Genomic DNA, 82,642 nt, shown 5'->3' on the forward strand with positions numbered 1-82,642 from the left:
ACGCGGTACACGGTGAGGTCGAGGTCGCTACCCTCGTCGTCCGACGAGTCGAGATCGAACCGTGAGAGCGTCGTGCCCTCCGGCACATCCACGATCCAGGCCACGTCCTTGTTCGCGTCGCCCGAGTTCTCGTTCCCCGAGTGCCCGTCGACCGGGTTCTCCGGGTCGCTGAGCAGCTGGAACGGGGTGAGGCCCGAGAGGTTGAGCGCCAGGTCACCGTCGAGGCCGGGGATGATGTCGACCGAGGTGCTGCCGTCGGCACCGGTGCCGGTGACCTCCGCCGGAGCATCCGCGGTGACCGGGAACAGCGCGATCGGCGAACGCACCGTGTTCTTCGCGCTCGTCCAGGTCAGCGAACCGGTGGCCCACTGCTCCACCGGCGCGCTGGTGTTGTCGAACGTGACCGTGAAGGTCTTGCTCTGCCCCGGGCGGTCGAACTTCAGCTGCGCGGGGGTGACCTTGACGTCGACACCCGGAACCGAGGCCTTCGCGGTGAACGTCCCCTTCTCCGTCGAGGTGACGGTCCGGGTGACGGTCTGCGCGCTGGCCAGCGAGCCGATCGAGATCGAGGCCTGGTTCAGATCGCTGCCGTCGATGGGGTCGATGCCGGGGAAGTCCGACAGCCCCTTCCCATCGAGGAACGCGGCCCAGTCCTTCACCCCGTTGAGGTAGAGCAGACCCGGGTTCAGATACCGCTTCGCATCGACCTGGCCCGCACCCTGCTCGAACGGGTTGGTGTTCTTCGTACCGTCGGGCAGCACGGTGTCGTAGGCGGTGGTCATCATCGCCGACTTGATCTCGGCCGGTGTCGCCTTCGGGCGCTCGCCGAGGTACAGAGCAGCAAGGCCCGCCACGTGCGGCGACGCCATCGACGTGCCGGAGAGGATGCCGAACGTGGGCTCCTCACCCGGAGCGTTCTCGGTGGCCGCGAGGATCGCGACACCGGGAGCCGCGACATCGGGCTTCATCACATCGCTGCCGTCTGCCAGCATCGGTCCGCGGCTCGAGAAGCCCGCGATCTGCGGCGTCGGAGTGGTCACGCCCGTGGTGTTCTCACCGACGAGGGTGATCGGACGATCGGCTCCGCCCTGCACGTATGCGAGCACGGCTGCGCGGTGCACGGCATTCAGGTGCACGGTCGGCACCGCGTGGAAGTCGTTGTCGAGCGAGTCGGCACCGCCGGGCACGTTCACGAGCACCATGCCCGTGCCACCGGCATCCTTGACGACCTGCGACTTCTCGGCGCGGGCGTTGCCACCGCGGTCGCACACCACGATGTGTCCGGCGACCTCGGCCGGATCGAGGGTGCCGGGCAGGCAGAGCTGCGGATCGACGGCGCCTGGCGCGGCGGCATCCACTGCGGCGATGGACGGGCCGGTGATCGTCTGTCCGAACGGCACGCTCACCGACGCGCCGGCCTGTGCGAACCCGTCGAACTGCACGGTGCCCTCCCACGTGGGGATGGTGGAGGCGGCGACCGTCGTGTACCAGGGCGACGCGTGGTCGGCCGTGACCGGGTCGGGACCGTCGTTGCCCGCGCTGGTCGCGACGAAGACGCCGGCGGCCGCGGCGTTGAAGAACGCGAGGTCCTCCGGTGCCATCACGGTGCTCGCGGCGCCCCCGCCGATGGAGTAGTTGATCACATCGACGCCGTCGGCGACGGCCTGATCGATCGCGGCGATGAGGTCGCTCTGCGCGCAGATGTCGTCCGTGGTGACCGTCGTGTCGGGACCGACGTAGCAGGCCTTGTAGGCCGAGATCTTCGCACCGGGAGCGACCCCCGAGATCGTCCCGAAATCGACGTTCTCGATGCTGGCGTCGACCTTGAAGTTGCCGGCAGCGGTGCTCGCCGTGTGCGAGCCGTGGCCGTCGCCGTCGCGCGGCGAGAGGTAGTCGTACTGGAAGTCGAAGCCGGCGGCCTCGGCCCCGGCGAAGAAGTACTGTCCGCCGATGAGCTTCGAGGAGTAGTCGCTCCTGTCCCAGTCCTGGCCTTCGACCATCGCGGCCTGGAACTGCCCGCCGTCGGACTTGTCGAAGTAGACGTACGTCCCGTCGGTGTAGGGCTGACCACCCTTGCGGCGGTCGTGCTGCTTCTTCTGCTTCTTGATCTTCTTGCCCTCGAAGGAGGGGTGCTCCGGGGCGATGCCGGTGTCGATCACACCCACCACGACGCCCTCGCCGGCCTTCTCGACTCCTCCGGTCTGCTGCCACACGCCTCCGCGGCCCTTGCGGTCGTCGCCGAGTCCGAGGTAATCGGTCGACGTCTGCGCGTCGGGGTGACGGATCTCATCGGGGTAGACACCGAGAACATCCTTCGAGGCACGGAGCGCATCGACCTGCTCACCGCTGAGGTCGGCGCTGAACCCGTTCAGCACGACCTGATAGGTGGTGTCCGGGGTGACGCCGATATCGCTGACGAGGTCGGTCTGCTCGGTCTGGAGGTGCTCCACATAGCGCTGCGAGTCCTGCGACTGCGTCTCGAGCTGGTCGCCTTCGGCGGGCTTCGTGGCCTTCAGCCCCTTGACGTCGCCTTCGTAGGTGGCGAGCGGATCCGACTTCATCACCACGATGTAGTGCCCTGGGGTGCCTGCGACGGGGACGGGGTGCGTCACCTCCTCCGTCGCCGCGTAGCCGGTGGTTGCCGTCGATGCGATGAACAGCGTGGCCAGGGTGGTGGCTGCTGCCATCCGGAGGGGTGTTCGACCCATGTGGTGCTCCCGATGATCACGGTGCAACCTCGTTGCTGCACCGCGGCCAACATAGTCCCGCGCTCGGCGATCGATCCGAGATCTGGCCGATCGGTCAACCCCGCTTCGCCGATCGGCCAGGGTTATCCACGGCCTGCCTCCCGATAGGTCGACAGTAAGCTGGAGAGGTGGCCCGTACCTCCGTCCTCTCGACTCGAGTGCTGCTCGTATGCGCGGCGATCGGAGTCGCTACGGGCATCCTCGCGGGTATCGCCGGGTGGGTGACTCCGGTGCTGCTGGCGAGCCCCCTTCTCTTCCTCTACGGACTGGTTCTCGGCTCGCATGTGCTCCCGGGCATCATCGCGCAGGAGGTGCTGCGCCTACCTCTCGTCGCCTTGATCACGCACGTGTTCGCCGCGCTCATCGCGAGCGCCTTCAACCCGGCCTGGGCGTTGCGCTTCCTCGGCACCGCACTGCTGTTCGGCCTGATCCAGGAGGGCGTCGCGGCACTCACCCGATATCGCGCCTGGGGACCGTGGCGCTTCTTCATCTCGGCGGCGGTGATCGGCGTCTTCGTGGCGGTCGTGGTGTTCTTCGCCGCCCACCTCTCGGTCATGCCGCTGTGGGCGCAGATCCTGTACCTCGCGATCTCGGTGCTCGGACCGATCGCGTGGACCGCTGTCGGCCTCGCCATCGGCTCGGCGCTGCGCACGGCCGGAGTCGCCCGGCGCTGACCCCCGGGCAGGAGCACCGCCCCGCCCACCCTCGCTGTCGTCGCCGCTGCCCACTCGATCTTCGCCCGATGGCGAATCAGGTAAGGCTCAGCTAAGTTAGACGAGTACGATCCGCCGACCCGGGACTCCGCCGTGCGCCCATCCGCGCCCCTGCTCCGCGTGCGTGAGCTCTCCCTCACCCACGCCGATGCGGCGCACCCCTCGCCTCGGGACGTGACGTTCGACATCGACGCCGGCGAGGTGGTGCTGCTGCTCGGCCCCTCCGGTTCGGGCAAGTCGACCCTCACCCTCGCCCTCAACGGGCTGATCCCGCACGCGCTGCCCGCGACCATGACCGGCACGGTCGAAGCCGGTGGCATCGACACCGCGCACGCGCAGACAGCCACACTGAGCACGCAGGTCGCGATGGTGTTCCAGGATCCGGATGCGCAGATCGTCACCGGCACGGTCTACGACGAGGTCGCGTTCGGCCCGGAGAACCTGCTGCTGCCGCTCGCGGTCGTCCGTGCCCGCGTCGAGGAGGCGCTGCGACGCGTCGGTCTCTGGGATCGCAGGGACGAGAACCCGGATCACCTCTCCGGAGGCGGACGGCAGCGGCTCGCGATCGCGTGTGCCCTCGCGATGGGCTCCCCGCTGATCGTGCTGGATGAGCCGACGGCCAACCTCGACCCGCAGGGCATCGACGACGTCTACGCGGCCCTGGCCGATGTCGTCGCCGCCGGCGACCGCGCCATCCTGCTCGTCGAGCACAATCTCGATGCCGCGATGGCCTTCGTCACCCGGACCGTCGTGCTCGATCGCGAAGGTCGGGTCGTGTTCGACGGGCCGGCCGCCGAGGTCATCCGGGAGCATGCCGACGAACTGCTCCGGATGGGCGTGTGGCTTCCCGCGGCGACGTTGGCGGCGCTCCGGCTTCGTGACCGGGGGATCACACTCGACCCGCTGCCGTTATCGCCGCACGAACTCGCCGATGCGCTCGCGGGGGTGGACGTCTCGTCGCGCTCCGCGCGCTCGACGACCGCGGACGGACTCCCCGCGGGATCGACGACCGCGGAGCGGCGCGACGGGGCGGGGCACGATGACACAGTGATCATCCGCGCCCGCGGACTGACCGTGCGTCGGCGTCGCACCGAGATCCTGCACGGCATCGATCTCGAGCTCGACGCAGGAAGCCTCACGGCGATCGTCGGGGCGAACGGCGCGGGGAAGACCACGCTGATCCAGGCGCTGGCCGGCGTCGTCCCCCCGCCCCGAGGCCGGGTCACGGTCGACGGCATCGATCCGGGAACCGCGTCCCCTCGCGACCTCGCCGCGCGCGTCGGGTTCGTGTTCCAGAACCCCGAGCATCAGTTCATCGCTCCCACCGTGTTCGACGAGCTGGCCCACGGGCTACGCCTGCGCCATGTGCCGGATGCCGAGATCTCGACCCGTGTGGACGAGATGCTCCGCCGCTTCGGCCTCGAGCACAAGGCGGAGGTGCATCCGTTCCTGCTGTCGGGCGGAGAGAAGCGACGGCTGTCGGTGGGCACGGCCCTGATCACGCGACCGCGCGTGCTGGCGCTGGATGAGCCCACGTTCGGACAGGATCGCGCGCGGGCGGCCGAGCTCCTCGACCTGCTCCAGGATCTGCGCCAGGAGGGGACGACCATCGTGATCGTCACGCACGACCTCCAGCTCGTGGCCGAGCACACCACCCACGTCGTGGTCCTCGCCGAGGGACGCGTGCGGGCGGTCGGTCGCACCGTCGCCCTGTTCCAGGATGAGCAGCTGTTCGCCGATGCAGGCCTGCGGCTCCCGGCACTGCAGCGGGTGCTGGCCACGGCCGGTCTCGGAGCGACCTCGTGACGGCGACGGTGTTCGACCCGTACGCGCGGATGACGGCGACCTCGCGCCGACAGTTCCTGTACACCCTGAATCCACTGGCGAAGGTCGCCGGCTTCGCGCCGGCGATGATCCTCCTCGTCTTCGTCCGGGATCTGGCCACCCCCGCGGCGTTCCTGGTGTTCGCCTACGCCCTGATCCTGGTCGGTGCACGTCTGACCGGTCGGCTCCTCGCCCTGCTGCTGCTCGGCCTGCCCGCAGGCATGCTGCTGATCGGCATCGGGTTCTCGCTGTGGGTGGATGCCGGACTCGTCGGCGACAGCATGCCGATCCTGCGGATCGGTGAGTGGACGCTCTACAGCGGGGCGCTGCTGATCGGCTTCGCGACGGCGCTGCGGCTCGGTTCGATCGTCGCTCTGGCGCTCGTCGGCGGCCTCACGACCAGCGGCCCCGATCTCGTGCGGGCCGGCGTGCAGCAGCTGCGGGTGCCTTACCGGATCGGCTACACGGCGCTGGCGGCTTTCCGGTTCGTGCCGCGGTTCGGGCATGAGCTCGCGGTCATCCGGGCGGCCCACCGGGTGCGCGGTTACCACGGCGGGCGCGGGCCGTTCGCCCGCATCGCTCGCGGGTGGGGGTACATCGTGCCGCTCCTCGCCGGCGCGATCCGTCACGCCGAGCGTGTGGCGCTCGCGATGGATTCGCGGGCGTTCGGCGCTCATCCGACCCGCACCGAACGGCACCTCGTCCCGTTCCGCACGCGGGACACGGTCTTCACCGTCGCGACCCTGTTGGCCTCCGCTGCCATCTTCGTCGCGTTCTTCCCCTGGCAGCTCCCCTGAAAGGCGCCCGATGGCATTCAGCAAGATGGTCAAGCCCGAGTCGACCGAGCTCATCCACCTGACGGTGCTGCGCACGGAACGGTTGTCGGCGCATTGGATCCGTGTGACGCTCGGCGGCGGTGAGATCGAGAAGTTCCGTCCGATGGGATTCGACCAGTGGTTCCGGCTGTTCCTGCCGATCGGCGGTGACGCAGGTCTCGACCGGGTGCCGGCGAAGGCGAACAAGATGTTCGGGTACCTGAAATTCCTGCGGATCCCCGACGGCGAGCGTCCGGTGATGCGCAACTACAGCGTGCGGGCGTACCGCGCCGCCACGGCCGAGGCCGGCGCCGAGATCGATGTCGACTTCGTGCTGCACGGCTCGGCCGTCGACGGCACCGCCGGGCCCGCCTCACGCTGGGCCGAGACCTGCGAACCCGGCGAGCACGTGCTGATCATCGACGAGGGACTGACGTTCAATCCGCAGCGCGGCACGGATCGTGTGGTGCTGGTCGGCGATGAGACGGCGCTGCCGGCGATCGCCTCGATCTGCGCCTCGCTGCCCGCAGATGCCGTCGGCAGCGCGATCATCGAGGTGCCGAGCGAGGAGGATGCTCTCGAGTTCCCGCATCCGTCCGGCGTCGAGGTCGCGTGGATCGTGCGTCCTCATGACGTCGCTCCCGGCGCGTTCGCGCTGGAGGTGCTGGGGAGCACCACCCTGCCGGATGCCCCGTTCCACGCCTATGCGGCGGGTGAGCAGGCACTCGCCTCGGGCGTCCGCAAGCACCTCGTGGGAGATCGCGGGGTCGACAAGAACGCCGTGAGCTTCTGCGGATACTGGAAGATCGGTGCGGCCGCCCCCGCCTCGAAGGCCGCTCGTGAGGCGGCTGCGGAGCCCCTGGCATGAGCGAGGATGCCGCGGGGGTCGTCGATCCCCGGGATGCCGCGGTGATCGCCCCGGCGAGTTCCGCATCCGCTGCCGGTGGACGGTTCCGATTCCCCACCGCGATCCTGCTGACCTGTGCGGCCCTCGGCGTCGCCGGGGCGGTGCTGCTCGCGCCGATGAACTGGCTCTCGACCCTGCTGACCGGTCCGCTGCCGTTCGTCGGCATGGCCCTCGCCGGACTCTGGCTGCTGCCGGCGGTGATCGCGCTGCGGCTGCTGCGTCGTCCGTTGGTCGGACTGCTCGTCGCCCTGATCTCCGGGCTCGTGCTGGTCCCGTTCACCGGGCTGGGGTTCGGTCCGGTGCTGACCAATCTCTGGTGGGCGGCGTTCACCGAGCTGCCGTTCCTGTTCGTGCTCTGGCGCTACTGGGGCACGTGGATGCACTACCTCGGCGCCGTCGCGGTGGGCATCGTGTACCCGATCTCGGCATGGGCATGGTTCAACCTCGGGTCGATGTCGCTCTTCGCCCAGATCGCGTTCTTCGCCGTGACGATCGCCAGCTGCGTCGGCGGTACGGCCCTCGGCATCCTGATCGCCGATCGCCTTCGGAAAGCGGGTGTGGGCGGCCGCCGCTCGCAACGATTCTGAGCCACATCGCCACGAGGCCAGCGGTGCAACGCGGTCACGAGGCCAGCGGTGCAACGCGGTCACGAGGCCAGCGGTGCAACGCGGTCACGAGGCCAGCGGTGCAACACGGTCACGAGGTCACCGGTGCAACACGGTCACGAGGTCACCGGTGCAACACGGTCACGCGGTGACCGGCGCCACGCGGTCAGGAGGTCACGCGGCGATGTCGAAGCGTGCGCGTCCGCCGAGTCTCGGCGTGCGTGCGGGGTCGACGTAGTCGGGCGGTATGAACCACACCCGCGGCGGCACGCCCCGAACGCTTCCGCTTCCGCTTCCGCTTCCGCTTCCGCTTCCGCGTCCTGCACCGGCGATGTGGATCTCCCACCCGTTGTCGTGGATGCGGTGATGACACGTCTCACACAGCAGCACCCCGTTGGAGAGATCCGTCGGTCCGTGATCGCGTTTCCACCACCGGATGTGGTGCGCCTTCGTCATCTCCGGCGGCAACCCGCACATCGCACACCCACCGTCCCGCTCCACCAACGCCAACCGCTGCGCCTTGGTGAACAACCGCTTCTCCCGCCCCCAATCGAGAATCTCACTCGCACCCCCGAGCACACACGGGATCACTCCCCCGCCTGCGGCCATCCGCCGCGCGGCTCCGACGCTCACCGTCTGCTCGATCCCGTCGATCTCGGATGAACCCGTACCAGCCTCCAGATCCTCGACACGCACCCGGACGACCACCGTCGCCCCCGCCACCGGGACACGCCCCTCGCACCCGAGCACATGCGCGCAGAACACGGCCAGGGCGTCAGCCTGGATCATCGGGACCGTCCGCCGATCCGCATCCGGAGCCTCCGCGTCAGGCGCATCCTTCCGCGCCGCGAACGCCGCCGTCACGAACCCCCGGATCGCCGCCACCACCGGAGCCGCGGTCTCGACATCGAGAACCGCATTCAGGTGCACCATCCCATCCCGCTCGAACAACGACAACGCGCGCTTGCCCCGACGCTCCTCCTCCTTCGGTTCCACACCATCCGGGTCCAGCCACGCTTCCGCGCGCACGACGAGCTTGCGCACGTCATCCAACGCGAGCCCTTGAGCCTTCTCCACCAGCAGACGCTCCGCCTCAGCGACACGCACCGAACCCGCCGCGACCCGACACCTCTCCAGCAACCCGATGATCATCGCCGCCGTCTGCGCGCTCAGCACCCCCGACGCCAGCGCCTCACGGGCCAGCGGGTAGCGAGCGGGAAGCGCTGCTCCGATGAGATCGGTGCGAGGCGCCGTCGCCACACCGACATTCACCAGACGCTGCGCGTCGCCCGTAGAGACTCCGGTCGTCGCGGCGATCAGCTTCGCCGGGGTGCGGAAGCCCTGCTGCTTCGCCAGGCTCTCCGCCCCGAGCTCCGGCCGCGATTCGTGCGAGATACCGGCCGCGACCTCGACGTGCACGGCGTCCAGCCGCCGCTGCAGCAGACCGATCGCGTCGTTGACCGCGATGAGCTGCACGCGGGAGAGGCCGCCGGAATCGTCGGCGTCGGCCCACGCGGCGTCGAGACGGGTCATCGCCTCGTGCAGACCGGTGAGTGTGGACATGCTCTGATTCTATCGTCGGCACATCTGAGTTTCGAACTTTTGTTCGATCCCATTCCGGTCGGACCGAGATACCGCGAACCCTGCAGATCAGGGGGCGGAGCCGAGCGGAGCACGAGTCCACGCCGCCGGCCCTCAGAGCGACAGATGCAGCCGCAGCGCCTCGTCAATCTCGCCCATGAGCTCGGCGGGAACCCAGCCGACCGGACGGACGATGCGAGAAGTAGCGATCGTCCGCACCTGCTCGGCCTGCGCCTTGGAGTCACGCTCCAGCCCGGTGGCGGCAGCCGGGAGCAGAACCTGGAACGGGAGCACTCGCACGATGTTCGACGTCACCGGCACGACGGTGACGGTGGCCCGAGGCCGACGCGCGGCGAGGCCGTTCGAGGTGTTGTTGCTCACGAGCACGGCCGGTCGCGACTTCCGCGTCTCCGATCCGACAGCGGGGTCGAAGGACGCGAGGATGATCTGCCCCCGACGGAGCAGGGAGACGGCGTCATCGCTCACACGGAGGCCAGGCCGTCGTGAGAGGCGGTGTCCCACTCATCGTCGTAGCCCTCTGCGTAGGCTTCGGCGTAGGCATCGGCGAGACGGCTCTCACGAAGCAGCCGCACCGCGTCTTGAACCGCCGCAGAGCGCGACGCGTACCGCCCTTCGAGAGCCTGCGCATCGAGGAATGCCAGGTCGCTCTCGCTGAGACTGAGACTGACTTTCGCCGTGGACATGCGCTGATACTACTCCGGTGGTACCGATATTGCTACCGCAGCGATTCGCTGCGCATCCCCGAACAGCCCCATGATCTCCGGCCCCATCTCGACCTGGCTCAGCACGATCCCGAATGAGCCGTCGGGGTCGATCCAGAAGTCGGTGCCCTGCCCGCCCGACCAGCCGTAGCGTCCGGCGCTCTCCCCGTCGGTCTGCACCGCGACGCCGAAGCCCCACCCCGTGCCGCCCCAGAACCCCGGGAAGAAGCTGTCCTCGGTCTTCGCACTCGCCGGCACCTGATCGGAGCGCATCAGCGCGAGCATCCCGGGGTCGACGACGACCTCACCATCATGCCGCCCACCAGCCGCGAGCATCCCGGCGAACGCGGCATAGTCGGCGGCGGTCGACACGAGCTCCGAGTGGCTGAGATCGAACGGCGCCGGGGCGAGCGAGAACCCGCCGGCAGCCGGCTCGACCTCCACCAGACTCCCGTCCTCACCATGCCGATATGCCGCAGGGAGCCGGTGCGCCTGATCGGCGGGAACCGTGTACCCGGTGTCGACCATGCCGAGCGGCCCGAAGAGGTCGCGTCGCAGGTGCTCCTCCAGCGAGCCGTCGACCACCCGTGAGAGCAGGATTCCGAGGATTCCGAAAGAGTGGTGGTAGCGCCATCCGGTTCCGGGTTCGAACGCGAGCGGCAGCGCGGCGAGCGCGTCCAGCCACTCCTGAGCCCCCATCGCGACCGGCTCCTGTCCCGCGGCCGTCCGGTTCGCGATCATCGCCTCCGCCAGCGGCGACGGGACGACCTGCACGCCGTACCCGGAGGTGTTGGTGAGCAGGTGCCGCAGCGTGATCGGCGTCGTCGCGGTCTCGACGTCGTCGAGCGCGGCATCCGGCGAGCGCAGCACCCGGCGGTCGGCGAGCTCGGGCAGCCACCTCTCCACGGGATCGTCAAGACCGAGGCGGCCGTCCTGCACGAGCCTCAGTGCCGCGACCGCGAGGATCGGCTTGGTCATCGACTGGATGCGCACGATCGCATCGGCCGGCAGGTCGCCGGACGTGACGACCTCGACCCTCCCGCCTGGAGCGCCGCGCACTCCGACGATGCCTGGTGCGGTGCCCCGCGCGACGTGGTCATCCAGGATCTGCGGGAGCGTGGGGGTCATGCCCTCGATTCAACCGGGCGGCCGCCCCGCTGTCCATGCCCGATGGCGATCGGGCAGAGACGAGAGGAGGCCCCGGATATGCATCCGCGGCCTCCTCGAGAGCAGAGCGTCAGCGCTTGCCGACGATCTGACGGCCGACGAGATCGCGCATGATCTCGTTCGTGCCGCCGTAGATGCGGTGCACCCGAGCGTCGGTGAAGGCGCGGGCGATCGGGTACTCCATGATGTAGCCGTAGCCGCCGTGCAGCTGCACGCCGGTGTCGAGCACCTCCCACTCACGCTCGGTCGCCCAGAACTTGACCTTCGCGGCGTCTTCGGCGGTGAGCGTGCTGTTCTTGTAGGCCAGCAGCGCGCGGTCGATGTACGCCCACATCGCATCGGTGGTCGCCGCCATGTCGGCGAGCCGGAAGCGGGTGTTCTGGAAGTCGGCGATGCGCTCGCCGAACGCCTCGCGGTCCTTCGTGTAGGCGACGGTCCAGTCGAGAGCGGCCTGGGCCGCTGCGGCCGCGGCGACGCCGATCGAGAGACGCTCGAGCGGCAGGTTCAGCATCAGCTGGATGAAGCCCTGACCCTCCTTGCCGCTGATGAGGTTCTCGTCGGGGACGAACACGTCGGTGAAGCTGAGCTCAGCGGTGTCCCAGCCGTGGAAGCCCATCTTGCTGAGCTTCTTGCCCTGATCGAAGCCCTCCATGCCCTTCTCGACGAGCAGCAGGCTGAACGCGTCTGGACGGTTGCCCTCACCGGTCTTGACGAAGGTCACGACGACGTCGGCCGTCGTGCCCGAGGAGATGAACGTCTTCGCGCCGTTGAGGATGTAGCCGCCGTCGACCTTCTTGGCGTTCGTCTTGATGCCACGCAGATCCGAACCCGCACCGGGGTCGGTCATGGCGAGCGCGCCGAGCACTTCACCGGTGGCCATACGAGGCAGCCACTTCTCCTTCTGCTCCTGCGTTCCCATGTGCACGAGGTAGGGCACGGCCAGGTCGTCCTGGATGCCGAAGGCACCGGCCAGCGAACCCGCGCCGGAGGCGATGACCTCTTCCATCACGATCGTGCGGAAGCGGTAGTCCTGCAGCATCCCGGCGCCGCCGAACTCCTCGGGGACCGACAGTCCGATCAGACCCGCCTCGCCGGCCGCCAGCATGGTCGCCCGGTCGATCTCACCCGCGGCATCCCACCGCTCGATCGCCTCGTTGTTCACGTGGCGCTTGACGAAGTCCTTGACCAGGTCCCGGAATGCCTCGTGATCCTCGTCGTAGATGTCGCGTTCCATGCCGTCCTCCTGAACGTCTCATGCATCGTTGCTCCGGCGATTCTACGTCGCGGGGAGGGTGTGGGACAGGACGTTGTGAGAATGCATCCCATAAACCGTGACACTCGGTACCGCGATTGTCGGATGCCGCAACCGCGTCCGTCGACGCGCGCTCAGTGCCCGTAATCCGGGGCCGCCGGGAGCCCGAAGAACTCCTCGAGCGTGTGGTAGCCGCCCTCACGATAGGCCGCGGCGAGGTCGACGCCGACGTAGCGAAGATGCCACGGCTCCGGGGCATAGCCGGTGACCGGAGTGCCGACCTGTTCGTAGCGCACGATGAATCCGTACTCCCACGCGTGCTCCGCGACCCAGTCGCTCTGCGCCGTCCCGCCGAAGCCGTCGAGCCCCCCACACGCACGCGCGCACGCGACCACGTCGAGCGCGAGACCGGTCTGATGCTCGCTGTGTCCGGGCCGCGCCGAACCGGCATCCGCATCGGCCTGCCCCTGGGAGCGCACATGCGAGTCGTACGTCGTCACCTGCAGCCCATAGGAACGGTAGCCGTTGTTCGCCCCGATCCTGCCGACGCCTTCGGCCGCCGCCACCTCGGCCATCCGCCCGACCGCAGCAGCGACATCGGAGCGCACCCGTCCGGACGGCGTCGTCATCTGCAACGGCACCGAAGCGAGATCGGCGGGCTCGTAGTCCGGCGGATTCAGCGGCAGCGACTTGTTCACCACGACCCAGACACGCGTCGGATCGCTGAGGGAGATGCACGGAGCATTGCCTGCGACGACCGCCTCGCGGAACGCCGCGCCACCCCCGAAGCCGGCGATCGTCGCCGCGTCGTCGCCGTTCGCGATCGCCTGCTGGACGGACGGATCGGCGCACGGATCGGCCGCGGTGGTCGCCCCGACGTGCACGGAGGGCACCTGCATCACGGCCACCGGCTCCGGCATCGCGTCGGCTCCGGAGGGCGCCGACGGCGCGGACCCGATCGAGAACAGGATCCCGATCGCGGTCACGGCGACGCCGATCGGCAATGCGGGTCCGCGGATCGGGGATCGCGGAGCCGCATGCTGAGCGTGCGGCAGGAAGTGCATTGATCCATCCTCTCATTCGAAGAAACGTCGCAGAGTCGCTTGCGCTAAGTTCGTCTTTCTGTTCGAATTGTCAGATGAGATGGCAGGGGCAGAAGCTCGGAGAGACGGATGCGGCGGCGCTGCCCGGCCTCGAAGACCGGTCGAGCGTACTGCGCTCGGTGACGACTCCCGAGTTCGCGGGGATGACGTTCCACGAGGTGCTGTCGAAGTCGGCCCTGAATCATGTGCCCGGTGCGTCGCGCATGCCGTTCGCATGGACGATCAACCCTTATCGCGGATGTTCACATGCCTGCGTGTACTGCTTCGCCCGCGGCACGCACGAGTACCTCGACCTCGACGGCGGGTCCGACTTCGACTCGCAGATCGTGGTGAAGGTGAACGTCGTCGACGTGCTCGCACGCGAACTGCGCAAGGGCAGCTGGGAGCACGAGACCGTGGCCCTGGGAACCAACACCGATCCCTACCAGCGCGCGGAGGGGCGCTACAAACTCATGCCCGGCATCATCGAGACGCTCGCAGCATCCGGCACCCCGATCTCGATCCTCACGAAGGGCACGCTGATCCGCCGAGACATCCCGCTGCTCGTGAAGGCCGCGAAGCGGGTGCCGATCGATGTGCAGATGTCGATCGCGATGTACGACGACGACCTGCAGAAGGCCATCGAGCCGGGAGCCCCGACGACGCAGGCCCGGCTCGACACCGTGCGTGCACTGGCCGATGCCGGATTCCCCGTGACGGTTTTCCTCATGCCGATCATGCCGCACATGACCGACTCGCTCGCCGCGATCGACAGCGCCCTCGTGCGCATCAAAGAGGCGGGGGCGCGCAACGTCATCTACGGAGCCCTGCACCTGCGACCGGGTGTGAAGCCGTGGTTCTTCCAATGGCTCGACGCGAATCGCCCCGACCTCGTCTCGTCGTACCGGGGGCTGTATCCGGGGGCTTCGGCCGAGGCACCCAAGGGGTACCGACAGTGGCTCGCCAAGCGGACCCGCCCACTCATCCGCATGCACGGACTCGACGGCCGCCACGAAGACGACTACTCCCGCCGCGGGTTCCGACCGGGGCAGGGCCACGTGCAGACGAGTGCGGCCGCCGCGGCAGCGGTGCGCTTCACGCCCAGCGCCCGAGCCGACGCTTCGGCTGCGCAGCCGATGCTCTTCTGACCCGGCGGTCGGGCTCCCCTCCCGCAGCCGCGTAGGCTCGAGGATCATGGCGATCGGTTCGACAGTCCACACATTCGAGGTGCAGCTCGCTGACACCGATCGCGGCGTCTACGAGGACTATTCGCTGCGCGTGGCGCGGCATCCGTCCGAGACCGATGCCTACATGCTCACCCGCGTGCTCGCCTACGGGCTCGAGTTCGCCGAAGGCATCACGTTCGGCGGCAGCATCTCGTCGACCGAGGAGCCGGCGGTGCTGGTGCGCGACCTCACCGGTCTGATCACGGCCTGGGTCGAGATCGGGGCGCCCGATGCGGAGCGGCTCCATTACGGCAGCCGCCTCGCCGAGCGCACGGTGGTCTACACCCACCGCGACCCCGCCAAGGTCATGGCGCAGTGGGCGGACAAGCGCATCCACCGTCGCGAGGACATCCGCGTCTACAGCTTCGACCCCGGGTTCATCGACACCGCGGCCGCCCTGATCGAGCGTCGCAACACGATGACCCTCACCGTGACCGAGAGCGTGATCTACCTCGACCTCAACGGCACCAACCTGACTTCCGCCGTGCACGTGCACGAGTTGGCCTGACCCCACCGTCAGCCGCCCACAAGCCCCTGCTCGTACGCCGCGATCACGAGCTGCGCCCGGTCCCGAGCAGCGAGCTTCGACAGCAGACTGCCGATGTGGGTCTTCACCGTCGCCATCGAGATCGTGAGCGCCACGGCGATCTCGGAATTCGCGAGGCCCCGACCGACGAGGGTGAGCACCTCGGTCTCCCTCGCCGTGAGTACCGCGAGCGGGCGGCCCGCCGGTCGATTCGCGCCATCCAGGAAGTGCTCGACGAGACGGACGAGGATGCTCGGCGCGAACAGCGACTCCCCCTCGTGCGTACGGCGGATCGCCTCGACCAGCTGCTCGGGACGCACGTCCTTGAGCAGGAATCCGCTGGCTCCCGCGCGCAGGGCGCCGTCGACGTACTCGTCGAGCTCCAGCATGCTGAGCACGAGGACGCGTGTGCTCGGGAGGGTCGTCGTGATGGCACGCGTCGCACTGATGCCGTCGAGCCCCGGCATCCGGATGTCCATCAGCACGACATCCGGCCTGATGGCACGGGCCAGCTCGACCGCCCCCGCGCCGTCAGCGGCCTCGCCGACCACCGCGAGCCCATCGGCGCCCGCGATGATCAGCGCGAGGCTGTGTCGCAGGAGAGCCTGATCGTCCGCGATCAACACGCGAATGCCGTCGCTCATGACCCCGCCCCGAGCGGGACGCGCGCCTCGACCCGGAAGCCCGCGCCCAACTGCTCACCCCTCAGTGTTCCTCCGAGCGCGTGCACACGCTCCCGCGCACCCTGCAGGCCGTGGCCCGCTCCGGGCTGCGGCACCCATCCCGTGGCAGGACCCTCGTCGACGATGATCACGCGGACGTCGTCTGCGTCCCGCTCGACCACCACGACCGCCGGCACGGGGCCGGCGTGACGACCGATGTTCGACAGCGCCTCGCGGATCGTGGCGCAGACCGCTGCCTGCACGGCGAGGGGCACCTCGCCCAGATCGTCCACCCGCAGAGACGTGCGCACGCCGAATGCCTCGGCGGCGGCGACGATCCCCGGCACATCGGCGAGACGCGCCGGCGGATGCAGGGGGACCTCGTCTCCCGGCTCGCGCAGCACGGTCAACATACGCCGCAGCTCGGACATCGCGGAACGTCCGGCCTCCTCGATGTCGACCAGCGCGCTTCGGCGCTCGGCATCTCCTGCGGTGCCGGTGAGCCCGGCGACCGCGGCCGCACGCATCGTGATCAATCCGAGCCCGTGCGATGCGAGATCGTGCAGCTCGCGGGCGATCCGGAGCCGCTCCTGCTGCGCGGCCCGGTCCGCCGCCCACTCCGTGAGGCTGCGTTCGTACTCCCGACGTTGCCGCTGCGACCTCACCGTCGCCCAGCCGAGCACGCCCAGCACGACGGCCCCCGCACACGCCAGCACGACCGTGAGGCTCTGCGGCCCGTCGAGTCCGAGCATGCTCAACAGCACCACCAGCAGCGCGATCATCCCCGCGGCGGCGATCCACGTGCGCGAACGCCAGGTCGGGCGGGGCGAAGCATCCATCCGCCTGAGTCTAGGCATCCGCGCCCCGGCGCACATCAGACCACGGGCTGAGGGACTCGGGGCGGAGGGCCCTACCGGGTTCCCTCCTGAGGACCGATGCCCCGCACGCTCCGGACGGCTGGGATCGAGGGATGCTGAAGATCGAATCACTCACGAAACGGCGGGGCGCCCGCACCGTGCTCGACGCCGTCGCCTTCGAGGCGCGGCCAGGGCGCGTGACGGCCTTCCTCGGCGCGAACGGAGCGGGGAAGTCGTCGACCCTGCGCATCCTTCTTGGACTCGACCGCCCGTCAGGAGGGCGTGCGCTGATCGACGGCCGCCCCTACCGCGAACTGCGCGATCCCCTGCGCACCGCGGGGGCGATGCTCGACGGTTCCGGCGCGCACCGCTCACGTACGGCCCGCGGCCACCTGGGCTGGATCGCCACGGCGGGCAGCATCGCACGCCATCGCGTCGACGAGGTGCTCGAACAGGTCGGGCTGGCCGACGCCGCGCGCACGAAGGTGGGCCGCCTGTCGCTCGGGATGGGGCAGCGGCTGGGCCTCGGGGCCGCGCTTCTGGGCGCGCCGCCGACGCTGATCCTCGACGAGCCGGTGAACGGGCTCGACCCCGAGGGCATCCGGTGGATGCGGCAGCTGCTGCGCGGTCAGGCGGATGCCGGAGGGACCGTGCTCCTCTCGAGCCACCTCATGGGAGAGGTCGCCGGAGTCGCCGACGACCTCGTCGTGATCGCCCAGGGCAGGATCGTCGCCACCGGCACCGTGGATGAGATCACGCACGGCCATGCGGACCTCGAAGCGGCGTTCTTCGCCCTGACGCGCGGAGACGGCTCCACCCCGGCGGACGGCGGGCAGACCCGATGAGGTTCCTCCGAGCCACCGCCGCCGAGACGGGCAAGATCCTCACCCTCCCTGGCGTGTGGGCGGGGATCATCGCGAGCGTCCTCGGCACCGTCGCGATCACGGTGCTGAATGCGATGCAGGCCGCATCCGCCCTCGACGAAGGAGAGGCCGACATCTTCGGCCCTATCTCGGTGTTCGAGACCGCGTTCGCCGCCGCACCGCTGGGCACGATCGGCGCGATCGTCGTGGGCGTGCTCGCCGTCAGCAGCGAGTACGCCCCGAACAGCCCGGACGCGGGAGGGTCGCGTCAGATCGCCAGCACTCTCGTCGCGATCCCCGGGCGTATCAGGATCGTCCTGGCGAAGACCACCGCCGTGGTGGCGATCACGATCCTCACGGCTTTCGTGGCCTTCCCCTCGTGCCTCGCTGTCGCGCAGCTGCTCCTCGGCGACCGTGCGCCGGAGTCCGTCGACGGCGAGCAGGCGCTCTGGCGCCTCGCCGGTGCCACGATCTACTGGACGCTCACCGCCCTCTTGGCACTCGGGATCACCCTGATCACCCGCAGCGCCGCGCTCCCGCTGATCATCCTCATCCTGAACAGCTCCGTCGTCTCGATCTCCCTCCTCCTCACCAAAGTGACCTCGCTCGCGCACTGGCTTCCCGACATGGCCGGACGCAATCTGTTCGGATTCGACGCGGAGCTGGTCCTCCCCGGAGGGCTCGACGCCGTGACGGGCGGGCTCGTCATGGCCGCATGGGCGGCGGCCTCCGTCGTCGCGGGAGCCATCGTCTTCGCGCGGAGAGATGCCTGATGACGCGGGCGTGGAGAGCCGAGCTCTCGAAGCTGCGCACGCTTCCCCTCACTGCATATGCCGCTGGAGGCATGGTGACTCTCGGTGCGGTCCTTGCGCTGGCTTTCGCGGCGCTCCACGCGGACGGAGGGGGTGTGGTGTCTCCCGTCGCCGCCGCACTCGACACCGTGCCCTACGTCCAGGCGGGCGCGATCCTGCTCGGGGTGCTGCCCGTGTCGCAGGAGTACGCAGGACGACAGCTCAGCACGACGCTCACGGCGGTTCCGCATCGTCTGCGGGTCGTCGTCGCGAAGACGTTCGCTGCCGTGGTGGTGCTCGCCCTCGCCGCGGTGGCGACCGTCGCCGCCGCCTGGCTCGTCGCCGAGGCGACCCTCCGCGCCACGGACATGCGCGCCGCCGCGGTGGTGACGGAAGATCTGAGCCGACTCGGCGGCGCGGCCCTCTACCTCGTGCTGATCGGGCTGCTCGCCCATGCCGTGACGCTCGTGCTCCGACACCTGGTCGCAGCCCTGGTGTCGATGCTCGTGCTGGTGTTCATCCTGCCGTTCGCAGTCACCGCGCTCGGGGAGCACACCCGATGGCTGCCCACCCGCGCCGGGGTGCAGCTGTTCGCGCACGACGATGCGGTCCTCACGGCTGTCACCGGCGGCCTCGTGCTGCTCGGCTGGGCGGCCGTGATCGGCGCCGCCGGTGCGGTGCGCTTCGCACGCTCCGACGCCTGACCCCACTCCTCCTCTCATCCCCCCCACCGCCGTCGAGTGCACGGGTTCTCGCCGAACGCACGGCCTCAACACGCACGCATCCCGTGCACTCGACAGCAACCCGTGCACTCGGCGCTCAGAGGCGAGGTGTCGCGACGCGACGGCGCGACGGCGCGCGGGGGACGCGAAAGGCCCCGCCCCTGGAAGCGGGGCGGGGCCTTCATCACGAGAGACTCAGGCCGTCAGGTCGGCCGCGGTCGGCACGCGACCGGCGATCTCCTCGATGATGTCGTCGTCCAGACGCGCGTTCTCGAACGGCGCGTCGATCTCGGCGCGGTCGAGCAGCTCGGTCATGCGACGCTGGCGCTGACGCGTGATCAGCGTGACCACACGGCCGGAGCGACCGGCGCGACCGGTGCGACCCGAACGGTGCAGGTACGTCTTGTACTCATCGGGGGCGTCAGCCTGGACGACCAGGTCGATGTCGTCGACGTGGATGCCGCGGGCGGCGACATCCGTGGCGACGAGCACGTTCACGCGACCGGAGGTCAGACGCTCGAGGTTGCGCGTGCGCTTGGCCTGGTTCAGGTCTCCGTGCAGCGAGACGGCGGGGATTCCCGCGTCGTCGAACTGCTCGGCGAGCATGTCGGCGTAGGCGCGCGTGCGGGCGAAGACCAGCGTCTTCCCGGCGCGGTCGACGAGCGACGTGAGGATGTCGGCCTTGTCGCGGTGCTCGATCACGAGCACGCGATGCTCGATCGTGCTGGAATCCTGGTCTTCACCGGCGACCTCGTACACCGCCGGGTCCACGAGGAATTCGTCGACGAGCGCGGCGACCTCACGGTCGAGCGTCGCCGAGAACAGCAGCTTCTGGCTGCCGTCGGCGGTGTGACGCAGGATGCGCTGCACGGGCTCGACGAATCCGAGCTCGCACATGTGGTCGGCCTCGTCGAGCACCGCGATGCGGCAGTCCGAGAGGTCGAGCTTGCCCTGGTTGATGAGGTCCTCGACGCGGCCGGGGGTGCCGATCACGATGTCGACGCCCTTCTTGAGCGCACCCACCTGACGGCCCTGCGGCACGCCGCCGTAGATCTGGGTGGTGAAGAGACCGACGCTGCGGGCGATCGGCTGGATCGTGCGGTCGATCTGCAGCGCGAGCTCGCGCGTCGGAGCGAGGATGATCGCGCGCGGCGACCGCCCGAACTCACGACGCTTGCCGGCCTGCGACTGCAGCACGCGCTCGACGAGCGGAGCACCGAAGGCGATGGTCTTGCCGGATCCGGTGCGACCGCGGGCGAGCACGTCGCGCCCGGCGAGGACGGCGGGGATGCTGGCGGCCTGGATCGGGAACGGCGTGGCCGCGCCCATGCCGACGAGGGTCTCGACGATGTTCGAGCCGAGACCGAGGTCGCCGAAGGTCACACCGTCGACCTCGACGGCCGCGACGGACTTCGCCTCGAGGCGCTCGTGCACGACGTCGTCGCCCGGGGTGAACTTCGCACCGGTCGACTCGGGACGGCTGGTGGCGTTCCAGTCGTTGCGGCTCGGACGCTCGTTGCGCGCCGGACGTCCGCGGGTGTCGGAGGTCAGCGGACGCGGACGCTCGGTGCGGTACGCACCACCGGTCGACGGACGCGAACGCTCGTCGCGGCCGCCCTCGTACGAACGCTGCGTGCGGTCGCGGTCGAAGGCCCGACGTGCGCGGTCGGCGTCGTAGGACCGCTCGGTGCCGCGGTCGTTCGACCGGGTGCGGTCGCCGGCGCGGTCGTCGCGGCGCGGACGCTCGTCACGATCGAAGCGGGGACGGTCGGCACCACGGTCGCTGTTGTACCGGGGGCGCTCGGCACCACGGTCGCTGTTGTACCGGGGACGCTCGGCACCACGTCGATCGTCGCGAACCGGACGGCCGCCATCGCGGTGGTCGTTGTCGCGGAAGCCCTGACGCTGGCTGCCGGCGCCGCGGTCATCGCGACGCGCACGGTCGTCGCGGTCGAACCGGGGGCGATCGCCGCCACGCTCGTCGCGGTAGGTTCCCGGTCCGGTCGGACGCTGACCGGTCGGACGCTGTCCACCGCGGTCGTCTCGACGCGGGCGGTCGTCGAATCGGCCTCCGGTGCTCGGACGGTCGTTGTAGCGCGGGCGCTCGGAGCGCTCGTCGTTGCGGTGGTGCGGGGCCTCACGACGCCCGGACTCCGCACGGTTGCGGATGCCCCGTGCCTCGTCACGGCCGGCACGCTCGGACGCGCCCCAGCGCTGCTTGGGCGCACCGGACTCGGCCTCGGCCGGGCGGTAGCCGCGGTGACCGGCGCTGCGGCTGCCGGGGCGACGGTCGTAGCCGCCTGCCGCGGGTGCGGAACGGCGGTCGCCGGCGTCCGCTCGTCCTCCGCGCTCGTCGCGCGCGCCGTCACGGGCCGGGGCGGCGTGGTGACGATCGTGGAAGGAGGTCTTCTTGGCGCCGTAGCGCGGCTCGAAGTTCGCGGACGGACGTCCGCCGCGGGGCTTCTTGTTCTTCGGCATTGCGATGTCTTCCTGTGTTCTCGCACGAGAACAGCGCCGCGCGCACGCGCATGCACCCAGCGCGTGGCCGAATGCGACCAGCGGGGTTCCGGACTGTCAGCGGCCGGGGCCATTCATGTGATGGTTGATTAGCGTCGAGCGACGCTCACCATCGGCCCCTGGACTCACACTTCACACACATAAAACGTCCGCGCCAACGCGCGGGTGTCCGAAGCCGACCGTCCGATACTACCGGGTGCACCTGAGAGAGTGCCGACCCGACGGGTGGCCGTACGATGACGAGGTGAGTACCGCTTCCCCCACCGGCGCCCGAATCGACCTCCAGCTCGGCGATGTCACGGCGCAGATCGCCCAGGTCGGCGCCTCCCTGCGTTCGCTGCGCATCGGCGGTGTCGATCTCGTGCCGCCGTATCCGCTCGACCAGCCCACCCCCGCCTGCTCCGGCGTGGTCCTCGCTCCGTGGCCGAACCGCGTGCGCGACGGAGAGTGGGATGATGACGGCACCGCGCGAGCCCTCGCGATCACCGAGCCGAAGCTGAACAACGCCAGCCACGGACTGCTGCGGTTCACGGCCTACGAGATCGCCCAGACCGAGACGGCCGCCGTGCTGCGGGCGACCATCGTCCCGCAGACCGGTTACCCGTACCTGATCGACACCGCTGTCACCTACACCTTGACCGCAGACGGCATCGACGTCGCGCACACCCTGACGAATCGCTCGGCGGAGTCGGCACCCGTCGCGCTCGGCACGCACCCGTTCGTGACGATCGGAGACGTCGACCCGCACGATCTGGTTCTCCGGATCCCCGCGGAGACCGCCTTCTCGACCGACGAGCGGATGCTGCCGACGGGCACGCACCCCGCAGATGCCGCTCTTCGGGCCGGCGTACGCCTGGGGGATGTCGTACTCGACACCGGCTTCACGGACCTCGCGCGCGACGCCGATGGGCTCGTGCGGCACTCCCTCACCGCGCCCGACGGTCGTCGCGTGACCCTGTGGCAGGGCGAGGGCTTCGACTACTTGCAGGTGTACACGACGCCGACCTATCCCGGACAGACGCTCGCGGTCGCGATCGAGCCGATGACCGCGCCCGCCGATGCCCTCAACAGCGGCCTCGGCATCCGTCGCCTCGCCCCCGACGAGACCTGGACCCTGCACTGGGGCATCACCTTCTCCTGAGCGAGCGCAGCCACACGCAGGACGCCCTTCGTCTCGTCGCTCCGCTCCTCGCTCAGGAACCGGGGCTCAAGTGTCCCGGCTACTCCCCGCGCTCGCGCATCTCGCGCCGCGTGAGCTGCGGCGCGTGCGGCAGACCGGACCCGTCGATCAGGACGGGCTGGCCCGAGGCGGCGGCGGGCGCGGAGGGTCCGACCGGACCCTCCGGAGCCGGCGTCCCCCCGGCATCCGAGCCGCCCGCCTTGCGCGCCGCCCGCCGCTCCCTGGCCCCTTCGACGAGGTTGTAGAGCGTGGGCAGCACGATCAGGGTGAGCACGGTCGACGAGAGCAGTCCGCCGATCACGACGATCGCCAGCGGCTGCGAGATGAACCCGCCGTGACCGGTGATTCCGAGTGCCATCGGCGTCAGCGCGAGGATCGTCGCGAGCGCGGTCATGAGGATCGGCCGCAGACGCTTCTCCCCACCGGCCTTCACGGCCTCGATGGTCGACAGCCCCTTCTCGCGATACTGGTTCACGAGGTCGACGAGCACGATCGCGTTCGTCACCACGATGCCGATGAGCATCAGCACGCCGATCAGCGACGCCACGCCCAGCGGCACACCCGTCACGATCTGCAGCAGGATCGCGCCAGTCGCCGCGAACGGCACCGACACGAGCAGCAGCAGCGGCTGGCGCAGCGACTTGAAGGTCGCGACCATCACCACGTAGACGATGAGGATCGCCGCGAGCATCGCGAGTCCGAGCTGCGAGAACGAGTCCGCCTGCTGGGAGGCGACGCCGCCCACCTCGGCGGATGCACCGTCAGGCAGATCGGCCGCCGCGATCGCCTCGTTCACCGACTGCGTGGCGGTGGCGAGGTTGTCGGATGCCGGCGGCACCGTGATGGTCGAGGTGCGGCGTCCCTGCTCGGTGGTGATCGAGGTGGGGCCGTTGCGCTCCTCCACGGTCGCGATGTCCTGCAGCTGCACGACGCCGAGCGGGGTCGGGATCGCGAGCTCCTTGAGCGCCTGGACGGTAGTCGGCGGCTCGGGGGTGACGATGTACACGGTCAGCGCGGTGTCGTCGATCTCGACGGAGCCGGCCTGCTGCGGGCGCATGGTGTTCGACACGATCGAGCCGACGGCGACCTCGGAGAGCCCCCGTTGCGCGGCGGCTTCCCGGTCGACCACGACGGCGATGTACGGCAGCGAGGCGGCGAGGTTGTCGCTCACCTGGCCGACGCCGTCTCGCCCGTCGAGCTCGTCGACGAGAGTGGTGGTCGCGGTCTGGAGGTCATCGGCGTTCGAGGCCGTGACCGTGATCTCGATGTCGCTCGAGCCGAAGCCCGCGGAGGCGGCGACCGACACGTCGCCCACGTCGTCGCCGAGTCCGTCGATCGCGTCCTGCACGTCGGCACGGAGCTTCTCCTGGTCGGCGTCTCCGTCGGTCAGCACGGAGTACGTCACTCCCGCGCCGCCCGAGAAGGCGTCGCTGAGCGCGGATCCGCTGGTGCCGATCGAGGCCTGCACGTGCTCGATGCCATCGATGCCGAGCAGGGCGTCCTCGACCTCGATCGCCGCATCCGACTTCGTCTGCAGGCTCGCGGTCGGACCGAGGTCCTGCGTCACGGTCATGGTGTTCTGCCCCGAGTCGCTGAGGAAGTTGATCTTCATCAGCGGCGCGGCGGCGAGGGTCGCACCGAGCACCACGACGGCGAGGATCACCGTGACGCCGGAGTGCTTGAGGGTCCATCCGAGGATCGGCCGGTAGACCCGCTGCAGCTGCGTCGGCGGGGCGTCCGGGTGCTCCGGATCGATCGCGTTCCCGTGCTCGTCGAGCAGCTCCTTGCCGGGCTTGAGGAACCAGTAGGCGAGCACCGGGACGATCGTCAGTGCGACCAGCAGCGAGGCCACCATCGCGATCGTGACGGTCATGGCGAACGGACGGAACAGTTCCCCGACCATGTCGCCGACGAAGACGATCGGCAGGAACACCGCGACGGTCGTGATGGTGGAGGCCGTGATCGCCATCGCGACCTCGCGCACGGCGAGGCGGATCGCGTCGCCCTTGTCCGCGTCGCCGACGTAGTGGCGTTTGATGTTCTCGATCACCACGATGGAGTCGTCGACCACTCGACCGATCGCGATGGTGAGGGCGCCGAGCGTGAGCACGTTGAGCGAGTAGCCGAACGCCTGCAGTCCGATGAACGTGATCAGCACGCTGGTCGGGATCGAGATGGCCGTGACGAGGGTGGAGCGGATCGACAGCAGGAACACCAGGATCACGATCACCGCGAACACCAGTCCGAGCAGACCTTCCGTGGCCAGCGTCTCGATCGACTGGACGATGAACGGCGCCTGGTCGAAGATCACCGTGAACTCGGCGTCGGGGAACGCCTCGCCGATCGTGTCGAGCGCGGCGATGACGCCGTTGGAGACCTCGACCGTGTTCGCCGCGGGGAGCTTCGTGATCGAGATCGAGAGCGCGTCCTGCCCGTCGACCCGCGAGATCGAGGTGACCGGGTCGGACTCCTGCACGACGGTGGCCACTTCGCCGATGGTCAGGTCGGTGCCGACCAGCGGGAGGGCGGCGATCTCGTCGACGGACGTGATCTTCGCCCCGGTCTGAACCGTGAGCGTCTGCCCGTCCTCGGTGATGTCTCCACCGGGGAACAGCGTGCCGTTCTGCTGCAGCGCCGAGCTGATCGCCTGCGTGCTCTGCCCTGCGGCCGCGAGCTTCGCGACGTCGGGCGTGATGCTGATGCGCTGTCCCACCCCGCCGACGATCTCGGCGGCATTGACGCCGTCGACGTCTTCGAGCTCGGGGATCGCGACGGATTCGAGCTCGGCCTGCGCGTTGTCGGCATCTTCGAATCCGGTGACCGCGACCTGGATCACGGGGAAGTCATCGATGGACACCGACAGCACCTGCGGGGTCACGTCGTCCGGCAGCTGGGAGGAGATGCGGTTGATCGCCTGCTGGATCTTCTGTTCGGCGGTGGCGAGGTTCGTCCCGTAGGCGAACATCGCCTGCACGATCGAGGCGTTGGTGGTGCTGGTCGCGGTGGTCGATTCCAGCCCGGGGACACCCTGGATCGCGGACTCGACCGGCGTCGACACGTCGTTCTCGACGACCTCGGGCGAAGCGCCGGGGTAGGTCGTCATGACGACGAGCGCCGGCAGCTCGAGCGACGGGATGAGCTCCTGCTTGAGGTTCGTGAGCGCGAGCCCGCCGAACACCGCCGCGACGATGGTGATGAGGGCGATGAGCGCGCGGTTCTTGAGGCTCAGGATGGCGAGTTTCGACAAGGCGGTTTCCTCGGTGTCAGGGTGTGGCTGTCGCTGCGGAGGGGGTGGAGACGGAATCTCCGAGGATCCGCGCCAGTGCGGACTCGATGAAGGACTGCGCAAGACGTTCGTCGCGGATGTGCATGCTCCACATGACGCCGTCGATGAAGATCATCGCCGCTCTGGCCCGGTCTTCGCCATAGGTCGGCTGGAGGAGCTCGACGAGCCGGTCCGACAGGTGCCGCGCGAGCTCGCGCAGACGGGGGTCGTGCACGGCGGCCGTGACGACGGCGCGGTCGGCGCGCACCGCGTGCGCATCGTCCATGCTCTCGAACACGAGCGCGGCGATCACCTCGGGGGCATCGCCGCGTTCGGCGATGGTCTGGCGGACACCGTCGAGGCGTGCGTCGACCTCTTCGGCGAGCGCGCGGAAGGCCGCACCACGGAGGTCGTCGAGGGTGTCGAAGTACTGTGTCGTCGCCCCGAGGGGAACACCGGCGCGCGCGGCGACCATGCGGTGCGTGACGGCCTCGGCGCCCACCTCGACGATGAGCTCGGCGGCGGCGGCCACGATCTCCCGACGGCGCGCTTCAGGGTCACGTCGACGACGCGCGCCTTCGACCATCGAGCACCTCCCGAACATCCGTACATGTACTTTTGTACATTTCGGGAATGTGAGGACGCTGGGAGACGGCCGCCTCAGACCGGTGCGGCCTCGATCTGACCGCGCTCGAAGTAGGCGACGAGTTCGGGATCGAGCGGCGGGATCGCGATCGACGAACCGTCACCGCGCAGCGACGCGGTGGCGAGGATGCCGGCGGCGACGGCCTCGCGCGCGGCGACGGGTGACGTCTCGGTCACGCCGCGATGCCGCACGAAGCGCAGGAACTCGGCGACGAGCAGTGCGTCTGCGCCGTCGTGCCCGGCATCGGGCACCTCGGGCACGATGAAGGCCTCATCGGCCGCGGCGGCGCCGGTGTGCCGCCGATTCCACAACCCGACCTCGCTCCCCGCCACGTCGCCGAAGTTCTCGATCCGCCCCTCGGTGCCGATCACCGTGTAGTTGCGCCAGTAGTCGGGCGTGAAGTGGCACTGCTGGTACGAGGCGAAGACCCCGCCCTCCAGTTGCATGTTCACCATCGAGATGTCCTCGACGTCGACCACGGGGTGCAGGCCGGTGAGTGCGGTCGGCGGCCAGTTGTCGATGCTGAACCACTCCGGCATCCGCTCCCCCGTGCGGTCGCGCCGATCGGTGATCGCGCCGTAGACGCTGAGCGCGCCCATCGCGGAGACGCGCTCCGTGTACGCCCCGGCGAGCCAGTGGATGATGTCGATGTCGTGCGCCCCCTTCTGCAGCAGCAGTCCGGTGGTGCGACGACGATCGGCGTGCCAGTCCTTGAAGTAGTAGTCGCCGCCGTGGCCGACGAAGTGCCGCACCCAGACGGCCTTGACCTGGCCGATGCGTCCGCTCCGAATCAGTCCGCGCATCAGCGTGATCACCGGCATGTGCCGCATGTTGTGGCCGATGTAGAGTCCGGTGCCGGTGCGCCGCGCGGTCTCGAGCATGGCGTCGGCGTCGGCGAGTTCGATCGCGAGAGGTTTCTCGCAGAACACCGGCACCCCTGCTTCGAGGGCGCGGATGGTGAGGGCGGCGTGCGTGTCGTCGGGAGTGAGCACCATCACCGCATCGACGCCCGAGGCGAGCAGCTCGTCGAGGTCGTCGGTGATGAGGGCGTCGGGAACGAGCAGCCGGGCGTCTTCTCGGGCGCGCGGGGCGAGGTCGCACACGGCGGTGATGCGCGAGCCGTGCCCCGGGCGGTGCACCTCCTCCTGGAGGGTCGAGCGCGCGCCGAAGCCGATGATGCCGATCTGGAGATCCACGATGGTCCTTCTGTGAATACGGGTGGAGTGCGGGGGTCAGGACGCGCGTCGAGCGCCGAGACCGGGATGGGGGCCGAAGGGCACAGCCGAGGAGGGGACGCCGTCGAGCTCGAGGATCACGATCTCGTTGTGTCCAGGACGCAGGACCGACCAGGGGACGTAGAGCGACGTCTGCGGGCCGGCGGCGGTCCAGTATCTGCCGAGGCAGAAGCCGTTGACCCAGACGTACCCCTTCGACCATCCGGAGAGGTCCAGGTACCCGTCGGCCTGCTCGCGCACGTCGAAATCACCGCCGACGTAACGGGGCGCGTCCGCAGGCTCGACGGGTGCGGTCCAGTCCGGTCGCGGGTCGTCGGCGATCGGGAGCACGTCGATGTCGAAGCCGTGCACCTGCTGGCGCCCGTGACGGATGGCGTCCAGGCCCTTCGTCTCGCCGATCCGCGGTCCGTAGTTGATCCGCCCCATCGATTCCACGATGACCTCCAGCTCGGAGGGCCCGCTCACGGTGATCTCGGCATCTTCTCCGCCGCGTTCGACGATGGCACGGAGCGCCCCGTCGACGCGCACATGGGCGCGATCCCGCACCCGCTCCAGGGTGAGGGCCTGCGGGGCGCGGGGGCCGGGGATGACGGCGCGGTAGCGCACGAGGCCGTGGTCGAACCCGAGATCTTCGAAGGTCGGAGGGATGGGCGCGCTTCCTGCGGGACGGAACCGCACGGGCCCTTCGCGTGTCATCCGGATCGTCTGCTGCTCGACGAGGGGCGGCAACTCCGGCAGTTCGGGGAACGGGCCGTCCGCCACCTGCTGGAACTCGTCCCTGAACGCGAAGAACTTCTCCGTCGGTGCGCCGCGTTCGTCGAGCGGGGCGTCGTAGTCGTAGCTCGTGACCGTCGGCCGGAAACCCTCCCCTCCCTGTTCCGGGTGATGGTTCGCTCCTGCCCCGATGCCGAAGTTGGTGCCGCCGTGCGCCATGTAGAGGTTCACGGATGCCCCCTGCGCCAGGATCTCGCGCAGCGCGGCAGCCGCATCGCTCGCGTCGCGGGTCACTCGCCCCTGGCCCCAGTGGTCGAACCATCCGCACCAGAACTCCATGCACATCGGCGCATCGTCGGGTCGGATCTGCCGCAGTGTGTCGAACGCAGCGGTCGCGTGGGACCCGAAGTTGACGGTCGCGAGGTGCCCGGGAACGGTCCCTCCGGTGAGCATGACGTCGCTGGGGCCGTCGCTGGTGAACAGCGGAGCGCCGACGCCGCGCTCGACCAGCGCGGTGGTCAGGGCGGCGAGGTAGTCGGCATCCGACCCGAAGGATCCGTACTCGTTCTCGATCTGCACCATCAGGACGCTCGGGTGGTCGGCGAACAGGGGGACGACGGCGTCCAGATAGCGCTTCACCGGGTCGAGGAAAACCGGCGAGGATGTGCGGATCGCGCGACCCGCCCTCGCGGTGAGCCACGAGGGCAGACCGCCGTTGTCCCACTCGGCGCAGATGTAGGGCCCTGGTCGCACGATCGTGCGGAGTCCGGCCTCTGCCGCCGCGTCGAGGAATCGCGGGATCTCCTCGAGACGCCGCCACTCGCCCTCGACCGGTTCGTGATGGTTCCAGGCCAGATAGGTCTCGACGGTGTTCAGCCCCATCGCCGCGAGCGAGCGCATCAGGTGCGGCCACTGCTCCGGGCGCGAGCGGAAGTAGTGCGCCGCTCCGGAGAGGAGGCGGTGCGGGCTCCCGTCGAGGGAGAAACCGTGCGGGTCGTAGCTGAGCGTCATGCTGTCCTCACATCTTGACGGCGCCGGCGGTGAGATCCGCCCGCCAGAATCGCTGCAGGCCGATGAAGGCGATGATCAGGGGGATCGTCGACACGAGCGCACCGGTGACGACGAGGTCGTAGTTGATCTGGCTGGGTTGGCTGTTCCAGAAGAACAGACCGAGGGTGACCGGCCAGAGTTCGCTGCTCGTCAGGGTGACCATCGGCAGGAAGAAGTTGTTCCAGATGCCGACGAAGCTGAACAGGTAGATGGTGACCAGCGCGGGCCCCATCACCCGGAGGGCGATCGTGAAGAAGATCCGGATCTCGCCGGCGCCATCCACCCTGGCCGCGTCGAGCAGCTCGTCGGCCACCGAGTCCGCCGCATAGATGCGCGCCAGGAACACCCCGAACGGACTCGCGAACGCCGGCACCAGCACCGCCCAGATCGTGTTGATGAATCCCAGCTGCGTGAACAGCAGGTACAGCGGCATGACCAGCAGCGACGAGGGCAGCAGGATCGAGGCGAGCACGGAGTTGAAGATCAGCTGCCGTCCTCGGAAGATGAACTTCGCCAGCACATATCCGGCGGCGGCGCTGATCAGCGTCGCACCCGCCGCGCCGACACCCGCGTAGAAGAACGTGTTCAGGAGCCAGCGCGAGAAGAGGCCGCCCTGATGGGTGAAGACGGATGTCAGATTCTCGAACAGGTCGAACGACCCGCCGAACCACAGCGGAGGCGAGCCGAACAGGTCGGAGCTGCTCTTGGTGGCCGAGACGATCAGCCACCAGATCGGGACCACGAAGTACACGGCCGCGATCAGCAGGACGGCCTTCATGCCCCAGGTACCCAGCGTGCGCCGCATCATCGTGCACCACCGTTCTTGGTCTGACCACCGGTCAGCTTGGTGAAGACGAAGGAGAGCACGAAGGTTCCCAACGCCAGGATGATGGCCATCGCGGCGGCCAGGCCGTAGTCGTTGAACGTGAACCCGATGTTCTGCACCGCCATGTTGGGGGTGTAGCCGGCGTCGATCGCCGAGGTGAAGGGCTTGAGGATCATCGGCTCGTTGTAGAGCTGGATCGTGCCGATGATCGAGAACACGCCGGTGAGGGAGATCGCGGGCATCACCAGGGGCACCTTGATGCTCCACGCGATGCGAGCCGGGCTCGCTCCGTCCATGGCTGCGGCCTCGTACAGCTCGCTCGGGATCGACTTCAGCGCCGAGAAGATGATGATCATGTTGTATCCGGTCCACGTCCAGGTCACGATGTTCGCGATCGCCCACAGCACGGTGTCGTCGCCGAGGAAGTCGACCTCGATCCCGAACGCGCCGAGCACACCGACGAACGGGCTGGTCCCCGGGAGGTAGAGGAAGGCCCAGAGGATCGCCGCGATCACGCCGGGTACCGCGTACGGCATGAACGTCATCAGACGCACGAGTCCCGTCCAGCGGGTGGTGACGGCATCGAAGATCAGGGCGAGGAGCAGCGCGGCTCCCAGCATGATCGGCACCTGGACGACGCCGAACAGCAGGACCCGTCCGATACCGGCCGTGAACTCCGGCGTCTGCAGCGCCTGGATGTAGTTGGCGAAGCCGGCGAACACGCGTTCGCCGCCGCCGAGCCCCAGCCCTGACCGCTTCTGCGTGAAGAAGCTCTCCTGCAGGGCGTAGAGCAGGGGCAGCACGTACGCGAGCAGGAACAGCACGAGGAAGGGAACCAGGAGCCCGAGGAGCGCCGACAGCGGCAGTCCGCGGCGGTGTCGACGGCGGGGAGCCAGTGAGCCGGCCTTGACGGGCCGGCTCACGATGGTGACGGTGTCACTCACTGACCGAGAGTCCCTTGGCGGTGAAGGCCTTGACGACGTTCGCCTGTGCGTCGGCGAGGCCGTCGGAGAGCGTGCCGGTGCCGTCGACGGCCGGCTGCATCGCGGAGTCGAAGGACTCGCCGGTCTGCGTGGTCATCGGACCCCAGGCCCACGTCGAGTCGACGACCTCGTTCGCCTCGACGAACACCTGGAAGATCTGCTGTCCACCGAAGTACTCGACCTCGGTGTCGAGCGCGGGGTGCGTCGAGCCGGAGAGGGATGCCGGGAAGACCGCCGCCTGGTCGATGAGGATCTGCAGCGCGTCTTCGTCGGTGCTCATCCAGTTCGCGAACTCGAGCGCGCCCTCCACGTTGTCGCATCCGCTCACGACCGCCGTGGCCGAACCGCCCTGGGTGCCGTTGCTCGGGTCGTCGGCGTCGATGTTCGGCAGCGGTGCGACCCGCCACTGGCCGGAGGAGTTCGCGGCGGCGCCCTCGAGCACGCCAGCCCACCAGACCGGGGCGATGTGGCTGGCGATCGCTCCCGACTGCGCCTTCTCCCACCACTCGGGGCTCTCGATCTCGGTGTTCAGCACGGCGTCCGTGTCGAGCAGTCCCTGCCAGTAGTCGGCGATCTGCTGGGTCTCCGGGGAATCCACCGTCACCTTCCATGCGTCACCGTCGATGTCGAACCACGTGGATCGCGCCTGCTGGGTGAGGCCGCCCCACCAGCCCATGTCCGCGGGGGAGAACGACGAGAGATACACGGACGGATCGCTCGCGCGCACCTGCGCCGACTGCGCGGCGAACTCCTCCCAGGTCGTCGCCGGGGTCAGGCCGAGACGCTCGTAGACGTCGGCCCGATAGAACAGGCCGAGCGGCGCGCTGTCGACCGGGATGCCGTACACCCCGTCGGCGACCTTCATCACGGACCAGGCCGCCTCGGGGTACTGGTCCTCGTAGGCCGCCGCCTCGTCGGCGACGTCCTCGAGCATCCCCTCCAGCACGAAGCTCGCGATCGACTCGTTGCCGACCTGCGCGAGGCACGGACCGTTCCCCGCTTTCGCGGCCGCCTGCACCTTGGTGTAGCCGCCCTTGCTGCCGGACGGCGTCGTCTCGAAGACGACCTTCTGGTCGTGGGTCTCGTTCCAGAGGTCGACGGCGTCGGCGTAGCCGGGCGCCCATCCCCAGAACTCGATCGGGTCGGCGGATGGCGTCTGACCGTCTGCAGGAGCGGCGCACGCGGTGAGGGCGGCGGCGGCGAGCCCGATGACGGCGACTCCGGCGATGCGCCGGCCGGGAGATGTGAGCTTCATTGCTTCCTTCTTTCGGGCGAATGGTGCGTGCCGGTGTGGGCGAGTCCGCACCGCACTGAGTGACGGGATTTCCGCCAAGCTAATCGTTTTTCGCAGCGAATGCAAATAACGATTAACCACACCCTCGACCGCTCACGGACAGCGCCCCATAGACTGCAGGAAACGCCAAGGATCAAGGAAGCAATCGTGACGACGTCATCGAAGAACGCCGCATCGCGCCCGACGTTGCGCATGGTCGCCGACGAAGCGGGCGTCTCCGCGGCGACCGCCTCCTACGTGCTCTCCGGAAGACGGTCGACCGCCCGCGGCCCCGGCGCCTCGGAGGCGACGCGGGAACGCATCAAGGAGGCGGCTCAGCGCCTCGGGTACGTGCCGAATCAGGCGGCACGCGGCATCCGGACCGGCAACACGCAGGTCATCCAGCTGTCCCTGTCGATGCTGAGCGACCCCTGGTCCCTCGCCGTCGCCGAGGCGGTGAACACGGCAGGGCGCGAGCGCGACCTCGAGACGATGATCCTCGCCGACGGCGATTGGTACCGCGCGCTGGAGCGGCGCCCGAGCGACGTCGCCTTCCTCGACTCGGTCCCCGACACCCCGCTCAACCGGGAGCGCCTGAGAACCCTGGCCTCACACGGGCAACGACTGGTGGTGTTCAGCGAGACGATCGAGCCGGAGGGCTTCGACGTGATCCGCTCCGACGCCGCCCCCGGCGGTGCGATCGCCGCGGACCGACTCCTCGCCGCCCACGAGGACATCGCCTGCCTCACCGCGGCCTCGGTGCTGGCGACCCCGCCCCCGAACCGCCTGACGGGATTCCAGCATCGCCTGCAGGAGCACGGGGTGCGCCACGACTGGATCGCGGCATACGACGGCGGCGAAGCCACCGCCTTCGCGGCCGCCATGACGCTGCTGACCTCGTCGCCCCGTCCGACCGCGATCTACGCGACGACCGATTTCGCGGCCATCGCGACGATCCATGCCGCCCATCGCCTCGGTCTCTCCGTCCCGCGGGACGTCGCCGTCATCGGACTCGGGAACACCCCGGCGGGCGAGCTCACGTCGCCGACGCTCACCACGATCGGGCCGCTCGACCTGTACTCCCGCCTCGCCGACACCGTGGTCGCACTGGCCACCGGAGAGCGTGTGCCCGGCACGCTCCACGAGTTCCCCTGGGCGCTCATCTCGCGCGAATCCGCGTGATCCGCGTCGCCGCGTCGCGGACCGCGGTCGTCGCCGCGCCGCGGACCGCGGTCACAGTGCGGCGCCGAGCCCCAGACCGAGTCCCGCCGCGAGCAGGCCGAGCACCAGCATCCCCACCGCGTTGAAGGCCGATGCGGGTCGCTCCCCGTCACGCCACAGGGCGACGGTGTCGAGCATGGCGGTGCTGAACGTCGTGTACCCGCCGAGCAGCCCCGCTCCGAGCAGGAACGCCCCCTCGGGCAGCGCGGTGGCGACGACCCCGAGAGCGAAAGAGCCGGTGAGGTTCACCAGCAGGATGCCCCACGGGAACCGACGCCCCGCGAGGCGGGCGATCCCGAGGTCGACGAGGTAGCGCAGCACGGCGCCGACCCCTCCGGCGAGCGCGGCGCCGACGAACAGCAGCGGACTCATGATGCGGCTCCGCGTCGGGGGCGGCCGAGGCGAAGACCCAGGGCGGCGGCGCCGATGCCGAGGACCAGGCTCCCGAGCGCGTAGGCAGCCGCGAGTGCGGGGGCCTCCGACCACAGCGACACCGTGCCGGTCATGAAGGCACTGTAGGTGGTGAACCCTCCGAGCACCCCGGTGCCGAGCAACAGCCGGAGATCGGCCGAGGCGGGAAGACGCGCGGCCAGCACCCCGATCAGCAGCGCACCGACGACGTTCGCGAGCAGCACCGCCACCGGGAAGCCGCCCGCATCGGGGACGGCGAGGCCCAGAGCGAGTCTGGCCGCCGTGCCCACCGTGCCGCCGGCGGCGACGAGGAGGATGCGGCGGAGGTTCACGTCCGCCACTGTAGTCGCCGCCTGACAGTGCGTCGTCCGGATGTCAAGGCAGTGGATGCCGGGACGCGATCGGCGTTGACTGACGACATGAATCCCCTGTGGAAGCTCGACCGAACCCTGCCCGGCGGATCCCCCCTCGAATCCGGCGCCCACCACGACGTCGTCGTCGTCGGAGCCGGGATCACGGGCCTCTCGACCGCGGTCATGCTCACCAGGGCCGGGCTCGACGTGGCGGTGATCGATGCGGGCGGCATCGCCGAGCTCGCGACCGGAGCGAACACGGGCAAGCTCTCCCTTCTGCAGGGCGGGCAACTCGCGAAGCTCCGTCGACACCACCCGGCGTCGCTCGTGCGCGCGTATGTAGACGCCAACCGCTCGGGGATGGAGTGGCTGCTCGCGTTCGCCGAACTCGCCGGCGTTCCGTTCACCCGCGGCACCGACCACTCCTATGCCCAGAGCCCTGCGGGGATCGGCACCGTCGACGAACAGCATTCCGCTGCTCGCGAGGCGGGTCTGCCCACGCGGATGCCGTCGCCTTCTGCACTCCCCTCCACGTCGTTCCCCCTGGCGGCGGCCGTCGCGCTCGACGACCAGGTGGCGATCGACCCGGTGGCCGTCGCGGTGGCACTCGCCGACGACCTGCTTGCGGCGGGTGGCGCCCTGCACACCGGCGTCAGAGCGACGGGAGCGCACGCCCTGGCCGGCCGCGTCGACACCCCCGCAGGACCGCTCTTCGCCGACCACATCGTGCTCGCGACAGGCACCCCGATCACCGACCGCGGCCTGTACTTCGCCAAGACGCGGGGACTCCGGTCGTACTGCGTGTCCTTCCGGGTGCCGGGTGACCTCCCGGAGGGGACGTTCCTCTCGGTCGACGGGCCGACACGCTCCCTCCGCCCCGTGACCGCAGCGGATGGCCCCGGTGGCGACGCGCGACTCGTCGTGGGCGGCAACGGCCACCCTGTCGGCCGGGCCGACAGCGAGGCGGCGGCGGTGGAAGACCTCATCGCCTGGACGCAGCTGCACTTCCCCGGCGCGGAGGAAACCCATCGATGGTCGGCGCAGGACTACGAATCGCACGACCTCATCCCGTTCGTGGGGGCGATGCCCCGCGGCCTCGGCCGCATCCGCTTCGCGACGGGCTACGCCAAGTGGGGACTGTCGAACGCGCCCGCCGCCGCGCAGCGCCTCACCTCCGAGATCCTGGGCACTCCCCGACGCGACCGCCCGACCTGGATCACGACGATCGGCACGCGTCTCACCGTCCCGGCCGACCTCGGGCGCGGAGCGGTGGAGGGCGGCAAGGTCGCCGCCGCGCTCGCCTCGGGGTGGGCGGATGCCGAACGCCGAGGAGTCCCCGTCGCACAGCCCGCCGAGGGCGAGGGCGTGGTGGCGAATCGGGCAGGTCGGCCGGTGGCGATCTCCACCGTCGACGGCGTCACCCGTGCGGTGAGTGCGGTGTGCACGCACCTGGGCGGCGTGCTCTCCTGGAACGACGCCGAGTGCTCATGGGACTGCCCGCTGCACGCCTCGCGCTTCGCTCCGGACGGCACGCGCATCGAGGGCCCGGCGCTACGGGACCTCACACCCCTGTCGCCGGCGGACCCGGAGTGATGTCGCCGGCGGGTGAGCCGGCATCCCATCCCTCCTGCGGTGTCTCTCCGTTCTCCCGGAACACGTACTGCGACACGAGCTTGCGCTGACTGCTCGACCAGTCGATCGCGGGGCGGCGCTGCTCCGGCGGCAGGTAGCCCAGCCGGTAGACGGCCATGAGCTCGAGGTCGTCCGGCACCCGCAGCAGCTGCACGATCTCGTCCCAGCGCCCCGGCACCTCCATCGGGAACGAGATGAACTGGATGCCCATGCCGAGTTCGACCGTGGTGAGCCAGACGTTCTCCATGGCCGCGCCCATGCTGAACACCGAATAGAACGACGAGAGCTGACCCGGCCGATACTCGCTGCGGTCGAGCATCACGCCCAGCAGCAGCGGCGATCCCGCGACGAGCTTTCGATTCTCAGCGCCGAGCGTCTTGGGCACCCCGAAGGTGTTCATGAGCGTCTGCCCGCGCTTGGTGAACACCTGGCTCGTGAACGGGCGGAGCGCGGCGGGCAGCTTGTCGAACAGCATCCCGCTGCGCTTCTCCTCCATCTCGGCCTGGCTGAAGCGGAAGTACGGCTTGTACCGTTCGAAGAAGGTGCCGTTCGACATCGCCTCCGTCATGCTCTCGCCGGAGATGCGGGCGATCTGCTCGATCGTGTCCCGGCTCTCGATCACGACGAACCGCCACGGCTGACTGTTCAGCTGCGAGGGAGCGCGGCCCGCCGCCTCCAGCAGGATGCGCTGATGATCCTCGGAGACCGGGTCGGGGAGGAAGGCGCCGTTCGTGGTCTTGCGGCGGCGGATGGCATCGAGCAGTTCCATGCGTGTCACTTCCGGTCGATGGTGGATCGCGAGAGCACCAGCCCCGCGATGAGGAAGGGGGCTGCGGCGAGCGCGACCAGCGGATGCCGTCGGCTGTGCGTGCCGAGGTAGGGGATCGCCGCTAGCGGTGCGGCGGCGGGGAGCAGGGCCACGGCGGCACGACGGCCGGCGGTGCGGGGCCCTCGCGACCAGCCCGCCACGACAGCGAAGGCCGAGGTCGCGCACGTCGCGATGTACAGCGCGTGATGCAGCCAGCGGAAGCGGCTGGTGTCGATGAGCCGCGCGGCGACCGAGGCGCCGAGTGCGCAGTTCGCGGTGTAGGCGGCGGTCGCGACGAGGAACAGCGGCGATGCGTGCCTGTTGCTGTGCCGCCGACTCATGGCACGACCCTACGCCCGCCCCTGCGCCAGGGGCTCCCCCTTGCACCCCGACCCGCCGTTCGCTACGCCCGCCCTCCGCCCTTCCTCCCTTCCCGCCGAGCGGCCCCTTTCTGTGCGAGCGGCCCCTTTACGCGCGTCCACAACGGGGTGGTTCGCACGGAGAGGGGCCGCTCGGCGCCGAAGAACGACGCCTAGAGGTTCGCCTCCGCGTAGGTGCGGAGCGCGTCGCGGACGAACTCCGCGCCGTGGGTGCCGCCGGACGACGTCGCGTAGTTCGCGCCGAAACGCGGATCCGCGACGTACATCTCGCCGAGCCCGATGACGTACGCCTTCGCGTCGCCGCCGGGGACGGCCGCGGGCGTACCCGGAATGCCCGTGAGCCACTCGACGTGGCGCCGCGCGACATCCTGAGCCTCGGCGGATGCCGGATCGATGCCGCGCTCGGCCGCGGCGATCCAGTCGTGTCCGAGGTCGGACACGCGCTGCTGCCAGTCGGCGCGCTCGGCATCCGTCATCCCGCGCCACCAGCGGTCGCTGTCGGCGTAGGCCTTCTTGCCCCAACGATCCTCGACCTCCCCCTTGTACTGGGTGTGGTCGAAGCCGTCGAACATGTTCTCTGCCATGAGGTTCTCACCTCCTCTCAATGCTGTGATGGTGGATTCGACCGACGCGATCTGACGCGCCAGTCTGGTCTGCTCCTCGCGCAGCAGCGCGAGGTGGGTCTCGAGTGCGGATGCTTCGCCGCGGTCGCGCTCGAGCACCTCCGCGATCTGCGGCAGCCCGAGTCCGAGCTCCCGCAGCAGGAGGATGCGCTGCAGGCGCACGAGTGCCGGCGCGTCGTAGTGCCGATACCCGTTGGGCGCGATGCGCGACGGTGGCAGCAGTCCGATGTCGTCGTAGTGCCGCAGCGTCCGGCTCGTCGTTCCCGCCAGACGGGCGATCTCCTGGATGGACCAGTCCCTCGTCTCCATCGCTCCTCCTTCCTGTCGTGTGGCGATGTCTTGAACTCTAGAAGTTGACGTCGCGTCAAGGTCAAGCGCTCACAGCGAATACCCGGGCGCACGCACTTGACACCTTCGAGATATATCGTGTTAAAGTCGTCACACACGATATATCGTGACCCCTCAACCCAGGAGAAGCACACATGACCGAGAAGTGGCTCATCGCCCCCGGCGAGGAACGCGTCATCGACATCGAGTCCGTCACCCGCCTCAAGGTGGGCCTCGTCGGAGGACAGGTCGACATCATCGCCCACGACGAACCGGGCATCCGCATCGAGGTGCACGGCGTCACCACCAAAGACCTTCGCGTCGAAGCCCACGACGGCGAGGTCGAGATCGACCACCCGCAGCTGGGCTGGGACAACTTCCTCGAGGTGTTCCGCAACTTCGGTTCCGGCGGCCCCCGCGCCGAGGTGAGCGTCGCGGTCCCCCGCGCCATCGCTCTGAACCTCGGCGTCGTGAGCGCCGGCGCGCTGGTCTCCGGCCTCCGCAACGACGCCCGCCTCAACACCGTGTCGGGCGACATCATCGTCGACACCCTGATCGGCGACCTCACCGTCAACTCCGTCTCGGGCGACGTGCAGGTGCGCGGCCTCACCGGCTCGATCAGCGCGAACAGCGTCTCGGGCGACGTGGCCGTCACCGGCGCCGTGCGCCGTGCGACCGTCGACATCGTCTCCGGCTCGACGCTGGTGGATGCCGCGGGCGACGTGAACACCATCAACGTCAACTCGGTCTCCGGCGGCACCACGGTGCGCCTCGACGAGTCGCTCGCCGCGAACTACGTCATCCGATCCCTCAGCGGGCGCCTGCTCATCGACGGCGTCGAGCGCAGCTCGTCCGGCCCGAGCAACTACACCGGCACCACCGGCGAGCTCGCCGGACGCTTCGTCGACCTGCGTGCGAACTCGGTCTCGGGCGGCGTCACGGTCCTGCGCCGCACCCCGGCATCGATCACGGAAGACCCGGAGTGGGAAGCATGAGTCCCGCCGTCTTCTCCCACGGCGACCTGCGCCTGTACCTGCTGTCGCTCCTCGCCGAGGCCCCCCAGCACGGCTACGGCATCATCCAGTCGCTCACCGATCGCACCGGCGGCACCTACACGCCGTCCGCCGGAACCATCTACCCCCGACTCGCGAAGCTCGAGGAAGAGGGCCTGGTCACCAAGAGCGTCGACGGCCGCACCACGATCTACGCGATCACCGAGGCCGGTCGGGCCGAGCTGGCGTCGCGCGAGGGAGACCTCGCCGGCATCGAAGCCGGACTCACCGACTCCGTGCGGCTGATCGCGAGCGAGGTGCGACAGAGCGTCCAGGACGCGATGAAGAGCCTTCGGGCCGACCTGGCCGCCGCCGAGAAGGGCGAGCGCACAGCCGCGAAGAATCGCCCCCGCACGGCGAGCGACGACGCGCGACTCACCAGCCGCGAGGAGATGCATCGAGCGGACGCCGTCATCAACGCCTTCCGGGCGCGCGTGCGCACCGACCTGCGCACCCATGTCGCACGGGGTGGCACGCTTCCGTCATCCGTCGTCACCGAACTCGAGACGGCACTCGACACCGCGGCGCGCGGCATCACCGTCGCCCTGAGCACCCCCGGCTCATGACCGAGTCGGCGCGCGCCGACTCGCGTCCGCGGCCGGACGGCGACATCCGCTCCCACCGCGCCTCCTCCCCGGAGGCGCCCCCGCAGCCGCGCGGCAGCACGCCCATCCCGTCGCCGACACCGGCGGCGCGACGTCACGGCATCATCATCCACATGGGGTGACCGGGATCACCCGATGAAGAGGCCCCGTCGGCTGACGCCGACGGGGCCTCTTCCGCGCCGGACGCGCAGCGGCGGCGACCGGCCTACTCGGGCCAGATCTCCTTCTGCTCGTCGGGAACCAGCTCGCCGAGCGGGACGACCAGCACCGACCGATGCTGGCGATGCGTCAGCCGCGCGGCGACCGATCCGGTGAAGAACTCCCTGATCGACTCGCCGATGCCGCGCTTGCGCGTACCGACGACGATCAGCTGGGCATCGAGCTTGTTCGCGAGCTGCTTGATCGCCAGCGCGGGATCACCCACGAGCTGGCGCGCCGTCCAGGTCACATCGGTCCCTTCCAGGATCTTCGCGGCTGCCGCCTCGACGGCTTCGAACTCCGCCGCACCCGCATCGAAGTTGATGTCGATCGGAGCCGAATGGACGTAGCCGTCCGGGTCCTCGTACGTCACGAAACGAGTGACGTCGACGTGTGCGACGACGAGCGGCGCACTAAGCAGCCGCGCGTAGCGCACGGCCTCGTCGATCACGTGTCGATCCTGGTCCAACTGCATGCCGACGATGACGGCCTTCTGCAGCGCCGCATTCTGTGCGGCCTCGTCGGACGGAGTGGAGGTGTTGTCGGTCATGAAGATCGTTCCCTTCACCAGCCTGGCGTCAGCCAGAGGGGCTTACCCGCGTGCTATTCTGAATGCTACTCTTACCGGCCTCGAGCCGGTGTCGTGAAATGCCTCGGGCCTCAAACGCCCGCGGCTTAACTCGTGAGGGGGTCTCGCGCATGGGCCGTGGCCGTCAGAAGGCGAAACACACCAAGATCGCCCGCGAACTCAAGGCGTACAGTCCGTCGGTGAACTACTCAGCGCTCGAGCGCGAGCTGGGTCATCCGACCGACGAAGACGCCTATGTCGACAAGTGGGCCGACGAGTACGAGGACGAAGACGAAGACGAGCTAGAGAAGGCCTGACCGCCTGACCTGCTTCGAAACACCCGCACGTCGTGCGGGTGTTTCGTCGTGCCCGGGCGCGGTGACCTCTCGGACGCGGCGACCTCCGCCCGTCGTGCCGGAGCTCCGGCAGCTGAGAGGATCTCCTCATGGCTCGTGTCGTCGCCCTCTACCGCCACCCGATCAAGGGGTTCACTCCCGAGCGTCGCGAGTCGGTGACCGTGCAGCCCGACGGCAGGGTCGCCGGCGACCGGGTTCTGGCGTTCCGATTCGCGGACGCCGTCGAACCGGAGGAGCGTGACGGCTTCGACTACTGGCCCAAGGCCAAGGGACTCGCGCTCCAGGACTTCCCGGCACTCGCCGGCCTGCGCACGAGCTACGACGATGAGGCGAGGCGCATCCGCATCGAGCACGCCGGCGCGGTGCTGGTGGAGGCCGCACTCGACGCCGATGGACGTCTCGAGCTGACGGATGCCGTCTCCGAGTTCATCCTGTCGACGCCTGACGGGCGCCGCCTGCGACGCCCCGGCCGACTTCCCCTCGCGCTGGTCGGCGATGGGGAGACCTCGCGGTTCCAGGATCGCCCGCGTGGTTATGTCTCGATGCATGGCCGAGCCAGCGTCCGCGCGTTGGGTGAGGCCCTCGGGATGAGCATCGACGACCGACGTTTCCGCTCCAACGTGGTGATCGACGATGTCGCTCCTTGGAGCGAGCTGGACTGGACGGGCGAGGTGCGGATCGGCGCGCTGAGATTCCAGGCCGCCGGCCCCATCGTGCGGTGCCTCGCGACCCACGCGAACCCCGACACCGGCGCGCGGGATGCGAAGGTGCTGACCACGCTCACGGGCTCTCTCGCCCAACAGGAGCCGACGCTCGGGCGCCTCCTGCTCCCCGGCTGGCCGTCCACGAGCACCCGCAGCGACGCGGGCGGCGGCGTGATCCGCGTCGGCGACGAAGTCCACGCTCGCTGACCTCGGTGCCTGGCCTCGATCCCGACCGCGCGGGGAATGTCAGCGCTCCCTTCACATCCCGTGAGCGCGGCCTTGTGCTCATGGTCCCAGGCTTGTGAGCGCAAACATTTTCTGATTTGATGTGCATGTGATCGACGACGCCTCGGCGTCACCCCTCGCACAGGGCGATCCGCAGGAACATGACCTCAAAGAGGAGAACAGCATGGCAACCACCCCTCGCTTCACCCGTACCGCCGCGATCGTCGCCGTGGGCGCGGTGTCGGCCTTCGGCCTCGCGGCCTGCTCGTCCGGTGACACCGGCGACAGCGGCGCCAGCGGCGAACCCATCACGATCGAGTACCTGCATCGCCTCCCCGACGGCGAAGGCATGACGCCGGCCTCCGAGATCGTCGATCGCTGGAACGAGGAGAACCCCGACATCCAGGTGAAGGCGACGAAGTTCGACGGCAAGTCGAGCGACATGATCCTGAAGCTCGAGACCGACATCAAGGCGGGCAACGGGCCGTGCCTCGCACAGACGGGCTACTCCGAGGTACCGCAGCTGTTCGTCAAGGGGCTGCTGCAGGATGTCGCCGACGAGGCCAAGAAGTACGAGGACGACTTCTCGGCCGGAGCCTTCAGCGGCATGAAGGTCGGCGATGCGATCGTGGGCCTGCCGCAGGACACCGGCCCCCTCGTGTACTTCTACAACGAGGCCGAGTTCACGGCGCTCGGACTCGATGCACCGACGACGCTCGACGATCTCACGGCCGACTCCGCCGCCGCAGCCGCCGCCGGCAAGTACGTGACCGCGTTCACGCCGGACGAGGCGCAGAACTGGCTCTCCGGTCAGTCGGCCGCTGCCGGTGACACCTGGTTCTCCACGGCCGGCGACGAGTGGGAGGTCGACGCCGAAGGCGAAGGGTCCCAGCGCGTCGCCGCGTTCTGGCAGGGCCTCCTCGACGGCAAGCAGACTCTCGCGACCGAGCGCTGGGGCGAGGGCTTCACCGCCGCTCTCAACGACGGCAGCCTCATCGGCCACGTGGGGGCGGCATGGGAGGCCGGATTCCTCCTCGACTCGCTCGACGGCACCCCGGCCGAGGGCCAGTGGCGTGTCGCCCAGCTTCCCGACTTCGGCGCCGGCGCGATGAGCGGCCCCGACGGCGGTTCCGGTGTCTCGGTGATGAAGGGCTGCGAGTACCCCGCCGAGGCCATGGAATTCAACGACTGGTTCAACACGCAGGTCGACGACCTCGCGTCGCAGGGGCTCGTGGTCGCCGCCAAGGGCGACGTGGAGACACCCGAGAAGATGCTCCGCCAGTTCGGCGGACAGGATGTGCTCGCCGAGCTCGGCACGGCGACCGAGAACCTGAACCCGGACTTCCCCTACGCACCGGGCTTCTCGACACTGTCGAAGATGAACGAGACCGCCGCGGCCGCCGTCGCCGGCACCGCGACCGTCGCCGACATCTTCACCACCGCGCAGGACACGGCCGTCGCCTCCCTGGAGGACCTCGGCCTTCCGGTCGCGGAGTGAATCGACGAGAAGGCATCATCGGATGATCGACGGCGGAGTGCACGTGCAATCGTGCACTCCGCCGTCGTCTTGACATCGAGAGGCGACACCATGGTCACAGTGACCGAAACGCGAGGTGCGGCACCGGCGCCGACCCCGCGCATCCCCGCGGATCCCACCCGCCGGCGCCGGTTCGGCACCCGCCGCGAAGGGCTCACGGGCTGGCTGTTCATGGCGCCGTTCGCCGTGCTGTTCATCGTCGTCTTCCTGGTGCCGATCATCGTCTCGGTCCGCTCCTCCTTCTTCGCGCAGGTCCCCGCGGGCGACGGGCTGTACGGCGGCGGCGAGCTCGTCGACACCTTCGTCGGCCTCGAGAACTTCGTCACGGCTGCGACCAACACCGCTTTCTGGACCGGCATGGGCCGGGTGATCCTCTACGCCGCCCTGCAGATCCCGGTGATGATCATCGTGGCCCTCGCCCTCGCGCTGCTGCTGGACTCGTTCATCGTGCGCCGCCCGACGCTGTTCCGGCTCTCCTTCTTCCTCCCCTATGCGGTCCCCGGCATCATCGCGGCCATGATGTGGCTCTACCTCTACACGCCGGAGGTGTCGCCCTTCCTGCCGTTCCTCCCCGAGGGCACCGACTTCATGGCGCCGGGGACGATCCTCTTCTCGATGGCCAACATGACCACGTGGACCTACACCGGCTACAACATGCTCATCTTCCTCTCGGCACTGCAGGCCGTACCCCGCGACCTGTACGAAGCCGCCCGCCTCGACGGAGCATCCGGCTTCCAGATCTCGATGCGCATCAAGGTGCCCCTGGTGCGGGGTGCGGCTCTGCTCGCAGTGCTGCTCTCGATCATCGGCACCATCCAGCTCTTCAACGAACCGGTGGTCCTGCAGGCCGCGAACTCCTGGATGGGCAAGGACTTCACTCCGATGATGCTCACCTACAACACGATGATGGGCGAGATCTCGCCGTCCGGCAGCGGCCCGGCATCCGCCTACTCCCTGCTCATGGCTCTGATCGCGGGCGTGCTCGCGATCGTTTACGCGCTGCTGCAGCGACGAAAGGGCGACGCATGACCACCACGCGCCTCCTCACCACCGAGTCATCCACGCGTCGACGCCCCCGTCGGCCGCGCGATGCGGATGCTCCGCCGCCCTCGATCGCACCGAGCCCGATCGCCCGCACGTTCGGCATCATCGCGCTCGTCATCGCGACGCTGTACTTCCTCGTGCCGGTCTACTGGCTGATCGTCGCCTCGACGAAGAACAACAGCGACCTCACCTCGACCTTCGGCTTCTGGTTCGCCGAGGGGAACCTCGACACCAACTACGACAGCCTGATGGGCTGGACCCAGGGCCTGTTCTGGCGCTGGGTCGGAAACTCGATGCTGTACTCGGTGAGCGCCGGAGTCATCGGCACCCTGTTCGCCGTGATGGCCGGCTACGCGATCGCGAAGTTCGCGTTCCCCGGCAAGAAGATCGCGGTCGGGGTGATCATGGCCGGGCTCCTGCTCCCCGTGGCCCTGTTGACGGTGCCCCTGTACATCGAGTTCCAGGCCCTCGGACTGACCAACACCGTCTGGGCGATCATCATCCCCTCGGCGGTGTCGCCGTTCGGCGTCTTCCTCGGCATGGTCTATGCCCAGTCGTCGGTGCCGACCGAGCTGCTGGAGGCCGCCCGCATCGACGGCGCCGGCGAGGCGCGCATCTTCTTCACGATCGTGCTGCGTCTGCTCGGCCCGGCGATGGTGACGATCTTCCTGTTCATCTTCGTGGCGACGTGGAACAACTTCCTGCTGCCGCTCATGATGATCTCGAGTCAGGATCTGAAGCCGGTGACCCTCGGCCTCTACGGCATGGTGAGCTACTTCGCCCCGGACAAGGGCGCGGTCATGCTCGGCGCCCTGCTCGGAGTCATCCCGCTCGTGCTGCTGTTCTTCGCCCTGCAGAAGTACTGGCGTTCCGGCCTCGCCGCCGGAGCCGTGAAGGGCTGATCCCGTCAGCCTGAAGTGACAGGCACTTCGACTGCGCAGTGACCGGAGGCTGCACGCGCGAGCCTCCGGTCATGCGTGATCAGTGGACACCCGAACACACTCGCAAGCGCGACATAGGCCGCGTCGTAGGCCGTCACATTCTGGCGGAGCGCCAGGATGCGCGGAATGAGCGGCAGCGTGGGTTGCAGCTCGACGCGTAGCCGTGCGAGGTCGACGGCTGCGGCCTCGAGCGCGGCATCCGTCAGTCCACCCCCTCGGTTCAAGCCGCGCAGCGCGGATGCGACCTCGACCGGCAGCAGGTCAGGCGCGAGCAGCACTTCGTCGGTCAAGCGCCGATGGAGGGCAGAGTTGGAACCGACGTTGCAGATGACGTCGACCACGACGGATGCGTCGACGACGATCATCGGTCGGCTCGCCCCTCCCGGATCGCCGCGACGATCGCCTCCGGCGAGATGGCCGGCGAGACGGGTCGCTCCCCGAGAGCGGCCAGGAGTTCCGGAACAGTGGGGCGGGACGCGATGAGCGCCAGCTCAGACGTCAGGTACTGCTGGAGTGACTGACCGCGTGACTCCGCGCGTGCCGCGAGGACCGAGTGGATCGTCGGATCGAGGTCGCGGATCAGCACATTGGGCATGCTTACAGTATGCATGCGCTCCTTTCGCTCGGCTACGGGAACCATCGTGATTCCTCACGCGTTCTCGCCGCACGGCGCGAACGCAGGGCACCGAAGGTTCGGGAGAACCCGATACCGACCCCTGTCGTGCAGGGAAGCCGTTTCCGCCGCACAGTGCGAAACGGCCCGAAGGGGGAGCCTCCGGGCCGTTCGTGTCAGTGCGGTCAGATGTGGCGGCGCCTGCGCAGCCAGAGCGCCAGGCCGAGGCCCATCGCGGCAAGCGCCGCGAACGCCGCGCCAGCCCAGATCGCGCCGTCAGCACCGGTCGTCGCGAGGTTTCCCCCACTGCTGCTTCCGGCCACGGCGGTGACCGCGAGGTCGCCCCTGGCCAGCTCGACGCCCTGGGCATCAGTCGCGACGAGGGCGTGAGCTCCGGCCGGCGTCGCCGCAGGGATCGTGACCGTGGCCACCGCATCGCCCTCGGCCGACACCGTCACCTCGCCGATGCGCACCGGCTCGGAGTGCAGCCAGAGCTGCACAAGGGCGTCGGGCTCGAAACCGCTCAGCTGCACGGTCACGCTCGCTCCGGCGACGACCGAACCGATGGATGCCGTGACGGTCGCCTTCTTCCCCGGCTTCGCCTTCTTGACCTTCAACGGTGCACTGGCGAGCTCTGCGCCCGCCGAGTCCTGCACGATGACGCGGTGCTTTCCGACCGCGGCGTTCGCCGGGATCAGCAGTCGCGTCGTCAGGGAGCCCTTCGCATCGACCGCGGCATCCGTCAGCTTGACGTCGTCGAGCCAGACCGAAACCGTCGAGCGCGGCGCGAAGCCCGTGAGCGTCATGCCGACCGTCTCCCCTGCCCGCACCGAATCCGAGTCGAGTCCGAGCTTCGGATCCGTCACCGGGTTGCACGCGCTCAGGTCATCGGCCGGTCGTGTCTTCGGCGCGCTGCCGCTCTTCGGCGACGACGTGCCGTAGATCGCCATCTCGGCGACGGCCGCGAACGGCGTGCCCGAGATCGACGACGTGGCCGTGACCCGGATGTAGCGGGCCGTGGTCGCCGCGAAGTCCACGTCCTGCCACTCGGCGACGTTCTTCCATTCGCCGGTGATGACGGGCGTGAACGTCTGCCCGTCGGTCGACACCGCGACCTCGTACCCCTTGATCGGGCCGTTCTGGTTGGCGCCGCGGCGCAGGTACGAGATGCCGTCGACTTCTTCGGCCGTACCCAGATCGAACGTCAGCACGTGCGGGTATGACGTGGCGGCCGAGCTCCACCGGCTGTGCCAGAACGTGCCGGCGTTGCCGTCGAGCATGTTCGCGGCCGCACCGTCTTCCCCTTCTGTCTCCTCGGAGCTCGCCGTCACGGAGATCTGCGCGTGGGGGATGCGGGCCCGCGAAGACACCGACACCTCCTGCGTCGTACCGACCGTACGCACATCGCAGTCCGCGAGGTACGTCGCCGCGATCCCGATGCCGACCGTCGTGCCCGCAGCCGTCGCCGGCGCGGTGACCAGCCACGTGGTCTTGACGCTCTCCCCGGCCGCGACCTCATCGAACAGGTTCGACGAGCCGTCGGCGACCTCGACCACGTATCCCTCCGGCACCTCGAGCTGCACGCCGATGTTCTCGACGGCGATCGACTCGCTGTTGGTGAAAGTGGTCGTGAACGCGGTCTGGGTGCCGGGGCTCAGCACGCTCGCTTCGCCGGACACGGTCGCGCAGGGAGTGCCGCCGGTCGTGGGACCGAGGTCGGTGACCGTGAAGTCGTCCAACACGAAGTCGACGTCCGGCCCGCCGACACGCTCGAGTCCCACCCAGGTGTAGTCGCCGCATCCGACGATCACATCCTGTGAGAACTGCGCGGTCTCCAGCGCCTGCGTGATCCCGGTCCGGCTGAGCGTGGTCGAAGTGACCTCGCCACCCGCCACGGCATCCGTCCCGGTGAGCCAGCGGTAGGCCCCGCTCGCCCCGACCTGGTAGTCGAAGCCGATGCGGTATGAGTGCCCGGCCTGCAGTGGCACCAGCGTCGGGTCGGTGCGATACACGACGCCGCTGTTCTCGGAGTGCGACATGAGCGAGTGGTCGCCGTTGAGCGTCGTGTCCACCGCGAGCCCGGCGAGGGGTCCCGCATCGAACGGCTTGGCGGTGTTGCGCCAGTCGCTGCTCGCGTACGGGTCGTGACGGCGCGAGATGCTCGTGCGCGGGTCATCGATGCCGTTGGCGTCGCCCTTGACGAACGGGCCCCAGCCCGCCTCGTTGCCCTCGAAGTCGTTCGAGTACACCGTGCCGGCCACGAACGGCGTCGTGGTGTCAGCCGAGACGCGGGCATTGTCGATGCGGACCTTCGCGTCACCCGCGACGGCACCGATCGACACGGTGACCTCGCCGGAGGCGGGAGCCAGGAACGATGTCGAGCCGCGCTGGTAGTACTGGCCCGCCTTGGAGTCGGCCCTCATGTAGTTGTACGTCGGAGAGAGATTCCAGGTGCGGCTCACCGCACCGGCGCCGGTGTCGACCGAGACGCTCACATCGCGAGTCGCGGTGGGGTCGATCTGCACCTGGGCCGAGAACGCATAGCGCTGGCCGGGGGTGAGCCCGGCCACGACCTGCGAGACCGACGACGCAGCCGCACCGAGCACGGCGATGTTGTCGCCACGCGACTCGTTCTTCGCGCTGCCGAAGTCGGTGCGCTCGAGCGTCACATCGCCCCGGGGGTTCCAGACATCGAGCGAACCGGAGTTGAACCCCGGGTCGTCGAGACCGGCGTCGTGATAGTCGACGGCGTCGCGCTGCGCGCCGCCCTGCGGCACCACGACGTAGGCCGTGCCCTTGTCGCCGCTGAGCGTGAGGTCGCCACCGGTCGCGTCGACCGTGCCGACCTTGACGCGCCCCTGGTCTCCGAGTTCGAACACGTCGAAGGCGGTGTTCCCGCGGAAGGCGTCGGTGAGACCGAACGTCTTCTCGCCGTCGGATCCGGAGTAGAAGTACATCTTGTCGGCGTCGACCGGGGAGCCGGCGTCCTGATTCGACGCCAACGACTGCCACGGCAGCAGGTACGAGTCGCCTCGCAGCACCGTCGCCCCGTCCATCGTGATGACCCTGGTGGTTCCGTCCATACGCACCGCGACGTCATCCGTCAGCGTCGCCTCGGCGCCGGCCTCGTAGGTGAGCAGGTCGAAGTGCTGCAGGAACTTGGTCGGCAGGCTCTGCTTCCAGATGTTGTCGACGAAGCCGTCCCAGTTGCGGTTTCCGACCCAGCCCTCGGCGTCGATCAGTCGCTGCTGGCCGAGAAGGGCGTCGTCGTTCCAGACGTCGGCCTGCCCGTTCTGGATGAAGCGCACCATGGTGGAGTTGATGCCCTTGTTGTCCTTGCCGCCGTAGGCGAGGTCGTTCGGCCAGTGCGACCAGACCGTGCTGTCGACGAACTTGTCGCCCCACTCGGTCGCGACTTCCAGGTCCATGCCGTTCAACTCATCCGCGAGCTCTTCGGCGACCCAGCCGTTGGAGTAGTACACGTCGATGTAGACGCCGCTGAGACCGGGGACCTCATCGCGCAACTGCTGGAAGCGGTCGAGCACACGGCCCGTTCCGAGGTCGGCCTGCTGGTTGATGTAGTACGACTGGTCGAGCCAGTTCCAGCCCGGCTTGTAGGGGGCCGTGCCGTCGATGATCGCCGAGTCGAAGGCGTTCGCCTGCGGGTACATCTCGGTGGCGTTGACGTGCACGCTCATGTCGGCGTTGAGTTTCGCGCCCTCGTCGACGAGGGTGTTCAGGTCGGTGAGACCGCCGGCGCGCTCGTTGTAGTTCCCGCCGTAGTCGGTGTTGGCGGAGTCGTGGCCTTCGCTGCCGTAGCCCTTGTTGAGCACCCACTGGCCGAGACCGTCGGTCTGGTTCGCGATGCGCCTGGTGTTGTCGAGCGTGAGGTCGAAGTAGTTCGTCGCGCTCGAGGCGAAGTTGAACGGGATGCGGCTGACCACGCGCTCGGCGACCCGGTCGGCGCCGAGCCGCGGGGTGTCGACCTCGCGGTAGCGGATCGCGGCGTCCTGCCAGTCGACCGTGGCGTCGCCGTTGCGGTCGGCGGCGAGCAGCACCGTGACCTTCGGCAGTGCGTAGGTGGTCACGCGGTCGTCGACGGCGGTGGTCGGATGGATCAGCCAGGTGCTCGAGCCGATCTCGGCCGTGCGCCCTGCCGCCTCGGTCACGCGCGTGGTCAGGCGACCGTTCCACGATGCCGTGCCGCCGGAGGCCTGTGTGGTCGCGTTGGTGATCACACTGCCCACGAGCGAGCCGTTGCCGAGGAAGGCGAAGGCCGCCCCCTTCTGACCGGTCGCCGTCGCGCCGTTCACCGCGATGTGCTCGTCGGCATTCTTCGTGCTGTCGGGGCTGATCACCGTGCGATCGAGCGCCGACCCGGCATCCGCAGCGCTCGCGGAGAGGAACGCGTTGTCAGGCAGCCCGAGAGTGGTCACGGTCGCCGTGCCGTCGACGGCGGTGACCTCGAACCCGACGGTCCCGTCCTTCGCGACGCGGATGCTGCTGCGCACCGTCACATCGATGCCGGTCAACCTCGACACGTAGTCGATGCCGGTGGCCGAGGGCGTCGAAGTGGTCTCCGACGCGTAGCTCGCGCCGTTCACCGACCAGGTCTTGGCCGAGGTGCGCTGGCCCGCGATGCTCTCGCTTCCCACCCGATACCCGGTGATGCGAGGGAACTCGGTCGAGACGACGGCGGTCGTGCCGCCATCGGCGATCTCGACGGTCTCGTCGGTGTCGGGCATCTCGGGCTCGGTGACGATCGGCGGGAGCGTCTCGTCGGACAGCACCTCGATCTCCCCCGCACCGCCGCCGGTCGTCCCCTGCGCGTCGATCACGAGCAGAGCCACGTAGCGGCCCTCCTTCGCAGTGTCGAGGGTGATGCGCTGCTTCTCGTCGTTCGCGGTCGGCGCGTGCAGCGTCGCGGTTCCCGACGCTGTGCCCCACCCACCCTCGGCGGGCGAGGTGCGCGCGACATCGGCGTCTTCCGTCACGTAGACCTCGACCGTCTTGGCGGCGACGCCCTGCCCCTTCTTGACCGAGTAGTCGAGGGCCTTCACCGAGAGCGACCGCTGCAGGTCGACGACGATCCAGTGCGGGAAGGGGGCGTTGGCGGAGTACCGCGACGTCCACTGCGTCGTGAAGTCGCCGTCGAACGCGCCGAGGGCCGTGCCGTCGAGCGAGGGCGGAGCGGGGTAGGGATCCGATTCGCTCGATACCCCGTGCAGCCTGTAGTCGGTCTTGGGGACGGAGATCAGGTCGGCTGCCTGCGCGGATGGCGCCTGGGCGAACACGCCGCCGAACGCGAGCGCCGTCACCAGCAGCGAGCTGACGGCGACGGCTGTGCGGGGCGGTCGGGAAGGTTTCGACACGTCTTGCCTCTCGATCGGAGCGACGTCCGGGAGGAAGACGCCCCGATGCGCCGCAGATGGATGACATCGACTCTCACCGATGTTTGCGCTATCACAATAGGCATGCTTACGGCGACATATCAAGCATTTGCCCATAGCGAGCGCAAACATTGGCCAAAAGTAGTCCCGCACTGACGAGAAGAGCCGCCCCGCACACGAAGTGCAGGGCGGCTCTCGCAGCCTCCTGGGTCAGGAGCCGATGAACTCCTCGGCCTCGCCGAAGGACGGCTGTTCGCGGATCTCGACCGTCGAACCGAGACCGTCGGTGTCGAGCACCACGATCTCGTTGCGCCCGGCCTTCCACAGCGGCGCCGGCGCATAGAGCGTCCCCTGCGGTCCGACCTTCCAATACCGACCGAGGAGGAAGCCGTTCAGCCAGACCATGCCCTTCGATCCACCGGGGAAGGCGAGCCAGGCATCCAGCGGCTCATCGATGTCGAAGGACGCGACGGCGACGCCGTCGGAAGCCTCCGAAGCCGACCCGGAGGCCCGATCCGGAGCTCCCTGCGGAACCAGGCGATGCGTCCAGCCGTTGACCAGTCGCCGACCGATCATCACGCCGCGCATGATGCCCTTGCCCTCGCCCGTGTACGGACCGTAGTTGATGCGCCCGAGGCTCTCGACGACGATCGTGAGCCGGCCCGCTCCCCCGTCGACGGGCAGAGTGAGAGACGTCTCGCCGTCGCGCTCGAGTACGCCGAGGGCCTGACTGTCGAGGAACACCACGGCACGGTCGTGCAGCCCGTCGATCGTGAGCGTCGCGTCGGCCGGGAAGGATACGTCCGCCTCGTAGGCGACCAGGCCGTCTTCGGCGCCGAGCTCTTCGAACGTGCGCGGTCGAGGCGAGACGTCGCCGGTCACCGGGAGAGCAGCGATCAACTCCCGCAGAGAGGCGCGCGGGGTGAGTGCCGCGGACGCCGCGGCCTGTCGCCGCGGGGATGCGGGGACAGGTGGGAGCTCGCGTGCGTGGAACGGCGCGAACATCTCGCGCAGTGCGTGGAACTTCTCGTTGAGCGTGCCGTCTTCGCCGATCGGCGCATCCGAGTCGTAGCTGGTGACGGTCGGCTGCAGCACCTGGTCGTGGTTCGCACCGTTCCAGAGGCCGAAGTTGGTGCCACCGTGCGCCATGTAGAGGCTCACGGATCCGCCGGCGGCCAGCAGCTCCTCGATCGTGCCCCCGGTGCTCGCGGCTGAGCGCACGTGGTGGCGCTCGCCCCAGTGGTCGAACCAGCCGCCCCACAGCTCGCTGCACATGAGGGCGTCGCCCTCGCGTCGCAGCTCCACGGCCCTCGCGACTCCGGTGCCGAAGGTGAACGTCGCCATGGCGCCTGGCACACTGCCGTGCTCGATCATGTCGCCCGTGATGCCGTCGGCGGTCGTGAGCATCTCGACCATTCCACGCGCACGGAGGCCGTCGCGCAGGTGGGCGAGGTAGCCGGCGTCGCTGCCGAAAGAGCCGTACTCGTTCTCGATCTGGACCGCGACGATCGGTCCGCCGTGCGAGGCCTGGAGCGGGACGAGCCGGGGGATCAGCTCGTCGTACCAGGCGTCGACCGCGGCCAGGAAGTCCGGATCGCTGGTGCGCAGCGCGGCGACGCGCCCCGACAGCCAGAACGGGATGCCGCCGTTGGACCACTCCGCGCAGATGTACGGGCTGGGGCGCACGAAGACGTCCAGCCCCACTTCTCCGGCCAGGCGGATGAAGCGCTCGATGTCACGCCATCCATCGAAGCGCACGTCGCCCTCGACGCGTTCGTGGAAGTTCCACGCGACATACGTGTCGACCGTGTTCGCGCCCATCGCGGCGAGCCTGCGCAGGCGGTCCTCCCACTGGTCGGGGTGCACCCGGAAGTAGTGGATCGAGCCCGCGAGGATGCGGTGCGCGACACCGTCGCGAAGGATCTCCCCGTCGCGCCAGGTCAGGGTGGGCGCGCCGATCGGCGACGCGGCGGCCGGGGCGTCGACGGCAACGGAAGAGCCGTCGAAAGCCGAGGCGAGAAGGTCAGGCATAGCGCTCCAAGCACGAGTGTTTGCGTTCACATTATCGCATCACACGACTCGCCGCCTCCTGGATTCACGCCGATTGATCGCTACCATTGAGCACATGTCACCTCGTCGCCCGAGAGACGACCGCGCCCCCAGCCAGGTCGATGTCGCCCAGCTCGCCGGAGTCTCCACGCAGACCGTCTCGCGCGTCATGTCCGGGCAGGACAACGTGCGTCCGGATACCGCCAGACGAGTGCTGGCCGCCGTCGAGGAACTCGGCTACCGCGTGCATGCCGCCGCCGCCTCTCTCGCCTCCGGCCGCACCCGTGTGCTGGGCGTCATCGTGGTCTCGACCGACCGCTACTCGTCGGCCGCGCTCGGCGTCGGCATCCAGCAGGCGGCCGCGGCGAACGGATACACCGTGTCGACGGCGGCCGTGGCCGACCATGCATCGGCCGAGGCGTTCCTGGAGGCCTTCGACCGGTTGGAGCGTCAGGGAGCCGAAGGCATCATCCTCGGTGTGCCGGTCGAGCTCGAGAGCCCGGCGATGCGAGCGCGCACCGAGCGCACTCCTGCGACCCGCAGCGAGCGCACCTCCCTCGAGGAGGATGCCCCGCTCGCCGTCGACCAGCGGGCGATCGCCCGTCTCGCCGTCGAGCACCTCCTCGACCTCGGGCACAAGACCGTGTGGCACGTGTCGGGCGACGACTACTGGACCGAGACGCAGCAGCGCAGCGAGGCGTGGGAGCAGACGCTCCGCGACCGCGGGATCGTGCCTCCGCCGCTGATCCCGGCCGACTGGACGCCCGAGTCCGGCTACCGCGCCGGTCGCACCATCGCCGCCATCCCCGAGGCCACCGCCGTGTTCGTCAGCAGCGACGAGATGGCGTTCGGCCTGATCCGCGCCCTGCATGAGGCCGGTCGCAGCGTGCCGGAGGACGTCTCGGTGGTCAGCGTCGACGACATCGCCCTCGCCGCGTACGCCTCCCCGGCCCTCACCACGGTCCGCCAGCCCTTCGAGGCGATGGGGCGTGCAGCCGCGCTCCGGCTGATCGCGCAGATCGAGGGACACGATGCGGTCGGCGAGATGCCCTCCACCGATCCACAGCTCATCGTGCGCTCGTCGACCGCACCGCCGCGCTCCGCCCGATAGCCCTCACCCGCCCCACACCGCCCGGGCGCCGGCCTCGCCGATGAGCACGACCATGACCGTGCTCCCCGCGCCGCTCACCACGGCGAGTACGGCCAGAATCATGCGCGCCGTCCTGCGGGGTCCCTGACCGAAGCGGTACCAGCACCACTGCACCGCCGCGACGGCGAACATCGCCAGCACCCACGGCCACAGGAGTCCGCCGAGAGCCGCGTGATGGACGACGGCCGGCACCGGTCCGACCTGCTGGGCCAGCGCTTGACCGGCGAGCATCGTGACGGGAACGAGCACCAGCACGACCAGCGCGGCGATCGGCGTCGCGATGCCGAGCCTCTTGCGCGCGGCGGGGAGGAAGGCGCCGAGGATCAGCGCCAGCGCCGTGAGCGGCACGAGGATGACCACCGCGTGCACGATGAGCGGATGCAGCGGGAGGCCGGCGATCTCGAAGAGGTCCATACTCAGGACACGGGCTGACATCGCGTGAGGTTCAGATGAACTTCTCGCCGCCCTGTCTCGTGTCTTCGGAGAGGAACCGAAGGAGGTGGCGGATGCCGAGGGATGATGCGGCACGTCTCGGCGCGCTCTACGACGCGCATGCGGCACCGATCTGGCGCTACGTCGTGCACCTCACCGGGGATCGAGCGGGTGCCGACGACGTGGTTCAGGAGACGCTGCTGCGCGCCTGGCGCACCCCGCGCATCCTCGCCGACGATCCGGAGTCGACACGATCCTGGATGTATACGGTCGCTCGCCACCTGGTGGTGGATGAGGTGCGGAGTGCCCACCATCGCCGGGAGATCACGACGGACGAACCTCCCGAGTCCGCCGTGCGCGACGCCACCGACGCGATCTTCGACGCGATCCTCATCGAGGAGGCGCTCTCCGCCCTCTCCGAGGCACATCGCGAGGTCGTGGTCCGCGCGTACTACCGAGGGCTCACCGTGTCGGAGATCTCCGACGAGCTGACGATCCCCGAGGGAACCGTGAAGTCGAGGCTGCACTATGGCCTGCGCGCCCTCCGACTCGGGCTGCAGGAGAAGGGAGTGACGCGATGAACGCCGACCACGCGCGCTATGCCGACTGGGATGCCGCCTACGTGCTCGGAGCTCTCAGCGCCGCCGACCGCGCCGAATACGAAGCGCATCTCGCGCAGTGCGCCGAGTGCCGCGCGGCCATCGCGGAGATCGCACCGATGCCCGGCCTGCTCTCTCGCGTCGCCCCCGAGCGGGCGGAGTCGCTGCTGCGGGCATCGGATGCCGAGACTCCGGCCCCCGAGCACCGCGCGCGGGTGCTCTCCCTCGCCGCCGAGCGCGCCCGCCGCCGTCGTCGTGCGTGGATCGTGGGCATCGCCGCGGCTGCCGCGATCGTCGTGGCCGCCGTGACGGTGCCCGTGATCTCTACCCAACTGCGTCCACCGTCGACCACGATCGCACTCGAGCAGCTTCGAGACGCGCCGCTGACCGCCTCCGTCAGCCTCACCGATGTCGCCTGGGGCACCCGGCTCGACATGATCTGCGACTACGGCAGCGAAGGCGACGCTCCCGCTGACGGGTGGGCGTACGCGCTGGTGGTGGTGAGCGACGACGGCACCGAGAGCGTGCTGTCGACCTGGCGGGCGCACCCGGGCACCACCGCGCGCCTGAGCGCCGGCACCGAGCTGCAGGCATCCGACATCTCCGCCGTCGAGATCCGTGCCGTCGACTCCGGAACGGTGCTGATGCGCTCCTCGCTCGACGGATCGTGAACCTTTCCCGTCCTCCTCTCGTGTCTTCCATGACCGCACCCGCGGTCCTGCACAGGAGGTCCACCATGCTCTCGAGAGTCTCGAAGACCGCGGCCGTCGCCGCACTGCTCATGACGTTCGCCGTCGCCGGATGCACGTCGACCGGCGGAAGTTCCGGCGGCACCACGGAGGACACGGGCGGCGCCTACGGCCAGTCCTCGGAGTCGAGCGCCCCCACCTCGGGATCGGAGTCCGGCTCAGGCACGCTGATGACCGCGGACTCGGATCTCGGCGAGATCGTCGTCGACGCCGACGGAAAGACGCTCTACATGTTCGACAACGACACCCAGGGTTCGGGCGAGAGCTCGTGCACCGGCGAGTGCCTCACGAATTGGCCGCCGCTGACCGTCGAGAGCGACGCCCCCGCCGTGAAGGGAGTGACCGGTGAGGTCGGCACCATCACGACCGCCGACGGCTCCACGCAGGTGACGCTCAACGGCTGGCCGCTGTACTACTTCGCCGGTGACGCCGCCGCAGGAGACGTCACCGGCCAGGGCGTCGGCGGCATCTGGTGGGTGCTGTCCCCCGCCGGCGAGCGCATGGCAGAGTGAGCAGCCATCTCGTCCTCACCTTCGGCGCATGCCAGCTTGGATTCGTCGGTCGAGGTCATCGAGTTCCGCGATCAGCTCCGACGCGACCCATACGCGATCGCGGATGCGCCCGGTGATCTCGCGCAGGATTCCGACAGCGACCATGTCCTCCACTGCCGCGTATATCCGGGAGCTGCTTCCCAGATCAAGCCGCTCGATATCGTCCATGCTCATGACCGGATGATCGTAGAACGCCTCGATCAGAGCAGCTCCGGCCGATCCCGTCCGCGGACGATAGGTTTCACGCCATTCACTCGGAAGTACCTTGATGGCTGCGATGGAGTCGCGCGACTCCACCGCGGCCACCCTGGCCGATTTTGCAAAGAGCGAGATGATCGGACCGGCTTCGCCTCGGCGGTAGGCGGTGAGCGCGTCGAAGTAACCCTCACGCTGGGCGAGAAGCCCACTGGCAAGCGGTACGACGGCGTTCCGGGTGACACCACGCCGACGCAGGGAAGCGCTGACGAGCGCGCGACCTATTCGTCCGTTGCCGTCTGTGAAGGCATGGATCGATTCGAACTGCGCGTGAGCGATCGCCGCCTGCACAATCACCGGCACGTCGTCTCGGTTCAGATAGTCGATCAAGTCGCTCATCAGCTCGGCGACGCGTTCAGGCGCGGGCGGCACGTAGAGCGCGCCACGCGGAGAGTGATCGCTGCCACCGATCCAGTTCTGCATGTCACGCAGGCGGCCTGCGTAATTCGCTTCGCGCGGGTCGTCGTTCATCAGCGACTGGTGCGCCGACAGCACTCCCTCGAGCGTGAATCCGTTCTGGTCGCCCACGCCGGTGACCAGTGCGTGTAGAGCTCGGCTGGCGGCGACCATGCTCGTCGCACTGGAGTTGCTCCGGTTCCCCGCAATCGCCTTGGCATAGTCTTCGGCCGATGCGGCGATGCGCTCGATCTTCGACGACGCCACCGACTCACTACGGATCATGAAACGCGACACCGCGACGCTGTGCCCCTCTGCATCCGCGTCCGCTCGGGTGATCGACATCAGCGCCGTTTCCAGCTCTCCGATGAGTGAGAGCGGCGGTGAGTAGTCGAGCGCAGCGATGAAGGGTGGGATCGCGGCATCGACATGGCTGAGCATTCGATCCGCCTTGGTCCCGCTGCGAAACTGTTGGCGCCAGGGACGCGTCTCGACGACATGAGCTGGCCACGCCGTCACGGCCCCAGACGCGTCGGGCGTGTGCTCCATCGGGTCCCTCGTTTCCGCTTCGCTCACCGAGCATGTGGGAACAAGTCTGTGTGTATTCCCACTTATAGTCAATAAACAGGACTAAAGTGCGCGGCGTTCCTGCATTCGACGCCACGCCAAGGCTCGGCCCACGGACTCACCAGCGGCCGTGCCGGTGCTCCCACTCGTCCTCGACCGTGCGACGACGCCCCGCGACGATGCCGGCGGGGATCGCGACGATCAGGACACCCGCGATGACGAGCAGCGGTATCTGCCAGCCCGCGGTCGTCTCGTGCAGCAGCCCGATCAGCAGGGGAAAGGTCGCCGCGATCGCATAGCCGATGCTCTGCACGAACCCGCTCAACGCCACCGCGCTCTCGGGTGTGCGGGCACGGATGCTGAGCAGCACGAGGCTGAGCGGGAACATGATGGCCGTGAGGCCGAAGATGCTCACCCACAGCGGCAGGGCGACGGTCGGCGCGAGCAGGAGACCTGTGAGCCCGACCAGTCCGCCGCCGACGGCCACGAAGAAAAGCGGACGAGTGGCTTGGAAGCGGACGACCAGGATCGGCACGAGCAGTGAGCACGGCAGACCGATCAGCGCGAACAGGGAGAGCAGGAACCCTGCGGTCGCCGGAGTGACGCCGCCGATGTCGACGAGCATGGTTGGCATCCACGCGAAGGAGACATAGGCCATGGTGGACGAAGCGCCGAAGACGATCGCGAGCGCCCAGGCGAGGGGGAGTCGCCAGAGGCGGGCGAAATGCCGACGGTTCGCCGGAGAAGTCGAGATCGGACCGGTCGCGACGGCCACCGCATCCTGCATGTCGTTGACGCCGTCGGTGGGATCGGGGACGAGCAGTTCGGTCTTCACCGGCTCGCCCGCCCGCGAACCGTTCTTCAGCAGCAGTGCCACCCACGGCACCAGCGCGATCCCCGCCACGATCCCCCACATGCCCAGCGACACCCGCCAGCCGAGGGAGTCGGCGACCGGCACGGCGACCAGCGGTGGAAGGAACGTCGACACCGCCAACGTGGTCGAGTAGATCGTCATCACGATCCCGAGCCGATCGGGGAAGTACTTCTTCACCAGCGGCGGCAGCAGCACGTTGCCCGATCCGACACCGGCGAACACGACAGCGGTCGCCGCCAGCAGGCTGGTCGAATCCACGGCGACGCCCCGCAGCAGCATGCCCAGCGCCATCAGCGTGATCGCCGCGACGGCCATCCGCTCCAGGCCGAATCGACGCTCGAACAGCGGGGTGAGCAGACCGAAGATCGCGAAGCACACCGGCGGCGCGGCGCCGATCAGGCCGACGACGACCGGCGAGACCGGGAAGTCGTCGGCGACGTGGTCGATGACCGGCGAGAGGGAGGCGACCGCCGAGCGCAGCGAGAACGCCACCAGGACGATCCCCACGAGTGCGAGAGCCCGACCCTGCCAGAGCGGTCGTGCGCTCGGCGACGTCATGAGGTCTGCGACCCCTCCACCCAGGCGAGGTACTCATCCGAGACGGTACCGGTCACATACCGGCCGTCGAAGCAGCTCATGTCGAGGTCGGTCAGGACCGACCCCTCGATGATCGCCGCCTTGAGGTCGTCGACCTCCTGGTAGACGAGGTGATCGCAGCCGAGCTCTTCGGCGATCTCGGGGATCGTCCGCCCGTGCGCGATGAGCTCGTGACGCGACGGCATGTTGATTCCGTACACGTGCGGATGCCGCACCGGCGGGGCCGCGGAGGCGAAGGTGACCGAGGCGGCGCCGGCATCCCGCGCCATCTGGATGATCTCCTTGGAGGTCGTCCCGCGCACGATCGAGTCGTCGATCAACAGCACGTTCTTGCCCTGGAACTCGGTCGACATGGCGTTGAGCTTCTGGCGGACGCTCTTCTTGCGCACGGCCTGGCCGGGCATGATGAAGGTGCGGCCGACGTAGCGGTTCTTGTAGAAGCCCTCGCGGTACTCGATGCCGAGCTTGCGGGCGACCTCCATCGCGGCGGGGCGCGAGGAGTCGGGGATGGGCATCACGACGTCGATCTTGTCCATCGGCACGTGCTTGGCGATCGTGTCGGCGAGGCGGTCGCCCATGCGCAGACGCGACTCGTACACCGAGATGCCGTTCATGACGGAGTCGGGACGGGCGAGGTAGACGTACTCGAAGGCGCAGGGTGCGAGAGTCGCGGCCGTGGCGCACTGCTGGGAGTGGAACTCGCCTTCGTTGGTGATGAAGATCGCCTCGCCGGGCTCGACCTCGCGGACGACCTCGTAGTCGCCGTTCTCGAGCACGAGCGACTCGCTCGCGACGACCCACTCGTCGCGCCCTTCGGCACCGGGCACCGTCGACGGACGGCGTCCGAGGATCAGGGGGCGGATGCCGAAAGGATCCCGGAAGGCGAGCAGACCGTATCCGGCGATCACGGCGATCACCGCATAGGCGCCCTCGATGCGCTCGTGCGTGCGGGCGACGGCCTCGAAGACGCGCTCGGGGTCGAGGTCGACGGTGGACGTCGTGTTCTGCAGCTCGCCGGCGAGCACGTTGAGCAGCAGCTCGGTGTCGCTGGAGGAGTTGAGGTGACGGCGGTCGCGCTTGGCCATCTCGGCCGTGAGCTCACGCGTGTTGGTGAGGTTGCCGTTGTGGATGAGGATGATGCCGTAGGGCGCATTCACGTAGAACGGCTGCATCTCCTCTTCGTTCGAAGCCGTGCCCTTGGTCGCATAGCGCACGTGACCGAGGCCGACGTTGCCGAGCAGCGCGCGCATGTCGCGGGTGCGGAACGCCTCGCGGACCATGCCCTGCGCCTTGGCGTTGTGCATCACGCCGTTCGCCTCGGCGGTGGCGATGCCCGTCGCGTCCTGGCCGCGGTGCTGCAGCAGCAGGAGTGCGTCGTAGATGTCCTGATTGACCGGGGCAGAGCCCACCATTCCGACGATGCCGCACATGGGCTCTTACTTCGCTCCGTCCGCATAGGCGCCGACCAGGCGCACTGCTCCACCGTCGACGCCCTTGGCGCCCTGTTCGAATTCGCCGGCCGGACGCGGGCCGAAGCCGACGGTCCCGACCTGCCAGGAGGGCATGCCCTCGGCGTTCAGCGCCGCGATCGCGGCATCCTTCTTGTCTGCGGCGACCACGGCGAGGAAGCCGATGCCGAGGTTCCAGGTTCCCTCTGCAGACTCCAGCGTGGAGCCGGCGATGTCGCTGAGCACACGGAAGACGGGGCTCGGCGACCAGCTGTTGCGGTCGACCTCGGCCCAGCTCCCCTGCGGGAGCACGCGGGCGAGGTTCGCCGCGATGCCGCCGCCGGTGACATGGCTGAGCGAGTGGACCGCGCCGCCGAGTTGTTCGATGAGGCGCAGCAGCGGCAGCGTGTAGAGCCGCGTCGGCTCGAGGAGGGCCTCGCCCCAGGTGGTGCCGAAGTCGGCCGCGTTGTCGCCGTAGCCGATGCCCGCACGGGTGACGATGTGGCGGACGAGCGAGTAGCCGTTGGAGTGCAGCCCGCTGGAGGCGACCGCGATCACGGCGTCGCCGTCCTGCACGCGATCCGCGCCGAGGATGGCATCCGCCTCGACCACACCGGTCGCGGCGCCCGCCACGTCGTAGTCACGCGGTCCGAGCAGGCCGGGGTGCTCCGCGGTCTCGCCGCCGACCAGCGCCGTGCCGGTGGCGGAGCACGCCTCGGCGATGCCGCGCACGATGTCGGCGATGCGCTCGGGGACCACCTTGCCGCACGCGATGTAATCGGTCATGAAGAGCGGTTTCGCGCCCACCACGACGATGTCGTCGACGACCATGCCGACGAGGTCTTGCCCGATCGTGTCGTGCTTGTCGATCGCCTGCGCGATCGCGACCTTGGTGCCGACGCCGTCGGTGCTGGTCGCGAGCAGCGGGCGACGGAAGTCGCGCAGTGCGCTGGCGTCGAACAGGCCGGCGAATCCGCCGACACCGCCGAGCACTTCGGGGCCGTGCGTCGCGCGCACGGAAGACTTCATCAGCTCGACGGCGAGATCACCTGCAGCGGTGTCGACGCCGGCTTCGGAATAGGGATTGGTGGGGGAGGCAGCCACCCCCTCAGCCTACCGCCCGCGACGGGCTCGGCCATCCGCGAGGACGGACCTCGGATCCGGAGCCTCCGTCCGCCTACGATGGGGCCATGGCCGACAAGCCGCAGTGGCTCATCCGCGAAGACGCGAGCGTTCCGGTGCTCGTGGCGCTCGCGCTGCGGCAGCGCCTCGGGATCCGCACACCCGAAGACTTGCCTGCTCTGCGCGAGCTGGCGGTGCGCGCGCCGGATGCGGTCGATGCCTCCGCGGCGGTCGAAGCGCAGTGGCGGGACTACTGGGACATGACGGTCGAGCCTCGCGCGCATCCCTCCGATGTGCCCCTGGAACTCATCGAGGGGTTCGACACGCTGGTCGCTCTGCCCGCCTCGGGGGCGGAGGAGCTCGCCGCGGCGATCGCCCCGCAGGCGACATCCGTGCTGCTCTACGCGCGCGCGGCGCACGACCGCTACGTCAGCTCCATGAAGAGCCACACGGGTGGCGATGCCTATCGCGCCTACGCGAGCGCGATCGCGGAGTTCGAGCGCGAGGTCGGCCGCCGCGCGCATTCGTTCGAGCTGAACGTGCAGGTGCTGCCGTTCTCGCAGCGCGGCATCTGGTGGATCGGGGCTCTCACGGTCGCGGTGACCGACGGACTGCGCCGCGACGTGGTGGCCTTCGACGCCGCCATCCGCCCGGTGATCGCCGAGCTGGCGTAGGCCCGCAGTTTCCGGGGTTTCACCGCCGCCGCGAGTGCACGGCCTGCGTACGAGTGCACGGGATACCTGCGCGAAGAAGCCGTGCACTCGGCGGCAGGCCGTGCACTCGGCGACAGGTGGAGGGTCAGTCCTCCTCGACGACGGTCTCGCGGTCGACCCGGACGACCCGGTCGTGACGGCGGGCGATGCGCTCCATGATGAGGCCGACGACGCCGCCGAGCGCGATGCCGATGGGCACCGTCCACAGCAGGAGGAAGCCGAACACCTGACCGGGCGGGTAGACGACGTCGAGCGCCTGCGATTCGTCGAAGCTGCCGGTCCAGGTGAGGATGCCGGCGGCGATGACACCGACGACCACTCCGATGCCCATGAGCACGCCGTACCGCGGCACACGGCGCACGGTCGCTTCGACGGTCTGGTGGGAATCGGTGGGGGCCATGCCTCCATTGTCCCACCGCCGACGGATGCTGTGTGCCGGGGTCTGCGTGCGCATCGGTCGGGAGATCGGAGGGATGCAGGCTCCGCAGGCCGATTCCTCCCTGCATCCGTTCATCGTCCCGCCATCCGTACACCGGAGACGCAGAACGGCCCTCCCCGCGTCCGCCGCGGGGAGGGCCGTTCCGTGTTGTGCCTCGACTAGACCTCGGTCGTCGTCTCGGCGGTCTCGTCCTTGCGGTTGCGGCGGACGAGCAGCACACCGCCGGTGGCCGCCAGCGCCACGACCACCAGTCCACCGACGATCCACGGCCACACCGGAGCGTCCTCGGATGCCGCGGGCTCGTTCGCGGTGGTCACCGCTGCGGTCGCCTCGGAGTCGGTCTCGGGCTTATCCTCGGCGACGCCGCAGTCCGCGCCGACCGGGATCACGGCCGTGACCGGGTCGAGCTCCTCGCCGGCGGCGTAGGTGCCGAACGCGGCTGCTCCGGCCTCGGTCAGGGTGGTCGGAAGCGCGTCGAGTGTGAGCGCGCCGTCGACGACTGCCGCATCTCCGAGTGCGAACTCCGCGAGGCGGACGTTCTTCTGGTCGATGCTCTCGCCGCCCTGCGTCGTACCCGTCACGTCGAAGACGATGTAGCCCTTGTCTCCGGCGAGCTCGATGCGTGCACCGGCGAGGGTCGTGTTCAACGCACCGTCGTGACCCGTGAAGGTGATGCTGCCGCCGTAGGTGACGAGCCCGGTCAGGGTCTTGTCGTCGAACGATCCGGTGCCGTTCGCCCACACGTAGTCGGGGTACTGGTAAGTCACGTCGGTCAGCGTCCAGCCACCCTTCGCGATGCCCTCGATGTAGGTGCGGAACGACTCCTTGTAGCCCCACTCGAGCGTGGCGCCCTCGACGGTGCAGACACCTACCACCGTCGTCGCCCGGTTCAGCGTGAACGCGAGACCGCGGTTCACCGACCCCTGGAACGTGAGGGTGTGCTCGCCGTCTTCGAGGCTCGCGGGCAGCGCACCCGACCAGGTCGCGACGCCGTTCGCGTCGGCCGTCACCGTCTCGAGCAGCACGGGCGTCGAGTACACGACGACCTTGATGCCCTGCTCGTTCGCCCGGAATCCGGATGCCGACACCGTGGCCGGCTGGCCCGCTCCGAGGGCTGCGAGGTTCTCCTCGTCCACGTCGATGCCCACGGTCGTCGGCGGGGTAGCCGGGAGGGTGGTCTTCGGCTTCACGACAGCGGCAGCCACCGTTCCGCTCGAACCGGCCGGCGCCGCCGCGACGGAGCCGATCGTGAACGTCACCGGGTTCAGCGCGGTCCCGTAGCCGGACAGCACGCGGTCACGACCGGCATCCGTCAGCGCCGCGGGTGCCGCCGTGTAGGTCACGGCGCCGTTGGCCGCGATGCGCGCCGCGTTGGAGAGGTCGAGCGTCGCGAACGGCACCTGTGCGCCGCCGCTCGTGACGTACAGCGTCGCCGCCGATGCCGAGGTGATGCGGATCTGCGGGTTCGACACGGTCACATCGAGCACGCCCTGGTGACCGGTGAAGCGCACCGAGCCGCGGTAGACGACGCTGCCGAGGCCGGTGTTCACGTCGAAGTCGCCGCCGACGGTCTGACCGAACTGGAACTGTCCACCCGAACGGGTCGCGCCGTCGGAGACCGCGATCGAGCCCTTCGCGATGTCGCCCGTGATGTAGTTCGTGAACGACGACGAGATCGCCCAGCGGAGTGATCCGCCAGGGACGTTCGCGGGCGGAGTCGTCGGGGTGACGGGCTTCTCCGGCACCGTCACACCGAACAGGTCGTCCCACTGCTGCGGGGTGATCGTCACGGTCGAGCGGGCGTAGATCGTGCTCGCGTCCGGATTCGAGTGCTGCTTCCACACGATCACCTCATACGACTTCGTGCGGTCGAGGTTCTTCGCCGCGGTCGTGAGATCGACCGCGAAGGCCCCGAACGTGACCTTCTGCACGTACTGCATCGCGAGGAACCCGCCATCGGCACTCACCTTGCCCTCGGTGCCGGCTTCGATCAGGGCGACATAGGCGCCAGGGATCTCGCCGAGGTTCGTGGCCGCTGCTGCGACGGTCAGGCCGTCCTTCGCGGTCGCAGCCTTGACCGTCGTCGCCACGGTCGGTCCCGCGGGGAAGAGCGTGTCCCACTGCGCGTCGCTGACGGTGACGGCGCCTCGGGCGTAGATCGTGTTCGCATCGGGCATCGAGTGCTGCTTCCAGACGATCACCTCATACGCCTTCGTGCGGTCGAGCTTGTCGGCCGCGGCCGTCAGATCCACCGTGAACGCGCCGCCCGTGATCTTCTGCACGTACTGCATCGCGAGGAACCCGCCGCCTGCGGTGACGCTCCCCTCGGCGCCCTTCTCGATCACCGCGACGTAGGCACCGGTGATCGCACCGAGCTTCGAAGCCGCAGCCGTGACGGTCAGGCCGTCCTTCACGCTCGCCGACTTCACGGTGGAGGTGACGACCGAGGTGTCGCCGTAGTTCAGGGCGACGCTGCGCTCCTGGTCGGCGTTCGCGACGCCACCGGCGCCGTAGGTGTAGACGCCGTAGGATCCGGGGGTCGCGGCGGCATCCTTCAGCGTCAGCGTCGCCTGGAACGTGCCGTCGGCGGCGATGTCCACCCATTGCGCACGGATCGCGCCCTGGAACTGCGCCGGCACCTGGTTAAGCACGCCCTCGGCCAGAGCCCAGACCTGCGCGCCCACCGAGCGGGTCGACGATGCCGCCCCTGTCGAGGGCTGCCACGCCGAGCCGAAGTTGCCGAAGACCACGTAGGTGCCCTGCGGGAGGTGCGCCGGGATCGGCATCCCGCGTCCACCGACATTCGCGGTCGGGTCATAGCCCGAGCCCTTCACGACGACCTTGTCGCCTGCGTCGAGCGCGACACCTGCGGCGGGTGTCGTGCCGTCGGCGAGGAACACCTCGATCGCCGCCGAGACCGGAGCCGGCTTCAGGGCCTCCCACTGCGCGTCGGAGACCGAGATGGTCGAGCGTGCATAGATCGTGCTCGCATCGGGGTTCGAGTGCTGCTTCCACGCGATGACCTCGTACGACTTGGTGCGGTCGAGCTTGTCGGCCACGGCGGTCAGGTCGACCGTGAAGACGCCGCCGGAGATCGGGCGCACGTACTGCATCGCGAGGAACCCGCCGCCGCCGGTGACGTTCGCCTCGGTGCCCTTCTCGATCACCGCGACGTAGGCGCCGGTGATCGCACCCAGCTTCGAGCCGGATGCCGTGACGGTCAGGCCGTCCTTCGCGGTCGCCGACTTCACGACCGCGGAGACAGCCGGAGCCTCGGTGTAGTTCAGGGCGACGCTGCGCTCCTGATCGGCGTTGATCACGCCACCGGCGGCATACGTGTAGATCCCGTACGACCCCGGCGTCGTCGCCGCGTCCTTCAGGGTCACCGTCGCCTGGAAGGTGCCGTCGGCTGCGATGTCGACCCACTGCGCACGGATCGCGCTCTGGTATTGCGCGGGCACCTGGTTCAGCACTCCCTCGGCCAGAGCCCAGACCTGCGATCCGGAGGACCGCGTCGCCGGTGCGGCGCCGACCGACGGCTGCCATGCCGAAGCGAAGTTGCCGAAGACCACATAGGTGCCCTGCGGGAGGTGCTTCGGAATGGGCACACCCCGCCCCTCGGTGCCGAGGTTCGCCGTCGGGTCGTAGCCGGATCCCTTCACGACGACCTTGTCGCCGGCCTTGAGTGCGGCGCCTGCGGCCGGCGTGGTGCCGTCGGCGAGGAAGACCTCGATAGCGGCGGAGGCCGGCGGGGTCACGCCGGGGTCGGGGCCCGGGTCGGTTCCAGGATCAGTCCCAGGCTCAGCACCCGGGTCAGTCCCGGGCTCAGCACCCGGGTCAGTTCCAGGATCAGTCCCCGGGTCGGTTCCAGGATCAGTCCCCGGGTCGGTGCCAGGATCGGTGCCCGGGTCCGTTCCCGGGTCGGTGGGCACCGGGCCGAACACGGCATCCCACTGCCCGGCCGAGAGGGCGACGTCGCCCCGGCCGTAGATCGTGGTCTCGTTCGGGTTCGAATGCTTCTGCCACACGAGCACCTCGTACGTCTTCGTGCGGTCCAGCGAGCCGGCCGGCGCGACGAGCGTGAACGTACTCGCCCCTCCGGCGACGGTCGGCATCACGAATGCGGCGTATCCGCCGCCACCGGTGAGCCCTGACTCCGTGCCCTTCACGATGAGAGCCGCGTATGCGCCTTCGACCTCGGGCAGACCGCTCGCCTGCACCTGAACGCTCGCACCGGAAGCGTCGGCGGAGGCGATCGTGGTCGTCACCGTCGCGCCGGCGGCATGCGCGGGCGGGACGATCACCGCGCCGGCCGCGATGAGGAGGAAGGAGACGAAGGCGGCGAGCAGCACGCGTATGCGGCCGCCCCCTGAGGATGCTGTGGCTGTGGCGTTCACGATTCTCCACGGCTCCGGGCGCGCGAAAGACACGTGCCTGCGGTGCCGCAATGCAGTCGGGTGAAGGAATGAGTTTTGGTTAGGCTTAGCTAAGTAAGCCACGGTTCCCGAGCGTAGAGGCGCGAATCAGCCCGCGTCAAGTTTTAGGATAGCCTTGCCTAATGCGTCGCGTCCTTGCCCTCTTCTTCGCCGCCGCTGTCGCTGTCGGACTCACCGCGTGCGCAGAGCCGGGCGCCACGGCCGCACCGCCCACCGCGGACGATGCCTGCCCACACGCCTCCACCCCGTTCGCCTCGCTCGACCTGATCGACGACGTGCGCGGGCACGCAGGTCCGTCCACGGCGTGCCTGCCCAGCCACGAGATCGACCGCGTCGACGACGACACCGCGCCGAAGCTGCCCGTGACGGTGACCGACAGCGAGGGCCATGAGGTCGAGATCACCGACATCGACCGCATCCTCCCGATCGACATCTCCGGCACGATCGCATCGACCGTGTTCGCCCTCGGCCTCGGCGACCAGGTCGTCGGCCGCGACGCCTCCACGGTCTTCGCCGGGACCGAAGACCTCCCGGTCGTCACCAAGACCGGCCACACGCTCAACGCCGAGGCGATCCTCGAGCTGGCCCCGACCGTGGTCCTCACCGACACCACGATCGGCCCGAAAGAGGTACGCCAGCAGCTGCGCGACGCCGGGATCGCCGTCGTCGTCATCTCCAGCGACCGGCGCCTCGACACCACCGACGAGCTGGTCACCGAGATCGCCACCGCACTCGGCGTGCCCGGTCGGGGGGAAGCGCTCATCGCTCGCCTCGACGCCGCGGTCGACGAAACCCTCGCGGAGATCGCCGAGGTCGTGCCCGCCGACACCGCCGATCGCGCACGGATGCTCTTCCTCTATGTGCGCGGCAGCGCCAACGTCTACTACATCTTCGGCGAGGACTCAGGCGCCGACTCGCTGATCGACGCGGTGGGCGGCGTCGATGTGGCGGCCGAGATCGGCTGGGAGGGCATGAAGCCGATGACCGCCGAGGCCCTCGTCGCCGCGCAGCCCGACGTGCTGGTGATGATGACCGATGGGCTCGAATCCGTCGGCGGCATCGACGGTCTCATCGAGCGGATCCCCGCCGTGGCCGAGACCCCCGCCGGAGCCAATCGTCGGGTGATCGACATGGCCGACAGCGAGATCCTCAGCTTCGGCCCGCGCACCGCCGACGTGATCGGCGCCCTGGCCCGCGCCCTGTACGCCCCCGAGCCCGCGAAGTGACCGGCGAGGTCGTCACCCCGACGCCGGCGAGGCACCGGGGCCTGCGCTTCGCGCTGGTGACGGTCGGCCTGATCGTCGCGCTCGCGATCACCTGCGTGGTCTCGATCACGAGCGGACAGTACGACCTCTCCCCCACGGCGCTCATCGGGGTGCTGCTGCACGGCGTCGGTATCGACACGGGCTGGGCACCCGCGGCATCCACCGACTACGGCGTGATCTTCAACCTGCGGATGCCGCGCATCGTGCTCGGGCTCCTCGTCGGCGCCGCGCTCGCCGTCTCGGGCGTGCTCATGCAGGCGATCTTCGGCAACCCGCTCGCGGATGCCGGCGTGGTCGGCGTCTCGTCGGGCGCTGCGCTCGGTGCAGCCGCGAGCATCACGTTCGGGCTCGCGACCTTCGGGGTGTGGACCACACCGGCATTCGCGTTCATCGGCGGCCTGGTCGCGGTGTTCTCGGTGTACCTCATCAGTCGCTCGGGCGGCCGCACCGAGGTGGTGACCCTCCTGCTCACCGGCATCGCGATCAATGCGATCGCCGGCGCCGGCATGGCCTTCTTCACCTTCCTCGGCACCACATCGACCCGCGAGCAGATCGTGTTCTGGCAGCTGGGTTCCCTCAACGGCGCGCTGTGGTCGAACATCCAGCTGGTGGCGCCCCTCGTGTTGATCGGCGTGGTCGTCGCCTTGATCGTCGCGCCCAGTCTCGACCTCTTCGCCCTGGGCGAGCGCACCGCACGACACCTCGGCGTCAACGTCGAGCTGCTGCGGATCGTGGTCATCGTCACGGTCGCGCTGCTGGTGTGCGCGGCGGTCGCGTTCGCCGGGATCATCGGCTTCGCCGGGCTCGTCGTGCCGCACCTGATGCGCATGATGATCGGCCCCGCGCATCTGCCGCTCGTGATCGTCTCGGCTCTCGGCGGCGCACTGCTCATCGCCGTGGCCGACCTCGTCGCGCGCACCGCCGTGCCGCTCGCCGATCTGCCGATCGGCATGATCACCGCGCTCGTGGGCGGCCCGTTCTTCCTGTGGCTGCTCGTGCGCACGCGTCGCCGTTCGGGAGGATGGGCATGACCGTGCGGCTCCGCGGCGCAGGGCTCACCGTGCGTGTCGGTGAGGGGCGGACGATCCTCGACGACGCGTCCATCGAGATCCACGGTGGCGAGATCCACGCGCTGGTCGGGCCGAACGGGGCCGGCAAGTCCACCCTGTTCGGAGCGCTCGCCGGAGACGTGCCGGCTCACGCAGGGACGGTCGAGCTCGACGGGCGGTCGATCGACCGGATCAAGCCGCGCACACTCGCCCAGCAGCGCGCGGTCCTCCTGCAGGAGAACACCGTCACGTTTCCCTTCAGCGCCGAACAGGTGGTGCGCATGGGCCGCACACCGTGGGCACGCACACCCGCGGCCGACGAGGACGACGAGCTGGTATCAGCAGCGATGGCGCAGACTGAGGTGACGGCGCTCGGATCGCGAGCCGTGCCCTCACTGTCCGGCGGCGAGCGCGCAAGGGTCGCCCTCGCCCGCGTGATCGCCCAGGCCACCGGCGTCCTGTTGCTCGACGAACCGACCGCTGCTCTCGACCTCAAGCACCACGAAGACGTCATGCGGTTGATCCGGGGGCTCGCTGAGACGGGGATCGCGGTGGCGATCGTGCTGCACGACCTCAACGCCGCACTCGCGCACGCCGACCGCGTCACCTTGCTCTCGGGCGGTCGGGTCGTAGCGACGGGCACTGCGAGCGAGGTGCTCACTGCCGCGCGGATCGAGCAGGTGTACGGCCAGGCGGTCGACGTGTTCCCGCACCCCACGACCGGTGTGCCGCTCGTGGTCGCTCGGCGCTGAACCCTGCGGGGTCAGGACTCTTCGCGAAGCGAGCGGATCATGCTTCGGAGGATCTTCCGTGCTCCCGTCTGCTCCTCCTGCGTCATGCCGGACAGCATCCGGACCTCGACGGAGCGGACGGCCGCCGTCGCCGTCGCGAGGCTTTCACGGCCGCGCTCGGTGAGGCGGGCGGGGAGGGTCTTTCCGACAGGCGCTTCCGACGGCCTGGTGACGAACCCGTCGCGTTCGAGCGCCTGGAGCAGGACGTTCATCGACTGCCTCGTCACGAAAGCGCCCCGTGCGAGCTCGGAGTTCGACAGGCCGGGCCGCTGGGAGAGCAGTTCGAGACAGGAGTAGTGGGTGATGGTCATGCCGAGCGGGCGCAGCACCTCTTCCATCGCGGCGCGGAGAGCGCTCGATGCCTCCTTCAGCAGGTAGCCCAACGACGTGTCGAGGTCGATGCCTGCGTGGTCTTGACTCATGTCAGTATTCTGACATACACTCGATCGTGTCAGAAAACTGACACAAAGCGAAGGATCCTCCCATGCCCGTCACCGGCCCCGACTTCATCTCCCTGCAGGCGCGCGACCTCGCCGCCTCCCAGGCGTTCTACGAGCGCTACCTCGGCCTCGTCCGCTCTCCCGCAGGCCCTCCCCACGCCGTAGTGTTCGACACAACCCCCATCGCATTCGCGCTGCGTGACATCGCACCGGACACCGACCTGACCGGGGTAGCCCAGCCCGGCATCGGCGCCGCCATCTGGCTGCACGCCACCGATGTCCAGGCCATCCACGATGCACTCCTCTCCGACGGACACACGATCGTCGCGGAACCGATCGACGGCCCGTTCGGTCGGACCTTCACGTTCGCCGACCCCGACGGGTATCGGATCACCCTCCACGACCGCGCCTGACGCCCTTCCGCGCGAGCCTGCCGCCACGGAGGGCATGGCCCATCGTCCAGACGGTCGACGTATCCCCCCTCGACCGGTGTGCCGCTCGTGGTCGCTCGGCGCTGAACCGCTAGGTGAGCCTGGGCGTTCCGCCGTCGGTTCCCACCGCTGCCTTCCCGGGCAGGGTGGGGTCCCACAGGCCCACAGCCGACCCGGCACGCAAGTGCTCCCCGTAGACCTCGATCTTCCACTCGATCAGTGCGCGCGACTCCTCCAGCGTCTGGATCTGATCTTCGATGCGTCGCAGGTGCTCGCTCAGCAGCTCGAGGCGCTGCTCTTCGTTTCCGGGCCCCTGTCTGACAAGCGCGGTGAGTCTCGCCAGGTCGGCGAGAGGCATACCAGATGCACGCAGCCTGACACCGTAGAGGAGCCACTCCACGTCCGCAGCAGAGTAGACACGCCGGCCCGAAGATGTCCGTCGAACGGGACCGAGAAGCAGATTCTCGCGTTCGTAGAAACGCAGCGCATGCACGCTCAACCCCGTGCGCTCAGCGACCTCACCGATCGCGAACGTGCTCTCCGCCGGTTCCGAGTGGTCCACTCCGATCGCCTCCCACGCTTGACCTAGAGGACACTCTAGATTCTAAGTTGACGGCATGACAGCGAATGAGCAGACACCACTCCACTCCGGGTTCACGGCCGCATCGACGTCGCAGGATGTGATGGCGGAAGTCGACCTCGGAGGCAAGACCGCACTCGTCACGGGCGGATACTCCGGATTGGGGTGGGAAACGACCCGCTCCCTGGTCGAGGCAGGCGCGCGCGTGCTGGTGCCAGCTCGGCGCACGGACCTCGCGCTCACCCGGTTGCGCGGCCTCGACAACGTCACCGTGGTGCCGCTCGATCTGGCCGACCTCGCGAGCGTCCGCGCCGCGTCTGACCTGCTCAGGGAATCCGAAGCGCAGCTCGACATCTTCATCGCCGCCGCCGGGGTGATGGCCTCGCCCGAGCGCCGCGTCGGGCCGGGATGGGAGAGCCAGTTCGCGATCAATCACCTCGGCCACTTCGCACTCGTCAACCTGCTGCTGCCCCTGCTCGCGAACGCGGACGGCGCTCGGGTGGTGTCGTACTCCTCGGCCGGGCACCACCTCTCCGACATCCGTTGGGGCGACATGCAGTTTCGAGAGGGCTACGACAAGTGGCTCGCCTACGGACAGTCGAAGACGGCCAACGTTCTCTTCGCCGCCCACCTGGACCGGAGCGCCCAGCACGACGGCATCCGTGCCTACTCGCTTCACCCCGGGAGCATCTTCACCGAGCTGCAGCGCGATATCACCACCGCCGAGAGCACCGCACTGGGATGGACGGATGAGGACGGCAACATCATCCTGCCGGGGCTCAAGACACCGAGTCAGGGTGCGGCGACCGGCTTGTGGGCGGCGACCTCCCCCCTCCTGGACGGCCTCGGCGGCGTCTACTGCGAGGATTGCGATGTCGCACCAGTCGCCGGCCCCGACGGCTCGATGAACGACGGCGGCGTCCGGGAGTATGCCGTCGACTCCGCAGCCGCCGAGCGCCTCTGGGGGATCTCTGCCCGGCTCACAGAACGGAGTTCACTCTGACACCCAGTGTTCACGGTGAGACCGGTCAGGCGCGAACGGTCTTCCTCCCCTCCGAGCGCGTCAGGCACCACACACGAGTCGCGACATGCCGGCACCCGTACAATCGCGATGACACGCTGTGCGGCGGACGCTGCGGTGCGGGCGCGAGGGAGGGCAGGATGTTCGGGTCCAAGAAGAAGAAGAGACAGCGACTCAGCGATCTGATGGAGCAGTTACGGCCCGACCTGAGCCGGGAGTCGCTCGGCGTCGGACCCGCCTTTCCCGGCGTCGCCCCGAACCCGCTCCTGAGCGGCGAGGCTCGACGACGAAATGCCGAGCTGCGCGCAGGAACCCTCGCTCTCGGGGTGCTCGTCGACTGGCGCGAGGTCAGCAGCGACGGAGGCGCCCGCCTGGTGCTGATGCTCGATGTGACGAACGCGGACGGTGCCTCGTTCCGCGGCATCGCGGATGAGGACTTCACGATCACCGAGCTGACCCGACTCGCTCCAGGGCAGACGATGCCGGTGCGGTATCGACCTGCCGTCATGGACCACTACGTCGCTCTCGCCAAGGATGCAGACGCCACCACGGTGCAGCAGCTCGCCGACGAGATCGAACGACGCCGGAAGCACTGACCCTCGATCGACGGCTCTGCCCGCACCGCGCTACGGGCGCACCGGCAGCACGTCGCTCAGATCGGCGCGGGTGCCGGAGGCGTGGATGCGCCCGCCGGAAGCGGCATCGGCCCATCGCTCCGCACCCGTCGCGACGGCGATCCAGGTCGCCGCATCCATCTCGACCACGTTCGGCGGGGTACCTCGTGTGTGCCGGGGTCCCTGGATGACCTGCACCGCGCCGAAGGGCGGGACGCGCACCTCGACGCTGTTGCCCGGCGCCTTCTCGTCGAGCAGCTGCAGCAGGTAGCGCACGGCCGTGGCGAGGTCGGTGCGCTGCGGCTTCGCACCGGAGGCCTCCGCGGTGCGGACAGCGTCGAGAGCCGTACGTCCGTCCACGATGTCGATCTTCTTGGCCATTGCTCCAGACTACGACCGGCCGCGGCGCGCCGAGTCCTATGCTCGAACGCATGAGCATGCATCCCCAGGGCGCCCGCGCCGAGCTGCTCGCGGCGGTCGCCGACCACTCGTGGGGCGTGCGCATTCCCCCACTGGCCGACCCGCAGAGCGCCCACGACGCGGCTGTCCTCATCCTGTTCGGTGTGCTCGACAGCGTCCCGGCCTCCACGACCGTCGCGGCCGTCGCCCGAGACCTCGACGTGCTGCTGCAGCGGCGCGCCCCCACGCTCTCGTCGCACCCCGGACAGGTCTCCTTCCCCGGCGGGAGGGTGGAACCGGAGGATGCCGACGTCGTCGCCACGGCCCTGCGCGAGGCGGAAGAGGAGACCGGACTGGACCCGGCCGGCGTCGAGATCCTGGCCACCCTGCCCGAGATCCCGCTCGCCGCGAGCAACCATCTGGTGACACCCGTCCTGGCGTGGTGGCAGTCGCCGTCTCGGGTCGTGGCGGTCGATCATGCGGAGACGGTCGAGGTGTTCCGAGTCCCTGTCGCGCAGCTGCTCGATCCGGAGACCAGGTTCACCTCGACGATCACCCGCATGGGCCACACCTTCCGCGGCCCGGCGTTCGATGTCGACGGCACGATCGTCTGGGGCTTCACCGCGATGGTGCTCGACGCGCTCTTCGACGCGGCCGGCTGGACCGTGCCGTGGGACGTCTCGGTCGAACGGACCGTCGAGCTCTGAACCGTCTGCGGTGAGCAACTCCTGAGAAATCTGCCCCCGGATACCCGATACGCCCCCGACCGCCACGGCTCGGCGAGATCTTGAGGAGTTATGCACGCGGACGCCTGCCGAAACCCGGTCCACGACCCTCGGTAGTCTGGACGGGTGAAGATTCTCGTCCTCGGTTCCGGTGCCCGTGAGCACGCGATCATCCTCGCCCTGCGGGCAGAGCAGACGGAGCATGAGATCTTCGTCGCGCCGGGCAACGCCGGCATCGCTCAGGATGCCACCCCCGTCTCGGTCGATCCGCTCGATGGTGGAGCGGTCACCGCCTTCGCCCACGAGCACGCGATCGATCTGGTCGTCGTCGGTCCTGAGGCCCCGCTCGTCGCCGGGGTCGCCGATGCACTGCGTGTCCGCGGAATCCCGGTGTTCGGACCGGGGAAGGCCGCCGCCCAGCTGGAAGGCTCGAAGTCGTTCGCGAAGCGCGTGATGGACGCCGCCGGCGTCCCGACGGGTCGCGCCGTCCGCGCCGCCACCACGGCCGAGGTCGAGAGCGCGTTCGACGAACTCGGCGCCCCCTACGTGGTCAAGGCCGACGGCCTGGCCGCGGGCAAGGGCGTCATCGTCACGTCCGACCGCGCAGAGGCTCTCGCGCACGCGGAGCAATACCTTCCCGCGGGGCCGGTGCTGATCGAGGAGTTCCTCTCCGGCCCCGAGGTCTCCCTGTTCTTCCTGAGCGATGGCGACACCGTGCGCGCACTCAGCCCCGCGCAGGACTTCAAGCGCGCGCTCGACGGCGACGCCGGACCCAACACAGGTGGCATGGGCGCCTACTCGCCGCTGCCGTGGCTCGCCGAGCAGTTCGGCAGCGAGAAGGCCTTCGTCGACGAGGTCACGCGCGACGTGGCCATGCCCGTCGTACGACAGCTCGACGCCGAAGGCACCCCGTTCATCGGGCTCCTCTACGCGGGCCTCATCCTCACGCCGGCAGGTGTGCGGGTGATCGAGTTCAACGCGCGCTTCGGCGACCCCGAGACGCAGATCGTGCTGCCGCGGCTGGTCACCCCGCTGTCGGAGCTGCTGTTCGCCGCGGCCTCCGGCACCCTCGAGGACCAGCCGGAGCCCGTGTTCAGTGATGACGTCGCGATCACGGTCGTGCTGGCCAGCGAGGGCTATCCCGAGTCGCCGCAGACCGGCCGCCCGATCGAGGGCCTCGCTGATGCCGCAGCCGTCGAGGGCGTCCGCATCGTGCACGCCGCGACCGCGAGCCCCGATGCGCCGGGCGGATCGCTCATCGCAACGGGTGGCCGCGTGCTCAACGTGGTGGCCGTGGCATCCGACTTCCGCACCGCGCGCGACCGCGCGTACGAGGCGATCGCCCGCATCCGCCTCGACGGCTCCCACTACCGCACCGATATCGCCGCCCGCGTCGCGGAGTAGTCCCGCCGCCTCGCGTTCCCTGCAGCCCAGGCACGTCGAGTGCACGGCTTCTCCGCGAGTGCACGGCTTCTCGACGTGCGCACCCCGTCCACTCGGCGAGATCCCGTGCACTCGACAGCAGTTCGACCACGTGCGAAGACCGCCGAAGGGGGAGCGGAATCCTGCCAACCTACGACGCTGCGATTGACAGGGGCGGCTTTCTTCAAGAAAGTAGGCGGATGCCGCTCCGCTCCGACTGGTCGTCCGCGACCTGCCCGATCGCCCGTTCCGCCGACGTGCTCGCCGATCCGTGGGTGCTGCTCATCCTGCGCGAGCTCTTCTCGGGCCACACGCGCTTCGACCAGCTGCGCGATGCCACGGGCGCTGCCGACTCCGTGCTCTCCCGACGACTGTCCGCGATGGGCGAGGCCGACCTCATCACCCGTGAAGACCCCGACGACGCCCGCAGCGGATACCGCCTGACGGAAGCCGGCCGTGAGACCCTCCCGATCCTGCACGCCTTCGCGCGGTTCTCCCGCGTCACCGACCCCGAGGGACCGTGGGGTCTGACGGTGAGCTGCGGGCGCTGCGGCGACGACACCGAATCCGCGGACTGGTGCGCGACCTGCGCGGCGCCGCTCGACGCCGACAGCACCCGCTGGGCACGACGCAGCATGGGCGGAGAGCCCTTCGCCCTTCACCCTGGGCACGCCGCATGACCGCCGAATCGCTCGACGGGCCGATCGACGAGCCTCTCGGCACACGGCAGCGCCGCTTCCACCCCGCGTGGACGGTCGCCCTCGTCGCCCTCATCGCACTCATCGGCGCCGCCGGATTCCGTGCAGCCCCCGGCGTGCTCATGGTGCCGCTCGAAGAGGAGTTCGGCTGGAGCACGGCCGAGCTGTCCCTCGCGGTCTCGATCAACCTCCTCCTCTACGGCCTCATCGCCCCGTTCGCCGCGGCCTTGATGCAGCGCTTCGGCATCCGCGCGGTCACGGTGGTCGCCCTCTTCGTGATCGGAGCAGGAGCCGCGCTCAGCGTGTTCGTCGCGACGCCCGGCCAGCTCATCCTGACCTGGGGTGTCCTGATCGGTCTCGGCACCGGATCGATGGCACTGGTGTTCGCCGCCACCATCACCGATACATGGTTCGCCACGAGGCGCGGACTCGTCTCCGGCGTGCTCACGGCCGGCAGCGCCACCGGACAGCTCATCTTCCTCCCGGTGATCGCAGCCGCCGCCGAGGACGTCGGCTGGCGCGGGGCCTCGCTCATCATCGCGGGCGGTGCGCTGGCTGTCGTTCCTCTGGTCTGGATCTTCCTCCGCAACCGTCCGAGCGACCTCGGCGTCGCCCGCTACGGAGAGACGGCGCCCGTCGTGGCACAGGCCCCTGTTCCCCGCGGCACGGCCTGGGGTGCCGCGAAACTCGCGCTGAGCACGCTGCGAGAGGCCGCGCGCACCCGGACGTTCTGGGCCCTGGCGATCGGCTTCGCGATCTGCGGAGCGACCACCAACGGACTCATCGGCACGCACTTCATCCCGAGCGCGCACGACCACGGCATGGCGACGACCACCGCCGCCGGCCTGCTCGCGGTCGTCGGGATCTTCGACATCGTCGGGACCGTGTTCTCGGGCTGGCTGACCGACCGCGTGAACCCGCGCATCCTGCTCGCCGCCTACTATGCGCTGCGCGGAGTGAGCCTGCTGTTCCTGCCGAGCCTGCTCTCGGCGGAAGTGCAGCCGAGCATCATCGTGTTCATCGTGATCTACGGCCTCGACTGGGTCGCGACCGTGCCGCCGACCATCGCCCTGTGCCGTGAGGTCTTCGGCGACAAAGGTCCCCTCGTCTTCGGCTGGGTGTTCGCTGCGCACCAGATCGGTGCCGGCATCGCCTCGGTGCTCGCCGGGATCGTCCGCGACCACACCGGCCAGTACACGTTCGCCTGGTTCGCCGCCGCCGGCCTCTGCGCGGTCGCCGCCCTGGTCAGCGCGACCATCCGTCGGCATCGCGCCCCCGCATCCGTTCGCGAGTAGCCCGCCCGCATCCGCAGCGAGCGCACCGGAAGTTGCCGAACGCACGGCCTCGCAACGCAAACTTCCCGTGCACTCGGTGAGTACACGGGAAGTCGGCGCGGATGCGCGGAGCGCGGAGCGCGGAGGTGATGGTCATGGAGAACCTTTGAGGGACGTCGTTCAGACGCTGGTCCTCGGGCGCGCCAAACTGTTCGGCGGGCGGGCGTCAGTTCCTCGGGAGCTCGATCCAGTACCGCCGCACGCGGGGCTGCCCCGCCTCCGAGGCGTCGATCACGTCTTCGAGCTCACCACCGGCGCCCTCGATCGTGCGGATGGAGCCGACGTTGTCATCGTCGCAGGTGAGCATCACGCGCTGGTAGCCCTCTGCCTTGGCGACGCGCAGAACGAGGCGGAGGGCCTCGCGCACGATCCCCTCACGGCGCCGGGAGGGGATCACCGAGTATCCGATGTGCCCGCCGAAGCGCCGGAGCCAGTCGTTGAGCTCGCGGCGGAAGGACAGGAACCCGACGACCTGACCGCCCTCGGTGATCCAGAAGTGGTCACAGCGGACGTGCCCCTCCGGGAGCTCGGCGCCCGGCGTCGCATACAGCTCCGCCTTCTCGACGAAGGCCTCGCATGCGGCACGGTCGGGGACGAACCCCTGCTCGAAGCCGCCGCCGTCGATGTGTCCTCCCTCGAACTCGGCCACCGCGGCGGCCCAGGAGTCGAAGAGGTCGATGCTCGGTCGAGAGAGTGCGATCGTCATCGCCTGATGACATCACATTCCTGCGTTCCCGGCAAAACGGGTCAGCGACCTCGAAGCAGCGCGGCGATGGAGACGTCCTCATCCAGCTGTGGCCAGTGAATGCCCTCGCCGGCGCCGATCAGCCGCCAGTCCGCACGCTCGTCGGGGCTCGCATCGACAAGTCGCGGAAACCAGTCGAGAGGAACGCTGATCGTTCGTCCGTCCTTCATGCGCACATGCAGTTCGCGTTCGTCGGTCACGACGCCGACGGCGACGGCGTCATCCACCGAAGTGCTCATGCCACGCCTCCTCGATCAGCCCGCGCTGGCGTTCGATCAATCGTCGAAGCAGTCGCAGCTCACGGTCGTCGAACCTCGTCTTCGCCGCCGATTCTACCGGCCTGAGCCAGAACTTGGCCGTGAACTCCGCCCGCTCGACGTGCACATGCGGGGCTCCGATCCTTCGTTGCTGTAGAAGAAGAATCGGTATCCGCGCACTCGCATGACCGTCGGCACGGAGCGACGATAGCTCCGCCACAAGTCCGAGTCGGAGGCAAGACGAGATCGAGCCCGAGAAGTGCGGAAGTCGCGTTTCTCGGGCTCGATCGTGGAGAGACAGTCGCCGACTACTCGGGACGCGCGGCCGCAGGGGCGGCTGCCTCCGTCTTGTCGTACCGTCCGAGGAACAGTGAGGCGATGAGCGCGATCACCATCACGCACGCGGGCAACAGGATGGATTGCGCCATGCCGGTGGCGAACCCGTCGGCCACCTGCGGCGGCAGCGTGCCCCCGGTCGAGATGCCTGCCGGCGCATCGGCGAGCCCCGGCAGGTTCGCCTCGAGCCGGGACTGCATGAACGCGGCGATGGATGCCGAGCCGATGACCGATCCGATGGTCCGCGTGGTGTTGTAGATGCCGGCACCGGCACCCGCCTGTCGGGGCGGAAGCTTGCGCGTGGCGGTGGTGGCGAGCGGCCCCCACATGCCGGCGTTGCCGATGCCCATCAGTGCGGACGGCAGCAGGAACATCCAGATCTCGGTCTCCATGTTGATCAGGGCCGAGTACCAGACGAGCGCACCGGCGACGCAGAGCAGGCCGGGGATGAGGATGAGGCGGGGGTCGATGCGATCGAGCAGCTTCCCGGCGCCGGGGGCGAGCACGCCCGAGAGCACGGCCATCGGGATCATCAGCAGCGCAGCCTGCGTGGGCGTGAGTCCGCGTGCGGTCTGCAGGAAGAACATCATCGGCAACGACATGCTCGTCACCGTGAAGCCGACCGCCGCGATCGCGACGTTCGCTCCCGAGAAGTTGCGGTCGCGGAACAGAGCGAGCGGGACCAGCGGTTCGCTGCGGGTCTTGGCCTGCTGCAGGATGAACAGCCCGAGCACCACGAGGCCGACGATGATCAGGCCCCACACCGAGATGGGACCCCAGATGACGCCCCAGTCGTACTTCTCACCCTCCTGGAGTCCGAACACGATGAGGAAGAGGGCCACGGCGCTCAGCACCACACCCACGATGTCGAAGCGGTGCGGGTGCGTCGCGAGCTTCGGGACCAGACGCCATGCGAGCACGAAGGCGACGATGCCGACCGGGATGTTCACGAAGAAGATCCACTCCCAGCCGAACCCGTCGACGAGCAGGCCGCCCACGAGCGGGCCGACGAGCGTCGCGACACCGGCGGTCGCACCCCAGAGACCCATCGCGGCGCCGCGGCGCTCGGGCGGAAAGGTGCGGGTGATCACGGCCATGGTCTGCGGCGTCATGAACGCCGCCCCGAGCCCCTGCACGGCGCGAGCGACGATCAGCCCGTCGAGTGTGGTCGACAGTCCGCACCACAGCGAGGCGAGCGTGAAGACCGCGAGGCCGATCAGGTAGATGTTCTTCGGGCCGAAGCGGTCGCCCAGGCGTCCCGTGATCAGCAGCGGCACCGCATAGGCGAGCAGGTAGGCGCTCGTGACCCACACGACGTTGTCGAGGTTGTTCGTGTTCGGGTCGAGCGCGGCCTTGATGGCCGGGTTCGCGACCGACACGATCGTGGTGTCGACGAGGATCATGAAGAAGCCGATGACGAGCGCCCAGAGGGCGGGCCACGGGCTCTTCGGCTTGTGGCCGACGGAGTAGGTACCGGTCGACGGGCCGGAGGTCGAGGGCGTGGACACCGGCGGACGGTCTCCGTCGCGGGGGGAATCGGTCATTGCTGTGCGGCCTTTCGCTGAGCGCGGTAGCGATCTGAGTTCTGGAATGCCGTGGGACCCCAGGGCAGGGTCTCGGCTTCGAGGCGGTCGAGCAGGGAGTCGAGCCAGCGCAGCTCGGCCTCCAGCAGGGCCTCCTGGCGTTCGATCTCGACGAGCACCTGTTCGGGCACGGCCTTCTCCCTGGCCTTCTGCAGGCCGTCGCGATGCCGGGCGTGGTCGTCGAGGAGCGCGACCCGCCGGAGGCGCAGGAGCTCGATGACGTCGAGGTGCTCGAGGTTGTGCGCCTCGGCGAGCGCGATGCGGAAATCGGCCGGGCGATCGATGCGGGGCAGCTCGCGCCGCACCCATGTCACGACCGCGTCGCGTCCGGCCTCCGTGAGGGCGTAGGTCGTGCGCTCCGGACGATTGCCTTCACGATCGATGCCGAGCTCGTCGATCAGCCCCGAGCGGTGCAGTCGCGAGACCGTGTGGTAGAGCGTGCCGTTGGTGATCGTCAGCAGCCGATCGTCGTGGCGGGCTCGCATGAGACGGACCATCTCGTAGGGGTGCATGTCGCCTTCGCGCAGCAGCGCGAGCACCATCACCCCCATGGGAGTGAGCCGGGCGACGGCATCCTTCTTCATGTTCCCCCCTCAAATAGTCCATGTGGACTATACGCCCTTTTCGGGTCGCGGCACAGACGATCTGCGGGGTCGGTGATCGCCGCGACTCACGGCCCTCGCCGAGACCCATGCCCCCGACGTCTGACGGGATCGGTCTCGGCGAGGAGCACGGGTCTCCGCGGCAGAGCGGGCACGCGGGCGGGGCGACGACGAGGATGCGCGTGTCCACCGGATCCTCCGAGGCGTACAGGTCGCGGACCTTGCCCGAGTAGA

At 69.1% G+C, this 82,642-nt stretch carries 78 protein-coding genes (1 of these 78 only partly in view); 36 read left to right on the forward strand and 42 right to left on the reverse strand.

All coding sequences use genetic code 11. The annotated features are described in order from the left end of the window. Positions 1 to 2,687 carry the 5' portion of a S8 family serine peptidase gene (locus CQ042_RS05895; RefSeq protein WP_181157468.1) on the reverse strand. The gene continues 511 nt to the left of window position 1, outside the view, so only the first 2,687 of its 3,198 coding nucleotides appear in the window; the start codon lies at positions 2,685 to 2,687; its stop codon lies beyond the left edge, outside the window. A 188-nt stretch (positions 2,688 to 2,875) separates the two neighbouring features. On the opposite strand from CQ042_RS05895, the gene CQ042_RS05900 reads away from it, so the two are divergent. The 5 genes from CQ042_RS05900 (at position 2,876) to CQ042_RS05920 (ending at position 7,593) form a co-directional block, all read left to right on the forward strand. Then, complete coding sequence (locus CQ042_RS05900) at positions 2,876 to 3,421, forward strand: ECF transporter S component (RefSeq protein WP_105669532.1); 546 nt, start codon at positions 2,876 to 2,878, stop codon at positions 3,419 to 3,421. 132 nt (positions 3,422 to 3,553) lie between these two features. Next, complete coding sequence (locus tag CQ042_RS05905) at positions 3,554 to 5,266, forward strand: ABC transporter ATP-binding protein (protein WP_105669533.1); 1,713 nt, start codon at positions 3,554 to 3,556, stop codon at positions 5,264 to 5,266. Continuing rightward, a complete protein-coding gene (locus CQ042_RS05910) occupies positions 5,263 to 6,081 on the forward strand; it encodes an energy-coupling factor transporter transmembrane component T (protein WP_374954461.1) in 819 nt (272 codons plus the stop codon). The genes CQ042_RS05905 and CQ042_RS05910 overlap by 4 nt, the downstream gene beginning before the upstream one ends. 10 nt (positions 6,082 to 6,091) lie before the next feature. Continuing rightward, on the forward strand, positions 6,092 to 6,967 hold the full coding sequence (locus tag CQ042_RS05915; protein WP_105669534.1) for a siderophore-interacting protein: 876 nt from the start codon (positions 6,092 to 6,094) through the stop codon (positions 6,965 to 6,967). Further along, positions 6,964 to 7,593 carry an ECF transporter S component gene (locus CQ042_RS05920; protein ID WP_105669535.1) on the forward strand — a complete coding sequence of 210 codons (630 nt, stop codon included), beginning with the start codon at positions 6,964 to 6,966 and terminating at the stop codon, positions 7,591 to 7,593. The genes CQ042_RS05915 and CQ042_RS05920 overlap by 4 nt, the downstream gene beginning before the upstream one ends. A 192-nt stretch (positions 7,594 to 7,785) precedes the next feature. Here the strand turns inward: CQ042_RS05920 and CQ042_RS05925 are convergent, their stop codons facing one another. The 6 genes from CQ042_RS05925 to CQ042_RS05950 all read right to left on the reverse strand — a co-directional run bounded on the left by CQ042_RS05925 (position 7,786) and on the right by CQ042_RS05950 (position 13,397). Continuing rightward, positions 7,786 to 9,174 carry an HNH endonuclease signature motif containing protein gene (locus CQ042_RS05925; protein ID WP_258132064.1) on the reverse strand — a complete coding sequence of 463 codons (1,389 nt, stop codon included), beginning with the start codon at positions 9,172 to 9,174 and terminating at the stop codon, positions 7,786 to 7,788. Positions 9,175 to 9,306: 132 nt separating this feature from the next. After that, positions 9,307 to 9,678: a type II toxin-antitoxin system PemK/MazF family toxin gene (locus CQ042_RS05930; protein ID WP_105669536.1), complete on the reverse strand. Its 372-nt coding sequence runs from the start codon at positions 9,676 to 9,678 to the stop codon at positions 9,307 to 9,309. Beyond that, on the reverse strand, positions 9,675 to 9,896 hold the full coding sequence (locus CQ042_RS05935) for a ribbon-helix-helix domain-containing protein (protein WP_105669537.1): 222 nt from the start codon (positions 9,894 to 9,896) through the stop codon (positions 9,675 to 9,677). Before CQ042_RS05935 ends, CQ042_RS05930 begins: the two co-directional genes overlap by 4 nt. A gap of 9 nt (positions 9,897 to 9,905) precedes the next feature. Then, positions 9,906 to 11,042: a serine hydrolase gene (locus CQ042_RS05940; protein WP_105669538.1), complete on the reverse strand. Its 1,137-nt coding sequence runs from the start codon at positions 11,040 to 11,042 to the stop codon at positions 9,906 to 9,908. Positions 11,043 to 11,151: 109 nt separating this feature from the next. Continuing rightward, positions 11,152 to 12,315 (reverse strand): acyl-CoA dehydrogenase family protein, encoded by a 1,164-nt coding sequence (locus CQ042_RS05945; RefSeq protein WP_105669539.1) that lies wholly within the window; start codon positions 12,313 to 12,315, stop codon positions 11,152 to 11,154. 152 nt (positions 12,316 to 12,467) lie between these two features. Continuing rightward, positions 12,468 to 13,397 carry a M15 family metallopeptidase gene (locus tag CQ042_RS05950; protein WP_105669540.1) on the reverse strand — a complete coding sequence of 310 codons (930 nt, stop codon included), beginning with the start codon at positions 13,395 to 13,397 and terminating at the stop codon, positions 12,468 to 12,470. A gap of 74 nt (positions 13,398 to 13,471) precedes the next feature. On the opposite strand from CQ042_RS05950, the gene CQ042_RS05955 reads away from it, so the two are divergent. Both CQ042_RS05955 and CQ042_RS05960 read left to right on the forward strand, forming a co-directional pair. After that, on the forward strand, positions 13,472 to 14,563 hold the full coding sequence (locus CQ042_RS05955; protein ID WP_105669541.1) for an Rv2578c family radical SAM protein: 1,092 nt from the start codon (positions 13,472 to 13,474) through the stop codon (positions 14,561 to 14,563). Between the two features lie 46 nt (positions 14,564 to 14,609). After that, positions 14,610 to 15,149 (forward strand): YaeQ family protein, encoded by a 540-nt coding sequence (locus CQ042_RS05960; RefSeq protein WP_105669542.1) that lies wholly within the window; start codon positions 14,610 to 14,612, stop codon positions 15,147 to 15,149. An 8-nt stretch (positions 15,150 to 15,157) separates the two neighbouring features. Here CQ042_RS05960 and CQ042_RS05965 read toward each other — a convergent pair whose 3' ends face one another. Continuing rightward, positions 15,158 to 15,811: a response regulator transcription factor gene (locus CQ042_RS05965; protein WP_105669543.1), complete on the reverse strand. Its 654-nt coding sequence runs from the start codon at positions 15,809 to 15,811 to the stop codon at positions 15,158 to 15,160. Beyond that, positions 15,808 to 16,668, reverse strand: a complete 861-nt coding sequence (locus CQ042_RS05970) for a sensor histidine kinase (protein WP_105669544.1) — start codon at positions 16,666 to 16,668, stop codon at positions 15,808 to 15,810. The genes CQ042_RS05965 and CQ042_RS05970 overlap by 4 nt, the downstream gene beginning before the upstream one ends. A 131-nt stretch (positions 16,669 to 16,799) precedes the next feature. Between CQ042_RS05970 and CQ042_RS05975 the strand changes: the two genes are divergently transcribed. From CQ042_RS05975 to CQ042_RS05985, 3 genes are read left to right on the forward strand one after another with little or no spacing between them, the layout of a single operon-like run. After that, entirely contained in the window at positions 16,800 to 17,531 is a 732-nt protein-coding gene (locus CQ042_RS05975; RefSeq protein ID WP_105669545.1) for an ABC transporter ATP-binding protein, read from the forward strand. Further along, the gene (locus tag CQ042_RS05980; RefSeq protein WP_105669546.1) at positions 17,528 to 18,322 is read left to right on the forward strand and encodes an ABC transporter permease; all 795 of its coding nucleotides are present in this window, start codon (positions 17,528 to 17,530) and stop codon (positions 18,320 to 18,322) included. Before CQ042_RS05975 ends, CQ042_RS05980 begins: the two co-directional genes overlap by 4 nt. After that, complete coding sequence (locus CQ042_RS05985; protein ID WP_105669547.1) at positions 18,322 to 19,044, forward strand: ABC transporter permease; 723 nt, start codon at positions 18,322 to 18,324, stop codon at positions 19,042 to 19,044. Before CQ042_RS05980 ends, CQ042_RS05985 begins: the two co-directional genes overlap by 1 nt. A gap of 213 nt (positions 19,045 to 19,257) precedes the next feature. Here the strand turns inward: CQ042_RS05985 and CQ042_RS05990 are convergent, their stop codons facing one another. Next, complete coding sequence (locus CQ042_RS05990; protein ID WP_105669548.1) at positions 19,258 to 21,540, reverse strand: DEAD/DEAH box helicase; 2,283 nt, start codon at positions 21,538 to 21,540, stop codon at positions 19,258 to 19,260. A 283-nt stretch (positions 21,541 to 21,823) separates the two neighbouring features. Here CQ042_RS05990 and CQ042_RS05995 point away from each other — a divergent pair, with 283 nt between their 5' ends. After that, positions 21,824 to 22,720 carry an aldose 1-epimerase family protein gene (locus CQ042_RS05995; protein ID WP_105669549.1) on the forward strand — a complete coding sequence of 299 codons (897 nt, stop codon included), beginning with the start codon at positions 21,824 to 21,826 and terminating at the stop codon, positions 22,718 to 22,720. Positions 22,721 to 22,799: 79 nt separating this feature from the next. On the opposite strand, the gene CQ042_RS06000 is transcribed toward CQ042_RS05995, so the two are convergent. The 7 genes from CQ042_RS06000 to CQ042_RS06030 all read right to left on the reverse strand — a co-directional run bounded on the left by CQ042_RS06000 (position 22,800) and on the right by CQ042_RS06030 (position 32,733). Continuing rightward, positions 22,800 to 26,006, reverse strand: a complete 3,207-nt coding sequence (locus tag CQ042_RS06000; RefSeq protein WP_105669550.1) for an efflux RND transporter permease subunit — start codon at positions 26,004 to 26,006, stop codon at positions 22,800 to 22,802. A gap of 16 nt (positions 26,007 to 26,022) precedes the next feature. Next, positions 26,023 to 26,610 (reverse strand): TetR/AcrR family transcriptional regulator, encoded by a 588-nt coding sequence (locus CQ042_RS06005; protein ID WP_105669551.1) that lies wholly within the window; start codon positions 26,608 to 26,610, stop codon positions 26,023 to 26,025. A gap of 74 nt (positions 26,611 to 26,684) precedes the next feature. Further along, positions 26,685 to 27,866 (reverse strand): Gfo/Idh/MocA family protein, encoded by a 1,182-nt coding sequence (locus CQ042_RS06010; protein ID WP_181157469.1) that lies wholly within the window; start codon positions 27,864 to 27,866, stop codon positions 26,685 to 26,687. Between the two features lie 36 nt (positions 27,867 to 27,902). After that, positions 27,903 to 29,630 (reverse strand): beta-galactosidase family protein, encoded by a 1,728-nt coding sequence (locus CQ042_RS06015; RefSeq protein ID WP_105669553.1) that lies wholly within the window; start codon positions 29,628 to 29,630, stop codon positions 27,903 to 27,905. 7 nt (positions 29,631 to 29,637) lie between these two features. Next, positions 29,638 to 30,477, reverse strand: a complete 840-nt coding sequence (locus CQ042_RS06020) for a carbohydrate ABC transporter permease (protein WP_105669554.1) — start codon at positions 30,475 to 30,477, stop codon at positions 29,638 to 29,640. Further along, entirely contained in the window at positions 30,474 to 31,439 is a 966-nt protein-coding gene (locus CQ042_RS06025) for a carbohydrate ABC transporter permease (protein WP_258132067.1), read from the reverse strand. Before CQ042_RS06025 ends, CQ042_RS06020 begins: the two co-directional genes overlap by 4 nt. After that, positions 31,432 to 32,733: an ABC transporter substrate-binding protein gene (locus tag CQ042_RS06030; protein ID WP_105669555.1), complete on the reverse strand. Its 1,302-nt coding sequence runs from the start codon at positions 32,731 to 32,733 to the stop codon at positions 31,432 to 31,434. The genes CQ042_RS06025 and CQ042_RS06030 overlap by 8 nt, the downstream gene beginning before the upstream one ends. Before the next feature lie 186 nt (positions 32,734 to 32,919). Between CQ042_RS06030 and CQ042_RS06035 the strand changes: the two genes are divergently transcribed. After that, positions 32,920 to 33,933 carry a LacI family DNA-binding transcriptional regulator gene (locus tag CQ042_RS06035; RefSeq protein ID WP_258132070.1) on the forward strand — a complete coding sequence of 338 codons (1,014 nt, stop codon included), beginning with the start codon at positions 32,920 to 32,922 and terminating at the stop codon, positions 33,931 to 33,933. Positions 33,934 to 33,984: 51 nt separating this feature from the next. Here the strand turns inward: CQ042_RS06035 and CQ042_RS06040 are convergent, their stop codons facing one another. Both CQ042_RS06040 and CQ042_RS06045 read right to left on the reverse strand, forming a co-directional pair. After that, a complete protein-coding gene (locus CQ042_RS06040; protein ID WP_105669556.1) occupies positions 33,985 to 34,344 on the reverse strand; it encodes a CrcB family protein in 360 nt (119 codons plus the stop codon). Beyond that, positions 34,341 to 34,715 (reverse strand): CrcB family protein, encoded by a 375-nt coding sequence (locus CQ042_RS06045; RefSeq protein ID WP_105669624.1) that lies wholly within the window; start codon positions 34,713 to 34,715, stop codon positions 34,341 to 34,343. Before CQ042_RS06045 ends, CQ042_RS06040 begins: the two co-directional genes overlap by 4 nt. Positions 34,716 to 34,802: 87 nt before the next feature. Between CQ042_RS06045 and CQ042_RS06050 the strand changes: the two genes are divergently transcribed. After that, positions 34,803 to 36,329, forward strand: a complete 1,527-nt coding sequence (locus tag CQ042_RS06050; protein WP_105669557.1) for an FAD-dependent oxidoreductase — start codon at positions 34,803 to 34,805, stop codon at positions 36,327 to 36,329. On the opposite strand, the gene CQ042_RS06055 is transcribed toward CQ042_RS06050, so the two are convergent. From CQ042_RS06055 to CQ042_RS06065, 3 genes are all read right to left on the reverse strand, one after another. Then, positions 36,298 to 37,137: a nitroreductase family protein gene (locus CQ042_RS06055; RefSeq protein ID WP_105669558.1), complete on the reverse strand. Its 840-nt coding sequence runs from the start codon at positions 37,135 to 37,137 to the stop codon at positions 36,298 to 36,300. The genes CQ042_RS06050 and CQ042_RS06055 overlap by 32 nt on opposite strands. 5 nt (positions 37,138 to 37,142) lie before the next feature. After that, positions 37,143 to 37,517, reverse strand: a complete 375-nt coding sequence (locus CQ042_RS06060; protein WP_105669559.1) for a hypothetical protein — start codon at positions 37,515 to 37,517, stop codon at positions 37,143 to 37,145. Between the two features lie 191 nt (positions 37,518 to 37,708). Further along, entirely contained in the window at positions 37,709 to 38,488 is a 780-nt protein-coding gene (locus CQ042_RS06065; protein ID WP_105669560.1) for a MerR family transcriptional regulator, read from the reverse strand. Between the two features lie 173 nt (positions 38,489 to 38,661). Here CQ042_RS06065 and CQ042_RS06070 point away from each other — a divergent pair, with 173 nt between their 5' ends. The 3 genes from CQ042_RS06070 to CQ042_RS20400 are packed head-to-tail and all read left to right on the forward strand — an operon-like array spanning position 38,662 to position 40,285. Continuing rightward, positions 38,662 to 39,501: a DUF4097 family beta strand repeat-containing protein gene (locus CQ042_RS06070; RefSeq protein ID WP_105669561.1), complete on the forward strand. Its 840-nt coding sequence runs from the start codon at positions 38,662 to 38,664 to the stop codon at positions 39,499 to 39,501. Then, entirely contained in the window at positions 39,498 to 40,124 is a 627-nt protein-coding gene (locus CQ042_RS06075) for a PadR family transcriptional regulator (protein WP_105669562.1), read from the forward strand. The genes CQ042_RS06070 and CQ042_RS06075 overlap by 4 nt, the downstream gene beginning before the upstream one ends. Then, positions 40,121 to 40,285 (forward strand): hypothetical protein, encoded by a 165-nt coding sequence (locus tag CQ042_RS20400; RefSeq protein WP_181157471.1) that lies wholly within the window; start codon positions 40,121 to 40,123, stop codon positions 40,283 to 40,285. Before CQ042_RS06075 ends, CQ042_RS20400 begins: the two co-directional genes overlap by 4 nt. 83 nt (positions 40,286 to 40,368) lie before the next feature. Here the strand turns inward: CQ042_RS20400 and CQ042_RS06080 are convergent, their stop codons facing one another. Then, the gene (locus tag CQ042_RS06080) at positions 40,369 to 40,911 is read right to left on the reverse strand and encodes a universal stress protein (RefSeq protein ID WP_105669563.1); all 543 of its coding nucleotides are present in this window, start codon (positions 40,909 to 40,911) and stop codon (positions 40,369 to 40,371) included. 149 nt (positions 40,912 to 41,060) lie between these two features. Here CQ042_RS06080 and CQ042_RS06085 point away from each other — a divergent pair, with 149 nt between their 5' ends. The 5 genes from CQ042_RS06085 to CQ042_RS06105 all read left to right on the forward strand — a co-directional run bounded on the left by CQ042_RS06085 (position 41,061) and on the right by CQ042_RS06105 (position 45,697). Continuing rightward, the gene (locus tag CQ042_RS06085) at positions 41,061 to 41,246 is read left to right on the forward strand and encodes a DUF3073 domain-containing protein (protein ID WP_028503149.1); all 186 of its coding nucleotides are present in this window, start codon (positions 41,061 to 41,063) and stop codon (positions 41,244 to 41,246) included. A 128-nt stretch (positions 41,247 to 41,374) separates the two neighbouring features. After that, the gene (locus tag CQ042_RS06090) at positions 41,375 to 42,196 is read left to right on the forward strand and encodes an MOSC domain-containing protein (protein ID WP_105669564.1); all 822 of its coding nucleotides are present in this window, start codon (positions 41,375 to 41,377) and stop codon (positions 42,194 to 42,196) included. Positions 42,197 to 42,398: 202 nt separating this feature from the next. Next, the gene (locus tag CQ042_RS06095; protein ID WP_105669625.1) at positions 42,399 to 43,712 is read left to right on the forward strand and encodes an ABC transporter substrate-binding protein; all 1,314 of its coding nucleotides are present in this window, start codon (positions 42,399 to 42,401) and stop codon (positions 43,710 to 43,712) included. A gap of 90 nt (positions 43,713 to 43,802) precedes the next feature. Further along, positions 43,803 to 44,780, forward strand: a complete 978-nt coding sequence (locus CQ042_RS06100; protein WP_105669565.1) for a carbohydrate ABC transporter permease — start codon at positions 43,803 to 43,805, stop codon at positions 44,778 to 44,780. Further along, positions 44,777 to 45,697, forward strand: coding sequence for a carbohydrate ABC transporter permease (locus CQ042_RS06105; protein WP_105669566.1), 921 nt, complete (start codon positions 44,777 to 44,779; stop codon positions 45,695 to 45,697). Before CQ042_RS06100 ends, CQ042_RS06105 begins: the two co-directional genes overlap by 4 nt. Before the next feature lie 5 nt (positions 45,698 to 45,702). Here the strand turns inward: CQ042_RS06105 and CQ042_RS06110 are convergent, their stop codons facing one another. The 4 genes from CQ042_RS06110 to CQ042_RS06125 form a co-directional block, all read right to left on the reverse strand. Next, positions 45,703 to 46,101 carry a type II toxin-antitoxin system VapC family toxin gene (locus CQ042_RS06110; RefSeq protein ID WP_105669567.1) on the reverse strand — a complete coding sequence of 133 codons (399 nt, stop codon included), beginning with the start codon at positions 46,099 to 46,101 and terminating at the stop codon, positions 45,703 to 45,705. Continuing rightward, positions 46,098 to 46,331 carry a hypothetical protein gene (locus CQ042_RS06115; protein WP_105669568.1) on the reverse strand — a complete coding sequence of 78 codons (234 nt, stop codon included), beginning with the start codon at positions 46,329 to 46,331 and terminating at the stop codon, positions 46,098 to 46,100. The genes CQ042_RS06110 and CQ042_RS06115 overlap by 4 nt, the downstream gene beginning before the upstream one ends. Positions 46,332 to 46,534: 203 nt before the next feature. Further along, complete coding sequence (locus CQ042_RS06120; RefSeq protein WP_105669569.1) at positions 46,535 to 51,721, reverse strand: endo-alpha-N-acetylgalactosaminidase family protein; 5,187 nt, start codon at positions 51,719 to 51,721, stop codon at positions 46,535 to 46,537. A 228-nt stretch (positions 51,722 to 51,949) separates the two neighbouring features. Further along, positions 51,950 to 53,770: a beta-galactosidase family protein gene (locus CQ042_RS06125; RefSeq protein ID WP_105669570.1), complete on the reverse strand. Its 1,821-nt coding sequence runs from the start codon at positions 53,768 to 53,770 to the stop codon at positions 51,950 to 51,952. A gap of 94 nt (positions 53,771 to 53,864) precedes the next feature. On the opposite strand from CQ042_RS06125, the gene CQ042_RS06130 reads away from it, so the two are divergent. Beyond that, positions 53,865 to 54,899 carry a LacI family DNA-binding transcriptional regulator gene (locus tag CQ042_RS06130; RefSeq protein ID WP_105669571.1) on the forward strand — a complete coding sequence of 345 codons (1,035 nt, stop codon included), beginning with the start codon at positions 53,865 to 53,867 and terminating at the stop codon, positions 54,897 to 54,899. A gap of 3 nt (positions 54,900 to 54,902) precedes the next feature. Here CQ042_RS06130 and CQ042_RS06135 read toward each other — a convergent pair whose 3' ends face one another. Continuing rightward, positions 54,903 to 55,373, reverse strand: a complete 471-nt coding sequence (locus CQ042_RS06135) for a DUF2231 domain-containing protein (RefSeq protein WP_258132072.1) — start codon at positions 55,371 to 55,373, stop codon at positions 54,903 to 54,905. A 71-nt stretch (positions 55,374 to 55,444) separates the two neighbouring features. On the opposite strand from CQ042_RS06135, the gene CQ042_RS06140 reads away from it, so the two are divergent. The 3 genes from CQ042_RS06140 (at position 55,445) to CQ042_RS06150 (ending at position 57,230) form a co-directional block, all read left to right on the forward strand. Then, complete coding sequence (locus CQ042_RS06140) at positions 55,445 to 55,951, forward strand: sigma-70 family RNA polymerase sigma factor (protein WP_105669573.1); 507 nt, start codon at positions 55,445 to 55,447, stop codon at positions 55,949 to 55,951. Further along, positions 55,948 to 56,640, forward strand: a complete 693-nt coding sequence (locus CQ042_RS06145) for a zf-HC2 domain-containing protein (RefSeq protein ID WP_105669574.1) — start codon at positions 55,948 to 55,950, stop codon at positions 56,638 to 56,640. Before CQ042_RS06140 ends, CQ042_RS06145 begins: the two co-directional genes overlap by 4 nt. Positions 56,641 to 56,705: 65 nt before the next feature. Beyond that, complete coding sequence (locus tag CQ042_RS06150; protein WP_105669575.1) at positions 56,706 to 57,230, forward strand: hypothetical protein; 525 nt, start codon at positions 56,706 to 56,708, stop codon at positions 57,228 to 57,230. 15 nt (positions 57,231 to 57,245) lie between these two features. Here CQ042_RS06150 and CQ042_RS06155 read toward each other — a convergent pair whose 3' ends face one another. The 4 genes from CQ042_RS06155 to purM form a co-directional block, all read right to left on the reverse strand. Then, complete coding sequence (locus CQ042_RS06155) at positions 57,246 to 58,469, reverse strand: Fic family protein (protein ID WP_258132073.1); 1,224 nt, start codon at positions 58,467 to 58,469, stop codon at positions 57,246 to 57,248. Between the two features lie 136 nt (positions 58,470 to 58,605). Next, a complete protein-coding gene (locus CQ042_RS06160; protein ID WP_105669577.1) occupies positions 58,606 to 59,919 on the reverse strand; it encodes a CynX/NimT family MFS transporter in 1,314 nt (437 codons plus the stop codon). Beyond that, positions 59,916 to 61,388 carry an amidophosphoribosyltransferase gene (gene purF, locus CQ042_RS06165; protein WP_105669578.1) on the reverse strand — a complete coding sequence of 491 codons (1,473 nt, stop codon included), beginning with the start codon at positions 61,386 to 61,388 and terminating at the stop codon, positions 59,916 to 59,918. The genes CQ042_RS06160 and purF overlap by 4 nt, the downstream gene beginning before the upstream one ends. A 6-nt stretch (positions 61,389 to 61,394) precedes the next feature. Then, a complete protein-coding gene (purM, locus tag CQ042_RS06170) occupies positions 61,395 to 62,510 on the reverse strand; it encodes a phosphoribosylformylglycinamidine cyclo-ligase (protein ID WP_105669579.1) in 1,116 nt (371 codons plus the stop codon). A gap of 86 nt (positions 62,511 to 62,596) precedes the next feature. On the opposite strand from purM, the gene CQ042_RS06175 reads away from it, so the two are divergent. Continuing rightward, positions 62,597 to 63,202, forward strand: coding sequence for a zinc-binding alcohol dehydrogenase (locus CQ042_RS06175; RefSeq protein ID WP_105669580.1), 606 nt, complete (start codon positions 62,597 to 62,599; stop codon positions 63,200 to 63,202). A 124-nt stretch (positions 63,203 to 63,326) separates the two neighbouring features. On the opposite strand, the gene CQ042_RS06180 is transcribed toward CQ042_RS06175, so the two are convergent. Together CQ042_RS06180 and CQ042_RS06185 are read right to left on the reverse strand one after the other, a co-directional pair. Continuing rightward, positions 63,327 to 63,641 (reverse strand): potassium transporter Trk, encoded by a 315-nt coding sequence (locus tag CQ042_RS06180; RefSeq protein ID WP_105669581.1) that lies wholly within the window; start codon positions 63,639 to 63,641, stop codon positions 63,327 to 63,329. A 197-nt stretch (positions 63,642 to 63,838) separates the two neighbouring features. Then, positions 63,839 to 68,077: an HtaA domain-containing protein gene (locus CQ042_RS06185; protein WP_146115360.1), complete on the reverse strand. Its 4,239-nt coding sequence runs from the start codon at positions 68,075 to 68,077 to the stop codon at positions 63,839 to 63,841. A gap of 161 nt (positions 68,078 to 68,238) precedes the next feature. On the opposite strand from CQ042_RS06185, the gene CQ042_RS06190 reads away from it, so the two are divergent. From CQ042_RS06190 to CQ042_RS06200, 3 genes are read left to right on the forward strand one after another with little or no spacing between them, the layout of a single operon-like run. Next, positions 68,239 to 69,342 (forward strand): hemin ABC transporter substrate-binding protein, encoded by a 1,104-nt coding sequence (locus CQ042_RS06190; protein ID WP_105669583.1) that lies wholly within the window; start codon positions 68,239 to 68,241, stop codon positions 69,340 to 69,342. After that, on the forward strand, positions 69,339 to 70,412 hold the full coding sequence (locus CQ042_RS06195; RefSeq protein ID WP_105669584.1) for an iron ABC transporter permease: 1,074 nt from the start codon (positions 69,339 to 69,341) through the stop codon (positions 70,410 to 70,412). Before CQ042_RS06190 ends, CQ042_RS06195 begins: the two co-directional genes overlap by 4 nt. Continuing rightward, positions 70,409 to 71,182: a heme ABC transporter ATP-binding protein gene (locus tag CQ042_RS06200; protein ID WP_105669585.1), complete on the forward strand. Its 774-nt coding sequence runs from the start codon at positions 70,409 to 70,411 to the stop codon at positions 71,180 to 71,182. The genes CQ042_RS06195 and CQ042_RS06200 overlap by 4 nt, the downstream gene beginning before the upstream one ends. Positions 71,183 to 71,193: 11 nt before the next feature. Here CQ042_RS06200 and CQ042_RS06205 read toward each other — a convergent pair whose 3' ends face one another. Then, positions 71,194 to 71,643 carry a MarR family winged helix-turn-helix transcriptional regulator gene (locus CQ042_RS06205; RefSeq protein ID WP_105669586.1) on the reverse strand — a complete coding sequence of 150 codons (450 nt, stop codon included), beginning with the start codon at positions 71,641 to 71,643 and terminating at the stop codon, positions 71,194 to 71,196. Between the two features lie 62 nt (positions 71,644 to 71,705). Here CQ042_RS06205 and CQ042_RS06210 point away from each other — a divergent pair, with 62 nt between their 5' ends. Beyond that, the gene (locus CQ042_RS06210; RefSeq protein ID WP_105669587.1) at positions 71,706 to 72,074 is read left to right on the forward strand and encodes a VOC family protein; all 369 of its coding nucleotides are present in this window, start codon (positions 71,706 to 71,708) and stop codon (positions 72,072 to 72,074) included. Between the two features lie 109 nt (positions 72,075 to 72,183). Here CQ042_RS06210 and CQ042_RS06215 read toward each other — a convergent pair whose 3' ends face one another. Next, a complete protein-coding gene (locus tag CQ042_RS06215; RefSeq protein ID WP_105669588.1) occupies positions 72,184 to 72,654 on the reverse strand; it encodes a MerR family transcriptional regulator in 471 nt (156 codons plus the stop codon). 55 nt (positions 72,655 to 72,709) lie between these two features. Here CQ042_RS06215 and CQ042_RS06220 point away from each other — a divergent pair, with 55 nt between their 5' ends. Next, positions 72,710 to 73,675 (forward strand): oxidoreductase, encoded by a 966-nt coding sequence (locus tag CQ042_RS06220; protein WP_105669589.1) that lies wholly within the window; start codon positions 72,710 to 72,712, stop codon positions 73,673 to 73,675. A gap of 158 nt (positions 73,676 to 73,833) precedes the next feature. Then, positions 73,834 to 74,289 (forward strand): hypothetical protein, encoded by a 456-nt coding sequence (locus CQ042_RS06225; protein ID WP_105669590.1) that lies wholly within the window; start codon positions 73,834 to 73,836, stop codon positions 74,287 to 74,289. A gap of 30 nt (positions 74,290 to 74,319) precedes the next feature. On the opposite strand, the gene CQ042_RS06230 is transcribed toward CQ042_RS06225, so the two are convergent. After that, positions 74,320 to 74,688 carry a sterol carrier family protein gene (locus tag CQ042_RS06230; RefSeq protein WP_105669591.1) on the reverse strand — a complete coding sequence of 123 codons (369 nt, stop codon included), beginning with the start codon at positions 74,686 to 74,688 and terminating at the stop codon, positions 74,320 to 74,322. Positions 74,689 to 74,738: 50 nt separating this feature from the next. Between CQ042_RS06230 and CQ042_RS06235 the strand changes: the two genes are divergently transcribed. From CQ042_RS06235 to CQ042_RS06250, 4 genes are all read left to right on the forward strand, one after another. Then, complete coding sequence (locus CQ042_RS06235; RefSeq protein ID WP_105669626.1) at positions 74,739 to 75,413, forward strand: CoA pyrophosphatase; 675 nt, start codon at positions 74,739 to 74,741, stop codon at positions 75,411 to 75,413. Between the two features lie 144 nt (positions 75,414 to 75,557). Then, the gene (gene purD / locus CQ042_RS06240; RefSeq protein WP_105669592.1) at positions 75,558 to 76,835 is read left to right on the forward strand and encodes a phosphoribosylamine--glycine ligase; all 1,278 of its coding nucleotides are present in this window, start codon (positions 75,558 to 75,560) and stop codon (positions 76,833 to 76,835) included. A gap of 218 nt (positions 76,836 to 77,053) precedes the next feature. Next, on the forward strand, positions 77,054 to 77,533 hold the full coding sequence (locus tag CQ042_RS06245) for a helix-turn-helix domain-containing protein (RefSeq protein WP_105669593.1): 480 nt from the start codon (positions 77,054 to 77,056) through the stop codon (positions 77,531 to 77,533). Beyond that, positions 77,530 to 78,846 carry an MFS transporter gene (locus CQ042_RS06250; protein WP_105669594.1) on the forward strand — a complete coding sequence of 439 codons (1,317 nt, stop codon included), beginning with the start codon at positions 77,530 to 77,532 and terminating at the stop codon, positions 78,844 to 78,846. Before CQ042_RS06245 ends, CQ042_RS06250 begins: the two co-directional genes overlap by 4 nt. 205 nt (positions 78,847 to 79,051) lie before the next feature. Here CQ042_RS06250 and CQ042_RS06255 read toward each other — a convergent pair whose 3' ends face one another. From CQ042_RS06255 to CQ042_RS06275, 5 genes are all read right to left on the reverse strand, one after another. Beyond that, a complete protein-coding gene (locus CQ042_RS06255; protein WP_105669595.1) occupies positions 79,052 to 79,591 on the reverse strand; it encodes a GNAT family N-acetyltransferase in 540 nt (179 codons plus the stop codon). 41 nt (positions 79,592 to 79,632) lie between these two features. Continuing rightward, positions 79,633 to 79,869 carry a DUF2442 domain-containing protein gene (locus tag CQ042_RS06260; protein ID WP_105669596.1) on the reverse strand — a complete coding sequence of 79 codons (237 nt, stop codon included), beginning with the start codon at positions 79,867 to 79,869 and terminating at the stop codon, positions 79,633 to 79,635. Continuing rightward, on the reverse strand, positions 79,850 to 80,014 hold the full coding sequence (locus CQ042_RS06265; protein ID WP_219844818.1) for a DUF4160 domain-containing protein: 165 nt from the start codon (positions 80,012 to 80,014) through the stop codon (positions 79,850 to 79,852). Before CQ042_RS06265 ends, CQ042_RS06260 begins: the two co-directional genes overlap by 20 nt. Before the next feature lie 181 nt (positions 80,015 to 80,195). Next, positions 80,196 to 81,767, reverse strand: coding sequence for an MFS transporter (locus tag CQ042_RS06270; protein ID WP_258132077.1), 1,572 nt, complete (start codon positions 81,765 to 81,767; stop codon positions 80,196 to 80,198). Further along, a complete protein-coding gene (locus CQ042_RS06275) occupies positions 81,764 to 82,390 on the reverse strand; it encodes a PadR family transcriptional regulator (RefSeq protein ID WP_105669597.1) in 627 nt (208 codons plus the stop codon). Before CQ042_RS06275 ends, CQ042_RS06270 begins: the two co-directional genes overlap by 4 nt. Positions 82,391 to 82,642: the final 252 nt, after the last annotated feature.

Origin of the sequence: Microbacterium sp. MYb62 (genome assembly GCF_002979475.1) — a bacterium.
GTDB lineage: Bacteria > Actinomycetota > Actinomycetes > Actinomycetales > Microbacteriaceae > Microbacterium.

What these genes read in the sequence shown, in the direction of transcription:
- CQ042_RS05915 (WP_105669534.1), top strand. Translation starts at nt 6,092, where the DNA reads ATGGCATTCAGCAAGATGGTCAAGCCCGAGTCGACCGAGCTCATCCAC.
- CQ042_RS05920 (WP_105669535.1), top strand. Translation starts at nt 6,964, where the DNA reads ATGAGCGAGGATGCCGCGGGGGTCGTCGATCCCCGGGATGCCGCGGTG.
- CQ042_RS05925 (WP_258132064.1), bottom strand. Translation starts at nt 9,174, where the DNA reads ATGTCCACACTCACCGGTCTGCACGAGGCGATGACCCGTCTCGACGCC.
- CQ042_RS05935 (WP_105669537.1), bottom strand. Translation starts at nt 9,896, where the DNA reads ATGTCCACGGCGAAAGTCAGTCTCAGTCTCAGCGAGAGCGACCTGGCA.
- CQ042_RS05940 (WP_105669538.1), bottom strand. Translation starts at nt 11,042, where the DNA reads ATGACCCCCACGCTCCCGCAGATCCTGGATGACCACGTCGCGCGGGGC.
- CQ042_RS05945 (WP_105669539.1), bottom strand. Translation starts at nt 12,315, where the DNA reads ATGGAACGCGACATCTACGACGAGGATCACGAGGCATTCCGGGACCTG.
- CQ042_RS05950 (WP_105669540.1), bottom strand. Translation starts at nt 13,397, where the DNA reads ATGCACTTCCTGCCGCACGCTCAGCATGCGGCTCCGCGATCCCCGATC.
- CQ042_RS05955 (WP_105669541.1), top strand. Translation starts at nt 13,472, where the DNA reads ATGAGATGGCAGGGGCAGAAGCTCGGAGAGACGGATGCGGCGGCGCTG.
- CQ042_RS05960 (WP_105669542.1), top strand. Translation starts at nt 14,610, where the DNA reads ATGGCGATCGGTTCGACAGTCCACACATTCGAGGTGCAGCTCGCTGAC.
- CQ042_RS05965 (WP_105669543.1), bottom strand. Translation starts at nt 15,811, where the DNA reads ATGAGCGACGGCATTCGCGTGTTGATCGCGGACGATCAGGCTCTCCTG.
- CQ042_RS05970 (WP_105669544.1), bottom strand. Translation starts at nt 16,668, where the DNA reads ATGGATGCTTCGCCCCGCCCGACCTGGCGTTCGCGCACGTGGATCGCC.
- CQ042_RS05975 (WP_105669545.1), top strand. Translation starts at nt 16,800, where the DNA reads ATGCTGAAGATCGAATCACTCACGAAACGGCGGGGCGCCCGCACCGTG.
- CQ042_RS05980 (WP_105669546.1), top strand. Translation starts at nt 17,528, where the DNA reads ATGAGGTTCCTCCGAGCCACCGCCGCCGAGACGGGCAAGATCCTCACC.
- CQ042_RS05985 (WP_105669547.1), top strand. Translation starts at nt 18,322, where the DNA reads ATGACGCGGGCGTGGAGAGCCGAGCTCTCGAAGCTGCGCACGCTTCCC.
- CQ042_RS05990 (WP_105669548.1), bottom strand. Translation starts at nt 21,540, where the DNA reads ATGCCGAAGAACAAGAAGCCCCGCGGCGGACGTCCGTCCGCGAACTTC.
- CQ042_RS06005 (WP_105669551.1), bottom strand. Translation starts at nt 26,610, where the DNA reads ATGGTCGAAGGCGCGCGTCGTCGACGTGACCCTGAAGCGCGCCGTCGG.
- CQ042_RS06015 (WP_105669553.1), bottom strand. Translation starts at nt 29,630, where the DNA reads ATGACGCTCAGCTACGACCCGCACGGTTTCTCCCTCGACGGGAGCCCG.
- CQ042_RS06020 (WP_105669554.1), bottom strand. Translation starts at nt 30,477, where the DNA reads ATGATGCGGCGCACGCTGGGTACCTGGGGCATGAAGGCCGTCCTGCTG.
- CQ042_RS06030 (WP_105669555.1), bottom strand. Translation starts at nt 32,733, where the DNA reads ATGAAGCTCACATCTCCCGGCCGGCGCATCGCCGGAGTCGCCGTCATC.
- CQ042_RS06040 (WP_105669556.1), bottom strand. Translation starts at nt 34,344, where the DNA reads ATGAGTCCGCTGCTGTTCGTCGGCGCCGCGCTCGCCGGAGGGGTCGGC.
- CQ042_RS06050 (WP_105669557.1), top strand. Translation starts at nt 34,803, where the DNA reads ATGAATCCCCTGTGGAAGCTCGACCGAACCCTGCCCGGCGGATCCCCC.
- CQ042_RS06055 (WP_105669558.1), bottom strand. Translation starts at nt 37,137, where the DNA reads ATGGAACTGCTCGATGCCATCCGCCGCCGCAAGACCACGAACGGCGCC.
- CQ042_RS06060 (WP_105669559.1), bottom strand. Translation starts at nt 37,517, where the DNA reads ATGAGTCGGCGGCACAGCAACAGGCACGCATCGCCGCTGTTCCTCGTC.
- CQ042_RS06065 (WP_105669560.1), bottom strand. Translation starts at nt 38,488, where the DNA reads ATGGAGACGAGGGACTGGTCCATCCAGGAGATCGCCCGTCTGGCGGGA.
- CQ042_RS06070 (WP_105669561.1), top strand. Translation starts at nt 38,662, where the DNA reads ATGACCGAGAAGTGGCTCATCGCCCCCGGCGAGGAACGCGTCATCGAC.
- CQ042_RS06075 (WP_105669562.1), top strand. Translation starts at nt 39,498, where the DNA reads ATGAGTCCCGCCGTCTTCTCCCACGGCGACCTGCGCCTGTACCTGCTG.
- CQ042_RS20400 (WP_181157471.1), top strand. Translation starts at nt 40,121, where the DNA reads ATGACCGAGTCGGCGCGCGCCGACTCGCGTCCGCGGCCGGACGGCGAC.
- CQ042_RS06080 (WP_105669563.1), bottom strand. Translation starts at nt 40,911, where the DNA reads ATGACCGACAACACCTCCACTCCGTCCGACGAGGCCGCACAGAATGCG.
- CQ042_RS06085 (WP_028503149.1), top strand. Translation starts at nt 41,061, where the DNA reads ATGGGCCGTGGCCGTCAGAAGGCGAAACACACCAAGATCGCCCGCGAA.
- CQ042_RS06090 (WP_105669564.1), top strand. Translation starts at nt 41,375, where the DNA reads ATGGCTCGTGTCGTCGCCCTCTACCGCCACCCGATCAAGGGGTTCACT.
- CQ042_RS06095 (WP_105669625.1), top strand. Translation starts at nt 42,399, where the DNA reads ATGGCAACCACCCCTCGCTTCACCCGTACCGCCGCGATCGTCGCCGTG.
- CQ042_RS06100 (WP_105669565.1), top strand. Translation starts at nt 43,803, where the DNA reads ATGGTCACAGTGACCGAAACGCGAGGTGCGGCACCGGCGCCGACCCCG.
- CQ042_RS06105 (WP_105669566.1), top strand. Translation starts at nt 44,777, where the DNA reads ATGACCACCACGCGCCTCCTCACCACCGAGTCATCCACGCGTCGACGC.
- CQ042_RS06110 (WP_105669567.1), bottom strand. Translation starts at nt 46,101, where the DNA reads ATGATCGTCGTCGACGCATCCGTCGTGGTCGACGTCATCTGCAACGTC.
- CQ042_RS06115 (WP_105669568.1), bottom strand. Translation starts at nt 46,331, where the DNA reads ATGCCCAATGTGCTGATCCGCGACCTCGATCCGACGATCCACTCGGTC.
- CQ042_RS06125 (WP_105669570.1), bottom strand. Translation starts at nt 53,770, where the DNA reads ATGCCTGACCTTCTCGCCTCGGCTTTCGACGGCTCTTCCGTTGCCGTC.
- CQ042_RS06130 (WP_105669571.1), top strand. Translation starts at nt 53,865, where the DNA reads ATGTCACCTCGTCGCCCGAGAGACGACCGCGCCCCCAGCCAGGTCGAT.
- CQ042_RS06135 (WP_258132072.1), bottom strand. Translation starts at nt 55,373, where the DNA reads ATGTCAGCCCGTGTCCTGAGTATGGACCTCTTCGAGATCGCCGGCCTC.
- CQ042_RS06140 (WP_105669573.1), top strand. Translation starts at nt 55,445, where the DNA reads ATGCCGAGGGATGATGCGGCACGTCTCGGCGCGCTCTACGACGCGCAT.
- CQ042_RS06145 (WP_105669574.1), top strand. Translation starts at nt 55,948, where the DNA reads ATGAACGCCGACCACGCGCGCTATGCCGACTGGGATGCCGCCTACGTG.
- CQ042_RS06150 (WP_105669575.1), top strand. Translation starts at nt 56,706, where the DNA reads ATGCTCTCGAGAGTCTCGAAGACCGCGGCCGTCGCCGCACTGCTCATG.
- CQ042_RS06155 (WP_258132073.1), bottom strand. Translation starts at nt 58,469, where the DNA reads ATGGAGCACACGCCCGACGCGTCTGGGGCCGTGACGGCGTGGCCAGCT.
- CQ042_RS06160 (WP_105669577.1), bottom strand. Translation starts at nt 59,919, where the DNA reads ATGACGTCGCCGAGCGCACGACCGCTCTGGCAGGGTCGGGCTCTCGCA.
- purF (WP_105669578.1), bottom strand. Translation starts at nt 61,388, where the DNA reads ATGTGCGGCATCGTCGGAATGGTGGGCTCTGCCCCGGTCAATCAGGAC.
- CQ042_RS06175 (WP_105669580.1), top strand. Translation starts at nt 62,597, where the DNA reads ATGGCCGACAAGCCGCAGTGGCTCATCCGCGAAGACGCGAGCGTTCCG.
- CQ042_RS06180 (WP_105669581.1), bottom strand. Translation starts at nt 63,641, where the DNA reads ATGGCCCCCACCGATTCCCACCAGACCGTCGAAGCGACCGTGCGCCGT.
- CQ042_RS06190 (WP_105669583.1), top strand. Translation starts at nt 68,239, where the DNA reads ATGCGTCGCGTCCTTGCCCTCTTCTTCGCCGCCGCTGTCGCTGTCGGA.
- CQ042_RS06200 (WP_105669585.1), top strand. Translation starts at nt 70,409, where the DNA reads ATGACCGTGCGGCTCCGCGGCGCAGGGCTCACCGTGCGTGTCGGTGAG.
- CQ042_RS06205 (WP_105669586.1), bottom strand. Translation starts at nt 71,643, where the DNA reads ATGAGTCAAGACCACGCAGGCATCGACCTCGACACGTCGTTGGGCTAC.
- CQ042_RS06210 (WP_105669587.1), top strand. Translation starts at nt 71,706, where the DNA reads ATGCCCGTCACCGGCCCCGACTTCATCTCCCTGCAGGCGCGCGACCTC.
- CQ042_RS06220 (WP_105669589.1), top strand. Translation starts at nt 72,710, where the DNA reads ATGACAGCGAATGAGCAGACACCACTCCACTCCGGGTTCACGGCCGCA.
- CQ042_RS06225 (WP_105669590.1), top strand. Translation starts at nt 73,834, where the DNA reads ATGTTCGGGTCCAAGAAGAAGAAGAGACAGCGACTCAGCGATCTGATG.
- CQ042_RS06230 (WP_105669591.1), bottom strand. Translation starts at nt 74,688, where the DNA reads ATGGCCAAGAAGATCGACATCGTGGACGGACGTACGGCTCTCGACGCT.
- CQ042_RS06235 (WP_105669626.1), top strand. Translation starts at nt 74,739, where the DNA reads ATGAGCATGCATCCCCAGGGCGCCCGCGCCGAGCTGCTCGCGGCGGTC.
- CQ042_RS06245 (WP_105669593.1), top strand. Translation starts at nt 77,054, where the DNA reads ATGCCGCTCCGCTCCGACTGGTCGTCCGCGACCTGCCCGATCGCCCGT.
- CQ042_RS06250 (WP_105669594.1), top strand. Translation starts at nt 77,530, where the DNA reads ATGACCGCCGAATCGCTCGACGGGCCGATCGACGAGCCTCTCGGCACA.
- CQ042_RS06255 (WP_105669595.1), bottom strand. Translation starts at nt 79,591, where the DNA reads ATGACGATCGCACTCTCTCGACCGAGCATCGACCTCTTCGACTCCTGG.
- CQ042_RS06260 (WP_105669596.1), bottom strand. Translation starts at nt 79,869, where the DNA reads ATGAGCACTTCGGTGGATGACGCCGTCGCCGTCGGCGTCGTGACCGAC.
- CQ042_RS06270 (WP_258132077.1), bottom strand. Translation starts at nt 81,767, where the DNA reads ATGACCGATTCCCCCCGCGACGGAGACCGTCCGCCGGTGTCCACGCCC.
- CQ042_RS06275 (WP_105669597.1), bottom strand. Translation starts at nt 82,390, where the DNA reads ATGAAGAAGGATGCCGTCGCCCGGCTCACTCCCATGGGGGTGATGGTG.